Here is a 115,343-nt window from a genome sequence, read left to right as displayed (position 1 = left end):
TCGACGGGGGATGGCTCGCGGGGGTGAGCGTGGTCTGAGTGCCGTCCGAGCGCGCTCCGGATCACCTGACGTTGCGTCAGCTATTGACGCTCCGGCGACCCGGTGGAACAGTTCGACGCATCACGATCTGACGGGTCGTCAGAAACCGTCAGAACCTCACGAGGACGGTGAACCTCCCTTGGAATTCGGTCTCTTTGTACAGGGATACGTGCCCGCCGCGCGGGCCAAGGTCGACCCCGAAGCGGAGCACAAGGCGCTCATCGAGGAGACCGAGTACGTCATCCAGGCGGACAAGTCCGGCTTCAAGTACGCCTGGGCCTCCGAGCACCACTTCCTGGAGGAGTACTCGCACCTCTCCGCGAACGACGTCTTCCTCGGATACCTCGCACACGCCACCGACCGCATCCACCTCGGCTCGGGCATCTTCAACCCGCTCGCGCCCGTCAACCACCCGGTGAAGGTGGCGGAGAAGGTCGCGATGCTCGACCATCTCTCCGAAGGGCGCTTCGAGTTCGGCACGGGGCGCGGCGCCGGTTCGCACGAGATCCTCGGCTTCATGCCGGGCATCACGGACATGAACCACACCAAGGAACTCTGGGAAGAGACCATCGCCGAGTTCCCCAAGATGTGGCTGCAGGACGAGTACGTCGGCTTCCAGGGCAAGCACTGGTCGCTGCCGCCCCGCAAGATCCTGCCCAAGCCGTACGGGACGTCGCACCCGGCCATGTGGTACGCCGCCGGGTCCCCCTCCTCGTACGCCATGGCGGGCAAGAAGGGGCTCGGGGTCCTCGGCTTCAGCGTGCAGAAGGTCTCCGACATGGAGTGGGTCGTCGAGTCGTACAAGACGGCCGTCAAGGAGGCACAGGCGATCGGCGACTTCGTCAACGACAACGTCATGGTGACGTCCACGGCGATCTGCGCGGAGACGCACAAGAAGGCGGTCGAGATCGCGGTCAGCGGTGGCCTCAACTACCTCCAGTCGCTGCTCTTCCGCTACCACGACACGTTCCCGCGGCCCGAGGGCATCCCCGAGTGGCCCGAGCTGCTCCCCGAGTACACCGAGGAGCTCATCGAGCTGCTCATCGCCGAGGAACTGATGATCTGCGGCGACCCGGACGAGGTGCTCACGCAGTGCAAGCGGTGGGAGCAGGCCGGGGCGGACCAGCTCAGCTTCGGGCTGCCGATCGGGATCTCGCCCGAGGACACGAAGAACACGATCAAGCTGATCGGTGAGCATGTGATTCCGAAGATCGACACGGATCCCGTGCATCGCACGACGCGTTTCCGGCAGGCGGCCGGGGCGTGAACCTCTGAGCCACCCCGGCTTCCCCCTCCCGGACGGGAAGCCGGGGTCCTGCCGGACGGTGGGCGGTGTTTGGTTGCTGTCGCGGGGGCCTGCCCCCGGACCCCCATCCATCGCCCTTCGGGCTCGTCCTCAAGCGCCGGACGGGCTGGAACACATCTTCTGTCTGCCTCGGAAGGGGAACTCGTCGTCATGCTCGACCACCTCATCAAAGGCGCGACCGTCGTCGACGGGACCGGTGGGCCCGCTCGGGTCGCCGATGTCGGGCTGCGGGACGGGCGCATTGCCGTCGTCGCCGAGCCGGGTACCGTCGGCGAGGAGAGCCGGAGCAGCGAGGATGCCCGGGGGCGGGTTCTCACGCCCGGGTTCGTCGATCCGCATACGCACTACGACGCCCAGCTCTTCTGGGATCCGTACGCGACGCCCTCCCTCAACCACGGCGTGACCACCGTCGCGGGCGGCAACTGCGGGTTCACGCTCGCCCCGCTCCACCCCGACCGGCCCGGCGACGCCGACTACACGCGGCGGATGATGTCGAAGGTCGAGGGCATGTCGCTGGTGGCGTTGGAAGAGGGCGCGCCCTGGTCCTGGAGTTCGTTCGGGGAGTATCTGGACGCCCTGGAGGGGCGGGTCGCCGTCAACGCGGGGTTCATGGTGGGGCACTGTGCGCTGCGGCGGTATGTGATGGGTGAGGACGCCGTGGGCGGGCAGCCGTCCACTGAGCAGTTGGACGCGATGTTGCGCCTCTTCCACGAGGCGATGGACGCGGGGGCCTGGGGGCTCTCCACCACCCAGTCCTCCACCCACTCGGACGGCGACGGGCAGCCCGTCGCGTCACGGCACGCGCGGCCCGCGGAGCTGCTCGCGCTCAGCCGTGCCGTCGCCGAGCACGAGGGGACGCAGATCGAGGCGATCGTCGCAGGGTGTCTCGATCAGTTCAGTGACGACGAAATCGATCTGTTCGTGGAGATGAGCGCGGCGGCCGGGCGGCCCCTCAACTGGAACGTCCTCACCATCGACGCCGCCGTCCCCGAGCGCGTGCCGCGCCAGCTCGTGGCCAGTGAGCGCGCCCGCAAGGCCGGTGGCCGCATCGTCGCGCTCACGATGCCGATCCTCACGCCGATGAACATGTCGCTCGGCACGTTCTGCGCCCTCAACCTCATCCCGGGCTGGGGCGACGTCCTCGGCCTGCCCGTGCCCGAGCGGATCGCGAAGCTGCGCGACCCGGCGGTGCGGGAGGAGATGCTGCGGCGGGCCGGGAGCAAGGAAGCGGGGGTCTTTCGGCGGCTTGCTCGCTTTGATCGGTATGTCATTGGCGATACCTATTCCGTCGCCAACGAAGGGCTTACCGGGCGGGTGGTCGGGGACATCGCCGCCGAGCGGGGGCAGGAGCCGTTCCACTGCATCGTCGAGATCTGCGCCAACGACGAGATGCGGACCGTGCTGTGGCCGATGCCCACCGACAACGACCCGGACTCGTGGGCCCTGCGCGCCGAGACCTGGCAGCACGAGGACGTCATGCTGGGCGGCTCGGACGCCGGGGCGCATCTGGACCGGATGTGCGGGGCCCCGTACACGACCCGGTTCATCGGGGACTGTCTGCGCGGGCGGAAGCTGGTGGGTCTGGAGCAGGCCGTGAAGATGCTGACCGATGATCCGGCCCGGCTGTTCGGGCTGCGCGAGCGGGGGCGGATCGCCGAGGGGTACCACGCCGACCTCGTCCTCTTCGACCCCGAGCGCATCGACGCGGGCAAGGCCACCCTCGTACACGACCTGCCGGGCGACAGCCCGCGTCTGGACTCCAAGGCGATCGGCATCGACGCGGTCTGGGTCAACGGCGTCGAGGCGATCCGCGAGGACGTGGTGACGGGCGCCGTGCCGGGGAAGATCCTGCGGTCGGGGCGCGACACCAGGACGGTGAGCACCAAGTGAGCGCGGCCCGGCGGCTGTTCATCGGCGGTGAGTGGGTCGAGCCGGACGGTGGGCACTACGAGGTGGTGAACCCGGCCACCGAGGACGTCGTCGGGCTCGCGCCCGAGGCGAGCGGCGAGCAGGTCCACGCGGCGGCGTCGGCGGCCCGTGCCGCCTTCGCGGGCTGGTCGCGCACGACGCCTGAGGAGCGTGCCGGGATCCTGTCCCGTGCCGCCTCGATCCTGCGGCGCGACTTCGCGGCGCACGCCGAACTCGCGCGGGCCGAGAGCGGCGCCACGACGGCGACGGCGCGCGGGATGCAGGTGGCGGTGGCCGTGGCGCGCTTCGAGCGGTACGCGAAGGGGGCGCTGGAGCCGGTGGAGGCGGCGCTCCCGCCGCAGATCCACGAGGCGGGCCCCATGGGGAGGGCGGGCGTCGTGGGGGCGCTCGCCGTGCGCAGACCGGTCGGTGTCGTCACCTGCATCACCTCGTACAACAACCCCTGGGCGAACCCCGCGGGCAAGGTCGCGCCCGCTCTCGCCATGGGCAACACGGTGGTCGTGAAGCCCGCACCGCAGGACCCGCTGTCGGTGTACGGGATGGCGGCGGCGCTGGAGGAGGCGGGCGTCCCGCCCGGCGTGGTCAACGTCGTCTCCGGCACGGACTCGGCGGTCGGCGAGGCGGCCGTCGCCTCCCCCGACGTCGACATGGTGAGCTTCACCGGATCGACGGCCGTCGGGCAGCGCATCGGCGAGGTGTGCGGCCGCGACATGAAGCGGCAGCTGATGGAGCTGGGCGGGAAGGGCGCGGCGATCGTCCTGGACGACGCCGACCTGGATGCGGCGGTGGCGGGCATCGGCACCACGTTCTCCTTCTACAGCGGGCAGATCTGTACGGCGCCGACCCGCGTCATCGTCCAACGGGGCGTGTACGAGGCGCTGGTGGAGAAGCTCGCCGGGTACGCCGGACACTTGAAGGTCGGCGATCCGGCCGAGCGGGGCACGGTCGTCGGCCCGGTGATCTCGGCGGCGCACCGCGACCGCATCGAGGCGTTCGTGGAGGAGGGGCGCAAGGAGGGGGCGCGGGTCGTGGTGGGCGGCGAACGCCCGGCGTCGGACAAGGGCTTCTACGTCGCTCCGACCCTCCTCGCCGACTGCACGCACGACATGCGGGTGGTCCGCGAGGAGATCTTCGGCCCGGTGGTGGTCGTGGTCCCCTTCGACGCGGACAGCCCCGAGGAGGCCGAGGACACGGCGGTCGCCCTCGCCGACGACAGCGACTACGGCCTGATCGACTACGTGTGGTCGGGCGACGTCGCCCGCGCCTTCCGGGTGGCCCGCAGGCTCCGGTCGGGCGGCGTCGGCGTGAACACGATCGCCCGGAACATGGAGGCGCCGTTCGGCGGCTTCAAGAAGAGCGGAGTGGGCCGGGACGTCGGCTCGTACGCCTTGCACGCGTACAGCGAACTGCAGTCCCTCGTCTGGCCGGGGTGAGGGAGTGCCGCGGGGCCGCTTCCCCGCCCCGGGCGGGGAAGCGGCTGTCCGTCGGCTCAGCTCATCGGCGGCCCAGGAAGATGGGGTTGGTGAAGGCGGTGAGCGGGCCCGGCAGGCCGGTCACCACGGGGGCGTGGCGTACCTCCGCCCGTACGTAGGCGGCGTACGAAGCCGTCGTGCGCCACTCCAGCGTGCCCTCGCCGGACTCCGGCAGGGCGGGGCCGGTGTGCAGGACGCCCTGGTCGGTGACGAAGCGGGCCGTGCAGCCCGGTGCGCCCTTGACGTCGAGGCGGACCGTGACGGGGTCGTCGCGGTCGACGTCGAGGCGGCCGCCGATGCCCGCGTGTTTGCCCCTGCCGCCCGCCGCCGAGAAGGCGAGCTCCACGGACTTGGACTCGGCGACGTAGGAGCGGCCGCGCCGGATGCCGTCCTGGATGGCCTCGCGGGTCAGGTCGTCGGCGAGGACGACGGTCTGCGGGCCGCCGATGCGGTCGGGGTCGCGGTGCGCGTCGCTGTTGCCCATGGCGGGGATCCACGGCCGGTCGCCGCGGACCGAGGCGACGAGCTGGCTGTCCCAGTCGGCGAGGGCGATCTCGTCGTCCGGCGTGTAGGCGCCGTTCCACGCCTCGATGACGTCCGCGTCGCCGAAGCCGAACTTCCAGTTGCAGCCGACGCAGGTCGCGTGCGGGTGGGCGGGGACGACCAGGCCGCCCGCGTCCCTGACCTTCCGCGCGTACCTGCCGAAGCGGTTGTCGCGTGCGCGGTAGCGCCAGTCGATGAACGTGCCGGGGTCCACGCCGAGGGCGACGACGTGTCCGTTCCTGGTCGTCACCTCCTCGCCGAGCATGATCAGGAGGTCGCCGCCCGCGTGCTCGGCCCAGTGGGGGTGCGCGGAGTGCGTGTTGTGCTCCGAGCTGTTGATGAAGTCGAGGCCCGCCTCACGGGCAAGGGCGGCGATCTCGGCGAGGGTGCGCTTGCCGTCGGAGTGCACGGAGTGGAGGTGGCAGTCGCCGCGGTACCAGGCGCGGCCGCGGCCCTTCGCGCGCTCGGGCGGGTAGGTCGGCTTGGGGGTCTTGCCGGGCGCCCCGTAGGTGAGGGTGATCGTCACCTCGTAGGGGAGGCCCTCGGGGGCGACCGTGTACGGGCCGAGGGCGATGTGCCAGGTGCCCTCGCGGACCCGGCCCGGGATGTAGCCGGGCGTCGCCTCGTCGGCGCGGATGAAGAACTCGGTGCGGGCGCCGCCGGACCAGCCGCGGAAGCCCTTGCCGCCGAGCTCCGTGCCGCGCTCGTCGAAGACGCCGATGTCGAGGGCGTTGCCCTGGGTGCCGGGCGGCACGGTCGGCTTCTGGTAGCTGTAGACGGCGCGGAACTCGCTCACCCCGTCGGGGACTTCGACCGGCAGGTACACGAAGTCGGGCGACCCGGTGGGCAGCGTCCCGCGCACCGTTCTCGTCTCCGTGCTCCCCGGCGCCCGATCCCGGGCGGGAGCGCGCCGCTCGGCGCCGCTGGCGAAGCTCACGCTGCCCAACGTAATCGCGGCGGCGGCCCCCGTCACGAACAGTCCGCGCCGGTTCGGGCCGTTCGGGTGGTGTACGTCCTCGCACATGCTGCGGCTCCCCAGGGTGTCGTGTCGACGGTGACATGGGTGGTGCGTGCAACCCTGGTATTGAGTCGTGAACTGTGCGGCAAGGGAAGAAGATTGACGGACTTACGCGCGGTGGCCGCGCGGTGGGGCGGGTCAGTGGTTCTTGCGTGCCTTGCGGGCGCGGCGCACCGCGAGGAGCACGAGGAGCACGACGACCACCAGGATGAGGACGACGATCAGCCCGATGACGCCGCCCTTCGACTTCTTGTGCTTCTTTTTCTTCTTGCCGGACTGTGCGGACTGCGCGTCCTGTGCCGTCTGCGCGGCCTGCCCGGTCTGCCCCTTCTGCGCGGTCTGCCCGGCCCCGGCGAGCGCCGACGCACCGGGCCCGTGGTGCTGCGCGACGGCGGACGGTGGTGCGGCCGCGTACGACGCGGCGGGCGCGGCCCCGCCGAACAGGGCGGCGACGAGAAGGAGAGCGGTCGCGAGTCGCAGGCGCATGGCGAAACCCCCAAATGTCCCGGAAGTGTCCGGATCTGGCGCGCATGCTAGGACAACCGAAGGGTTACGTCACCCCTGCGCGCCCGCCGCCAGCAGCGCGGCCTCCGTCTCCTGGTGCGGTCCCGGCGCTCCGTTGCGCGCCCACCACAGCGGTGTGTGTCCCTCGCCGAGGTCCTCGCGCAGGTCCGGGTCGGCGCCGTGGGCGAGGAGCACGCGGACCGTGTCGACGTGGCCCCAGGCCGCGGCTCCGCACAGGGGGGTGCCCTCGGTGACGAAGCGGCTCTCGGTGTTCGGCAGCGCTCCCGCGCGCAGCAGGACCCGCACCGTGTCGGCCGCTCCGTGCACCGATGCGGCATACAGGGCGGTGGTGCCGTCGGCGTCCGGCAGCTCCGGGTCGAGCCCGGACCGCAGCAGCGCCCTGACGGCGGCCGTCTCGCCCTGCGAGGCGGCGAACACCAGGCGCGGGGTCAGCTTCTTCTGCCGTCGTCTGTTCACGCGCGTCACGCTAATCGGCGCACGGGCATGGACCAACCGACTTTCCAGGGATAGGAAGAGTGTCCCGCGCCGACAACCGGCCCGCACCGAACACGCTCGGAGGGACCCGTGCGCATCTCCGCGACGCTCTACATGACCGACAGGACGATCACTCCGGTACGCCTGGCCCAGGAACTGGAGCGGCGCGGCTTCGCCGGTCTCTATCTCCCCGAGCACACCCACATCCCGGTGCCCCGCGAAACCCCCTATCCGGGCGGTGAACTGCCGCCCGAGTGCGCCCGCATGCTCAGCCCGTTCATCGCCCTGGCCCAGGCCGCCGCCGTCACCGAACGCATCGCCCTCGGCACGAACATCGCGCTGATCGCCCAGCACGACCCCATCGACCTCGCCAAGCAGATCGCGACCCTCGACCACCTCTCCGGCGGCCGCGTCACCCTCGGCATCGGCTATGGCTGGAACCGCGAGGAGGCCGAGGACCACGGCGTCCCGTGGCCGCGGCGCCGGGCGGTCGTGCGGGACAGGATGGCGGTCATGCGGGCGCTGTGGGCGGACCATCCGAAGGCGTACGAGGGGGAGTTCGGCGGGGTACGGACGAGCGAGGTCCATCCGAAGCCGTGGCGGGCGCCCCGGAAACGGCTGGCGAAGGGGCCGCTGTTCGGGCCGCGCACGCTCATCGGCGGCGCGGCGGGGCCAGGCCTCTTCGCGCATGTCGCGGAGTACGCGGACGGCTGGATGCCGGTCGGCGGCAGCGGTCTGAGCGAGGCGCTGCCGGTGCTCAGGTCGGCGTGGGCGGACGCGGGGCGCGGGGCGGACGAGCTGTATGTGGCGGTGACGGCCGTCGAGCCGGATCCGGGCAAGCTCGCGCACTACGGGGAGCTGGGGGTGGACGAGGTGATCGTGCAGCTGCCGCCGGCCGGGGATGCGGAGGTGTGCGCGGCGCTCGACGGGCTCGGGCGGTACGTGACTTCGTGACGCCATGACGTGCGCCCGCTTTTGCACAGGCGGAAGGGGCGGAAGTATCTGTAAGAGGCAGGTGTTCTCGCTCGTATGCTCGGAGACATGACCAACAGCGCGCAGCCCCCAGAGGCCGGACGACCCACCGCGAACGCCATGCGGCGCGCGCTCAGGAGGGCCAGGGACGGCGTCGCGCTCGACGTGGCCGAGGCCGCGGTCCTGCTGCAGGCGCGCGGCGACGACCTCGACGACCTCACCACCTCCGCGGCCCGGGTGCGTGACGCGGGGCTGGAGGCCGCGGGGCGGCCGGGCGTCATCACGTACTCGAAGAGCGTGTTCATCCCGCTCACCCGGCTCTGCCGTGACAAGTGCCACTACTGCACCTTCGTGACCGTGCCCGGCAAGCTGCGCCGGGACGGCCACGGCATGTTCATGTCCCCGGACGAGGTCCTCGACATCGCCCGGCGCGGCGCGGAACTCGGCTGCAAGGAAGCCCTGATCACGCTCGGCGACAAGCCGGAGGACCGGTGGCCCGAGGCACGGGAGTGGCTGGAGGCGGAGGGGTACGACGACACCATCGCGTACGTCCGCGCCATCTCCATCCGGATCCTGGAGGAGACGGGCCTCCTGCCGCACCTCAACCCGGGCGTCCTGACGTGGACGGACTTCCAGCGGCTCAAGCCCGTCGCGCCCTCCATGGGCATGATGCTGGAGACCACCTCCGAGCGGCTGTGGAGCGAGCCGGGCATGCCGCACTACGGCTCGCCCGACAAGGAGCCCGCCGTCCGGCTGCGGGTCCTGGAGGACGCGGGGCGTTCCTCGGTGCCGTTCACCAGCGGGCTGCTCATCGGGATCGGCGAGACGTACGAGGAGCGGGCCGACGCGCTGTTCGCGCTGCGCCGGGTGGCGCGTTCGTACCACGGCGTCCAGGAGCTGATCATCCAGAACTTCCGCGCCAAGCCGGACACGGCGATGCGCGGCATGCCCGACGCCGAGATCGACGACCTGGTCGCCACGATCGCCGTCGCCCGGCACATCATGGGCCCCTCGGGCAACATCCAGGCGCCGCCGAACCTCATCGCGGGGGAGTACGAGCGGCTCATCGGCGCGGGCATCGACGACTGGGGCGGCGTATCCCCGGTGACGATCGACCACGTCAACCCCGAGAAGCCCTGGCCGCAGCTGGACGAGCTCGCCGGGCGGTCGGCGGACGCGGGCTTCCGGCTCGCCGAACGGCTCTGCGTCTATCCGGAGTTCGTGCGGCGCGGCGAGCCCTGGCTCGACCCGCGCCTCCTGCCGCACCTGCGGGCCCTCGCCGACCCCGACACCGGCCTCGCCCGCCCCGACGCGGTGGTCGAGGGCCACCCCTGGCAGGAGCCCGACGAGGGGTACGTGGCCTCCTCCGGCCGCACGGACCTGCACGCCACCATCGACACCACCGGCCGCACATCGGACCGGCGCGACGACTTCGACGAGGTGTACGGCGACTGGGAGGCGCTGCGCGAGCAAGCAGCGCCCGGCATGGTGCCGTCCCGCATCGACGGCGACGTGCGCGCCGCCCTCAAGCAGGCCGCCGACGACCCGACGAAGCTCACCGACGACGAGGCGCTCGCCCTGCTGCACGCCGACGGGCCCGCGCTCGACGCGCTCTGCTCGGTCGCCGACGACATCCGCAAGACGGTCAACGGCGACGACGTCACGTACATCGTGACGCGCAACATCAACTTCACCAACGTCTGTTACACCGGCTGCCGCTTCTGCGCCTTCGCACAGCGCAGGACCGACGCCGACGCCTACACCCTCTCGCTGGACCAGGTCGCCGACCGGGCCGCGCAGGCCTGGGACGTCGGCGCCGTCGAGGTGTGCATGCAGGGCGGCATCCACCCCGACCTGCCGGGCACCGCCTACTTCGACATCGCGCGGGCCGTGAAGGAGCGCGTGCCGGGCATGCACGTGCACGCGTTCTCGCCGATGGAGGTCGTCAACGGCGCGACCAGGACCGGGCTCTCCATCCGCGAGTGGCTCACCGCCGCCAAGGAGGCGGGGCTCGACTCCATCCCCGGGACGGCCGCCGAGATCCTCGACGACGAGGTGCGCTGGATCCTCACCAAGGGGAAGCTGCCGACGGCCACCTGGACCGAGGTGATCACGACCGCGCACGAGCTCGGCATCCGGTCGAGCTCCACGATGATGTACGGGCACGTGGACCAGCCCAGGCACTGGCTCGGCCACTTCCGCACGCTGGCCGGGATACAGCGGGAAGCGGTGGCCAAGGGTGTCGAGGGCTTCACGGAGTTCGTGACGCTGCCGTTCATCCACACCAACGCGCCCGTCTACCTCGCGGGCATCGCCCGGCCGGGCCCGACCACCCGCGACAACCGGGCCGTCACGGCCATGGCGCGCGTGCTGCTCCACCCGCACATCCCCAACATCCAGACCAGTTGGGTGAAGCTGGGCCAGGAGGGCGCCGCCGAGATGCTCAGGTCCGGTGCGAACGACCTGGGCGGGACGCTGATGGAGGAGACCATCTCCCGCATGGCGGGCTCCAGTTACGGCTCCTACCGGTCCATCGAGGACCTGATCGCCATCGCGGACGCGGCGGGGCGGCCCGCGAGGCCGCGCACGACGCTGTACGGCGAGGTGCCGCGGGAGCGGCAGCGGGCGGCGGCGGCCTCGGACGGGCACCTGCCGGAGCTGCTGCCGGTGCTGGACAGCTAGGGCAGCCGGGACGGCCGGGACGGCCGGGACACGACGAAGGGGCCGGGCAGTACGCCCGGCCCCCCTTGGCGGAACTACTTCGCCAGGAAGTCGCCGAAGCGCGCGTCCTTCTCCGGGGCGCCGACCGCGGCCGGGCCGAACGAGGTGATGCCGGTGGTGGTCAGGCCGCTCGCGGAGCCGCGCAGGTGCCAGACGGCGCCGGAGTCGGCGTAGGTGCCGTCCTCGCCGGGCGCGCCCACCGTCAGGTCGGCCTTGCCGTCCTTGTTGGTGTCCGAGAGCAGGACCGTGCCGCCGAACTTGTCGCCCTTCTCCGAGGCGCCGGGGACACCGGCCGTGGACTGGTCGAACGCCTGGGCGCCGGTGCCGGTCAGGCCGGAGCGGGAGCCCTTGAGGAGGACGACGCTGCCCGCGTCGGCGGTGGAGCCGATGTCCTCGCCGGGGACGCCGACGGCCACGTCCGCGAAGCCGTCGCCGTTCACGTCGCCCGCGCTGATGGCGGAGCCGAACTCGTCGCCGTCCTCACCGACGCCGGGCACGCCCGCGGTGTCCGCGGTGATCTTCGTGGAGCGGTCCGAGAGGCCGGACGCCGAGCCGTAGCGGACGAGGACGGTGCCCTTCTGGTAGGGCATGTCCTCGAAGCTGGTGCCGATGTCGCGGGTGACGAAGTCGCCGTAGCCGTCGCCGTCGATGTCCGCGACCGCGCCGCCGAGGGAGGGCGCGAGCTTCTGCGAGGTGGTGGCCACCCCGTTCTTGCCGCCCTTCCAGAGCTGGCTCTTGTGGGCCATCTCCTCGAAGCCGTGGCTGGTGACGATGTCGTCGACGCCGTCGCCGGTCACGTCGCCCACGACGAAGTCGCCGGGGCCGAAGGTCTGGCTGGTGACGACCTGCTGGGTGCTCGCGGCCTTGCCGTCGCGCTTGAACGGGCCGTACGAGATGGTCATGCCCGCGTCGTCGTTGTCCATCGGGTCCTCGGGCTCCGGGTACTCGGCCGTGACCAGGTCCCGCTTGCCGTCGCCGTTGAAGTCACCGGCGGTGACGCGCGCGCCGTTCGAGGCCAGCTCGGTGCTGCCCTCGCCGGAGAGGCCCTGGGCGGAGCCCCAGAGGACGACGGCCTTCGGGCCGCCGTTGACGACGAGGTCGGTGTAGCCGTCGCCGTCGAGGTCGGCCGCGGCCGTGGTGTTGCCGAAGTGGCCGCCGTCCTCGGCGGAGCCGGGTACGCCGGGCGTGGCGCGGCTGATGGTGACGGCGTGCGTCTGGTCGGGGCCGTTCGCCGAGCCGTACACGATCGAGACGCTGCCGGGGGCGTTGCCGCCGGAGCCGCCCGGGGCCGATATGGCGAGGTCCGCGTAACCGTCGTGGTTGAAGTCGGTGACGGGGGCCTTCGGCGGGGTGGGCGCGGCCGCCGCGGAACCGGCGGTCGCCAGGGCGATCGGTGCCGTGAGCGAGGCGACTGCCACGGCGGTGATGAGACTGCGGCGCACTGTTCCTCCTGTGGGGGAATTTGTGTGGTCATGTAGGAAGACGATCGTTCCGCGGAGAAGGTTGTACACCGCAGAGACTTCTGTGGTGCACACGCACTTATGTCCCAACTCGGTTCCCGTTCACCTGATATCGGCCTCGATCTGGCTCATCCCTTGCGCCAGACTGGAGGTCCACGGGATGCGGGAGGGGCCGATGGCGCGGCTGAAGGTGTCCATGCAGGAGCTCATCCGGCGCAGGCGGCGGGCGGCCTTCGTGGGCCGTCGTGAGGAACTCCGTTTGTTCAGGGAGAACTTTGCGGTGTCGCCCGAGGACGACCGGCACCGCTTCCTCTTCCACGTGCACGGCCCGGCAGGGGTCGGCAAGACCTCGCTCGTGCGCGAAATGGGACAACTCGCCGCGGAGTGCGGGGCTTTCGTCGCCTATGTGGACGACGGGGTCCCGGACCTCCCCGGGGCGCTCGGCGAGATCGCCGCGCAGTACGCGCAACAGGGCAGGGCGATGAAGCCGCTGGACCGCGCACTCGCCGCGCACCGGCAACGCATCCACGAGGCCGTCGCGGCCGCCGCCCGCGCCCCCGAGCCGGAGGTGCCGTCGGCGGGCAGCGTGGCGGTGGCCCGCGCCGGTGTCGTCGGGCTCGGCCTGGTGCCGGTCGTCGGCGCCCTCTCCGGCGTCGTCGACACGGACCGGGTCGCCCTGGGCGCGGACCGGCTGCGGGCCCGCTTCCGCAGCCCCGAGGACGCCCGCCTCGCCCTGGAACCCGAGCGCGCGCTGACCCCCGTGCTCCTGGACGAGCTGGGCGGGGCCGCCGACGCCGCGCCGTGGCTGGTGCTGCTCTTCGACACGTACGAGCGGACGGCACCGTTCCTGGACCGCTGGCTGCACGACGTGATGACGACGGACCGGTACGGCGAACTGCCCGCCAACACCGTGGTGGTGACCGCCGGACAGCGCCCCCTCGACCCCGTCCGCTGGGACGGCGCCGCGGACTTCGCCGCCGAACTGCCGCTGCGCCCCTTCACGGAGACCGAGGCGCGCGGCCTGCTCGCGGCCAAGGGCGTCGTCGACGAGCCGGTGATCGCGGAGGTCCTGCGGCTCTCCGGGCGGCTGCCCGTGCTCGTCTCCACCCTCGCCGAGACCGGCCCCACGGCCCCGGACGACGTCGGCGACCCGAGCGCCACCGCCGTGGAGCGGTTCCTGAAGGCCGAGCAGGACCCGGCGCGGCGCGCGGCCGCCCTGGACTGCGCGCTGCCCAGGCGCCTCGACGAGGAGATCGTGGGAGCCGCCCTGGGCCGAGGCGTCGATGTGGAGAGCGGTGGCGACGGCCCGGCGGAGCTGTACGCATGGCTGCGCACCATGCCGTTCGTCCGGCCCGACCGCCGAGGCACCGCCCGCTACCACGACGTCGTACGCGCCCCGATGCTGCGCCTGCGCCGCAACACCGCGCCCGCCCTGTGGAGCGCGGGCCACACCCGCCTCGCCGAGCTGTACGGGCGGCGGCGCGAGGCGCTGGAGGAGGAGCTCAGGGGCGCGCCGGGCCGCCCCTGGATGCACGCGGAGTGGCGCGCCCTGTGTGTCGACGAGCTGTACCACTCCCTCTGCGCCGGACCGCGTGCCGCACTCCCCGGCGTGCTGCGTGCGGGAATCGATGCGTGCCGTTTCGACACGGCGGTGGCCCGCGAGTGGGCGCGGGCGGTGGCGGACGCCGCCGATGACACGGAGGCGGACCACCTGCGGGCCTGGTCCGACGACCTCCGCGACACGCTTGCCGACGAGGCGCTCGGCGCCCTGCGGGTGCTTGAGCTCCTCCTCTCCCGCGCCGGGCTCGACGACGCCGACCGGGTGGCCGCGCACAACGCGCACGGCCTGCGGCTCTTCCACCTCGGCAGGCTGCGCGAGGCCCTCACCGACCACGAGCGCGCCATCGCCATCGACCCCGGCGACTCGTGGGGCCACCACGGCCTCGCCGTCACCCACCGGGCCCTCGGCGAGTTCGAGACGGCGCTGCGTCACCTGGCGGCGGCCGACGAGGTGGCGCCCGGCGCGGAGTGGGTGGCGCGGGACCGCGGCGAGACGTACCGGCGCATGGGCCGCCCGGAGGAGGCCCTGCCCTGGCTGGACCGCGCACACGCCCTCGACCCGCGGGAACCGCTGACGCTGGGCAGCCGCGGCCAGGCCAAGTTCGTGCTCGGCCGCCCCCGCGAGGCCCTGGACGACCTGGACCGGGCGATCGACCTGTGGCCCGACTACCCCTGGGCGCTGCTGCGCAGGGCGCGCGTCAGGCAGGCGCTCGGCGACCTGCGGGGCGCCCTCGACGACCTCGACCGCGCCCACGAAGCGGCCCCGGACGCGCCGGGCGCCCTCAGCGACCGGGGCGACATCCTGCGCTTCGCGTGCCACCACGAGGAGGCCGTCGCGGCCTACGACGCCGCCCTCGCCCTGGATCCCGGCCACACCTGGGCGTGGGGCAGCAGGTCCCTGTCCCTGGAGGCCCTGGGCCGCGAGGAGGAGGCCGTGGCATCGCTGGACGAGGCGCTGCGCCTCGACCCGGAGTACGGGTGGGCGCGGGAGCAGCGGCAGCGGATGGTGGGGGCGGACACGGTCTGACCGGGGCCGTGGGCCGCCGGGAACGCCCTCCCGGGCCCGCAGGAACCGGTGATTTCGTAGCGACTGCGAAGCTCCCGTGAACGTCGTTCAAAAGCGACCTCAGGGACGACTCTTCGCATACCACTTGGTGCCTGAACCGATCGTTCCCAGTCGATTACAGTGCTGCAAAGTCGCAATCGGCCGAGGCGCGTCGAGGCAAGTCACTGCACGGAGGGGGGCCCGCATGGGCACCGCAGCAGCCACCGGCGTCTGGGGCCGCGCCGAGCAGCAGGACTTCCGCAGCCGCGTGCGCGGCACGCTCCTCGGGGCCGCCGTCGGCGACGCCCTGGGGGCGCCCGTCGACGGGTTGTCGCTCGAAGAGATACGCGGGGAGCACGGAGCCGAGGGCCTCGCCGAGCCCGCCCCCGCGCACGGCAGACGCGGCGCCGTGACCGCGGTCACCCAGCTCACCCTCTTCACCGTCGACGGACTCATACGCGCCCAGGTGCGCCGCGACACCGGCGCCTGGCACCCGCCGACCGACCTGCACCGCGCCTACCGCCGCTGGGCCGCGACCCAGAGCGACTGGGGCCCGGACGAGCGGCGCAAGGAGGACGGCTGGCTGGCCCGCGAGGAGTGGCTGTACTCGCGGCGCAACCCGTCCCGCGCCTGCCTGGTGGGGCTCGGCGACGACGTGATGGGCACCCTCGACGCCCCGAAGAACCCCGCCGAGCGCGGCGCGGAGGCCGCCGTCAGGTCCGCGCCCTTCGGCCTTCTCGTCGGCTGGGAGCCGCAGCTCGTGCTGCAGCTCGCCGTCGAGTGCGCCACCCAGACGCACGGCCACCCCACCGCCTACCTCGCGGCGGGCGCCCACACGGTGATCGTGCACGGGCTCGCCCGCGGGGAGTCCCTGGACGGCGCGATCCAGCGGTGCCTCGCCCTCCTCGCCGCCCGCCCGGGGCACCAGCCCGTCACGGACGCGCTCCGGCACGCGCTGGGCGCCGTGCGGCAGGGCATGCCCACCCCGGCGCGTGTGGAGGAGCTCGTCGCGGACGGGACGGCCGAGGGCGTGCTGGCCGCCGCCGTGTACTCCGCGCTGGTGTGCGAGGACATCCGGCACGGGCTGCGGCTCGCCGTGAACCACGGCGGGGCTTCGGCGGCCTGCGGTGCGCTGTGCGGGGCGCTGCTCGGCGCGCTGCACGGGGAGACCGCGCTGCCGCCGGGGTGGCTCACGGAGCTGGAGGGCCGCCCCACCGTCCTGGAGATCGCGGACGACTTCGCCATGGAGATGACCCAGGGGCCCGCGCTGCACGGTCCCGCGCTCTCCTCGCCGGGCTGGCTGGCCCGCTACCCGCGGGCGTGACCGGCGGCTAAGGGGTCCTAGCTCTCGGCGGTCGCCGCCTCGAAGGTGCGGCTCAGCAGGTCGTGGAGGGTGGCGCGCTCGGTGGCGTCCAGTGCGTCGAGGCCCGCCAGCGTGGCGTGCATGTTCGCGCGGATCGCGTCGACGGCCCGCTCGCCCTCGGGGGTGAGGACGACGTTCTTGACGCGGCGGTCGGTGGGGCTCGGCTCCCGGTGGACCAGGCCGCGCTTCTCCAGGCGGTCGATGATCCCGGTCATGTTCGATGCGTCGCAGGACAGCGTCCTGGCGAGGACCCGCATCGCGGCGGGCCCCTGGCGCAGCACGCTCAGCGTCTTGCCCTGGCTCGCGGTGAGGTTCTCGCTCGCCGCCGCCTCCGTGAAGTCCCCGTAGTAGGCACGGAGCGACACCGCGAGCAGCTCCATGAGCCGGGCCTTGTCGACGCTCGGTGTTCCAGGCATGTGAGCCACCTTACGCCATAAAACTTGACGATCTCAAATATTGAGGCTTACCTTCTTAGAAGTTACTTGACGTACTCAAGTATCGAGGTCTTCAAGTATCGAGGTCCTCAAGCAGTTGAGCAGCTGGAGAAGAAGCCACCGTGTCCCACGCACAGCAGCACGCGGCCCCGCCGAAACCCACCGGACAGACCGCCGTCGTCCTGGTGCTCGGGCTCGCGGCCATGGTCGTCTCGATGATGCAGACCCTGGTCGTCCCGATCCTGTCGATCATCCAGAACGAACTGGACGCCACCACGGCAGGCGTCAGCTGGGTGACCACCGCCACCCTGCTCTCGGCCGCCGTCTTCACCCCGCTGCTCGGCCGCTTCGGTGACCAGCACGGCAAGAAGCCCACCCTCATCGGTGTGCTGCTCGTGATGATCGCGGGCTCCGTGCTCGCCGCCACCACGACCTCCCTGACCTGGCTGATCATCGGCCGGATCATGCAGGGCGCGGCCACCGCGATCTTCCCGCTCGCGCTCTCCGTGCTCCGCGAGGAGATCAGGCCCGCCAAGCTGCCCGGCGCGATGGCGCTGGTCAGCGGCACCCTGGCGTTCGGCAGCGGCCTCGCCCTGGTCGGCGCTGGCCTGCTGACCCAGGGCTCCGACCCCGACTACCACCGGGTGTTCTGGCTCGCGGTCGTCCTCGCCGTGCTGGCGCTCGTCGGCGTCGTGCTCGCCGTCCCCGCCTCGCGCTCGAAGACCGGCGGCCGCACCGACTGGCTGGGCGCGGGCACGCTCGCGCTGCTCCTCGTCCTGCTGCTCCTGCCGATCTCGCAGGGCCACGAGTGGGGCTGGACCTCCGGCCGCACCATCGGCTCCTTCGCGGGCGCCGTCGTCATGGCGGGCGTGTGGGTCCTGACCGAACTGCGGGTCAAGGAGCCGATGGTGGACATGAAGATGTTCGCCCACCGCCCGGTCCTCTTCACCAACCTGGCCGGACTGCTGCTCGGCTTCGCGATGTTCGCCCAGTTCATCGGCGTCTCTTACCTCGTGCAGATGCCCGAGGACGTCGCCGGGTACGGCTTCGGCGCCTCGGTGCTCGGCGCCTCCGTCGTCTACCTGCTGCCGACCACGATCGTCTCGCTCCTCGGCGCCCAGTTCGGCGGCATCCTGGTCCGCAGGATCGGCGCGCGCGTCACGCTCGCGGCCGGTGCGGCCTTCGGCGTGGTCGGCTTCGCCTGGCTGACCCTGGCGCACGACACCAGCGCCTCCGTCATCGGCGCGAGCATGATCATCGGCCTCGCGATCAGCTTCGGCTACGCCTCGATGCCCGCGCTCATCGTCGCCAGCGTCCCGGCCCACCAGACCGGCATCGCCAACGGCATCAACTCCATCTCCCGCTCGGTCGGCAGCGCCATCGCGAGCGCGATGATCACCTCGCTGCTCGCGTCGAAGACCATTCCGCTGCCCGCGGGCATGCCCGCGCTGCCGCAGGAGGGCCAGTTCACGCTGAGCTTCGCCATCGCGGGGGCGGCCTTCGTCCTGGTCGTCGCGGTCGCCCTGGTCGGCCTCAAGGCCCACCACGCCCCGCGCACGCCCCAGCTCTCGGTGACCCCGCCCGTACCGGAGCGCGCAGGAGTCTGAGCGCCCCGTAAGGGGCGCGGGGAACTGCGCGAGCAACCAGAGAGAAGCCGCAGTCGCATGTGCCGGGATCCCGGCAGACGCGACTGCGGCTCTTCGCGCGCTGAGCGCGCAGCTCCCCGCGCCCGTGACGGGGTCAGTCCTTCACCGGCGACGCCGCCGCGCCGCCCCGCGGCCGCGAAGGCGCGGGCACGACGGCCGCGGCAGAGCCGTCGTCGTCCGTATTGATCCGCTCGATGAGCGCATCCCGCTCGGGGGTGTCCTCCGGCTTCACAAAGCCGACGACGATGTAGAGGACGAGCGATACCGCCAGCGGTATCGACACCTGGTACTGCAGCGCGACACCGCCGTCGATCGCCTCGTCGATCGGGTAGTTGACCAGATAGAAGGCGAAGAGCCCGGCCGCCCAGCTGGTCAGCGCCGCGGTCGGCCCGGACTTCCGGAACGTACGCAGCAGGCCCAGCATCATCGGGATCGCGATCGGCCCCATCAGACCGGCCACCCACTTGATGACGACCGTGATGATGTCCTTGAAGGCGGGGGAGTTGACCTGCGTCGCCACCGCCATGGACAGGCCGAGGAAGACCACCGTGGTCAGGCGCGCCGCGATCAGGCCCTTGCGCTCGTTCCAGGCCCGGGCCTTCGCGGAGAACGCCGGTGCCACGTCCCGGGTGAAGACCGCGGCGATCGCGTTGGCGTCGGAGGAGCACATGGCCATGGTGTGCGAGAAGAAGCCGACGATGACCAGGCCCAACAGGCCGTGCGGCAGCAGTTGTTCGGTCATCAGGGCGTACGCGTCCGAGCCGTCGGGCTTCTTGGCGTCGACCAGGAGCGGCGACATCCACATCGGGAAGAAGAGGACGACCGGCCAGACCAGCCACAGGATCGCGGAGAGCTTCGCGGAGCGCGCGGCCTCCTTCGCGTTGGCGGTCGCCATGTAGCGCTGCGCCTGGTTGAGCATGCCGCCGTTGTACTCGAAGAGCTTGATGAACAGGAACGCGAGCAGGAAGACCGTGCCGTAGGGGCCGACCAGCGGCTTGCCGTGGCCCGCGAGTTCCGGCTCGTCCCAGACGCCGAAGAAGCCGCCGTGCGGGCCGAGCTTGGAGACGACAGCCACGAACATGGCGACGCCCGCGAGGAGTTGGATGATGAACTGGCCGAGCTCGGTCAGCGCGTCGGCCCAGAGTCCGCCGATGGTGCAGTAGATCGCCGTGATCACGCCGGTGATGAGGATGCCCTGGTTGAGGGAGACGCCGGTGAAGACGGACAACAGGGTGGCGATCGCCGCCCACTTGGCGCCGACGTCCACGATCTTGAGGAGCATGCCGGACCAGGCGAGGGCCTGCTGGGTGCCGAGGTTGTAGCGGTTCTTCAGGTACTCCAGCGGCGAGGCCACGTGCAGACGCGAGCGCAGCCGGTTGATGCGGGGAGCGAAGAGCCGGGCGCCGATGGCGATGCCGAGCGCGATGGGGAAGGACCAGGTGACGAAGGACGTCACGCCGTAGGTGTACGCGATGCCCGCGTACCCGGTGAACATCACCGCGCTGTAGCCGGACATGTGGTGCGAGATGCCCGACAGCCACCACGGCATCTTTCCGCCCGCGGTGAAGAAGTCGCTGACGTTGTCGACCCGCTTGTGGGACCACAGGCCGATCGCGACCATCACGCCGAAGTAGCCGATGAGCACGGCCCAGTCGAGACTGTTCATATGGCCCTCCAGGGGTCCGCCTGGTGAACGGGCCGATGGGGACGAGAGTGGCCCAGAAGTGCCCGCTCATCGTGGGTTCGGGCACCCACCGGGGACAACCGGTCGCTAGGTCAAGAGCAAGTAAAATCGTTCTGTTTACTGACCTGTGTTCATGTATCTGACCCACGGGAAGGTGGGGCCGAACGCACGGAAGCCGTACGGGAGTTGTCTCCCGTACGGCTTCCGAGCGCCTCCGCACGCCTCCGCGGCTGTGCCTAGCGCATGATCTCCCCCGCGTTGACCAGCAGCGACTGCCCCGTGATCGAGCGCGCCCGGTCCGAGGCGAGGAACACCGCGGCGTCCGCCACGTCCCCGTCCGTCGCCAGGTCGGGCAGTGCCATGCGTTCCGTGAGGCGGTCCCGCACCGCCGCCTCCGGCACGCCCTCGGTGTGCGCGGTGAACTGGACGTACGCCTCGACCGGCGGGCCCCACATCCAGCCGGGCAGCACGGTGTTGACCCGGATCCGGTCCGGGCCCAGCTCGTGCGCCAGCGAGTACATCGCCGAGGTCAGCGCGCCCTTCGACGCCCCGTACGCCGCCTGGCGCACCTGCGAGGGCGACGCGATCGCCGACTGGGTGCCGATGAAGACCACCGAACCGCCGCGCCGCTCCCTGAGCGCGGGCAGACAGGCGCGCGTCATGCGCAGGGTGCCCAGCAGATTGACGTCGATGACCTGCTGCCAGGTGGCGAAGTCCGCGTCCTCCAGGCCGCCGAAGTAGCTGTCCCAGGCCGCGACATGGACGACCGCGTCGATCCCGCCGAAGCGTTCGCGGGCCAGGGCCGCCAGCGCCCCGCACTGCCGCTCGTCGGTGATGTCGGTGGCCAGGTGGGCGGTGCGGGCGCCCTCGGGGTCGATCTCGGCGGCCGTCTTGGCGAGGTTCGCCGCCGTGCGCGCCCCGAGCACGGCGTTGCCGCCGTCGCGCACGACGGCCGCCGCGACCTGATGGCCGAGCCCGGCGCCGACGCCCGAGACGACGACGGTCTTTCCCTCGAGGAGCGACGACTGCATGGGGCGCCTCCCGGCTCTGGCAGTTTTGCTGACGGGGCGTCAGAGTATGGGCGTGCATCGGAGGAAGGAAGGGGAGAGACGTGAGTGATGACCCCCGCGCGGGCGCCCGCGAGGACACCCGGAGCGACGTCTACGCCGAGCTGGCCGCCGTCGGTCCCTACGGCGTGCGCCCGGGGCACGCCCTGATCACCATGGTCGAGCCGCACCCGGGGCACGAGTTCGCGTACAACCGCTGGTACGAGGACGACCACTACTACGCGGGCGCGATGGCCATGCCCTGGATGTACGCGGGGCGCCGCTGGGTGGCCACGCGCGAGCTCCAGCTCCTGCGCTACCCCGACAAGTCCGCGATCGCCGAGCCGGTCACGTCAGGGTGCTACCTCTCCACGTACTGGGTGACGGAAGGGCGCTACGACGACCACATGAAGTGGACCGTCGGCATCAACAAGCGGCTCAACCGCGACGGCCGGGTCCACCAGGCCCGCACGCACGTCTTCACCTCCTTCCAGGACCACGAGGCGACCGTCTACCGGGACGGCGCGGCGGGCCCGCGCGACTTCCACGCGCTCGACCACCCGTACAAAGGCCTGGTCCTTGAGGTCATCGACGCCGAAGGGCCGCAGCAGCGCGGCGAACTGCTCGAATGGCTGCGCGCCCGGCACCTGCCGCGGGCGCTCGCCGGGTCGCCCGCCGCCATGGTCACGCTGTTCCGGCCGACGCCGCTGCCGGGGGACCGGATGACGTACGTGAAACAGGTCGAGGGCGTGGACACCCGGCTGACGCTGCTCTGGTTCCTCCAGGAGGACCCGCGGGACTGCTGGGAGGCGCACTTCACCGGGCGGGACGAGGCGGTCGCGGAGTCGGGGCTCGGGCGGGTGGAGCTGGTGGCGCCGTTCATCCCCACGGTGCCGGGCACGGACCTGTACGTCGACGCCCTGCGCTGATCCGCCCGGCCCCCGGAAAGGGCCGAGCCCCCTCGGCCGGGACGGCGGGCCAGTCGAGAGGGCTCAAACGGTGCTGCCTATGCGGTTGTTCCTCTGTCGGTGTGCGCTGCAGTCTCACGCGAGGTCAGCAGCCCCCCTGCTCACCTCGCCGACGAACGCGTTCCACGACTCGGCGGGGAAGGCGAGGACCGGACCCTCCGCTACCTTCGAGTCGCGCACGGAAATTCCGTGCCGCACCGGTGATTTGACCTCGACACACGCGCCGTTTCCGGTGGAATAGGAAGACTTGACCCATGTGTGCGAAGTACCTTGCTGAATCGCCATGTCCGCTCCGGTCTATCCAGTCGTTGAGTTGCTGTCGCCGCATCCCTGCGGTGGGCGCCAACGGTGCTGCTCGATGGCGTGAATGACGCTACTCGCCAACATCGTGGCGTGAAGGGATCGTTCACTCAACCGGATGGCATATTCCAGTGGGGACTTACGCATCCGCGTGACAAGGGTGTACCGTGCGGCGCTTTCGTGCGGATTGGGCCGGAGGGGCCGTGAATCAGCGGGCGTAGTCCTTCGCGATGTCCGCGATGAGCTGCCTCGACTGCTCGACGTTCAGCGCCTGGGCCCGCAGGTGTTCGTACATGACGCTGTACTGCTGGACGTCGTTCGCCTTCTCCAGGTACAGGTCGCTGGTGACGCCCTCGATGTAGACCACGCTGGAGTCGGCCGCGTCCGGGAACTCCAGGATCGCGTACTGCCCGTTGAGGCCCGGGTGCGCGCCCATCTCGAAGGGGATCACCTGGACCGTCACGTGCGGCTGCTGGGACTGCTCGACGAGGTGCTCCAGCTGGTCGCGCATCAGATGCCGGGAGCCGACGACGCGGCGCAGCGCGGATTCGTCGAGCACGGTCCACAGGCGCAGCGGCAGCTCAGGCGCCGAGATGCGGTCCTGGCGGCGCATGCGCACCTGGACGCGCTTCTCGATGTCCGTCGGGGTGGTCTCCGGGAGCGCGCCGGTGATCAGCGCCTCCGCGTACGCCCGGGTCTGCAGCAGGCCGGGGACGACCTGTGGGTCGTAGACGCGCAACGACGCGGCGTCCGTCTCCAGGCCGATGTACACGCTGTAGGGAATGTCGCCGAAGGAGTGCCACCAGCCCTGCTGGCGGGAGTCCTTGGCCATCTGCATGAGGGAGTCGACGACGCGGTGGTCCTCGACCTCATAGACACCGCACAGGTCGCGGACGTCGCGCTGACTGATCGAGCGGCGGCCGTTCTCCAGGCGGCTGATCTTCGACTGCGAGACGAGCAGCCGCTCGGCGACCTCCTCGGCCGTCATGCCTTTGAGCTCACGGAGCCGGCGGAGCTCCTGGCCCAACCGGCGCCGCCTGACGGTGGGATTGACATTGGACGCCACGGGACGTGCACCTCCGGCTTGCATTCCTCTACTTTGCGTATCTACTGCTCAGCAGAGTGCCACCAACGAGGTCGGCACCGCTGGGAAACAGCGGATGTGCGAACGTGAGGGCGGCCGCGCGGGGCGGTGGAACCGGGGTGTCGTCGTCCGGACGGTCCGGTCCCACTCCCCGCGCGGCCCAGCGGCTCCCGAACCGGGTCTGGGGACTGCGGCGCGGCGCTGGTGCGGTGGTGCTGAGCGGTTGCGCGATGGTGGTGCGCGGTTACGTGATGCGGTGCGCGATGACGCGGTGGTGCTGGGCCGTGCTCGGTTTGCTGCTCAGCGTGCTGCTCAGCATGGCGCTGGCTGTGCTGCTTGCTGTGCTGCTCAGTGAGCGACGGCGCGTGCCATGGATCCGCGGCGCGGTTGCAGTGGCACCCCGCCGGGGTCCGCTGTCGCCCTTGCCGGCTGCCGACCACCGCCCGGTCCTGTGGGACCCGCGGGTGCGGCGCTGCGTCGCGGCTGGGCCGCCACGCCGTTCTGAACGTCCATCACGGCATGCGCCACGAGGCCGCCCATGGGGTCGTGCCTGATCAGGTCCCGGAGCCGGGAGCGCGATGAACGCCCCTCGTTCCCGGGGTACAGATGCTTGCCGAGACCGACCGCGTGGGCCAGGGCGGCGAGCGCGGCGGTCCGCGGGTCCGGCGGTACGCCGGTGCGGATCGCCGAATCGAGCCGGGACCTGATTTCCCGGCTGATGGCCGTGTCCGTCGCTTGGTAGCGAGTTGTCGGCAGCACCCCGCACATCTGGCCCGCCACGGCATGAACCATGCCGCACCGCTCCAGGTGCGAGAGGTACGTCTGACGGAGCCCCAGTCGGGGCCCGCCGATCCAGTGGACGGCCCGAACCGGGCTGCCGCGCCTGCGCAGCAGTTCCAGTGCGGAGTCCAGAGTTGGATCTCCGGTCGGCCGTGGCATCACCACGGCGATACGATCCCCGTCTGGGGCTATCCGTCCGGCCAGCGCCAGCTCCACTAGCTGTGCTCCGGCCAGACCGAGGTCGAGCGACTGCGGCTGCGCTGTGGTACCCGTGGTCGGGTCCAAAGCGAGCAGCAGAAGCTCCTCCGGAATTGTTCTGCGGCTCCTGCCCATCCATGCCTCCCCGCGTGGATGAATGACAGGGTGACCCCTCTCACATTGGTCTGTCGAGAGCGCGTGGTCGGGTTGTACGGGAACCAGTAGGTATGTCGTTCTCGTCTACCACGGGGGTTAAGCCCTCACACAGGACACTGGTACACGGTTCGGACAGTGGCGTCCGGCCGGATTTGGCGCACGGTCCAGCACACGGCAAGCATCAGCATCGGCAAACGGCATGGCGTACGAGGAGGCATCGGTGGCGGGCGAGACCCCCGACAGATCGAAGCAGCGGAAGTCGTCGGGGAACCCGACCCCGGAGGAGACCTCCGGGCCGGCGCCGGAGGAACGCGACCCGCGTCTCGCGATGAGTCGCGAGACGCCGCAGGTGCGGGAGGACCGGGCGACCGCCGTCTTCTCGACGAAGGACGTCCCCGAGGCGGCGGCCGGTTCCGACGGTTCCGACGAGCCGGACCCCGAGACGGCGTCCGAGCCGGAGCCGGAGCCGGGCCCCGAGCCCGAGACCGAGCCCGAGGCCGCGTCAGAGTCTGAGTCAGGGGACTCTGCCGAGGGCGAGGCTGAGGCCGAGACGGCGGACGCTCCCAAGCAGGAAACTCCCAAGCAGGAAGCTCCCGAGGAGGACGCGCCCAAGGCGGACGCGCCCAAGGCGGAGGCGAACGGCGACGCGCGGCTGCGGGACGCGGTGGCGGCGTGGGTCGCCACCTCCGACGACCCGGAGCCCGAGCCGGAAGCGGCAGACAAGCCGGAAGTGGCGGACGAGCCCGAAGCGGCCGATGAGCCGGAAGCGGCCGACGAGCCCGAGGCGGCCGCCGAGCCGACCCCGAAGCCGGAGCCTTCCGCCAAGGACGACTCGGACGAAGCCGAAGCCGACGACACCCCGGCCGACGACACCCCGGAAGACGACACCCCGGCCGGGGACGACGACGCCCCCAAGTCCACCGGCGTCGACCAGGCCACCGCCGTCTTCAAGGCCTTGCCCCCGAAGGGCACGGGCAAGGCCGTCGACCAGCCCACCACCATGCTCAAGCTGGGGGATCACAAGGACCCCAAGGGCGAGGGTGCAAAGGGAACTGCAAAGGCAAAGCCCGAGGGTGATGCAGAGCGGACCAGTAAGTTCGTCGCGCTGAAGCCGCTCGACGAGCCGTCCACGCGCACCGCGCCCAAGACGGCCCCCAAGGGCGAACCGGCCGCAGCGCCGGAGTCGAAGGCGCCGTCCAAGGCGGAGCCCAAGGCCGCCCCCAAGGCCGCCCCCAAGGACCCCAAGGCCACGGCGACCCCCGCGGCCCCGGTCGCGCCCGCGGGCCCCGCCGTGCCCCCGCCGGTGGAGCGCACCACCCAGCAGCCGCTGCCGCCCAAGCCGCCGATCGACCTGCTCGCCGAGCTGACCAACACCCCGCCGCCGCCGGAGACCCCGGTCCGGACCGCCGTGCGCCGGGTCAAGATCTGGACGCCGCTGGTCCTGCTCCTGATCGTCGTCTTTGCAGTCGTACAGGCCGTGCGGCCGCTGCCGACGCCCACCCTGCAGCTCACCGCGCAGGAGAGCGTGTCGTTCGAGGGCGCCAAGCCGGACGTGCCGTGGCCGAGCGACGGCCAGGCCGCGATGGACGTCAACGGCATCGGCACGTTCGGTACGTCTGGTGAGCAGAAGCCCGTGCCGATCGCGAGCATCGCGAAGGTCATGACGGTCTACCTGATCCTGCGGGACCACCCGCTGGAGAAGGGCAAGGACGGCCCGAAGATCCCCGTCGACGCCGCCGCGCAGAAGCACTACGAGACCGGCAAGCCCGCCAACGAGTCGGTCGTCAAGGTCACCGAGGGCCAGAAGATCTCCGAGTACGAGGCGCTGCAGGCGGTCATGCTCCCGTCGGCGAACAACGTCGCCAAGCTGCTCGCCCGCTGGGACACCAAGAGCAGCTCCGAGGACGAGTTCGTCGCCAAGATGAACAAGACCGCCAAGGAGCTGGGGATGAAGAACACCCACTACACGGACCCCAGCGGCCTCGACAAGACGACCGTCTCCACCGCCGAGGACCTGGTGAAGCTGGGCCGGGCGGCCATGGAGAACCCCGTCTTCAACGAGATCTCCCGCCAGCCGAGCTACACGGACCTCAACAACGACAAGCAGACGAACTTCTTCAAGCTCGTCCCGACCGTCGCCATCGGCATCAAGACCGGCACCACCACCGCGGCCGGGGGCAACATCCTCTTCGCCGCGGAGAAGGTGATCGACGGCAAGAGGCAGACGATCATCGGCGCCGCCCTCGGTCAGTACGGGTCCGACGGCGTCGCCAACATCGACAAGGTCACCAACGTCACCAAGGACCTGATCGCGGCCGGGCAGGATGCCCTCAAGGCCAAGACGATCGTGAAGAAGGGCGACGTCGTCGGCAACGTGGACGACGGCCTCGGCGGCACGACTCCGGTCGTCGCCACCAAGGACGTCTCCGCGGTCGGCTGGTCGGGCCTGACCGTCAAGCTGCAGCTCGACGACATCAAGGGCAAGACCATTCCGAACACGGCGAAGGCGGGCACCAAGGTCGGTGTGCTGCACGTCGGCGACGGCAAGGGTGACGCCGTCGAGGTGCCGGTCGCCCTGCAGAAGGACCTCAGCGAACCGGGCTTCGGCGCCAAGCTGACCCGGGTCGGCTGAGCCCCGCGAGGGGAGGCCCGCCGCGGGCCTCCCCTCGCGCGTGCGTGCTAGCGTCACAATCTCGGGGACCCGGGGTACTCCGGAAACATGGACGACACGGGGAGAGCCTCCAGTGGCCACAGCGGAGCCGACGCGCGCCGACGAAGCCGCCGCACCTGACCAGGGCGACGGCCCCCGCACCGGTGGGCGGATCAAGCTGCCGGCCCAGCGCAGCGAGCCCGGGGACGGGCCCGCGGAGCCGTGGCGGAAGCGCTTCCTGCGCCACCCGGTGACCATCACGACGGCGGTCGCCGCCGTGCTGCACGTCGTCTGGTTCCTCGTCTTCGCCAACAGCGGCGGCGACCTCGCGGCGCAGGACGCCTGGGCCGAGTTCGTCGGGCGGCATCCCGCGTCGGCGTACAACCTCGGCTGGTACGGCGGCATGCACCCGGTGTCGTACAGCGTGATCTCGCCGTACCTGATGTCGGTGCTCGGCGTGCGGACCACGATGATGATCGCGGGCACCGTCTCCGCGGCGCTGCTCACGATGATCCTCATGCGCAGCCGTGCGGTGAAGGGCAGGCTGCTGTGGCCGGTCGCCGCGGGCGTCTTCGCACTGCTCGCCAACGCGGTGTCCGGCCGCGTGACCTACGGCCTCGGCCAGATGTTCGCGCTCGCGGCCGTCGCCGCCGTCTTCTGCTGGCCGCACCGCTGGCGCTACAAGCGGTGGGCGAAGGCCCTGGTCGCCGCCCCGTTCGCGGCGCTCGCGACGATGGGCAGCCCGGTGGCGGGCCTCTTCGTAGGGCTCGTCGCCGTCGCGCTGTTCCTCAGCAAGCGCTACCCGGGCGCCTACGCGCTGGGCGTCGCGCCCGCCATCGTCGTGGGCCTGTCCGCGTGGCTCTTCCCGTTCTCCGGCACGCAGCCGATGTCGTTCGGCTCGGCCTCGCTGCCGCTGATCAGCTCGGTCATCGTCTACTTCGTGGTGCCGAAGCAGTGGAAGACCGTACGGATCACCATCGCCGTGTACGCGGCGTTCGTGCTCGGCGTCTGGCTCATCAGCTCGCAGATCGGCTCCAACATCTCGCGCCTCGCGATGTCCTTCGTGGGCGTCGCGCTGATCGCCGCGCTGCCGTACGCGGTGCCGAAGTCCCGTACCTGGTACGTGATCATCGTGGCCTTCGTCGGCTTCACCGGCTGGATCGGGTACAAGGCCGTCGACGACATCGTGCACACCCGCTCGGACGCCTCCTGGACGCGTGAGGTCGCGCCCCTGGTGAACGAGTTGAAGGAGAAGGGCGCCGCGAAGGGCCGCCTGGAAGTGGTGCCGGCCCGCAGTCACCGCGAGGCGTCCGCGCTCCCCACGTACGTCCAGCTCGCCCGGGGCTGGAACCGGCAGGCCGACATGGAGCGCAACCCGCTCTTCTACGACGACACCCTCAACTCCGCGAACTACCACGAGTGGCTGCAGCGCTGGTCCGTGCATTACGTGGCGCTCCCCAAGGGCGAGCCCGACGGCGACGGCGGCAAGCGCGAGGCGCAGCTCATCACGGACGGACTCCCGTACCTGAAGAAGGTGTGGGTCGACTCCAACTGGCAGCTGTACGAGGTCACCGACCCGCGGCCGCTCGCCGAGCCGAACGCCGTCGTGACGCGTGCCGAGCAGGGCGAGATGACCCTGCGCGTGGACAAGCCGGGCCGCATCCTGATCCGCATCCCGTACTCGCCGTGGCTGAGCATCGTCGACGCCCACGGCAAGGGCGTGAAGGCGCCGCAGGAGACCGACGCGTCCAAGCGGCAGCGGGAGCTGAACGAGAAGCGCCCCAAGAAGTACGACAACGCCAACGGCTGTCTGACGGAGGCGCGGGAGGACCAGGCGGGCGACAAGTGGGTCGAGCTGCTCGCCCCGAAGGCCGGGACCTACCGGCTCGGCTCGCCCTACCAGCTGCCCCGCGGCACGCCCTGCCCGGAGGAACTGAGCCCCTGACGGGGGCGGGGGCGTTCAGCCGCCCGGCGGGGCGCAGACCCCCGACTCGGGCAGGCGCCCGGGCGCCGCGTCCTTCGCGGCTTCCGTGCGTACGGTGTCCAGCTGGCGCAGGAGCTCGTCGAGGCGGTCGCCCTTCGGGTCTCCGAAGTACTCCAGGACGGCCCGGTGGAACGCGTCGCGCACGCCCGGCGGCATCACGTCCGATGCGTCGAAGCAGAGCGTCCGCGCCCTGCCGGTGAGGATGCCCGCGATGCGCCGTCCCGTCGCGTCGGTCGGCTGGGGGTCGGTCGCGTCGGGGAAGAACGGCTGCAGCCCGTCCGTGGCCCGGTCCCGCCAGAGCGTGCGGGCCCGCTGGCCCGACAGGCGGTCGACGAGGGCGCGGGCCGCCGGGTCGGCGCTGAACACGGCGGCCATGTCGCCCGCCACCTCGTACGCGCCGTCGTGCTCGGCGCCGCCGCCCAGATAGCCCGCCGCCGGGTCGACGCGGACCCGCTCGTGCGCGTACACGTAGCGGATGAAGGCGCTCTGGTGCTCGTGCGTGCAGCGGGGGCCGAGGGAGTCCAGGAGGCCGCGCGGGCCCACGTACGACGTGGTCAGGGACTGGTTGATCGACTTCTTGGTGCGGTCGCCGAGGAGCTCGGCCCAGGTCGTCCACGCCCGGCGGACCCGCGGATCCTGCCAGCGCAGCCGCCCGGTGGCCCACTGCGTGTACGTGGCGGGGCCCTCCTGGTGGAGCAGGATGTCCTCGATCCAGTCGGTGCCCGGCCAGCCGGACGTGGCCTGCGAGGCCAGGCCCACGCACCACTTCGGATCCTTGGCGGGACGGCTCTCCTTGGTCCACACCAGGCTCTTCAGGTCGACCTTCAGCGGCACCCAGTAGGTGCGGCGCCCGCCGTCCACGTCGAGGCGCGGCGCCCAGGGCGGATAGGCGCGGGCAGTGGCGGCGCGGCCGAGCGGGACGAGGTGGCCCGCGCGGGCGTGCTCCACGAGTTCCCCGATGCTGTTGAGGATCGCCACGTCCGGCGGGCCGCCCGCCTCCAGCTGCGCGCCGAGCGTCTCCCGCAGGGAACGCGTGCCCTTGTACGTGTACGACTTTCCCGTGCCGTCGTCGAGGCGGTGCAGCATCGCCTCGAAGGCCTTGCCCTCCGGGCCCGTCCAGGGGCCGAGGACCACGAGCGTCCGGGGCCTCGCGTCTCCGCAGGCGCCCGCGGTGACGGCCAGCAGACAGGTCGCGAGGAAGGCGCGGAACACGGTGCGCGACCGGCCGGTGCGGCGGCGCGTGCGGCGGTTCATGGGGTGGCTCCTGAGCGGGAGATGAGGACGTACTCGCGGCGGTAGGCGTGGAGCGTGGCGCCGGTCAGGGCCGCGCAGAGCAGGCCTGCGGGCGTCACCCACGGCGCGACCCCGTCCAGTGAGGAGAGGCGGCCCGCGGACAGGTCGTGGCGGACGTCTTCGTCCAGGTGGGAGATCAGGAGGGGATCGGGGGCGCCGAACGGCTTCTCGTCACGGGCCGACTCGATCGCCGGTGTCGTCCGCTCGGCGAGGTCCGCCGCCGTCGACACCACGCGCTGCTGCGCCCGGTGGGCGAGCACGGCGTCGGTCGTCAGGAACGGCACGGCGAGCAGCGGCAGGGCGGCCACGAGCAGCGGGAGGCTGACGTACAGGTGCAGCCGGTGGTGCAGGAACAGCTGGGTGCGCCACAGGCCGAACGCGAGGAGCACGAGGGCGACGGCGGAGACGGCCCCCGCGGCGATCACGCGGCCGCCCGGCGCCGCCCGGTCCGCGAGCCTGTCGCGCAGCCGGTCCTCCAGGGCGGCGATGCGGTCGACGACGGACGTCGCGTCGGCACCCGCGCCGCTGTCGGGACGGCAGCGCGGATAGCCGTCCGCGTCGGTCTTCTTCGCGGTCCCCGGAGGCGGGCAGAGCATGCTGCGCGCGTACGAGAGTCCGGCGGCGCGCAGCGTGGGGTCGCCGACGTTGTTCTGCGCGAAGGTGATCCAGGTGCCGTAGTCGGCGACGAGCCCGGAGACCACGTCGAGCTCCTGGCGTTCGACGGTGGTCAGGGCGCCGCTGCGGGCCACCTGGTTGAGGCGCTGCACGGCCCGCGTGGTGCGCGTGGTGTAGCGCCTGCTCATCCCGCTGAGCTGCACGGCCTCCCCGGCCGCCAGGCTCTGAGCCGCCTCGCGGTCGGCGATGCGCAGGGACGTCTCGGCCTCGGCGAGCCCGACGAGCGCGGGCACGAAGCTGTCCCGCAGGACCGCCGAGTCCTCGCGGACGTCCGCGTACGCCCATCCGAACGCGACGGCCACGACGACGGTGAGCAGCGGCAGCGCGACGAGCCGGTCCCGCAAGTACCCACGGTTGCGGGGGTGTTCGGCGAGCGGCACCGGCCAGGCGTACCGGCGCAGGGCGCGCACCGCGTCGGCGGCGATCAGCGGGGCGGCGCGCCACGGGGCCGTCACCGGGCGGCGCCCGGCGGGCGGGGTCCCGGCAGGACGGTCGTGCTGGACTGGATGCGGGCGGCCTCCACGTCGAACTTCGCGATGCGGTACCGGAGTTCGACGGCGCCCCCGGCCGATTCGCGGACGCGGACCAGGCGGCGCAGATGGTCCTGCATGGCGGTGTCGCCCGCCTCGGAGGCGAGCCGCCACGCCGTGCCGAGCAGCGCCTCGGCGGCCGCGCGTCTGCCGAGCTTCAGCTCCGCGCAGGCCTCCTCGAAGGTGCGGTGCAGCTCCTCCTCCTGCCGGTAGTGGGCGACCTGGGGGTCGAGGCGGCTGTAGAGGTCCGCGTCGTCGGTCCAGCGCATCAGCACCGGCTGGGGAGCGGGCAGCCGCGGCGCCGCCGGACCCTCCGCGTCCAGCTCGACCTCCGTGAGCAGGAGCTCCTTCCCGAGTTGGGCGGGGTCGTAGGGGGCACCGACGCAGAGCAGATAGGCGCGGGTCTCCTCGCCGCACGGGCCGAGGTCGTACTCCTGGACCGGGCCGCCCGCGCCCGTCCCGACGCCGGACAGGTCGACGCGGTCGGGGCGGAGCGCGATCCGCGTGGGGTGGACCTGCTCGAAGGAGTGCGGGCGCACCCCGGCGCGGTGGTAGAGGCGCAGCCGCAGCCCCGTGACGTCCCGGTCGGCGGCCCGCCCGGCGAGCGAGGCCAGCTCGTCGGGCAGCCGCGTCAGATCCGCGACGGCGCGGGTGCGACCGCCCAACGTCCTTGCGATCAGCAGGAGTTCATCGGTCTCCCAGGCGTCCCCGATGCCCACGACGTCGCACGCGAAGGCCCGCGCGCACCGCTCGACGCGCTCGTGGAGCTCCGCGCGCGTCTCGTACCCGGGCTCATTCTTGCCGTCGGTGAGCAGCAGCGCATGGCGCACCCAGCCGCCGTCGCCCGCGGCGGGCAGCTCACGGAAGAGCTGCCGGGCACGCTCGAGCCAGGTGCCCATCGCGGTGCCGCCGCCCGGTGTGGTGTCGTGCAGGGCGGCCTCGGCGGCGGCCCGCGACTCGGCGTGCGCGACGGCGAGTCCTGGCCGCCTTGGATAGATCATCGCGGTTCTGTCGCCCCCGGCGACCAGGGCGAAGAGTGCGCCGTCCGGGATGCGGGCCAGTGCGCTGACGGCGGCGGTACGGGCGGCCGCGAGGCGGCTCGGCGGCATCACCATCGAGGAGGAGTGGTCGATGAGCAGGACCTCAGCGAGCCGGGGCCCGGCCGCCCCGGCCGCGCCCGTGGCCGCGGGGTCCCGCGCGGTGGCGGCGGGCGGGGTGTGTGCGGCGCCCGGTCTGCGGACCGTCACCGTGAGGACGGCGTACATCCGCGCCGTCTCCTGCCCGCCCGGTGTGCGGGGGCGGGGCAGCTCGACGACCTGGCTCACCTCCAGGCCGACCGAGGCGGCCAGTTCCTGATCTTCTTGCCCAGCCATGGGAAGTCCTTGCCGAATCGTGTGTGCCGGAGGCCGAAGGGGCGTACCGCGTAGGCGCGGTCCAGGAGGATCTCGGCGAGCGGTATGCAGGGGCCGACGCCGGAATCGGCATCGGTGTACGGCGCGTCCCTGGCCGCCTGATGGGCCAGGACCCGGTAGAAGCGGGAGAGGTCGGTGCGCAACGCCCGTCCGTCGGCGGGGAATTCGAGCAGCGGGTCGGCGTGCGCGGCGACGGCACGCAGCTGGGCGGCGGTCATGCGGGGGCCGTCCGTGTCGCCGCCGGACACCGGCCCCGGCGCCGCCTCCTCGCCGAGCAGCCGGTGCGCCGCGCCCCACACCTCCGCCTTCATCCGTACGCGCGACGCCTCGTCGGTCAGGCCGTGCGCGGAGAAGAGCTGGGCCAGCGCACGCACCGCCGCGCCGAGCCCTTCGGCGTCCCGCGCGTGGTCGACGCGGATGCGCACGGCGGCCGTGCGGGCCGCGGTGCGGTGCCGGGAGTGCTGCGGGACCGCGTCCAGCGCGGCGATGGCGTCGGTGAGGGCGGCGGGGCCGCCGAGGGCGAGCCGGGCCCGGACGGCGCCGAACGCGGCGCTGCCCAGCGAGGGGTTCCGCAGCCTGACCGCCTCGTAGAAGGTCAGGGCCTCGTGGCGGCGCCCGAGCTGCTCCGCGCAGTAGCCGAGGGCCAGCTTCGGCGCGTACTCGCCGGGGATCGCGGCGTACACCCGGTCGAAGTGGCCGCGGGCCTCCGGCACCCGGGAGCGGGCAAGGGCGAGCAGCCCCCGGTGCCAGTCGAGCCGCCAGTCGTGCGGTCCGTACGCGGGCCCTATGGCGTCCTCGGCCAGGGCGAGCGCGGTTTCGGCGCCGGTCAGCTCCCCGTCGTCCCGGCGCAGCGCCACCCGGATCCGCAGCCTGCACCGCAGCAGGTGCACCTCGGGGGAGTCCCGCCAGTCGCCGGTGTGCTGGAGCAGCGCCTCGGGGTCGTCGTCGCCGAGCCTGCTGAGCTCGCCGTGGTGGTCGTCGTCCGGATCGGGGCGCGGCACCGGGAGGCGCCGGGCGACCTCGGCCGGGTCGGGGGCGGGGTGGCCCGGCGCCGACGGCGGGGCGGCCCAGCGCGACACCTCGGGGGCGGCGCCGAGCCCGCCGTCGAGGGCGTGCGCGGACTGCAGGAAGAGCGGCGACGGCTCGAACGTCTCCACGCCCGTCCGCAGGGACCGCAACTCGCGGAAGACACCGCGGAGTTGGTCGTCCATCTCCCGTGCGGTGGCGAAGCGTCCGGCGCGCGCGGTGCGGGTGGCGCGGCGCAGCGCCCTGGCGAGGGAGACCAGGCCGAGCCCGCAGTGGTCCCCGGTGGCGTCGTTCAGCGGGGCGAGCGCCGCCAGGTCCGCCAGGTCGTGGCGGGTCGCCCCGATCCCGCACAGGGTGCGCAGTGTCTCGCCGAGGCTGAACAGGTCGTCCTGCGGGGCGGATTCGCCGTGGGCGCCGACGCTGGGGGCGCGGTAGAGGGCGGTGGTGAGGCCGGGCGCGCCCGCGCGGCGCACGCTGCCGACGTCGACGAGCTTGGTGGTGGAGCCGTCGTGCATGACGTTCGGCGGCTTCAGGTCGCCGTATACCTTGCCGCGCTCGGGGGCGTGCAGATGCGCGAGCGCGGCAAGGATCCGTACTCCGTACGCGAGGACGAACTCCAGGAAGCGGGTGCCGCCGAACTCCTCGGGGTGCTCGTGGGCGCGGGCCCGCACCTCTTCGAGGTTGAGCCCGTCGACGTACTGGAGGACCAGGAAGTCCCCGACCCCCGCGTGGTGCCCGTAGTTGAACACCCGGATGAACCCGTCGTGGTTGAGCTCCACCAGCTCCTTGCGCTCGCCTTCGAGGAGGCTGTACGAGTCCGCGGCGAGCTCGGCGTGCAGCATCTTCACGGCGACCGCGCGGTCGTCGACCTTGGTGTCGTGGGCGAGGCAGACCTCGCCCATCCCTCCGTAGCCGAGCGGCCGCACCAGCCGGTACTGCCCGGCGAGCAGCGTGCCGGGCGGCAGCGGCAGCCCGCTGAGGGCGGCGGGGGCGGCGGGATCGCCGTCGTCGCTGTCCGCGCGGTCCAGGAGGGTGATCTCGGGCAGGACCGTGGGGTCGGGGTGCTCCGGGGGGAGGGCGACGCGGGCGGGGCGGGGCGGGTTGGCGGTGATGCCGGGGCCGACGATCCATTGCTGGGAGGACGGCTCCTGGACCGACGGGGGCGTGGGTGCGGGGGCGGGTGCCGGTGTGGGTGCTGATGACGGCCGCGACTCCGGATCCGATCCCGTTCCGGGTGCCGGGAACACGGCCCCCTCGGGAACGGCGGAGTGCAGCCCGGTCTCGGGATCGAGGCGCTCGCCGCTGGCCAGGCAGTACCCCGTCGGCGTCACCGTGCCCGAACAGCCCGGGTGCGGGCAGGTCTTGACCGGCGTCACGCGTCACCGTCCGCCTCTGCGAGCCGCCGCACGACGCGCGCGAACGCCGTCACCGCCCGCTCGGCGTCGGCCAGCGGGCAGGGCCCCGCGAGCAGGAGCTGCTGTGCCGCGCGGTAGGGCCCGACCGCGTCTGGGTGCTCGGCGAGACCGCGCCGGGCCAGCCGCGCCAGGTGGTCGCGGAGCAGCCCGCGCAGCCGCAGGTGCTCGTCGAGCACCCCGCGCAGCTCGCTCTCGGCCCGCTCGGCCCGCAACAGATAGGTGTCCACGGCCTGTTCGGCGTACGAGAGCTTCTCCAGGAAGCGCGGTCCGCCCCGGCCCGTCAGCGGGCGCAGCTCATTGCTGAGCTGGACCCTCCACAGGGCGGCCCGTGCCGCGTACCCGGTGGCGACCGGCGGGTCGACGACGTGCGGTTCGACGCGGCGGAAGAGGCGCCGGGCGCTGCGTTCGGCGTCGGCGAGCGCGTCGACGCGGGTGCCGATCCGCTGGAGCCACTGCGCGGCACGCTCGACGGGCAGCAGCTTCTCCGCGAGGGCGTAGGTGAAGCCGTGCGTGCTGGAGCGCACCACGAGCAGCAGTCTGGCACCGGAGTCGGCCAGTTCGCCGAGTGCCTTGGCCGCGGCGGCCGGTTCGGTGGCGGACCGGTCGGCGTAGAGCACGGCGACGGCGGGGCGCCGCCGCGGGGCCGTGTGCCGTCTGCCCGCGTGGCGCAGCTCGTGCCGCAGGACGGCGAGGGCCTCGCGGAGCTCCGGCCGTCCGGGGTCGTCGAGGGCGGCGCCCTCCAGGTCGAGGACGAGGCCGATGCTGCCGACGCGGGGTGCGATACCGGCGCGGGACAGGAGCGAGTCGTTGCCGTCGAAGGGGTCGCCGCCGTCGTGCGGGCCGTCGCCCGGCTCGACGGGCCGGACCGCCAGCTGCGGGGACTGCTCGCGGTCGGCCATGTTCAGGACGACGTACAGCGCCTGCCGTGCCCGGTCGTCGTCCTCGGCGATGAAGAGGACCTCGGTGTCCCAGGCGTCCGCGTCCCCGTTCAGCCAGCGCGTGACGGTGCGCTGCAGCCCGTGCGGGCGGGCCGTGCGGGCGGCGTCGGCCGAGACGACGCGGTGGCCGGGGATGGCGTGCGGCCCGGTCACGTGCCGCTCGGCGAACCGCCGGAAGTACTTGGCGACGGTGGCCGCCGGGATCATGTACCCGTGCTCGCCCCGCTCGTCGGCCTGCGCCAGGATGCCGAGCAGCCGGTCGGTGCCCTCCTCCCGCACGCCCGCCCCGCTGAACCCGCCCCGCAGCCCCTGCCCGGAGCCCGCCCCCGTCAGGTCGATCTGCACCCGCTCGTCGCCCTCCCCGCCGGGCCCCCTGCAGACCCCGGTGAGCCACTGCCCGCCCGACTGGTGCTCGGGGAACCCGTCGATGAGGACCGTGGCGCCCCGGTAGTCGAGCGTGCGGTGCAGCGCGACCGGCGAGGGCAGGGGCGCCGCGTCGTCCAGGACGAGGACCGCGAGGTCGCCCTGTGCCTTGCCGAAGGCGGGCACCCAGTGGCCCGCCTCCACGGTCGCGGTGCGGTGCGGGGTCCTGGTCAGGCCCTGGAGCAGCGGGAACTCGACCTGCACGCGGTCGGGCCGAAGCCCGGTCGCCGGATCGCGGATCACATGGGCGCAGGTGAGCACCCGGCCGGTGCCGAACAGCACCCCGGCGCCCAGCACGTCACCGCTGCCCGAGGCTGCCCAGTGCCGCAGCCGGACCCGCCAACTCGAATGATCCATCGGAGAGTTGACGCCCCCGTCCGCGGTTCCCGCATCCCCCTCCATGTCTCCTCAGAATAGGTGCGGGGACGGCCAAAGGCTCCTGGGCTGCAAGGGGATGCAGGGGGAGTCCGGGGGGAGCCAGGAGCAGCACCGCGCACGCTCGGAGCACGGAGAGCGCGCGTGGAGAGCACGGAGAGAGCGCGGCCGGAGCGCGCGCTACCCCGCGTACTCCTGCCAGATCCGCGGCGGCAGCACGTTGCCGCGCTCCGACTTCTTCCCGCCCACGCCCGACAGTGGAAGGAGCTGCGGCTCGCCGGGCCGCAGCCGGAACAGCGTCACCGCCGTCGACAGGTCCTTCGTGAAGCCCGTGAACCAGGCCGACTTGAGGCGGTCCTGGTCGCCCGTGCGGCCCGCGGCGACGTCCACGCCGAGGTGTTTGCCCGCCGAGCGCAGCGCGTCGGAGACCTCCTGGGCCACCTGCGGGTCCAGCGCGCGCCGGGACGACGGAGGGGCCAGGCCGGGCAGGGGCTCGCCGTCCTTGAGGACCTTCGTCACCGAGTAGGGGTCGCGCTGCACCCCGTCGCTCGCGAACGTCCCGTACGCGGTGGCCATGCGGATCGCGCTCGGTGTGGAGGTGCCGATGGAGAACGTCGGCTCCAGGCGGCCCATGCTCTGGCGCAGCAGACCGGCGGCGACCGCGGTCCGGCGCACCATGTCCTGGCCGACGTCCTTGCCCAGGCGTACGTACGTCGCGTTGCCGCCGGACACCAGTGCCTCACGCAGCGTCGGGCGGTCGGGGTCGGGGGAGCCGTCGGACCGTTGCAGGGAACCGTCGGCCGCGTAGTGGCTGTCGGCCAGGACGCTCCGCCGCACTCCGGCCACAGGGCTCCTGGCGGGCGCGATCTCGGCGACCGGCAGGTCACGTGCCGTCACCCCGTGCTGCAGCGCGGCGGCCAGCACGAACGGCTTGAACGCCGAGCCCACCGGGACCCCGGACGTGTCGGCGTTGTTGGTGAAGTGCTCGGTGGCGTCGGGCCCGCCGTACAGCGCGACGAGCGCCCCGTCGGAGGGTCGCACGGAGGCCGCGCCGACCTGCACGTACCGGTCGGCCGGGCGCTTCTTCGGGTCGAGGTCGCGCGCGACGACGCGCCGCACGGCCCGCTCCAGGCGGCGCACCTTGACCTTGTCGAAGGTGGTGTGGATCTCGTAGCCGCCGCGGGCCAGCTCCTCGTCGGTGAGGCCGGTGTGCTGCTTGACGTACCGGTTCGCGACGTCGACGAGGTAGCCGGTCTGGCCGCCGAGGCTGGTGGAGCGCGACCGGCTGCGGGGCTCGGGGAAGGTGCGGTACTTCGCCCGCTCCTTCTTCGTCATCAGGCCGACCCCGACCTGCCGGTCCAGGATCCACGCCCAGCGCTGCCGCGCCCGCTCGTGGTTGGCGGCGCTCACCGCCGGGTCGTACAGGTCGGCGCCCTTCAGCATGGCGGCGAGCATCGCGCTCTGGCTGGGGTTCAGCTTCTTCGCGGGGATGCCGTAGTACGCGTGGGCGGCGGCCTCGATCCCGTTGGCGCCGCGCCCGAACCAGCTGGTGTTGAGGTAGCCCTTGAGGATCTCGTCCTTGCTCTTCTTGCGGTCCACCTTCAGCGCGATCACGAACTCCTTGACCTTCCGCGTGACCGTCTGGTCCTGCGAGAGGTAGGTGTTCTTCACGTACTGCTGGGTGATGGTGGAGCCGCCCTGGGTCTCCCGGCCGCGGACCATGTTCACGGTGGCGCGGGCCAGGCCCTTGGGGGAGACGCCGGAGTCGTCGTAGAAGGTCTCGTTCTCGGCGGCGATCACCGCGTGGACGGCGGACGGCGCGATCTGGTCCAGCTCCACGTTCTGCCGGTTGACCTCGCCGGTGCTCACCATCTGGGAGCCGTCCGACCAGTAGTAGACGTTGGCCTCGCGGCGGGCCGCCGCGTTCTCGTCGGGGATGTCGACGCTGACGTACACGCAGACGAAGAGCACGGCGACGGCGGTGACGAAGAGCCCCGTCGTGCCGAGGAGCAGGCGCCACGACGGGAGCCAGCGCCGGACGCCGCTCCTTCCGGCGCGCGGGTAGTCCACGATCCGTCGCCGGCCGCGGCGACGCGGCTTCTTCCCCTGAGCATGTGTACCCATGCCGGAGGAGAGCGCGCCGCACGCGGCCGGGTTGGCCCGGAGGCCGTTAGCGGTACGTAACAGTCCGCCTGTGCCAGGTCGCGGGGGAGGCCGCGCGGGTCAGCGGACCTTCGTCAGCGCGCCCTTGTCCTTGAGGGTGGCCAGGCCGTTGGCCCAGAGCTGGTTGACCCTCGACCGCTCCTGCGTGTTCGGGTACGCGTTGGTGCAGGACGTGCCGGGACCGCCACCGGACATCAGCTCGCTGCACGGACCCGAGTAGTGGTCGGGAAGACCGAGCACGTGGCCCGTCTCGTGCGCCGTCACACGCGTCGAGTTGTACTGCTGGTTCTGCCGGTAGTCCAGGAAGATGTACCCACGGCCGTGCCCGTCGGTGGAGGCGTACGAGCCACGCGAGTCATTGCCCTCGCGGTACTGGAAGTTACCGGTCGAGCTGGTCTCCTGCAGCTTCACGTTGCTGACCGAGGAGTTCCAGATCTGCGTGCTCTGGGCTATCTGGCTGCGGAAGCTGGGCGCCCGGCTGGTGTTGTAGGTGACGGTGACGACCTGGATGCCGGGCTTCGCGGCCTGCTTCTTCAGCGCCGACTTCATGACGGCGTCGAAGAACTGCCGGTTGGCGGCCTGATCCTCGGCCGATCCCACGTACGCCGACGTGGCGTACGTGGAGGTCGGCTTGACCGTCTCGGGCGCCGGGGCCGCGAGCGCCGAGGGCGCGGCGGCCAGCGAGGCCACGAGGGCGGCCGAGCCGAGGGCGGCGAGGAGGCTGACTCTGGATCTGTTCATGGGGGTGTCCCTTCCGGGAAGGCCGGGATAGCCGGTACGCCCGGGGTGTCCGGGCTGCCGGGACCCGAGGCCTGCGGGTGCGGCCTCCGGTCGGGACGAGTATCGGGAGGCCGGGGCGCATTCGGAACGATGTCATTCGGCGATAACGTCAAAGCATCAACTGGTTGGCGTACGAAGTGGGTTGCCCTATTCCGCCTGCCGCCCGCCCCTCGCTACCGCACCCGTCTGATGCGGTGGATGTCGCGCACGCACAGGTTGAGGAGGGTGGCGGCGACGATGATCCCCGTGCAGACGGCGAGTACGGACCGGTCGGCGAACACCGGCGAGACGAGCGCGACGACGAGATAGCCGAGCGGGATCGCGAGGCGCTCGCCGACCTGGTTGAAGGAACTCATGCGCCCCAACTCGCCTTCGGGAACGTTCTGTTGGAACGCCGTAACCCACGTGACGGCCGCGACGTCCAGCGTGACGCCCGCCAGGACGGCGGCGAGCAGCAGCCAGGGCAGCGGAAGCCCGAGCGCGAGTCCCGCCAGGGGCAGCGCGAGCCCCGAACTCGCGGCGACGGCCACGACGAGCAGCCGCTCCGGCTTCCACCGCAGACACACCACGGTCCCCGCGAGGAGCCCCAGGGCGAACGCGCCCTGGACGAGCCCCCAGGTGCGGGCCCCCTCGTACTCCTGCTCGGTGACGACGGGACCGAGCAGCTGATAGCCCGCGAGCCACGCGGCGACGAGCACGGTCCCCGCCGCCGTGTACGTCCACAGCCAGGTCCGCGACCAGAAGCCCGACCAGCCCTCCCGCAGATCGGCGAGGGCGCTGCCCTTCGACACCGGGGCGCCGAGCCGCAGCCCGAGCAGCAGCAGGGCCGCGACGGCGAACGTGAGCGCGTCGAAGCCCAGCGCCCAGGCGGGCCCGCTCGCCGCGACGACCAGCCCGCCGACCACGGGCCCGACCACCTTGACGGCGTTGGTGGGCAGTCGGAGCAGGGCGTTGGCCTGCTGCAACTGGTCCGGTGCGACGAGCTGGGTGACCACGCCCTGCGCGGCGGGCGTGGTGAACGCCACCGCCACCCCCGACACGAACCCGCAGGCCGCGATCGCCCCGGTGCTCGCGTGCCCGGTCGCCACCACCAGGGCGAGGGCGCCCTGCGCGGCCGCGGCGAGCAGATTGCCGAGGAACAGCAACCGGCTCCGGGACAGCCGGTCGGCGAGGACGCCGCCGACGAGCAGGAAGGCGACGGTCGGCACGGTGTTGGTGGCCAGCACGAGTCCGAGCGCCCCGGCGCCGCCGCCCGCGCCGATGACCGCGTAGGCGAGGGCGAGCGGTGCCATCGCGGACCCGGTCGCGGAGACGAGCTGGGCGAGGACGAAGCGGCGGAAGGCGGGGATGTGAAGGGGGGAGCGGGGGGAGGCGGGGGCGGCGGCGGAGGTGGGGGGTGGTGGGGGTCCCTGTCCGGCTGCGGTCTCGGTCTCGGTCATGGCTTCCCTGGTCCCCCGGCGATGTTGGTGTCGGCCCGGCGGGCAGCTTAGGTGGGGTGGGGCGGCTGGGTGGGGGAGGGGTGGTGCTGCGGTCGCTGTGTCGCTGCGTGCGGAGGTGACGCAACCTCAGAGTGGTGTGGTGGCACGGGAATTACGGGGGCCGGGGAGGAATTGCTGTTGAGGCAGGGTTCCTTCGAAGCCTTCACTTCGATGGCGCCGCCTCGCGTCCCGCCCCGTCAGCCCGTTCCGCCCCCTGAGAGGCCCTCCGTGTCCGACACCCCCGCCCCCGCCTTCGACCCCCGCGCACTCCTCGCCGCGTCCCGCCTCGGCATCCTCGCGACCATCAAGACGGACGGCCGCCCCCAGCTCTCGCCCGTCACGCCCTTCTACGACAGGGAGGCGGACGTCCTCCACGTATCGATGACCGAGGGCCGCGCCAAGACGGCGAACCTGCGCAGGGACCCGCGCGCCACGCTGGAGGTCACAAGTCCCGACGGCCGCTCGTGGGCCACCATCGAGGGCACGGCGACCCTCACGGGCCCGGGTACCGACCCCGAAGGCCCCGAGGTGGAGGCGCTCGTCCGCTACTACCGCCTGGCGGCCGGGGAGCACCCGGACTGGGACGAGTACCGCGCGGCGATGGTGGCCGACCGCCGCGTGCTGATGACGATGACGGTCGACCACGTGTACGGCGAGCGGCTCGGCTGAGACGTCAGCGGTTGGGGCCCCGGCCGCCCGCACGCGGAGTGACGGTCATGGGGATGTCCTCGGCGGCCCACAGCACGAACCGTTCGACGGGCGTCACCTCGTGCCCCTCGACGGCCCGGAACCGGAACCGCTTGAGCAGCACGGCCAGCATCAGCTGGGCCTCGACCATGGCGAGCCCGGCGCCCTCGCAGCTGCGCGACCCGATCCCGAAGGGGATGTGCGCGAGCCGCGGCCGCTCCGCCACGGCCTCCGGGGTGAAGCGCTCGGGCACGAACTTCTCCGGCTCGGGCCAGTGGTCGGGGTTCATGTGCACGGCCCAGAAGGGGTAGAAGACGGTGGTGCCGACGGGGATCTCGTACTCGCCGTCGGCGCCCAGCACCATGTCCTCGGTCGTCTCCCTGGCCCCGTAGGGGCCGGGCGGGTAGAGCCGCATCGACTCCTTCAGGACCATGTCCAGATACGTGAGCCTGCGCAGGTCGCCGTAGTCGGGCGCCGAGCGGTCACCGAGGACGCGGTCGAGCTCCTCGGTCACGCGCTCGGCGACTTCGGGGTGGCGGCCCAGCAGGTGCAGGGTCCAGGAGACGGCGACGCCGGTGGTGTGGTGGGCGGCCAGCATCGTCACCATGACGGTGTCGCGGATGCGGGCGGGGGACGTACCGGCGGCGAGGAGGGCCCCGATGAGATCGCTGCGGTCGCCCCGGCCGCTCTGGTCGCTCCAGCCACTCCAGTCGCCCCGGCCACTCCCGTCGCCGCGGTCGCTCTGCGGGGCGTCCCCGTGCGCGGCGACGACGCGGTCGACGGTGCCCCGCAGGTAGGACAGCGCGAGCTCCGCCCGCTTCATGCCCTCGTCCGCCTCGCCCTCCTCCGCCCGGTAGGTCCGCCCCAAGTACTCGGTGAGTACGACTTCGAACGCGTCGACGACCTTCTCCGGCTCGACGACCCCTCCATCGGCGCCCCCCAACGCATAGGCGCAGATCATCCGCAGCGAGAGCGCGGTCAGATCCTTCTGAAGAAAGACGGGGGAAACGGAAGAGACGGGGGAGCCGGGCTCGTCACCGCTCCGCTCCCAACGGTCCGCGAGCGCCTCCACCAGCGCGACGAACTCCCCGAAGTGCCGTTCGTGCGAAGGCCGTCCGGCGAACACCTCCAACAGCACGCGCCGCCAGGGCCCGTGCTCCTCGGCCCCGATGACCTGGAGGTTCCCGGCCTCGCAGAGGGGTTCGAGAAAAGCGAACAGCGGCGCGGGCCGCTCGTCGATCCGGGCGGTGTCCTCAAGCAGCAGAGGATCGGAGACGGACACGGCGACGCCCGCGCCCGGCAACTGGAACCGCACTACGGACCCGTACTCGGCATGCAGCCGCAGTTGATAGAGATGCAGCCCACCCGCGGCCGAGATCGCCCCGACCCCACCGTCCTCGCACAGCTCGGGCCCAGGAATCCGCAGGGCACTACCCATGGCACTACCTCCGTAACGACGACGATCACAGCTGCCCTCAGGCCAACGAATCGCGCAGGTACGGCGCCAGGACGTTTTCGGCCAGTAAACTGCGCGCGCTCAGAAGAGCCGAGAAGCGTCCAAGAAGCACCCAAGAAGCACCCGAGAAGCACCCAAGAAGTACTCAACAAGTGCTCAAGAAGCGTCGGCAAGAGCCGAGGAAGAGGCGGGGAAGACCCATGGCACACGGGGGATACCAGGGTTGGGGACCGGCGAACGGCCAGCCACAGGGAGGCGGCCCCCCGCCCCCGCACCCGGGCACGAACCACCCGCACGTCCCGGCCCCCTACGCACCCCCGAACCCCTACCCGAACCCTCACCCACACCCGTACCCGCCGCACCCTCACCCGCCACGGCCCGCCCGGCGTCGGCGCACCCTCTGGGGATTCCTGTTCGTCTCACCGCTGGTCCCGGTGATCCGTTCCGCCCGCCGCCGCGCCGAGGCGATCTTCAACCAGCCCGGTGCGGGCCGCGTCGAGGACCGTCTGGTGACGCAGGTCCAGCTGTGGCGCGCGATCGTGGGCGCGGCGGCGAGCCTCTTCCTGATCTACGCGTACGGCGCGGACGAGGGCTGGAGCGGAGTCGCCAACGACGGCGTGGTGAAGCTGATCCTGGCCCCGCTGCTGCTCATCTTCACCGGACCGCTGGTGGTGCTCGGCTTCATCCGTTACGCGCCCGCCGACCAGCGTCGCGTCCTGCGCTCCCGGCTGGGCGCGCCGCTCAAGGCGGTGGGCTGGTACGTGGGAATCCTGGTGGGGGTGGTCCTGGTCCTGGTGGGCAGCGCCCTGCTCCTCAAGCAGAACTACGGCACGCTCCTGAACGGCCTGGTGGCCCTCGCCCTGCTCATCGGCCTGATCTGGCTGCTCCCGTTCCTCGCCTTCGCCTCCGCGTACGCGGCCCGCTACGCCTTCAACACGTCCAACGTGCACGCCGCCCTCCCGGCCGCGCTCACCGTCGTACTCGTCTGGGAGCTGATGCTCTGCAGCGTCGCGCTGGACGGCGGCCTGCCGCACGGCCCCCCGGCGGCGCAGTGGGGCGCGATCCTGGGCGGCCCCGTCTCCGTGACGGCGGTGGCCCTGTGGGAGCTCCACCGCATGCGCACCCGCCACGGAGTCCGCATCCGCACCTGAGTACGGGAGCCGGAGGGCGGGAGGGGGGCGCTTTTTTCTCTGTTGCTGCTGATACTGCGGTCATGAACATAGTTACGGCCCGTGTGGTGACACACGGATTACGCACCCCGGTGTCGGTTTAGCGTGGATACCGACAGAGGGGGCCTCCGTCCATGCTGACCAACTCCGTGATCCTCGTCGTCGACGACCACAAGGACACCCTGTTCGCGCTGGAGAGCGCGCTCGCCCCTCTCGGCTACCCCCTGGTGAGTGCCTCCAGCGGCGACGACGCCCTCAGGGTGATCCTGCGGGGGAACGTCGGGCTGATCCTGCTCGACGTACGCATGCCGGGCGTGAGCGGCCTCGACGTCGTGCGCTACGTGCGCCGCCTGGAGCAGACCCGCGCCATACCCATCGTCCTGCTGACCGGCTTCGACGTCAGCCGGGAGATCTCCGCCACGGCGTTCCGGCTGGGCGTGGCGGACGTGGCCCTGAAGCCGATAGACCCCCTGACGCTCCGTACGAAGGCCCGCTACCTCTTCGAGACGTACGGGCAGATCAGGTCCATGCAGCGGGAGATCGACGAACTGCGGGCCCAGGTGAAGTCCGGAGTCATCACGCCGACGCGCGACGGCGCGCGGGACGAGTGACGCACAGAGCCCCGCGCGCGGTGCCCGGAGGGGGCGTGAGGGGCCAGGACCCTAATCGGGTTGACCACCCCCGGCAGCCACTGCTGGAGTCGGCGCGTGGACAGCATCCCCGCCAACCGGCGGCTCTGGAACCGGATCAGCAACGACTACCAGCACGAGCACGACCCGCAGATCGGCGCCGCACCCCGGCTGTGGGGCATGTACTCCATCCCCGACGCGCACCTGCAAGCCCTGGGCGACGTCACCGGCAAGCGAGTCCTCGAACTCGGCTGCGGCGCGGGTCAGTGGTCCAGGGCGCTCGTCGCCGAGGGCGCCACCGTGGTCGGGCTGGACCTGTCCGAAGCCCAACTCGCCGCAGCGGTAAGCGCGATGGGAGGATCCCGCTACCCGCTGGTGCAAGCCGCCGCCGAACAACTCCCCTTCGCCGACGACAGCTTCGACCTGGTGTTCTGCGACTTCGGCGGGCTCAGCTGGGCGCCCCCGCACCTGGCGGTCCCACAGGCCGCACGCGTCCTGCGCCGAGGCGGGCGCCTGGTGTTCAACGTCGCCAGCCCCTGGTTCGAAGCGTGCTACGACGAAGCCGCCAGCCGCGTGACCACGACGCTGCAGCAGAACTACTTCGGCCTGAACAGCATCGCCGAAGGCGACGACGCGACCAGCTATCAGCTCACCTACGGCGACTGGGTCAGGGTCCTGCGCGGCGCGGGCCTCATCATCGACGACCTCATCGAACCGCGCCCGGCCCCCGAAACACCCAACGGCTACAACAAAACCACCCCGCCCGACTGGGCACACCGCTGGCCAGCGGAACTGCTCTGGGCAACCCACAAACCGTAAGCTCCGCCGCGCCGAGACGTACCGCCCCCGGCGTACCGTGGCGGCGTGGCAGATGAAGACCTGGGACGGACCCTTCGCCGCTTGCGCCGCCTGGCTGGCCTGACGCAAGAGGAACTGGCGGAGCGCTCGAGCGTGTCCTTCGACGTCATCCGGCAGCTGGAGCAGCAACGGAAACACTCGGCGCGGTTGCCCACGCTGCACGCGCTGGCGAACGGCCTCGGCGTGGAGCTGACGACTCTCCTCGGCGACCCCCCTGCCGTCGCTTCGACCGGGGAGAACGACGGGCCGCGCTTCGTGGCGGTACGGCGCGCCATCATGCCGCTGCTCTGGGCGCCGGAGCCCGAGCCGCCGGGGCCCGGCTTCTCGCTGAGCGGCCTGCGTGAGCAGATCGCGGACAACTGGACGCAGTACCACTCCGCCGAGTTCGACACGGTGATGAAGGCTCTGCCCGGCATGATTTCCGACGCGCGCTCGGCCACGGTCTCAGACGACGGCGACGACCGCGGCGCCGGTTTCGCCGCGCTGGGCAAGGCCCTCCAGCTGGCCGGGCACGTCGCTGTGCGGATGGGAAAGACGGATCTCGCGCTCATCAGCCTGGAGCGGGCCATAGACGCTGCGGGCCGGTCCTCCGACGCCCTGCTGCGCCCGATGATCGTCAACTCCGTCGCATGGACGTACCAGCGGCAGGGGCGCCTTGGCGACGCCCTGAGCATCGCCCTGCGCGCAGCGGACGACACCAAGGACGGCGGGCACACGGCCACCGCCGACGGCCTGAAGGTCTGGGGAGCCCTGACCATGTCCGCCGCCACGTCGGCCGCGCGCAGCAACGACTACGAGCGGGCAGCCGAGTTGATGGCGAACGCGGAGACCGAGGCAGCCCGTGTGAGCAAGCTGCCGCAGGGCGGCGACAGCCGTATGGTCAGCGTCTTCAGCCCGTCATCCGTACGCATCGAGCGGGTCCGCCTGGCCGTTCAGTACGGACGTCCCGAGGAAGCGCTGAAGCTGGCCAAAGGCATGCGGCTGAGTGCGGACACGCCGCCCTCGTGGCGCACGTGGCTGCTGCTGGACGTGGCCCGGGCCCACACGGACCTCGGAAGCGCGGCAGAGGCCGTGAAGGCTCTGGAGTCACTTCGCCGTGTCGCGCCGACCTGGATGCAGCACCACACGCTGGCCGTAGCCATCGTGCGCGACCTCTGGGCACTCCCCAATCACCCCGTCGGCCTGCGCCCGTTGGCGGAGTTCCTGGGCGTCGCCGATTAGCGTCGGGAAAGTAGGACACTACGTCCCTGTGACGCTGTGTAGCGACCCGGTTTCATTGGCCGGACAGAGCCCCGGCGATCGTGCGAGCGGCCGCCGGGCATGGCCGACCGGGCAGGAGTCGACATGGCTGAGATGACGGGCGCCGCCCTCGGCGCGGGACGTGGCGATTCCCCGAGGCTGGTGAGCGCCGCGTTCGACTGGCTGGCACGCGCACAGGACGAGCCGCGCCGGGCCCGGTGGGAGTGGGCGGAGCACGGGATCGCGCTGTTGCCTCTCGGTACGAGGTTCAACGCGGTGTGTCTGCCCGCGCGGCTCGTGTACGCGGCGGCCGGAACCGATGACCTGGACATCGTGACCGCGACGCTGGCCGAGCTGCTCAACGGGCCGGTCATCCACAACCGCGTTCAGCACCAGTACTACGCGCTCGTCCAGCCAGCCCCCACGATGCGGTGGATGCAGGCGTACGGCGAGGCCCCGATGCTGGGCACCGGCCACTTCCTGTCCGTCCCGGCGTCCGACCTCCGCGGCCCGACCGGCCTGTACTGGGCGGTGCGCCCCCGCATCGTCGGCGACCTGTGCCCCGCCCAGTCCATCGCCGCCCTGGTACACATCGCCCGCAGCGAGTCCGACCGGAGGCGGCGGTGACCCTCACCGAGACGACTCCCGAGGAGCGGCAGGCGCAGCGGGCGTACGCGAACCTCCTCGCCCACTTCGACGGCTGCGCGCCCTGTCGGACCACGAACTACTGCGAGGCGGGTGAACGACTGCGCCGCGCACACCGGGCCACGCGCTGCGCTCTCCACCGGACCACAGCCAGTACCGGAGTGAGCGGCCCGCATTCGCCTGAGGCGGCAGCCCCACCCACCCCAGCCCCAGAACCCCGTCCCACCTGGAGCGGACAGCAACCCTGACGGCACGCGCATGATCGCCACCAGCGACGACAAGGACCCGGCCGCCCCGGTAGGGCCGATTCCTGCCGCGCGGAGCTCGGGAGATCGCCCCGGCCTCCTACCCGGTGTGCCGCCCTGAGCCGCCGACAACCCAGTCGGCCACGGCCGCAGCGACCTCCGCAGGGCTGCGGCCGGCGCTGGTGAACTCCCGGTCCACCGCGGCCCGGAGTTCTTCGGCGTCCTTGATCGCTTCCTCGACCTCGTCGGACTCCCAGCCGCGAGCGGCGAGGCGGGTGCGCCGGTCGGCGTCGGTGCAATCGAGCCGTGCCCAGTCAGTACGCGGCGGGTCCACGGCGCCCTCGGCCGCGCTCGCCCATTCCTCGGGCGTCAAAGGGCACAGGAGCAGCACCGGCCCGCCGGTCCGGAGCATCATCCCCGCGACCTTCACCCAGAGCCTGTTGTAGGCGGGCCACACGGCACTCGCGGTGGGCGAGGTGATGTCGATGCCCATCAGGCTGCCGTCGGGCTCCGGGAGCTCGTCGAAATCCGCGGTGGCGAACGGGTAGTCCTTCAAGTGGCTCAGGAGCGTGGACTTCCCGGCTCCGGGAGCGCCCGTGATGACGTGCAGCTTCGACAAACCCTCTTCGCTCCGGTTCGCAGTGATGTTCCTGTGGCTCTTCGCCTTTTGTACTCGTGTCCCACTCACCCGGCCAGCCCTGGGCCCGCACACCCCGTGTGAACGGAGTGCATTCGGGAGCCGCCCGCACACGCTTGTGGCGCCTCACGTTCCGAGGTGGGATGACATGCACCCCACCTCGGTACGGTGCCTGACCAGCCTGTGCCGAGCACCGCCCGGCCCTTCAACCTCCCAAGGGCCCGGCGGTGGTGTCCCGCGCGGGCGGGTCGCCCTCGGGAAGCGGTTCGAGCGGGTGCGTATCCTCGTCCCGCCGTCCGCGCCGATCGTGGCAGCTGACTTCCTGCCCGGCGACGTTTGCTGTCACTGCCTGATCGGGTGGAGTCACGTCGAGGTTGTGTTCGCGTGCTGACGCTCCGTCAGTACGTGGTGGCGCACGCTCCGCCTGAGCTGGTGGTTCCGTTTTCGCAAGCGTGTACCGCCCCGATGGGTGGGCGCATTCCGTGACCGATGACGTGAAGGGCCTCACGTGTCCCGGGCAAGTGTGGGAGCGTGCGTGGCTTGGCGCGGGGTGAGGGACGACCTGCCACGGAGGCACGCGATGCTCTCGGAGCGTGGATGGCTAGTACTGGCAACAGCGATTGAGACGGGGGTCGCGGTGAGTGCCGCGACCCAGCCCGCGGTGCCGGACCGTGCTCTGCTCATCGTCGGGCCGCTGCTCGTCGCCCACGGCGTGTGGACGGTTCTGATGGCGTGCGACCGCAGGCGCTGCAAGGCCTCCCTTGCCCGTATGACCCGCGTCGCCGAACTCACCCAACGTGCCCTCGCGCGCCCCTTGCCCGCCGATCTGGGCGGCTTGGCCACGGCCGTACGGACCCGCTCCGCGAGCGAGGGTGCTCTGGTCGGCGGGGACCTCCACGACGCCGTCCTGCTGCCGTCCGGGCCGCGTCTGATCGTCGGAGACGTGACGGGGCACGGCCTGGACGCGGTCCGGATCAGCGCGGCGGTGCTCTCCGCCTTCCGCCACACCGCGGCCACGGAGCCGGACCTGGTCCGTCTCGCGCACATCCTCGACGACCGCGTACGGGGCGACCTCGGAGACGAGGACTTCGTCACCTTGCTCCTCGTGGACTTCGTGCCCGGCGCGGTCCGCCTGGTCAATTGCGGGCACCCGCCGCCGCTGCTGGTGGGGCGGTGCCTGGAGGTCCTTGAAGCCCCTTGCCCGTCACCGCCGTTGGGGTTGTCGCCCACGCCGAGCGTGCAGGCCGTCCTGCTCACCCCCGAGCAGCGCATGCTGCTCTACACCGACGGTCTCACCGAGGCCCGGGACGCGCACGGCACCCCGCTGGCCCTCGACCGCCGGTTCCGGGCCGCGCTGAGCGCCCTCAGTCTCGACGAGGCCCTCACGAACCTGGTCGACCTCGTCGACCACCACGCTGCCGCCCCCGACGGCGACGGCCGTGGCGACGACCTCACCCTGCTGCTCGTCCAGCCCACCGCCGACCAGCTGACGGGACCGGTACTGCCCGTACCGAAGAACGAAGACACACCGAGCGCGCCACAGGGCAACCTCGGTCGGCCGTGATCGGGCGGCGACACTTCCGGTCACTTGCGTGCAGACCGTCCCGCGGCCCGAGCGCAGCCGCCATGCTGCCTCCCCACGGCGGTCTCCACGGCGGTCTCCACGGCGGGAGAGCAAGGAAGGGTGCGGCCATGCGGCGGCGAGGAGCGGGGAACCTCCCCCCAGAGACACGCGAGTTGTACGGCCGACAGCGGGAACTGGCAGAAGTCCGGCGGCTGTTCGACGACGGCGCCCGGCTCGTGACGCTGGTCGGGGTCGGCGGGGTGGGCAAGACGCGGCTCGCGCTGCGGGCCGCGCACGAGGTACAGCCGTACTTCCGGGACGGGGTGTGGTGGGTGGACCTCTCGTCGCTGCGCCGGGGCGCGCTGCTCGCACACGCCGTGTGCGAGGCGCTGTCGCTGGCGGATCAGACGACGCGGCCCATGATCGACGTACTGGCCGACTACCTGGCGGGGCGCGAGGCGCTGCTTGTCCTGGACACCTGCGAGCACCTGGTCCACGAGTGCGCGCTGGCCGCCGATGTGCTGCTGCGGGCCGCGCCGCGGCTGCGGATCGTGGTCACCAGCCGCCGCCCTCTGGGCACGCACGCGGAGCAGCCGCTGACGGTCGACCCGCTGCCCGTGCCCGAAGGCGAGGGCGCGGCATGCGGTGGTGCGGACGCGATGGCCCTGCTGGCCGACCGGGCCGCCGAGGCGGTGCCCGGCTTCGCGGTCACCGAAGCCAACCGGCCCGATCTCGTACGACTGTGCCGCCGCCTGGACGGTCTCCCGCTCGCCATCGAACTGGCCGCGGCCCGTCTGCGCGACCTCTCGATGGCCGAGCTGACCGAGAAGCTGGACGACCGCTTCACCGTCCTGGGCACCACCGACGAGTTGGTGGACGAGGCCGAGCCGCCCTGGCACCAGGCGCTGCGTACCGCGATCGGCTGGAGCCACGAACTGTGCACCCCGGCCGAACGGCTGCTCTGGGCCCGCCTTTCCGTCCTCGTCGGCGGCTTCGACGTCGAGGCCGCTCGGGCGGTGTGTGCCGACGCGCGCCTTCCCGAGGAGACGATCCCGGGGCTGCTCGCCTCCCTGACGGACAAGTCGGTCGTGATGTGGGATCCGACCGGCGGTGGCGAGCGCTACCGGATGCTCGACACCATCCGCGAGTTCGGCGCCGCCTGGCTGCGCGGTCTCGGCGAGGAGTCCACGCTGCGCCACCGGCACCGGGACTACTTCCGGGCGCTGGCCCAGGCCGCGGATGCCGCCTGGATGGGGCCGGACCAGGTCGCCTGGCACGACCGGACGACCGCCGAACACGCCAACCTCCGCGCCGCCATCGACTTCTGCCTCGCCGAGCAGGACGGGCACAGTGGGCTGCAGATGGCCGGGGCGCTGTGGTTCTTCTGGTACGCCTGCGGCTTCGCCCAGGAGGGTGAGTACTACCTCGACCGGGCCCTGGACCTGGATCCGGCCCCCGGACCGGACCGCGCCAAGGCCCTGTGGGCTCGCGGCATGGTCGGCCAGACCGTGGGTGACATGGAGACCGGCCTCCGCCTCGTCGACACCTTCCGGAAGGTCACGGCCGACGAGGCCGATGAGACCGTCCCGGTCGCCGCGGCCATTCTCGAGGGCGCCTGTCTCGCGCTGAGCGGTCGGCAGACGCAGGCGGCCGAGGCGCTCGACACGGCGCCGCGCACCCCGCCGTCCCCCGGGCGCTACGACGCGGCGTGGTCCCTCGTCCAGGTCGCCCGGTCCTTCGTCCACATCCAGCTCGGGGAGGTCGCCGAGGCGGCGGTCGTCGCGGACCGTCTCTGCGTCGTATGCGACGACCGCGGCGAGACGCATGCCCGCGCCTGGGGCGACCTCCTCCGCGCCCTCGCCGCGCTGGCCCTGGGAAGGGCGGGCGAGGCCGGAGCTCATGCACGCGACGCCCTCAACGGCAAACGCCGCGTCCACGACAGCCTTGGCATCGCCATGGCCCTCGACGTACTCGCCTCCGCGACGGTCGCGTCCGGTCACGCCGAGCGAGCCGCCCGGTTCCTCGGCACCGCCGACCGGGTATGGCAGACCCTCGGTTCCCCCCAGATGGGAGCACCCGAACTCCTCGCCGCCCGCCAGGCGTGCGAGGCGCAGGCCCGTCAGGCCATCGGCGACGACAGCTATGGGACCGCCTTCCGCGCCGGTTACGACAGCGGCCCCGACGTCGGCATCGCCCATGCCCTCCACACGCCCGGGACCGCCCCACTGCCGCCCGAGGCCGACTGACCGCAGCACCGTGGATTCTGGTGGCAGACGGCTTCAACTCATGTTCGTGGGGGTGGTGTTGGTGCCGAAGCCGGAACAGGAGCATGCCGCTGGCCAGGTATGTCTGCTATCGGCATCGGCATCGGCATCGGCATCGGCATCGGCATCGGCATCGGCGGGGGCGGGGGCGGGGGCTGTGGCGCGGGCGAGGGTGTGGTCAGGGCGAGCCAGGCTCCGCAGGCGCGGACGGCACCGACGGCCGTGATGGGCAGACCCGCCCGGACGGGTACAGCCTCCAGGCGCCGCCCGGCGACCCGGGCGCGTCGGTGTGCCGCCGTGACGAGGCCCCTGCGCCCGATCCCGAGTCCACCCCGCAGGCCGCGGCTCTCGACCCACAAAGACGCCAGTACGCGTGATCGTTGAAGGCGCTGTTGGCCGCTCCTGTCCGTGATGAAACTCCTCAACATTGCTTCTCTCGCGGCCAGGCCGTACGAGGCAGCAGCTCCGCAGGGCCCTCACCGCGCGCTCCTCCAGGCGTGACTCCTGCCACAACTCCCGGTAGTTGCAGGTAAATCCCTGTCCGAATAGCCGGGATCGAATTTGCGAACCGACGATCTCCTGTTGCAATGGAGCACAAAGAAGCCCGCCGGTTCGAGTCAGCCTGGACAGCCTCAACTCAATCCGACGGGCACCGAAGATCACCCATGGAGAGGTGATGCTCGTGTCCAACAACCGTACCGCGCTGCCGAAACCCCATCATCCTGAGACATCCAAGTGGGGTGTGGTATTCGCCGCAGTCTCAGCGGTCACGAATGCGTTCCGCTTGATCCATGATCTTGTTTCGCGCCACTGACATGATCATTCGTGCCCCCTCCCGCCTTCGGGCGGGAGGGGGCCCTTTCGTCATGCCTGCGGACGGCTACGCTCACCGACATGGCTGACTACGTGCAGGTATCCACCGCGACCGAAACCCGTGACCAGGCCGTGCAGTTGGCAGGCGGCGCGGTCCGCAACCGACTGGCAGCAGGCGCCCAGATCATCGGCCCCATCACCTCCGTGTTCTGGCACAACGGTGAGTACGGCACCGGCGAGGAATGGCAGCTGCTCCTCAAGACCACCACCGAGCGATACCCCGCGCTGGAGAAGCACCTCGTCGACCACCACCCGTGGAAGAACCCGGAGGTGTGCGCGACGCCGATCGTGGCCGGGGCTGCGGGTTGCCTGCAGTGGATCCAGTCGTCCACCACCCCCGAGGGCCACGCACCAGCGGCTGCCGATGCATAGCCGGGCATACGGCTGAAAGATGACTCTTCCATCAGCTCAAGCACCTCGGCGACGGAGGAAGGGGGGCTTTCGTCACGCCCCGATAGCGTCAAAGACCCGCTCGGTGTCTGCAAGCTCGTCGAGCACGACATCGGCGCCCGCGTCCTGAAGCTCGGCCCGCGACGTCTTGCCGGTGGCGACCGCCACTACCCGAACCCCGGCGGCGTGGCCGCCCGTCACATCGGCAGGGGTATCCCCGAAGAACACGGCGCGCTCGGCGGGAACATCCGCACGGGCCAGCGCCGCGCGCAGCAGCTCGTGCCGCTCCTCGCCGTCCTCTCCGTACGCGCCGTCGTCGAGACGCAGGTACGTGTCGAGGCCGAACGTCGCCAACTTCACCTCGGCCGCGCCGCGGACGTTGCCGGTCACCACGGACTGCCGGACTCCACGCGCGTCGAGCGCTGCCAGGACCGTGACGGCGCCGGGCAGCGCGTGTCCGCGCTCGCGTACCTCGGCTGCCCGCCGCAGGTGGACGGCGCCGAGTGTGTCGGCGAACCGCGTGAACAGGTCGTCGCTAATAGGGATGTCGTGCAGCTTCGCTGTTTCGCGGAGGATCACGCGCTCTGTCGACCCGGTCACGGACGCCTGCTCGCGTAGCGGCACGCCTGTCACCTCCTCGAACGCGGCGGCCCACAGTTCGCCGCCGAGTCCGCGCATGGCCATGAGCGTGTGGTCGATGTCCCACAGCACCAGCTTCGCCACGGTGTCCCCTCTCTCAGTGGATTCCCGTATCCCCACCGTGCGGGCACCCTACGCTCAGGGAACAGAGCGAGGAGTGGACGCATGGTTGCAGCGGACCTCCCCATCGGGGACCGAATCAGGCACTACCGCGGGGGGCGGCGGCAGGACGCGGTCGCCGGACTGGTCGGCATCGCACCGGACTACCTGTCACAGATTGAGCGTGGTCTCAAGGTTCCGTCGCTGCCCATCCTGTACGCCCTCGCCCAAGAGCTGGGCGTGCCTACAGCCGCCCTGCTGTCGGAGAAGCCACCTGCCGAGGAGGACGCGGTGGACACGGCGGAGTCCGCGGTGGGGCGGGCGCTCCTCGGCTACGGCCCAACCATCGGCACTGCGCGTGCCACGGCAGCCGAGCTCAGGGGCCGGGTGGAAGCCGCATGGCAGTCCTGGCAGACCGACGGCGACCGCTTCACGAAGGCGGCCGAGACGCTGCCTGACCTGGTGGCCGCTGTCGAGTACGCCGTGCGGGCCGTGCGGGCCGGACCGGATCCAGTGGAGCGCCGAGCTGTGCTGCGGACGGCCGCAGACCTCTACTGTCTGCTCCGGTCATACCTGCGTCGCACCGGCCGCGTTGACCTTGCCACCATCGCAGCGGACCGCGCGAAGCGCGCCGCCGAGGACGCCGACGACCCCCTCCGCATCGCCGCCGCACAGTGGAACTTGGGCCATGTCCTACTCGCTGTTGGGCGGCCCGGCGAGGCGGAGGAGCTTGCACTCCGGGCGGCCCGGCAGGTGGCCGTCGCGCAGATGCCGGAGGCTGAGCGCATGGCGATGGGCGGCGCCCTCCAACTCGTCGCCGTCCTCGGGGCCGCGCGTCGCCGCCAATGGTCGGAGGCCCGCGAGCGCTTGCGCGAGCACGCCGTACCCGCGGCCCGCAAGGTGCTCGACAGCAGCAACGTGAACTGGACGGTGTTCGGGCCGACCAACGTGGCACTGCACACCCTGTCCATCGATATGGAGGCGGGCGAGACCGGTGAGGCCTTGCACACGGCAGACGCCATCGACACCAGCGATCTGCCCAGCGTCGAGAGGGAGTTCACGTTCGGCTTGGAGGTCGCGGCCTGCCACAGCCAGCGGCGGGAGGACGCCGCCACGCTGCTGTCCCTGCTCGGCCTGGAGGCTGTCGCGCCGGAAGACCTGGCCCGTACTCCCCTCGCACGTCAGCTGGTGCTGACGGTGATCCGCCGGGCCCGAGCGATGCACGCACGGCAGGCTGAACAACTGGCTGTGAGGATCGGGCTGGTCTAGCTGGCGAGCCCGTAGCTCACCCGAACTGTCAGCTCGGGTGAGCGTGTTGGGGACGCCTACGGTCGCTGGTGTGAGACACATCGCCATGACAGTGAAGGCGCTCCCCATGACCATTCCCAGAGAACAGTCCGCGGTCTTCGACTGGCTCGCGCGCTCGCAGGCCGCGCCGCACCAGGCCCACCGGGAGTGGGCGGAGCGCGGGATCGCCCTCCTGCCTTTGGGCACGCGCTTTAACGCGGTCCTTCTGTCCGGTCCACTCGTCCATGCCGCGGCTGGGGCCAGCGACTTGGAGATCGTGACCCGGATGCTCGCCGAACTGCTCGGTGGGCCGGTCATCCACAACCGGCCGCAGCACCAGTACTACGTGCTCGTGGAGTGCGCCAACGCACCGAAGTGGACGCAGGCGTACCCCGAGGCCCCGATGCTGGGTACTGGCCAATTCCTGTCCGTCCCCGCCTCCGACCTCACCGGCCCGACCGGCCTGTACTGGGCGGTGCGCCCCCGCATCGTCGGCGACCTGTGTGCCACCCCGTCCGTCGCCGCGCTCATCCACATGGCCCGCGACCCTCAGCGACCGGGCGCGCGGTGAGCGGGCCAGCCGTCTGGGTGTTCAGCCCAGAGGTGGCCTCGCAGACCGTGGACGGGCTGCTCCGGACGCACCAGCTCGGTTGCCTCGTCTGCCGCACTGAAGAGTGCGAAGAGGGCGCACGGATGCGCCGGGCACTGCGTGCGGTGCACACCGTGCTGCGGGGACCCGAGCCTCCCATGCCCGGCGAGGAGGCACCGCGGTGACCGACACCCCGGCGGACCCGGTGGAGTCTCTGGCTGTGCCGTGCATGCCGTGCCTGCAGTACCTGCTGACGGGTACACCCGAGGGCCCGCACGACTGCGACCTCACGACGTGCGTCAGCATCCTCGGCGGGAACCTCCTCGTCGGCGAGGAACAAGCCTGCCCGTGCATCTGCCCGGTTCCGGCGGAGGGCGAGGCACTGGTCTCAGCTCGGGCCGAGGCCCGTGATCTGTCGGCGCCCGCCCATAAACTGACCGGGCCGCCACGAGAGGAATGATCACAAATGCGCCCCGCCGCTTTCCAGGACTTCGCCGTCGACCTGCTCAAGAACACCCCCGACGTACAGCGTGTACAGACGCTCGCCGAGGCCGGAGACGACACGCACCTCTACGGCCTGGCCGTGACCGTCGCGGGCCGCGAGGTCCGGTGGCAGATGATCGGTCAGCTCGCCGAGGGCGCCAAGCACGACACGCCCACGGCCCCCGTCGAAGGCACACCTGCCCCGGTCCAGGCGGCCGCGGTGACGGACGCCCCGGACGCGTGGCTGGCAGGCGTGATCGGCGCGGCCGAGTCCCCCGAGATCGCCTCTCTCGACGCCTGGTCGGCCCGCGAGAACGGCGGAGGCGGCCAGCACGGCCTGACGATCACCTGGCACAACGGCGAGCGAACCTTCGTCCGCAAGCTCTAGAACCTCCGCGCTTGGCCCGGACCCTGCCGAGTAGCGGAGTGCACCACACCAGTCAGCCCCATCCCCCCCACTCAAGGGAGAACTGATCATGTGTGAACACTGGAGTCACCGCTTCGACCCCGGGCAGTGCCCGGGCGTCTGCCAGCAGTGCGGCGCGTACTCCGGCGTCGAGCCGGGCCAACCCATGCCGCTGCACCAGCCGAACGGCGGGGGGCGCGAGACCTGCCCGGGCAGCGGCACACCTGCAGCCTGAGAGGCATGGGCGCGGCTCGGCCTGGCTGTCGGGCCGAGCCGCGCTCGCGGGCGTGGGAAGTCATCAGCGCTTCGCGCCCCGTGTGAACCGAGTGCAGTCGTGTGCCGTGCGCACACGCTCCCGGGGCCGCGAGTTCCGGTATGCGATGGCAGAGCCTCCCGCCTCGGCGTAGTGCCCAGACCCCGCGCACGCCGAGAGCTTCGTCGAACCGCCTGCCGCTGTGCACAGCGTGGGGGCGGTCTACGTTCGCCGCCGTCCCGACCAGCGCAGACGATGTGATCGTTTAGGGGACATTTAAGGTCCGCGCTCGCGTAGTGAGGGTGTAGTCAGCGTGCACGCAGGCGTAGTCAAACTGCACGCAGGCGGCATGCAAAAGGCCCCGGCGTCCGCCTCATCTGCGGATACCGGGGCCTTCGCCCTGATCAAACACGTGCCCCCGGCAGGATTCGAACCTGCGACACCCGCTTTAGGAGAGCGGTGCTCTATCCCCTGAGCTACGAAGGCGGGGTCCTGCGTGGAACGTGGGTGGACACTCTGTGTTGCTGGGCGAGTGCTCACTCGGTTCTTGCAAGATCTGTGACCGCCGCGGACGGCAGTCCAGGACAGGGTAGCGGATGAGGGTCCGGTGGTGGGGCGGGGTGTCCGTCGCCGTCCGCGTCGGGTCCGTCATGGCGTGGGCGCGGCCGTCGGCCCCATGCGGGTGGGGAGCCGACGGCCTTGGGCTCGGAGGTGTCGCGTCAGGACGTGGTCGCCGCGGCGACCGGCGGCTCGAACCGCATCGGCGTGATCTGCTTGACGTCGTAACGGCTGCGCATGCGCCTCACCGCTTCGGGGTCCACCGAGTCACCCGTCGACCAGATCCCCGCTATCTCCTCGAAGTACTGCTCGTGCTCGGGTGACGGATTGCTCTGGAACAGCATGCGCACCGGCTGGTCCGTGGCGTTGCGGAACGCGTGCGGAGTGTTGGGCGGTACGAACATGCTGCTGCCTGCCGGGGCGCGGACCACCCTGTCGCCGTCGACGGACTCCCAGTCCAGCCAGTCGCCCGTACGTTCCGTGGGCTCGAAGGCCAAGAGCTCCAACTCGCCTTCCAGGATGTAGAAGAACTCCTCCGCCTCCTCGTGGTAGTGGCCGCCGGTGTCGAACCCGGGCGGTACCACCACCTCGAAGATGGACGCGGAGGAGCCCTGCGCCCCGGTGGCCTTGAAGGTCACTTCCTGCGCTTTCGTGACCAGCTTGCGGCCCTCGCCCGGCAGGCGGATGAGGTCACTCATGCGATCGACTCCTTGCGTGGACAGTAGTGATCGCAGCCACGCTACGACCCTTACCTCAAGAGAAGCTCGGGTCGGGAGCTCGTTACGTCGAGGAGGGGAGGGTGCTACTCGATGACCAGTTCCACCGGGATGTTGCCGCGCGTCGCCTTCGAGTACGGGCAGAACGCGTGGGTCTTCTTCAGGAGGTCCTCGCCCGCGGGGCCCTGCAGGTGGTCGGGGAGCTCCGCGCGCATGACCACCGCGAGGCCGAAGCCGCCGTCCGCGTCGTCCTTGCCGATGCTGACCTCCGCCGTCACGGAGACCTCCGACACGTCGATCTTCTCCTGGCGCGCGATGTTGCCCATCGCGCTGGCGAAGCACGCGGCGTAACCGGCGGCGAAGAGTTGCTCGGGGTTGGTGCCCTGGTCGTTGCCGCCCAGCGCCTTGGGGAAGCCGAGCGGCAGGTCGATCTTGCCGTCGGAGCTGACGGCGCGGCCCTCGCGGCCGTTGGCGGTGGCTACTGCGGTGTACAGCGCGTCCATGGGAATCCCGTCCTCTTGTCTCGCTGGCGTACGACGCCTCGTCTGACGTGCGAGCACAAGTGAAGCACGCTATTTAGTTGTGCACAACTTAATGGTGCGTGCGAGGGGTCGCTGTAGCCTGTAGCCATGGATGACGAGGACCTTCTCCGGCTCGATCAGCAGATCTGCTTCTCGCTGCACGCTGCCGCCCGCGCTTTCAACGGGGTCTACCGCACCCTGCTCAAGGACCTCGGCCTGACCTACCCGCAGTACCTGGTCATGCTCGTCCTGTGGGAGCACGACGAGCTGCCCGTCAAGAAGATCGGCGAGCGGCTGCGGCTCGACTCGGGCACGCTTTCACCGCTGCTCAAGCGGCTCGAAGCGGCCGGGCACGTCGAGCGGCGGCGCAGCGCCGAGGATGAGCGCTCCGTCACTGTGCGGCTCACGGAGGAAGGGCGCGCCCTGCGCGAGAGGGCCCTTGCCGTGCCCCGCGCCCTCGCCGACTCCACCGAGCTGTCCCTCGACGACGTACGGGATCTGCGCGCCCGGCTCGACCGGCTCACGGCCGCCCTCGACCGGGGCCCGGGTAACAGCAGCCCGGCCGTGGAAGGGCGCCCTAGGAAACCCTAGGAAACCCTAGGAAACACCGTCGGCGAACACCGCCTCCGTCGTCGTCACCACCGCGCACTTCCCCGCCGCCCAGCGCAGCGCCATCGCGTGGTCGTCCGCCGAGAAGTCCGCCACCGCGTCGGCCACCACGAACGCCTGGATGTCCTGCATCCACGCGTCGCACGCCGTCATCAGCACGCCGATGTGCGCGTAGATGCCGGTGATGACCAGCTGGTCCCTGCCCTGTTCGCGCAGGCGTTCCAGGAGGTCCGTGCGGACGAATCCGCTGTACTTCCACTTGGTGAGGACCGTTCCCGCGGGCGCCGGGCCGATCTCCGGGGCGATCGCCGCCGCGTCCGCGTCGTCGGGCAGACCCGGGCCCCAGAAGTCCTGCTGGAGGCCGCGCTCGGCGGGGGACTGGCCGCCGGGCTGCGCGGTGTGCACGACCGGGATGCCGAGACGGTCCGCGGTCTTCTTCAACTCGGCCACGTGGGATAGGAGTTCCGGTACGGGGGAGGCCGTGCGGTCGTACGCCGAGAGGAAGTAGTTCTGCAGGTCGTGCACGAGCAGCACGGCGCGGGACGGGTCGACCTGCCAGTCGACGCGGTTCGCAGGCAGCTCGTCGCGCGACGGCATCGGATAGGGGGTGATGGCGGGGAGGGCCATGGTGGTGGGCAGTTCCGTTCGGGGCGGGAGCGTGGGGTGGAGTTGCTCGGTCGGATCGATCAGTCGGGTCAACGCGTGGGGCAGGGAGACGCGGGTTCGGACGACGTCGCCGCCCTCAGCGCCTTCTTCGAGATCTTTCCTACGCCCGTCTGCGGGAAGACCTCGACGAACTCGACGCGGTCGGGCACCTTGTACGAGGCGAGGCCCCGCTCCCGTACGAACTTCCTGATGGCGGCCGGTTTCATGGGCTCGGCGCCCGCGCGCAGGATCACGTACGCGCAGGTCCGCTCGCCCAGGTACGCGTCGGGCTCGGCGACCACGTTCGCGTCGTGCACGGACGGGTGGGCGAGGACGTGGTTCTCGACCTCCTCCGCCGCGATCTTCTCGCCGCCCCGGTTGATCTGGTCCTTCGCCCGGCCCTCCACGACGAGGTGGCCGGTTTCGGTGAGCCGCACCACGTCGCCCGTGCGGTAGAAGCCGTCGGGCGTGAAGGAACGGGCGTTGTGCTCGGGAGCCCGCCAGTAGCCGCGGATCGTGTACGGGCCGCGCGTCAGCAGGTGGCCCGTCTCGCCGACCGGCAGGTCGTTGTCCTCGTCGTCGACGACACGGATCTCGTCGTCCGGCGAGATCGGGCGGCCCTGCGTGGTGACGATCGTCTCCGGGTCGTCGTCCAGCCGCGTGTAGTTGACCAGGCCCTCCGCCATGCCGAAGACCTGCTGCAACGTGCAGTTGAGGGCGGGCTTCACCCGGCGCGCCGCCTCCTCGCTGAACTTCGCGCCGCCCACCAGGAGTACGTCCAGACTGCTCAGGTCGTACGCGGTCACCGGCGCCGCCTCCGTCCAGAGGAGGGCCAGCGGCGGGACGAGGCCCGTGATGGTGACGCCCTCGGACTCGATGAGGGGGAAGGCCGTCTCCGGGCTGGGCTGCGGGCAGAGCACGACGCGGGCGCCCGCGTGGAGCGCGCCGAGCGAACCCGGGGAGGAAAGCGGGAAGTTGTGGGCGGCTGGGAGGGCCACCAGATAGACGCTGTCCTCGTCGACGGCGCAGATCTCGTTCGAGCCTCGCAGGGAGTAGATGTAGTCGTCGTGGGTGCGCGGGATGAGCTTCGGTACGCCCGTACTGCCGCCGGAGAGCTGGAGGAACGCCAGGTCGGAGGGCGTGGGAGGGGAGGGGACAGGGCCGGTCGGGTCCGTGGCCACGTCCGACAGCGCCTCGAACGGGCCCGCGTCGCCCTCCGCCACGAACACGTGCCGCAGCGTCGGGATCTCGTCGACCAGCTTCGCCGCCAGGCCGCGGTAGTCGAAGCCGCCGAGTTCCTGCGGGATGACGTACGCGGCGGCCTCGGTGAACTCGCAGAAGTAGCGGATCTCCGTCTCGCGGTGCGCGGGCAGCGCGAAGACCGGGAGCGCGCCGATGCGGAACAGCGCGAAGACCGTCTCGAAGAACTCGGCGATGTTGGGCAGCTGGACGACCACCTTGTCGCCCTTGCCGATCCCGCGGGCCAGCAGGCCCGCCGCGAGGCGGTCCGATCTGCGGTCCAGCTCCCCGTACGTCCAGCGGCGGGCCGGTTGTCTGCCCGGGTCCACGATCGCGACGCGGTCCGGGTGCTCGGCGGCCCGGTCGCGCAGCATCTGGCCGAAGGTCTCGCCCCGCCACCAGCCCGCGGCACGGTAGCGCTCCGCGAACTCCTCCGGCCACAAGGGCGCATCCGGTCCGTCAAGGACATCAGGTACGCCGAGTGCGTCGAGTGCGCTCACAGCTCCGCCCCCACCGCGTCCAGGAACGTACGGAACTTCGCGCCCGTCTCCGCGGTCTCCGCCGCCGGGTCCGACGCGGCGACCACGCCCGCACCCGCGTACAGCCGCAGACTGCGTTCCTCCGCCTCGGCGCAGCGGATCGTCACGACCCACTCGCCGTCGCCGTGCGCGTCGCCCCAGCCGACCACGCCGGTGAAGAACCCGCGGTCGAACGGCTCCGTCTCGCGGATCACCTCGCGCGCGGTCGCCGTGGGCGTGCCGCACACCGCCGGGGTGGGGTGCAGCGCGCAGGCCAGTTCGAGGGCGGAGACGGCGGGGTCCGTGAGGGTGCCGGTCACCGTGGTGGACAGGTGCCACATGGTCGCGGTGCGGACGAGGGTGGGGCGGGCCGGGACGGTCAGGTCCGTGCAGAAGGACGCGAGCGCCTGGTGCACGCCGTCCACCACCACGGAGTGCTCGTGCAGGTCCTTGGCCGACTCCAGGAGCGCGGCGGCGCGGCGCACGTCCTCGGCGAGGTCGTCGCTGCGCGGCGTCGAACCGGCGAGGGGGTTCGCCACGACCTGGTTGCCGTGGCGCGAGACGAGCAGTTCGGGGCTCGCGCCGATGAGGGTGCGGCCGGGCGCCGTCGGCAGCGCGAAGGTGTAGCCGGAGGGGTCGCGGCGGGCCAGGCGCTGGAGCATCGCGGGGAGGTCCAGCGGCGCGGGCGCGGTGAGTTCGAGGGTCCGGGCGAGGACGACCTTGCTGAAGTCGCCGCGCCACATGCGGTCCACGGCGGCGGCCACGCCCGCGCCGTACTCCTCGGGGGAGGGGACCGGGCGCATCCGCCAGCCGGTGGCGTCCGCCGTCTCGACGGGCAGCGCGATCAGCGGGTCCGCGGCCAGCGGGGGCGCGGTGCGCAGGGTCGCGGGGATGGCGAGCGCGGCGGGGCCGGTGTGGTCGAAGGGGACCGCGCCGATGACGTGCGGCTCGGCGATCCCGGCGCGGCGCGCGTCGGCCAGGGTGGCGGCGACGCGTTGCGGCAACGGCCTTTCGTCGTGCGGCACTTCCGCGTGTACGCCGTGGTCGGCGAGCAGGGTGCGGGTGGGCGTCGCGAGGAAGTGCTCGCCCGGGGCGTAGGCGCCGAGGAGCGAAGTGGCCGCTCCTACCACGGGGTTGGCCTGCTCGGCGGTCGTGCCGGGCGGGGCGGTCGTGACCAGCGGGGCGGGCTTGTCGTGCGGGGCGGGCTTGTCGTGCGTGGCGACCTCGGGTGCCGTCGACACAGTGGCTCCAATTCTCGGGTGGGGCTCGGGTGTGTGTGCGGGGGAGGAGTGGGGTGGGGTGTGCGGAAGAGGGGAGGGCAGGGGAGGGCAGGGGAGGGGAGGGCAGGGGAGGGGAGGGCTCGGGGTGTGGCGGGAGGGGGCTGGGTGACTCCGCGCGCGCATGCGACCCGCCCGCCCGCATCGCCCCCCCCGGGGCACGCAGTCCTGCCTGCCGCCCCGCCCGCCACCCGCCGCCAGGCGAAACGCGTCAGCGCAGCGTCGCGCCGCCGTCCACGTACAGCTCCTGCAGCGTGATGTGGCGGGCGCGGTCCGAGGCGAGGAAGACCACCGCGTCGGCGATGTCGTGCGGTGTGGCGATGCGGCCGAGGGGGATGCCCGTGCGGTACGTCTCCAGGTTTCCGTCGAGCACCCCGGCCGGGGCCTGCGCCGCCGAGTCGTCGGGCCAGAGCGCCCGCTGCATGGCCGTGTCCGTGGTGCCGGGCGCCACGACGTTGCAGCGCACGCCGTTGCGCGCGATCTCCAGGCCGAGGCACTTGGTGAAGGCGGCGGCGGCCGCCTTGGACGCGGCGTACGCGGCCATGCCGGTACGGGGGATCCCGGCGGCGTTGGAGCCGACCGTGACGATGCAGCCGGAGCCGCGGGACGTCATGTGGGAGGCGGCGGCGCGGCAGGTGTGGAAGACGCCGGTGGTGTTCACGGCGAAGGTGTCGGCCCAGTCGGCGTCGGTCAGTTCGGCGACGGCCGAGCTGCGGAGGATGCCCGCGACGTTCACGAGGAGGTCGAGGCCGCCGTGGTCGCGCACGATGCCGTCGACGATCGACGTCACCGCGGTGACGTCGGTGACGTCCATGACGTGGGGAGCGATCGTGCCGGAGAGCCCCCTCGACGCGGCCGACAGTTCGTCGACGCCGTGCGCGTCGCGGTCCGTGGCGACGACGTGTGCGCCACGGGCGGCCAGCGCGGTGGCCACCGCGGCGCCGATGCCCTGGCCCGCGCCGGTCACCAGAGCCGTACGCCCGGCGAACTCGCCCTCGGCGTGCGGCTCGTTCGGTATGTCCTCAGGCATGGTGTGAGCGACCTCCCCCAACTCGTTAGGTAAGGCTAACCTAACGTACGAGCTCTGGGGAGAGGTTTCAGGGGGGTCTTTCGACCTGTCTCGGTCGGCGCATCGTGTGCTACCTTCCGAGAGGTACGTGTGTACGCCCCGTTCTGGGGTGCCCGTGCTTCTGTTCCTTCTCCCGGCCCGCCGGGATCTGTCAGGTCGCCTTCTGTGTGCGACCCACTTCGTTTTCGTACTGCTCGCGCATCTCGCATCTCGCAGCGGTTCTCCTGCCCGTCGTACGGGACGTGGTCATTGCCGTCCCGCCGGGCCCTCTTCTTCGCATGTCGCGAAAGGACCCACATCATGACTGCCACAACCATCGAACAACCTTCATCCATAGCTGCTACTGCAGCTTCAACTTCCACTTCGACTGACCACTCCTGCGCCGGAGTTCTCGACATCGGCCGGGAAGGCCGCGGGTTCCTCCGGGGCGCTTCCTGCCTCCCCGGGAACGGCGACGTACAGGTGCCCGCAGCCCTCGTCCGCCAATTCGGGCTCCGCGCGGGCGACTTCGTCGAAGGCGTCTGCGGGCGGCCCCGCGTGCTCGCCGGGGTCGAGCGGGTCAACGGGCACGCCACCCGCACCCTGCGCGGGCGGCGGCGGTTCCAGGACCTCACGCCGCTGCACCCCCGCGAGCGGCTCCGCCTGGAGACCGACGGCGGGCCCGTCGCCGGGCGGCTCGTCGACCTCGTCGCGCCCGTCGGCAAGGGGCAGCGCGGCCTGATCGTCGCCCCGCCCAAGACCGGCAAGACCGTGCTGCTCCAGCAGATCGCCGCCGCGGTCACCCGCAACCACCCCGAGTGCCATCTCATGGTCGTCCTCCTCGACGAGCGGCCCGAGGAGGTCACCGACATGCAGCGCTCGGTCCGCGGCGAGGTGCTCTCCTCGACCTTCGACCGGCCCGCGAAGGAGCACATCGCCCTCGCCGAACTCGCCGTGGAGCGCGCCAAGCGCATGGTCGAGGAGGGGCGGGACGTCGTCATGCTCTTCGACTCGCTGACGCGGCTGTGCCGTGCGTACAACAACGCGGCCTCCGGCAGCGGCCGCACCCTCAGCGGCGGTGTCGACGCGGCCGCCGTGCAGGGGCCGAAGCGGCTCTTCGGTGCCGCGCGCCTCGCCGAGGAGGGCGGCTCCCTGACGATGCTCGCGACCGTGCTCGTGGAGACCGGATCGCGCGCCGACGACTACTACTTCGAGGAGCTGAAGGGCACCGGGAACATGGAGCTGCGGCTCGACCGCGCGCTCTCCGACCGGCGCGTCTTCCCCGCGATCGACATCACCCCTTCCGGCACCCGGCGGGAGGAACTCATGGTCCCGGAAGTCGAGTTGAGCGCCGTGCGCGGGCTGCGGCGCGCCCTGAGCGGCCGGGGCGGACAGGGTGCCCCCCTGGAGGCGCTGCTCGACCGGATCCGCAAGACGCCGAGCAACGCCGCGTTCCTGCGGCAGGTGCGGCAGACCGTGCCGGGGGCGCAGCCCCGCGCCGACGAGGCCGTCACCGCAGCCACGATCACCGGTACGCCCACGGTCACCGCTACGGCCGCGTGACGTGCACGCGGTAGTCGCCGTCGCCGGTCACTCCCGCCACCGTGACCCGCACGCCCGTCTTGCGGTCGGTGAAGGTCTCGCCGATGCCGTAGGTCGCGTCGGAGAGCTCCGCGTGGACGTTGGGGCGGCGGGTGCAGCCACCGCTGTCGGGTGTCGCGTCGGAGACCGTGACCGGGCCGTGGCCCGTGTCGACCTCCGCGTCCACGCGGTAGATCAGGACGCCCGGCTTGCACACCGCCTCGTCGTTGCCGCCACGGGTGCGGACCTCGATCGCGTACCCCGTCTTCTCGGTCAGCGGGGCGAACGCCAGCTTCGTGCCGCCGGAACCGGCGAGCGGGGACAGCACGTGCTCGGTCGTGCCGGAGCTCGCGGCGCAGCTGATCTGGTCGTCGTCGAGCCAGCCCAGCTTCCACTTGTGCCAGGCCAGCAGGTCGTTGTTGGCGCCCCAGTCCTCGCTCATGATGTCCCAGTGGCCTACCGCGCCGCCGCCGTCCTGCGTGTACAGGTCGGGCAGGCCGAAGACGTGGCCGTTCTCGTGCGGCAGGACGCGGTAGCCCGTCTCCCGGTAGCTGCCCGAGCCGTCGTCCTGGCGGCTGTAGACGAAGGACGCGTTGGAGACCGGCACGCCGTCCGCGACCGGCGCCTCGTGGTTGCCCGCGAAGGTCACCGACAGGACGGTGTCGAGGGCCGAGGGACCCGCGTTCGGGGTGATCAGGATGTTCACGAGGTCGTACGTCCGGAAGTCCACGTCGGGGTCGGCGGCCGCCACGATGTCCTCGACGAGCGTGCGGTAGCCGGGGTCGAAGGGGGCGCCACGCTCTATCCCGTACTCCGCGAACGACTTGGGCATCCGCAGCCAGTGCGGCACGGGGGACTCGGGGCGGTAGTCGAGGCGTCCGTAGGAGCTGGTGCGGAACCAGTCGGCGGTCTGCGGGAAGAACTCCGAGAGGCGGTCCATCGCCTTGCCCTGACCGGGGGCGTCGGAGAAGTCGACCATGAGGTTCAGGGCCCGGACGGTGCCGGTGGAGCGCGAGTAGCCGGGCGGTGTGGGCACGCCCTCCGACATCTGTACGCCCATCGCGCCGCTGATCATGCAGGGGCCGAGGGTGGTGCTGCGGGCCAGGGACACCGGGCCCGCCGCGCTCTGCGAGCCCTCCATCAGGCGTCCGGTGCTCGCCGACGTGGTGATCACGAGGGCGATCGCGGCGACGGATCCGAGGGCGATGCCCCGGCGGGTGGGGCGTATCCGGCGCCAGGTCGGCTGCTGCATGCATGGGCCTTCCGCTCCGCGGCAGCCGCCGGTCATGGCTGCACCCTGTTCGATCACCCTCTGCCGGGGGGTGCGCGGGCGCTCGCTGGGTGCGACCGATCGTGGGTTTCTTGCCGGGAAGTGCTGTGACTCAGGTCACATGAATTTGGTTGAGGAGCGGGAAATATCCGGGGACTCCTTCCCCGTTTAGACCTGTGTCCGCGTGAAACGGGGAGTCACTCCCCGCATCGCGGGACCACGCCGGTCACGTACACCGACACCGACTCGACACCGAACACACGAGGAGCAGCCGTGGACACCGCCACCGCCCCGCAGCGCCGAGTCCCGCGACCGCGGGCCGACGCCCTGCGCAACCGGGAGCGGATCGTCGCCGCCGCGCGCGAGATGTTCGTGGAGCACGGGTCGGACGTACCCCTCGACGAGGTCGCGCGCCGGGCGGGCGTCGGCAACGCCACGGTCTACCGGCACTTCGCCGACCGCCCCGAGCTGGTGCGCCAGGTCGTCCTCTCGGTGACGGACCGCGTCGCGGCCCACGCCGAGCAGGGCATCGCCACGGCGGACGCCGACGAGGGCGCCGCCTTCGACGCCCTGCGCACCTTCGTGCACGCCGCGGCCGAGGAGCGCATCGGGGCCATGTGCCCGATGCTGTCGGCCGACTTCGACCCCTTCCACCCCGACCTGCTCGACGCCCGCGAGCGGCTCGAACGCTCCATCGAAGGCCTCATGGAGCGCGCCCGCGCGGCCGGTCAGCTGCGCACCGACATCGCCGTCGGTGACCTGATGGTCGCCCTGTCCCAGCTGACCAGGCCGCTGCCGGGCACGGCCTGCCCGGGCATGGACAGCTTCATCCACCGTCATCTGCAGCTGTTCCTGGACGGCCTGATGGCGCCCGCCCGGTCCGAGCTTCCGGGGGCGGCGGCGACGCTGGAGGACCTCCGACAGACCTGATCGCGCACCGCGCACGCCTCACCGCGCACCGCGCTCGCTTCATCTTTCTGCTTTTACCGGCTCGTACCTCTTTGACCACTCCGTACCGCTAGGTGGCTACTCCTATGTCCGACACAGCTCTCAAGCCCGCATCCGGGCCCGACGCCAAGCGCTGGAGAGCGCTCGTCTTCATCGCTCTCGCGCAGCTGATGGTCGTGCTCGACGCGACCATCGTGAACATCGCGCTGCCCTCCGCCCAGCAGGACCTCGGCATATCCGACGGCAACCGCCAGTGGGTCATCACGGCCTACGCGCTCGCCTTCGGCGGTCTGCTGCTCTTCGGCGGCCGCATCGCCGACCTGTGGGGCCGCAAGCGCACCTTCGTGACCGGCCTGATCGGTTTCGCCGGGGCCTCCGCGCTCGGCGGCGCCGCGACCGGCGAGGCCATGATGCTGGGCGCCCGCGCCCTCCAGGGTGTGTTCGGCGCGCTGCTCGCGCCCGCCGCCCTCTCGCTGCTCGCGGTGATGTTCACCGACGCCAAGGAGCGCGCCAAGGCCTTCGGCATCTACGGCGCGATCGCCGGTGGTGGCGGCGCCGTCGGCCTGATCCTCGGCGGCTTCCTCACCGAGTACCTGAACTGGCGCTGGACCTTCTTCGTGAACATCCCGTTCGCGGTGGTCGCCGCCCTGGGCGCGTACTTCGTCATCCGTGAGCCGGCCGGCGGCCGCAACCGCTCGCCGCTCGACATCCCCGGCGTGGTCCTCTCCACCCTCGGTCTGGTCTCGCTGGTCTACGGCTTCACCCGCGCCGAGTCCGCGGGCTGGTCGGACGCAGTGACGGTCACGATGTTCGTCGCCTCGGCCGTGCTGCTCGCCGCGTTCGTCCTCACCGAGGCCAAGGTCAAGTCGCCGCTGCTGCCGCTGCGCGTCCTGACCGAGCGCAACCGCGGCGGCGTCTACATGTCGCTCGGCCTCGCGGTCATCGCGATGTTCGGCCTGTTCCTGTTCCTCACGTACTACCTGCAGATCGTGCAGGGCTACTCGCCGGTCAAGACCGGCTTCGCGTTCCTGCCGATGATGGTCGGCATGATCACGGGCTCCACGCAGATCGGTGCCCGTCTGATGACCCGCGTCGCGCCGCGGCTGCTGATGGCCCCGGGCTTCCTGCTCGCCGCGGTCGGCATGCTGCTCCTGACGCAGCTGGAGATCGGCAGCTCCTACACCGGTCTGATCCTGCCCGCGCAGCTGATGCTGGGCCTCGGCATGGGTACGGCGTTCATGCCTGCCATGTCCCTGGCCACGCACGGCGTCGAGGCCCGTGACGCCGGTGTCGCCTCCGCGATGGTCAACACCTCGCAGCAGGTCGGCGGCGCCATCGGCACGGCCCTCCTGAACACCATCGCCGCCTCGGCGACCACCGCGTACCTCACGGACCACGCGGCCGGTGCCACCAACCCGAAGCTCCTCCAGGCGCAGGCCATGGTCGAGGGCTACACCAGCGCCATCTGGTGGGCGGTCGGCATCCTGGTCGTCTCCGCGCTGATCGCGGCGACGTTCGTCACCACCGGCCACCAGGGCGGCACGTCGGCTCCCGCCGACTCGTCGGACGGTGTCGAGGACGAGGTCAAGATCCCGGTGATGGCCCACTGACCCGGGACCGCGGCAAGCCGCTGCCCCGGGAGGGTTGCGGGCGGCGCACCTAGCGGAGCCAGGGGAGGTCTGCCCCGGCCTCCTTGGGCTGAAGTCCCTCGGCGACGATCTTCATGATCTCGCCGAGGGACTTCTGCTGTTCCGGGGTGAGCCGGTCGAAGAGGGCCTGGCGGACGGCGGTGACATGGCCGGGGGCGGTCCTGCGCAGCACCTCGAAGCCGTCGTCGGTCAGGATCGCGAGCTGCCCACGCTTGTCGGACGGGCAGTCCTCGCGGCGCACCCAGCCGCTCTTCTCCAGGCGCGCGATGGCGTGCGAGAGACGGGACCGGGTGATCTTCATGGTCTTGGCCAGCTCGGTCATCCGCAGCCGCCGCCGGGGGGCGTCGGACAACTGGACCAATAGGCCGTAATACATGTGGGGCATGCCCGCGTCGCGCTGCAGCTGACGGTCGAGGAAGTCGTCGAGAAGAGTGGTCGCCTGGAGGTACTCCCGCCAGACGCACTGCTCGTCGCCGTCCAGCCAGCGCGGCTCGCCGGTCGGGGGAGGGGTCGCTGCCGTATCCATGGACCCCACTGTACGAGGTTGTTCCTTGAACTTTGAACAAACCACCCGTACGATGGGCTCATAAAGCTTGAGGTTTCAAATACCTCATTCAAGCGCTTCGTACAAGTGCCTCGTTCGATCGCCTGGTCCCGCCCGCCGGAGGTGCGCGATGTCCCGCATGCCCGCCCTGTATCTCAGCCACGGCGCCCCGCCGCTCGCCGACGACCCGGTCTGGCCCGGCGAGCTGGCCGCCTGGTCCGCCGGGCTGCCGCGCCCGAAGGCGATCCTGATGGTCTCCGCCCACTGGGAGGAGGCCCCGCTGGCCCTCTCCGCCACCCAGACGCTGCCCCTCGTGTACGACTTCTGGGGCTTCCCCGAGCACTACTACCAAGTGACGTACGCCGCGCCCGGCGCCCCCGAACTCGCCGCGTCCGTACGGAAACTGCTGCACGCCCCCGGCACGCCCGTGCAGGACGTGCCGGACCGCGGGCTCGACCACGGGGCGTACGTGCCGCTCGTGGAGATGTACCCGGACGCGGACATCCCCGTGCTCCAGATCTCCCTGCCGACCCTCGATCCGCGCCGCCTCATGGACATCGGCCGCAAGCTGGCGCCGCTGCGCGACGAGGGCGTGCTGGTCGTCGGCAGCGGCTTCTTCACGCACAACCTGGCGGCGCTGCGGCAGGGCGGCGTCCCCGCCTGGTCGGCGGAGTTCGACGCGTGGGGCCACGAGGCCCTGGAGGCGGGCGACGTGGACGCGCTGCTCGACTTCGGGCGGAAGTCCCCGGCCGGGCAGCTCGCCCACCCGCGCACCGAGCACTTCGCGCCGCTCTTCGTGACGCTCGGCGCGGCCGAGGCGGCGGGGGACCTCGGTGCGCAGCGCAGCGTGATCGACGGGTTCTGGATGGGGCTCGCGAAGCGGTCGGTGCAGTTCGGGTGAGCGCGGGCCGTCCCGGCGTGCGCGGCGTCAGGCGAGCGGCTCGCTGAGCTCGATCGCGCGCAGGGCCGCCGCCAGCGCCTGTTCGTCGCCGACGTCGAGCGCCGTGTCCGTCAGCTTGATGACGTGCTCGTCGCCGTGGGCCAGGGCCCGCTCGAAGGCCTCCTCGGCGGTGAACGTGCCCGGCGGGGTGTACGCCACCGGCTCGTCCGGCGCGTACATGGCGGTCACCGCCGCCGACGCGGTCCACGCGGCGTGCAGGCTCGGCACCCACAGGGCGCGGGGGAGCGCGGGCAGGGCGCGCAGCACGGCGTTGGGCGCCGTCGCCGCGTGCACCAGCATCGTCTCGTCGCCGTGGCCGTGCGTGACGTACCGGTGCGTGGCCGCCCGCACCAGCTCGGTCAGCCTGCGCCGCGCCTCCTCCGGGGCGTCCACATCGGTGGCCCACGCGGGCAGCCCCTCGACCCGGGCGAGCCGGGTGGGGAAGCCGCCGTCCGCCCGGTTCGCGATGGGCGGCACCGCCTCCAGGGCGTCGGCCGCGCTATCGGCACCCGGCAGCATGGCCACGCCGGTCAGCGGGTGGTGGCGGGCCGCCCAGTAGCCGAGGCCGTGGGCGAGCTCGTCGAGCCGGGGCCCGGTCGCGCCGCCCTCCTCCAGCGTGCGCACGGCGTGGCCGACCCGGATCACCGGATGCGACGAACCGCCGTACAGACCGGGCAGCAGCCGCGGCCACCACAGGGCGAGCACCTCGCGCCAGGACTGCTCCCCGCTCTCCCTGATCTCCCGTTGGAAGTACGCGATCCAGTCCGCCGCGCGCCGCGTGTCACCCAGTGCCGAGGCCCAGTCCCCGTCGGTGAGCGGCTCTACCGCGGCGGGAAACTCCTCCAATCTGGGAGCGTAAAGATCGAGCCACCGGTGGACGGCGCGGGACTGCCCGCGCGCGGCGAGCGCCTCGACCGCCATCGGGGCGTGGTTGGTGAGCCGCCCGAGACGCTCGGGCCCCGAGGCGTGCAACCGCTGCAGGGCTTCGTCGAGGGTGCCTGTGGTGTCGTTCATGGAGGGAAGGTAGGCCGGAGACCTGCCGACGGGTAACGGTCTCGGGGCCTAGTCCCGGGGGCCTAGGGACCGCTCGTGCTGGGCGGTGGGCCGACTTCGATCAGACAGGACTACTCGTCCTGTAACCGAGCACACGACCAGGGTGGGGACCGGAATCCGCTCCTGAGCAACCAACGGGCGGTGCGGGTCGTCTTCAGGGTGGGAGGGCAGCCAAGGGCGGCGCTCTTCCCGCAGGAGGGCGACGGTGTCGACGGTGACGGCCGGTCTGACCTGCACCTCTACGCGGTCCGGCGGCATCCGGCCGCCCGTGTGGCGCCACAGGGTACTGCACCGTCAGGAAAAAAGATGTGCGGCTTGGGAATTCTGTCCGGATTCCAGTCGTTGTTTCCAACGGATGCAGGGCACCCGAGGGTGTGCCATCCACCACAGAGGCCCCATGAATGGGCCGACCAGGACAACCATCGCAAGGGAGCACGCATGGCAACCCGTGCCGTCGCCCGTCGTAAGTCCGCCGCCTCCGGCGAGACCGACGCGGCACGCAGTGTTCGCGCCGTAGGCGGGGAGATCGCCGACCGCGACCTGGTCGGCATGTACCTCGACGAGATAGCGCGCACGCCGCTGCTCGACGCCGCCAAGGAAGTGGAGCTCTCCCAGGTCATCGAGGCCGGGGTGTATGCCCGGAAGATCCTGGACGGCGAGGTCGAGGACAGCAAGGTCACCGCGGACCGCGAGGAGCTCGAAGCCCTCATCGCCGACGGTGAGCGCGCCAAGGACGTCTTCATCCGTTCGAACCTCCGCCTGGTCGTCGCGGTCGCCCGCCGTTATCCGCGCAGCGGCCTCCCCCTGCTCGACCTGATCCAGGAGGGGAACGCGGGCCTGGTCCGCGCAGTCGAGAAGTTCGACTACGCCAAGGGCTTCAAGTTCTCCACGTATGCCACCTGGTGGATCCGTCAGGCCATCACCCGCTCCATAGCCGACCAGTCCCGCACCATCCGCCTCCCCGTCCACCTGGTGGAGGAGCTGGGCCGGATCCGCCGCGTCCAGCGCGAGTTCAACCGCGAGAACGGCCGCGACCCCGAGCCCGCCGAGATCGCCACGGAGCTCGCCTCCACCCCGGCCCGCGTCACGGACGTCCTGGACTGGGCGCGCGACCCCGTCTCGCTGAACATGGGCGTGGACGACGACGGCGACACCCAGTTCGGTGACCTCCTGGAGGACACCTCGGCCGTCTCGCCCGAGCAGTCCGTCCTCTCGCTGCTCCGCAGCGAGGAGCTCGACGGCCTGATCGGCCGCCTCGACCAGCGCACGGCCTCCATCATCAAGATGCGGTACGGCATAGACGACGGCCGTGAGCGCACGCTGACGGAGGTCGGCAAGGAGCACGGGCTGACGCGTGAGCGGATCCGCCAGATCGAGAAGCACGCGCTTCTCGAGCTGAAGAAGCTGGCGCGGGACACGGGCTTCGACGCGGCGGCCTAGGCGGCAGCCGCTCTTGAGCCTTGAGCCTTGAGGCTTGAGGCTTGAGCCCTGAGCGGCCCACTGACCGGGTCCCGGTGCCATCCCCCCGGCGCCGGGACCCTATTTCCCCTGCCCCTTCCTCTTCCTCTTCCCCGCGCCGGTGATCGACCGGGACAGGCGGGCGCTGATCTCCCCGATGCAGTCGACCAGTTCCCGCGGACCGTGCACCGTGAAGTCGCAGTCCATGACCGCGAGGCGGACCGCCAGCCACTCGATCGAGTCCGACGCCTGGCAGCGCAGACGGCAGCTGTGGTCGTCCAGGGACTCCACGGGACCGAGCGTCGAGGCCAGCCGCGCGGTGACGAACTCCGCGGGCGCCGCGAAGGACACATCCAGGTCGTACGTGGGCCGCCCGCGCCACATCGAGTCGCGGATGAACGCCGCGGCATCCCCCTGCGGCAGCTCCCGCGGCACGAACCGCGCCCCCGTCGCGAACGGCTCGGACACCCGGTCCACCCGGAAGGTCCGCCAGTCCTCACGGTCGATGTCGTACGCCACGAGGTACCAGCGGCGCCCCGTCGAGACCAGCCGGTACGGCTCGGTGAGCCGCCGCGACGCCGTGCCGTCCCCCGAGCGATAGGCGAACCGCAGCCGCTCGTGCCCGGCCGCGGCCGACGCCATCACCGTCAGCGTCTCCGGCGCGATGCTCGCCCCGTCCCCGCTGGTCAGCGGCGTCGTCGCGATCTGCAGCGCGGAGACCCGGTGGCGCAGCCGCCCCGGCAGCACCTGCTCCAGCTTGGCGAGCGCCCGCACCGACGCCTCCTCCACGCCCTCCACCGCGTGCCCCGCCCCGGCCCGCAGCCCGACCGCGATGGCCACCGCCTCCTCGTCGTCCAGGACCAGCGGCGGCATGGCCTTGCCCGCGACCAGGCGGTAGCCGCCCGCCGCGCCCTGGGAGGCCCGCACCGGATAGCCGAGGTCCCGCAGCCGGTCGATGTCCCGCCGTACCGTCCGCCTGCTGACGCCGAGCCGTTCGGAGAGCTCGGCGCCCGGCCACTCGCGGGGCGTCTGCAGGAGGGAGAGGAGCTGGAAGAGCCTGGCCGGGGTGTCGGTGCCCGCCGCTGTCGTACCGTCCGTCGTCATGTCGTTCAGGATGCCGGAGAACTAGGACATGAGCTGACCTATATGGCCTCTAGCCTTACGGCATGACTTCACCCAGCACCACTTCCGCTCCCGTGTCGCCGGTGGCCGCCGGCGACCGGCGGCGTTGGTTCGCCCTGGCGATCGTGATGACCGCCGCCTTCATGGACCTCGTCGACGTCACGATCGTCAACATCGCCATCCCGTCCATCCAGCGTGACGCGGGCGCCACGTTCAGCCAGATCCAGTGGATCACCGCTGGCTACTCGCTCGCCTTCGCCGCGGGTCTCGTCACCGGCGGGCGCCTCGGCGACATCCACGGCCGCAAGCGGATCTTCCTCATAGGCATCACCGGGTTCACGGTCGCCTCCGCGCTCTGCGGTTTCGCGGCGAACCCGGAGATGCTGGTCGCCTCGCGCATCCTGCAGGGCGGCATGGCCGCGCTGATGGTGCCGCAGGTGCTGTCCATCGTGCACGCGACCTTCCCGGCCCACGAGCGCGGCAAGGTCTTCGGCCTCTTTGGCATGATCGTCGGCCTCGGCGCGGTCTCCGGGCCGCTGCTCGGCGCGCTGCTCACCGAGTGGAACATCTTCGGCCTTGAGTGGCGGCCGATCTTCCTCATCAACCTGCCGGTCGGCATCGCGGGCATCATCCTCGGCCGGAAGTTCATCTCCGAGTCCAAGGCGCCGCGCGCCCTCAAGCTTGACCTCGTCGGCGTCGTCCTGGTTACCGCCGGTCTGCTGATGCTGCTCTACCCGCTCACCCGCGGCCGCGAGCTGGACTGGCCGGTGTGGGGGTACGTGATGATGGCCGGTTCGCTGGTCGTCTTCGGCGCGCTCATCGCGTACGAGAAGTGGAAGACGGCGAAGGACGGTTCGCCGCTCGTGGAGCTGTCGCTGTTCAAGGTGAAGAGCTTCGCCGCGGGCATCGCGGTGCAGACGGTCTTCGGCGTCACGCTGGGCATCTTCTTCCTGGTCTGGACGCTCTACATGCAGGTCGGCCTCGGCTGGACCGCGCTGCGCGCCGGGCTGACCGGGGTGCCGTTCTCGATCGCCGTCTCGGCGGCGGCCGGTATCTCCGTGCAGAAGCTCGTGCCCCGCTTCGGCCGCAAGGTGCTGCAGGCCGGTGCCCTGGCGATGGCCGCGGGCGTCCTGATCTACATCTGGGAGGCCGGGCGGTACGGGGCGGACATCGCGCCCTGGCAGATGGCGCTCCCGCTGGTCGTGATGGGCGTCGGCATGGGGCTGATCGTGGCCCCGCTGACGGACGCGGTCCTCTCGGGCGTCCCGCAGGAGCACGCGGGTTCGGCCTCGGGGCTCATCAACACCGTGCAGCAGATGGGCACCGCGCTCGGCCTCGGCCTGGTGTCGGTGGTCTTCTTCGGGGTCATCGACGAGCGGGTCACGCCCGACCGGGTCCCCGCGGAGTTCGTGGACGGGTTCCAGAACGCGCTGTGGTGGGTGGCGGGCGTGCTCGCCGTCATCTTCCTGGTGATGTTCGCGCTCCCGGCGAAGCCGAAGCAGCACATCGAGGGCGGCGGGGACGAGGGTGTGCCGGACGCGGACCCGGTGGAGAAGGAGCCTGCGCTGACGCCGTGATCGGTGGCCGGTGGCCGGTGGCCGGTGGCCGTACGAGGTTCCCCGCGCCCGGTGCTTCCAAGGGGTGCGGGGAACTGCGCGACCAGCCACAGCGAGCCCGCAGGTACGAACCGCCCCACTAGCGGAGCTCTTAAAGTTCCGCCTGGGCCGCCATCGTGTCCAAGGACTCCAGGACCGCCTTCGGGCTGCCGCCCTTGGCCACCGCCTCGCCGATGTGACGGCGCACCGCGTTCCTGACCTCCGGCCACGAGCCGAGGTTCGTCGGCTGGAACTGGGCCTGCGGCATCTGGTCGATGAAGTCCCACATCGGGCGCTGCTTCGGGTCCTTGCGCAGGGCGTCCGACGCCGAGCTCGTCACGGGCAGCGCGGACTGGCCCCCGCCGTACGCAAGGGCGGACTTGCGTCCGTACAGATAGCTCAGGAACGTGCCGCACTGCTCGCGCCGCCCGTTCTGCTTGAACGCCATCAGCCAGTCGTTGAGCCCCACCGGCGGCGCCGCGCCGCCCAGCTTCCGGGGGAACGGGGCGTGCGCGTAGGGGAACTTGGCCTGGTCGGCGGCGCCCATCAGGACCGGGTGCGCGATCATCATGCCGATCTTGCCGCGCAGGAACTGGGCGTACGCGTCCGTCCTCGTCAGCGACTTGGGGTCGGCGCCCGCCAGGCCGCGCGCCACGAGGTTGTCGCGGAGCCAGGTGAGGGTGTCGATGTTGCTGGGGGTGGCGAAGTCGTAGCCGGTGAGGGCGGCATAGCCGCCGCCGTCGGCGAGCAGCCAGGCGAGCGCCTCGTCCTCGGCGGCCTCAGGCCCGAGCTGAAGGCCGTACGGGGTGGGCACGCCGATCGCCTTCAACGCCACGGCGGCGTCGCGCAGTTCGGCCCAGGAGCGGGGCGCCTTGATGCGGGCCTGCTTGAACAGCGCCTTGTTGTAGAAGAGTCGCGGGGTGCTGGCCAGGAACGGCAGGCCGTACTGGACGCGGTCGACCATGCCCGCCTCCGCGTAGGAGCGGATGAAGTCGCCCTCGGTACGGACGTCGAAGAGGTCGGACGCGCCGTACAGCTTGCCCTCCTCGGCGTAGGGCGCGAAGAGGTTGGACTGGGCGATGTCGGGGGCGTCGCCGTCCTTCACGCGCCGAGCCAGGGTGCGGTCGAGCTTGGCGAAGGGGACGCGTTCCAGGTCGACCTCGATGCCCGGGTGGGCCTTCTTGAAGGCGCCGATGAGGCTGCCCCACTGGTCGCCGATGGAGGAGCCCACGCTCTTGTCGTAGCTGGCCACGAGGAGCCTGAGCGGGGTGTCGGTCTCCGCGGAGCAGGCGCTGAGGCCGGCGGCGCCGAGCGCGGTGGCGCCGGTGAGACCGGCCGTGTGGAGAAGGAACTGCCGACGACGCACCGCTGTTTGCCACCTCTTGCTCGCACCGCGTGCCGTACGCGTGCCTTCCGCGCACTCTCCGGCGCGGCTTACGGTGGCAGATTGTGTCACACGGGCAGTAAGTGCCTCCGGACGGTTCCGAACCCCCGTACGGAAGCTGACATAACCTGCCTGACATGCCTGACACGCCTGCCGTTTCGCTGACGGAGCGACGCAAGAACGAGACCCGCCTGGACATCGCCCGCACCGCGGCCGCGCTCTTCGTCGCGGACGGACTGCGGGCCACCCGCGCCGAGGACATCGCGCGGTCGGCGGGCGTCGCGCCGCGCACGTTCTACCGCTACTTCCCGACCAAGGAGGAGTCGGTCGCACCGCTCTTCACGGCGGGCGCGCAGCAGTGGGCGGAGGCGGTGCGCCGGGCTCCCGCGGGCCTGTCGGTCCCGGACGCGCTGCGGCACGCGGTCACGGAGGCGCTCGCGGCCGACACCCCGAGGGCGGCGGAGTCCCTGGCCTGGGTGCGCTCGCTGCTGCGCATGTCGGCGGAGAGCCCGGCGCTGCGGGCGGTGTGGGCGGACGCGTGCCATGCGTCGGAGCAGACGCTGCTGGCGATCCTCGCGGAGCGGGCCGGGGGGACGCCCCCTGCCGGGCCGCCCCTGGAGCTGCGCCTCGCGGCGGGCGTCGCGAGTGTGGCGGTGCGGGTGGCGGTGGAGACGTGGGCGGCGGGGGACGTGAGTCCTGAGGGGGCGGCAGGGTCTGAGGGGGCAGCAGGGTCTGAGGGGTCGGCAGAGTCTGAGGGGCCCGCGGGGCTGGCGGAGCGGTGTCTTGCGGCGCTGGAGACGTTTCCCTGGCCGTAGGTCCGGCCGCAGGTCCGGCCGCAGGTTCACGGGTCCAAAGCAACGCCCCCGTAGAGGCAGAAGTCCGTTTGTGTCCGAGTCAGGCCCGAACCTGTTTACTTTCCGGAAATCCGGCCGTACTCTCCCAGTGAAACCACAGGCTCGGGCATGCGGCGGAGGCAAACGGACATGTACGCACCGGAGCGGCAGCAGGAGATCCTGCGCCTTGCACGCGACGGCGGCCGCGTCGACGTGCTGTCGCTGGCCGAGGAGTTCCAGGTCACCGCGGAGACCATCCGGCGCGACCTGAAGGCGCTCGACCGGGCCGGACTCGTGCGCCGCGTGCACGGCGGTGCCATACCGGCCGGACGGCTCGACTTCGAGCCGGACCTCGCCGAGCGCGAGGGCACCGCCGCCGACGAGAAGGACCGCATCGCCCGCGCCGCCCTCGCCGAACTGCCCGCCGAGGGCAGCATCGTCCTCGACGCGGGGTCGACCGTCGCGCGGCTCGCGGCGGCACTCCCGCTGGAGTCGACGCTCACCGTCGTCACGCACGGGCTGCCCACCGCCGCCCGCCTCGCCGACCACCCCGGCATCCAGCTCCACCTCATCGGCGGCCGGGTCAGGCAGCGTACGCGCGCGGCCGTCGACGCATGGGCGCTGCGGGCGTACGGCGAGATCCGCGCCGACGTCCTCTTCCTCGCCGCCAACGGCTTCTCCGCCGACGCCGGACTCACCACCCCCGACCTCGCCGAGGCGGCCGTGAAGCGCGCGGCCATCGCGGCGGCCCGCCGGGTCGTGCTGCTCGCGGACTCCGCCAAGCACGGCCAGGAGCACTTCGCGCGCTTCGGCGCCCTGGCCGACGTCGACCTCCTGATCACCGACACCGGCCTCACCGACCACGACGCCGCCGCCATCGAGCGCGCGGGCACGGAAGTAGTACGCGCATGATCCTCACCGTCACCCCCAACCCCTCCCTCGACCGCACCTACGAGGTGCCGTCGCTCGACCGCGGCGAGGTCGTCCGCGCCACCGGCGAGCGCGTGGACCCGGGCGGCAAGGGCGTCAACGTCTCGCGGGCCGTCGCGGCCGCGGGCGTGCGGACCGTCGCCGTACTGCCGCTGGGCGGAGCGCCCGGCGCGCTCGTCGCGCAGCTCCTCGACGAGCAGCGCATCGAGGTCGCCCCGGTCCCCGTCACCGGGCAGACCCGTTCCAACATCGCGGTCGCGGAGCCCGACGGCACGCTCACGAAGATCAACGCGCCCGGCCCCGAACTCTCCGACGCGGAGCGGGAGCTGCTGCTCGCCACCGTCGGTGACCGGTCGCAGGGCGCCGACTGGATCGCCTGCTGCGGCAGCCTGCCGCGCGGCCTGAAGCCCTCCTGGTACGCGGAGCTCGTGGCCCGCGCGCACGCGGCCGGTGCCCGGATCGCCCTGGACACCTCGGGGCCCGCCCTGCTCGCTGCGCTCGCGGAGCGCCCCGACGTCGTCAAGCCCAACGTCGAAGAGCTCGCCGAAGCCGTGGCCCGCCCCCTCAAGACGGTCGGCGACGCGGTCGAGGCCGCCGAGGAACTGCGGCAGGCGGGTGCCCGGGCCGTTCTCGCCAGCCTCGGCGCCGACGGCCAACTCCTGGTCGACGCGTCGGGCACGTACTTCGCGAGCGCTCCCGTCGACGCCGCCGCCGTGCGCAGCAATGTGGGGGCCGGTGACTCCTCCCTGGCCGGTTTCCTGATCGCGGGCGGCTCCGGGCCCCGCGCCCTCGCCTCCGCCGTGGCGCACGGCGCGGCCGCGGTCCAGCTCCCCGGCAGCGCGATGCCGACCCCGGCGGACCTGGCGCCGGACGCCGTCACGGTGACGGCCGAGGTCCCGCTGGAGCGCGTACTGACCGAGCCCGCCGCATGAACCCTCCTGCCGCCGTCCCCCCAACAGCCGCCGCCCGCCGGGCGATACGCGTGCAAAGGAGCCCGCGATGACCGACATGATCACCGCGGATCTGGTCGACCTCGAACTCGACCTGTCCGCCGACACCAAGGAAGCGGCGTCCCGCGCGCTCGCCGAACGGATGGTGGCCCTGGGCCGGGTGACCGACCTCGACGGCTTCCTTGCCGACGTGGCGGCCCGCGAGGCGCAGATGCCGACCGGCCTGGACGGCGGCATCGGCATCCCGCACTGCCGCAGCGCGCACGTCACCGAGCCGACCCTCGCCTTCGGGCGTTCGGCGCGCGGCATCGACTTCGGCGCGCCGGACGGCCCCGCCGACCTGATCTTCCTGATCGCGGCCCCGGCGGGCGCGGACGACGCCCACCTGACGATCCTGTCGTCGCTGGCACGGCAGTTGATGGACGCGGAGTTCACCGGAGCGCTGCGGTCCGCCTCGACGGCGGCGGAGGCGGCGGCGCTGATCAGCGGCGAGGACGCGGCAGCGGCTGCTGAGGAAGCGGCTGCCGAGGAAGCGACTGCCGAGGAAGCCGAACCTGCCGCTCCCGGTGCCCCGGTGGGCGGCGGCTCCGGCCCGGACGAGCCCTTCCGTATCGTCGCCGTCACCTCCTGCCCCACGGGCATCGCCCACACCTACATGGCCGCGGAGTCCCTGGAGAACGCGGCCCGCGAGGTGGGCGTGGAGATCACGGTCGAGACGCAGGGGTCGGCGGGCTTCACCCGTCTCGACCCCGAGGTCGTCGCCGCGGCGGACGCCGTCGTGTTCGCCCACGACGTCCCCGTGCGCGACAAGGACCGTTTCGCCGGAAAGCCCACCGTCGACGTGGGCGTGAAGGCAGGCATCAACCGCCCCGCCGAACTCATCGCCGAGGTGCGGGAGAAGGCGGCCCGGGGCGAGACCACCGCCGCCTCCACCGGCCCCACGCCCGTGGAGGGCGCCGGGGACGACGGCGACGGCTACGGCACCAAGCTGCGCAAGTGGCTGATGTCCGGCGTCAGTTACATGGTCCCGTTCGTGGCCGCGGGCGGCCTCCTCATCGCCCTCGGCTTCGCCATCGGCGGCTGGAAGATCGACAAGGCGCCGTCGGTCGCCGAGCACTTCATCTGGACGGACCACACCAGCTGGGCCGCGCTGCTCTTCCAGATCGGCGGGCTCGCCTTCGCCTTCCTCGTCCCGGTCCTCGCGGGCTACATCGCGTACGGCATGGCCGACCGGCCCGGCCTGGTCCCCGGCTTCGTCGGCGGTTCGGTCGCCGTCACCATCAACGCGGGCTTCCTCGGCGGTCTCGCCGCGGGCCTGCTCGCGGGCGCCGTCGTCATGGGCATCCAACGGGTCCGCATCCCGGCCGTGCTGCGCGGCATCATGCCGGTGGTGGTGATCCCGCTGATCTCGTCGGCGGTGGTCGGCTTCCTGATGTTCCTCGTCGTCGGCAAGCCCATCGCCTCGTTGCAGAGTGCGCTGACCGACTGGCTGGAGGGCCTCTCCGGGGCCAACGCGATCATCCTGGGCGTCATCCTCGGCCTGATGATGTGCTTCGACCTCGGCGGCCCGCTCAACAAGGTGGCCTACGCCTTCGCGATCGGCGGCCTCACCCACCCGACCGACGGCAGCCTCAAGGTCATGGCCGCGGCGATGGCCGCGGGCATGGTCCCGCCGCTCGCCATGGCCCTCGCCACGACGGTCCGCGGCCGTCTCTTCACCAAGACCGAGCGGGAGAACGGCAAGGCGGCCTGGTTCCTCGGCGCCTCCTTCATCACGGAGGGCGCAATTCCGTTCGCGGCGGCCGACCCCCTGCGCGTCATCCCCGCCTCGATGGCGGGCGGCGCGGTCACCGGCGCCCTGTCGATGGCCTTCGGCTGCACGCTGCGCGCCCCGCACGGCGGTGTCTTCGTGGTCCCGCTGATCGGCCAGCCCCTGCTGTACCTGGTCGCGATCGCCGCCGGTGTCTGTGTCTCGACGGCCGTGGTGGTGCTGCTCAAGGGCGCCAGGAAGACGACGCCTCCGGGCGCGGCCGACGAGACGGCGCCCGCGGCCGAGGAGCCGGTGGCGGCGAAGGCGACGGCGAGCGTCTGAACCCGGACGTTTCCCCTCCCGAACGTCCCTGAAGGGCAACCGGTCCCGGAGTGTGCGACTTGCGTCACTTCGGGACCTAAGTCCTATTACCCCCTGTCGAAAGCCCCCGCCCCTGTTGTCTACTGGGCCGCATGCTCCAGGATGTCTCGATCGTTCAGCAGATAGGCGTGGCCGTTCTCGCCGTGGCGACCGTCGTCTGGGCCGTCGGCCTGGTGCGGGTCATGCGCAAGGACCGCTTCGACATGGAGGCGTGGCGCCAGACCCCGTCGCTCCGTGCCCCGGCGCTCCGAGCGCTGCCGACCCAGCAGGGCCCGCCGCGCACGGAGACCGTGGAGCTCACCGCGGACGAGCGGGCCGCTTTCGCCGGTCTCGTACGGCAGTTCGGCGAGGGTCGCTCCTAGGCGCCCCTGAGGGCCCCTGAGGCCCCTGAGGACTTCCGGGGTTCTTCTGGCGGGCCCCTAGCCCCGCGTCCGGCCCTCCCGGGTCCAGGCACGGGCCCTGCGCTCCATCGCGGCGCGCGCCGCCTCCTCGGTGTCGTACACCTCGCACATGTGCCGCCCGTCGGGCGTGAGCGTGTGCTCGACCTCCCACAGGCTCGTCTCGCCGCCGTCGAAGAGCAGGAACGCGTGCTCGTAGAGCGAGAAGCACATGCGCACTTCACCGGCGAGGCGCGGACGGCCGAAGGCCTGGGTGATCTGGTGCGCGAACGCGGCGCGCAGCAGCCGCGCGACGCTCGTGCCCGGCCGGTCGCCGTCGGGGTTCTCCGCGCGGCGCAGCAGGCGGCGCGCGTGGTCCGCGGAATCGTCCGGAACATACGCATGGCGGGGCTCTGAGTCGGCCGGAAGCTGGAGCACGACCGGTCGGCCGCACGCGGGCGGGTCGGGCGGCAGCGGCAGGCGCGAGGTGGCGACGCCCGCCTCCTCCTCGTCGGCATAGAGCTCGTGCGTCGGGGCGCTGCCCGGCGCGGTGTTGTGGACGAGCTCCCAGAGCGTGAGCACGGACGCGTCGGCGAGCAGCCAGGTGTGTCTGAACGTCTCGCGGTGCAGCCCCGAGCTGTGGTGCGCGGAGTGCAGCGAGGTGTCGTGGGCGAGGGCGGAGCCCAGCCGGGCCATCACCTCGTCCGGCAGATCGAACGAGTTCAGGGCGCGGCCGAGGAGTCGCTCGAGATGCTCCTCCGGAGAGTGTGGCTCGGGCGACTCGGGTGGCTCGTACGCAGTGTCGTACGGAACGCTCAAGGCTTCTCCCGGCGTTGCTACATGTCACCTGGTGAGTGCATACCGTAGCCCCTCGGTCCGACATCATGCCCTGGAACCGGAAAACGCGCGGGTACGAAACCCGGGACTTGGAAAACGGGCGAGCCACGCGGGAAGTTCCCACGTGGCTCGCTCAGTTGTGAGGTGCGGCCGGGGCGGCCGCGGCAGCCGGGACGGCCGCCGAGGGGGCGTGCGTCAGCTCGCGCTGCCCGCGGTCCACTCGCTCCACGACATGTTCCAGCCGTTGAGGCCGTTGTCGGGTGCAACGGTCTTGTCGGGCGAGCCCTTGACCGTCACGACGTCGCCGATCAGGGAGTTGTTGTAGAACCAGGCGCCCTGGGTGCTCGGGTCGCCCGCGCCGCGCGCGTCCTGGAGGCCGACGCAGCCGTGGCTGGTGTTGGCGCTGCCGAAGATCGAGGGCGAGCCCCAGTAGTTGCCGTGGATGAAGGTGCCCGACGAGGACAGCCGCATGGCGTGCGGCACGTCCTTGATGTCGTACTCCCCGCCGAAGCCGACCGTGTCACCGTTCATCCGGGTCTGGGTGAACTTCTCCGAGATGACCATCTTGCCGTTGTACGTCGGGTTCGACGGGCTGCCCGCGGAGATCGGGACGGACTTGATGACCTTGCCGTCCCGCTCGACCGTCATCTTCTTGGCCTGCACGTCGACCGTGGAGACCTGCGCGCGGCCGATGTCGAAGGTGACCGTCTTGTTCTGCACGCCGGTGACGCCGTCCGCGCCCTTCACGCCCTCAAGGTTGATCTTCATCGTGACCTTGGAGCCGGCCTTCCAGTAGTCCTCAGGGCGGAAGTCCAGGCGTTGGTTGCCGAACCAGTGGCCGACGACCTTCTGGCCGCTGCTGGTCGTCACCGTGATGTGGGACTGGACGTCCTTCTTCTCCGTGATCGCCTTGTCGAAGTTGAAGGAGACCGGCATGCCGACGCCGACCTTGGCGCCGCCGTCGGGTGCGTAGGTGCCGATGAAGCTGTTGGCGGAGGAGATCGTGGTGAACGTCGCGTTCTCGGTCGCCGCGTTGCCCTTGGCGTCCTTGGCGTTCGCCGTCACCTTGTACTTCGTGCCGCGCTCCAGCTGGGCCTTGGGCTTCCAGGAGGAGCCGTCGCCGGAGATGGTGCCCTCGACCGCGGCGCCGGACGTCGCCGACGTCATCTTCACGTCGGTCAGCTTGCCGTTCTTGACCTTGACGCCGGTGGCGTTGATCGAGGCGTCGGTGGCGCCGTCCTTCGACGAGATGGTGATGTCGGCGCCCTTGGCTGCCGAGGAGCTGCCGCCGTTCTTCTCGTCCTTGGCATCGGCGTCGCCGCCGCAGGCCGTGAGGGTCAGCGCGCCCACGGCGGCGAGCGCGGTGGCGGCCATAAGGGCACGGCGCCGGGGGTTGACTATGACCGACCTTGTCACGGGCTGCTCCAAGTACGTGTTCTGACTCAGTACGAGTTAAGAGCGGCCTGTGCCCCGGATAGGTTCCGTGCGGACAGTGTGAGTGTGAGCACACTTGCCGTGCCCAACGCGCCTGCGAGCGCGGCGATTTGCTTGCTTTGTCCCCTCCTGTTCTCTCCTGTTCCCCCCGGTTCCCTCCTGATCCCGTGCTACTTGCCGTAGAGATCGAGGTACGAAGGGAAAGTTCCGCCCGGCGTCTCCACGGAGTCAGCCGCCAGCATCGCCCGCGTGATCGCCTCCGTCACCAGGTCCGCGCCCGCGGCGAGGATCTCGTTGAGGGCGAGCGGGTTCCCGGCCGCCAGGGCGTGCTCCCCGGTGGCGAGGGCGAAGACGGTGTCGCCGTCGTTGAGGAGATGGACGGGCCGCACCGCGCGCGCCATGCCGTCGTGCGAGGTGCCCGCCAGCTTCTGCGCCTGCGCCTTGGTGAGTTCGGCGTCGGTGGCGACCACGGCGAGGGTGGTGTTCAGCGGGGGCGGCCCGTTCTCGACGGCGGCCTCGGCGAGGCGCCGCGTCGCCTCCTCGTGGACCTCGGGCGCCGGATAACTCACCCGCTGCCCCCTGAAGTACTGCCCGTACAGCGCCCCTGTCTGCGGATCGACCGCCGAGCCCGCGGCGTTCGCCACGGCCAGCGCGGCGACCGTGATCCCCGAGCCGAGGCGGACACTGGCGCTGCCTACGCCGCCCTTGAACCTGCCGACCACCGCACCCGTCCCCGCCCCGACGTTCCCCTCCACGACCGGGGTGAACGGCTCGGTGCGTGCGGCGTCCTCGACGGCGGCCCGGCCGGTCGCCGCGTCGGGGCGGGCCCCGAAGTCGCCGCCCCGGCCCAGGTCGAAGACGCAGGCGGCGGGGACGACGGGCACGACGTGGGAGGGGTCGGCGCCGACCCGCACGCCCCGGCCCCGCTCCTCCAGCCATGCCATCACGCCCGACGCGGAGTCCAGCCCGTACGCACTGCCGCCCGTCAGGACCACGGCCTCGACGCGCTGCACCAGATTGCGCGGGTCCAGGGCGTCCGTCTCGCGGGTGCCGGGACCGCCGCCCCGCACGTCCACGGCCGCGACGGCGCCGCCCTCGGGGGCGAGGACCACGGTGGTGCCGGTCAGGCGGCCGTCACCGGCCCGCGTGGCATGGCCGACGCGGAGGCCCGCGACATCGGTCAGGGAGTCGGTCATCGGTCGGAACGCGGCTCCGGTGGAATCAGCGGAAACAGGTGTCATGAGGAAGGCGTACCACGCGGCCCGGTCACGGGCGCCGCGCCGTCCGGGTGGTGAGCGTCACCCCCGTCGCGACGGTCGCCGCGGCGACCAGCCCCGCCACCAGCACCGCCCAGCGGCCCGCGAACGTACTCGCAAGCACCGCCAACGCACTGACCGGCAACACCAGTTGCTGCGCCACCCCCACCTTGTAGTAACGGGAGTGCAGCGCCCACACCGTGATCAGATACAGCGCCGTCGGCACGGTCACCGCGGCGGACGCCGCCACCGTCGAGATGTGCGCCTTGCCGACGGCCTGCTCGACCGCCACCTCGATCCCGGCCCCGATCGCCGCGGCCGAACCCAGGATCACGTAGTGCCCGTAGCCCCACAGGAACGCCTGGCGGTTGCTCCTCAGCCGACCGTGGATGGGCACGACGAAGTAGATCCACCACGCGGCGAACACCACGAGGAGGCCGCCCGCGGCGATGGGCAGCAGCTCGTCCAGCGCGTCGTGCTCCTCGATGCCCGACTTCACCGCGACGGTCGCCGCCGCGAGGGTCTCGCCAAGCACGATGATCGTGAACAGGCCGTACCGCTCGGAGATGTGGTGCGGGTGCCACGCCGTCGTGTACGCGCGCTCCGCGATCACCGGCACGCACATCTCCGCGACCGCCATCACGAGGAAAAGCCAGGGCCTGGCGCCCTCCGGCAGGAACAGCAGCCCCGACCAGCCGACCTGGCAGAGCAGCACGCCCGCCGCGTACCGCAGGGCCGTCCCGCGCTCGGCGCCCGTCGCCGCCCTTGCGACGCGCAGCCACTGGGTGGTGAGGGCGACCCGCATGATCAGGTAGCCGAGCCAGACCAGGAGGAAGTCGTGCTCCTGGAAGCCCTTGGAGACCCCGGCGGCGAAGACGAGCACACCGGCGATCTGGATCAGCGTGACCACGCGGTACAGCGCGTCGTCGTTGTCGTACGCCGAGGCGAACCAGGAGAAGTTGACCCACGCCCAGAACATCGCGAAGAAGACCATCGCGTAGTTGAGGACGCCCTCGCCCGCATGCCCCTCGGCGACGGCATGCACCAGCTCGGCACCGGCCTGTGCGACCGCCACGACGAAACACAGGTCGAAGAAGAGCTCCAGCGGTGTCGCGGCGCGGTGCTCCTCGTCGCGGCCCCTGGCCAGGAGCGGCCGCAGCGGTTTGGTGAAGGGGGTGGTGGGTGAGGTCGACGAGGCAGATGAGGTCGATGCGTCCGATGAGGTGGGTGCGGTTGGTGGGATCGGTGAGTCGGGGGAGGTTGCCATGCCCTCCAGGACAGCAGAAGGCGTACGCCGAGTCAGGCTGCGGCGCCGACCGGCCGGGCAGGGCCACCCGGGCGACGCAAGGCGCTGTCGTACCGGCGCAGGACCAGCGCCGCGATGCCCGGGTGGTCGGCGATCGGGTCGGCCACCGCATCGGCCCCGGCCTCGGCGAGCGCCCCCGTGAACCGCCCCGGCGCGAGCAGATGCGCGGCCACGACCACCCTCCGGTACCCGGCGGCCCGCAGCCGCGCCACCGCCTCGGGGACGGTGGGCCCGGCCGACGAGCAGTACGCCCCGCACACCGGAACCCCGCGCACCGGACCTCCGCACAGCAGCAGTCGCAATTGCCGCACGGCCACCCGCGCCCCCTCATTGCCCCCGGGCCGCGACGATCCGGCGGCGGCGAGGACCACGGCGTCGGCCCGCACGCCCGAGCGCCGCTCCGCCTCATCCAGCCGGTCGCTCAGGGCGAGCGCCACGGCACGGTCGCCGCTGAGCCCGTCGGTGAGCACACATCCACGGCCGGAACTGCCGTGGCTCCGGACGACGGCGGGGATGTCGACCGTGCGGTGGTATCCGTCGCCGAGGAGGAGGGGCACGACGACGGCACCGTCCCGCAGCGCCTCGGCGAGGGAGGGGGCGGAGGGGGACCGGTGGTCGAGGTGACCGAGGGCGGGCCGCACCCCGCCGAGCTCCTCGACCCGGTCGCAGAGCCGCCGCAGGGTGCGGGCGGCACCGGGCAGGGCGCTGCCGTGCACGGCGAGCACGAGGGGCGGAGCTGCCGAACCCTCTTCCAGGGACCGCACTTCCAGGGACCGCACTTCCAGAGGTCGCCCCTCCAGAGGTCGCCCCTCCAGACGTCGCACTTCCAGAGGTCGCACTGTCCACCCCACCCGAAGCCGGAGAACCCACGCTCTTTGCGAGCGGGCCCGGGACGGGACAGTGGTGTCGCCGCACTCCCGCCCCGGAAACCGCATCGCACCGGGCTGCAGTCGTGGTCGGGGAGCAGCCCGTCGCCCACGACGCTACGCCCGCGCTCGCCGGGCGACGCCCGCCAAAAGGCCTGACCGCACGGGCCGTTGGGCCCTGGCGGACGGGTCCTTAGCGGTCCGGCACCGCGCCGCGCCCGGCCTACCGTCAGAGGGAAGGTCCCCCGCCCGCAGCGGCTCGGCGGGGGATTCCCCCGGCGCGACGGAGTGTGACTCCCATGACCCAGACCCTGGTGCTCATCGGCCACGGAATGGTGGGCCACCGTTTCCTGGAGACGCTCGCGGAACGTGGCGCCCTCGCCGACCCCGCGGCGCCGGACGGCCCCGGCTGGCGGGTGACCGTGCTCGCCGAGGAGGACAGGCCCGCGTACGACCGGGTCCACCTCTCCTCCGCGTTCACCGGCGCCACCGACGCCGAACTCGCCCTGTGCGAGCCCGGCTTCCTCGCCCGCCACGGCATCGACCTGCGCCTCGCCGACCCGGCCGAGCACATCGACACCGCAGCCCGCACGGTCACCACGACCTCCGGCGCCACCGTCCCCTACGACGCCCTGGTCATCGCCACCGGCTCCTACCCCTTCGTGCCGCCCGTCCCGGGCGCCGACGCCCCTGGCTGCTTCACCTACCGCACCCTGTACGACGTCGAGACCCTCTCCGCGTACGCCTCCGAAGAGGGCCGCACCACCGGCGTCGTCATCGGCGGCGGACTCCTCGGCCTGGAGGCCGCGGGCGCGCTGCGCACCCTGGGACTGCGCACCCACGTCGTCGAGTTCGCACCCCGGCTGATGCCGCTCCAGGTCGACGACGGGGGTGCCGCGGCCCTGCGGGCCACCATCGAGTCGATGGGCGTGTCCGTGCACACGGGGGTCGGGGCGAGCCGGGTCGACGCGGACGATGCGGGAGCCGTGCGCGCACTGGGCCTGAGCGACGGCCGCACCCTCGACGCCGATGTCGTGGTCTTCTCCGCCGGGATACGTCCCCGGGACCACCTCGCCCGTGAGGCGGGTCTTGTCGTGGGGGACCGGGGCGGCATCGTCGTCGACGAGCACTGCCGCACCACCGACCCCTACGTCTATGCGATCGGCGAGTGCGCCCAGGGCGCCAACGGCCGCGTCTACGGCCTGGTCGCCCCCGGCTACCAGATGGCCGAGGCGGCCGCCGACGCCCTGGCGGGGGACGGCACCTCCGTCTTCACCGGAGCCGACACCTCCACCAAACTGAAGCTGATGGGCGCCGACGTCGCCTCCTTCGGTGACCCGTTCGCACCCGAGGGCGCGGAGGGCGGTGCCGTCTCCGTCGTCTTCTCCGACAGCCGCGAACGGGTCTACAAGAAGCTGCTGCTCGGGCCGGAAGGGCAGTTGCTCGGCGGCATCCTCGTCGGCGATGCCGAGGCCTACGGCACCCTGGTGCCGCACGCAGGACGCCCCCTGCCCGCGCCTGCGCAGGCATACGTCGTGCCCGCCTCGGACATCGAACTCCCGGGCGCCGACGCCCTCCCCGACGACGCCGTCGTCTGCAGCTGCCACAACGTCACCAAGGGAGCCGTCCGCACCGCCGTCGCCGAGAACTCCCTCACCGACATCGGCGGCGTCAAGCGGTGCACCAAGGCGGGCTCGGGCTGCGGCGGCTGCCTCGCCACCCTGCGGTCCGTGCTCGACGCGGAGCTCGCCGCCGCCGGGATCGAGAAGCCCACGGGCCTGTGCGAGCACTTCGCGCTGACCCGCGCCGAGATCTACGAGACGGTCCGCACCGAACGCATCCGCTCCTTCAGCGAGCTGATGGCGAAGCACGGCCTGGGCGGCGAGGGCTGCACCGTCTGCAAGCCCGTCGTCGGCAACGTCTTCGGCACCCTCGCCCCCGAACTGGGCCTCGGCCACGTCCTGGACGGCGAGCAGGCCGCCCTCCAGGACTCCAACGACCTCTTCCTCGCCAACCTCCAGAAGGACGGCACCTACTCCGTCGTCCCGCGTGTCCCCGGCGGCGAGATCACCCCCGCCCAGCTCATCGCGATCGGCGAGGTCGCCCGCGACTTCGACCTCTATACGAAGATCACCGGTGGACAGCGCATCGACCTCTTCGGCGCCCGCGCCGACCAACTCCCCGCGATCTGGCGCCGTCTGGTCGCCGTCGGCCTGGAGTCCGGCCACGCCTACGGCAAGTCCCTGCGCACGGTGAAGTCCTGTGTCGGGGCGAAGTTCTGCCGGTTCGGGCAGGGAGACTCCGTGCGGCTCGCGATCGACATGGAGCTGCGCTACCGCGGCCTGCGCACCCCACACAAGATCAAGGGCGGCGTCTCCGGGTGTCTGCGCGAGTGCGCCGAGGCCCGCGGCAAGGACATCGGCGTCATCGCCACGGCCAACGGCTGGAACCTCTACGTCTGCGGCAACGGCGGCGCCCGGCCGCGCCACGCCGACCTCCTCGCCGCCGACCTGTCGACCACCGAACTCCGCCGCTTCGTCGACCGCTTCCTCATGTACTACCTGCGGACCGGCGAGCGCCTGGAGCGCACCGCCCCGTGGTTCGAGCGCATCGGCGGCCTCGACCACCTGAAGTCCGTCCTGATCGACGACTCGCTCGGCATTTGTGCCGACCTTGAGGCCCAGATGGACCGCCACGCGGCGGCCTACCGCGACGAATGGCAGGCGGTCCTGGCGGATCCGCAGGCCCTGGCGCGCTTCGAGCGGCACCTCGCGCAGCCGTCTCCCGAGTTCCTGGAGCCGGGCCGCGGCCGGGCAGCGGTCCTGCCCGACGGCACCGAGGCGGCCCTCTTCAAGGACGGCGAAGGACGGGTGTACGCCGTCGGCAACCGCGACCCGTTCTCCGGCACCGACGTGATCGCCCACGGCATCCTCGGTACCCGTGGCGGCCGCACCGTCGTGGCCTCGCCGATGCACAAGCAGGAGTTCGACCTGCGGACCGGCGAGTGCCTGGACGACCCGTCGGTCGCGCTGCCGGTGCACGAGGTCTGAAGTCCCCTCACATTCCCTGACTTCGGCCCGGCCGGGAGGTGTCCTCCGCCTCTGCTCCCGATCGTGCGCACGCCGGATGGTGGATACGTCAGGCCCCGTAGCAAGGTCGGGACCCTGAGCGAACTGGGAACCAACATGAGATCGCCTGCCGCTCAAGCAGCGCCAACCGCGCCCACGGGCACGTCGTACGACCCCGCGCAGTACCGGCCCGGCAAGACCATCACCGACTGGGAGCCGGAGAACGACCTCTTCTGGAAGTCCACCGGCAAGAAGGTCGCCGCCCGCAACCTGTGGATCGCGGTGCCCGCCCTGCTGGTCGCCTTCGTGGTCTGGCAGGTGTGGTCGGTCACGGCGACCAACCTCAAGGACGTCGGCTTCGGCTTCTCCACCTCTCAGCTGTTCTGGCTGACGGCGGTGCCGGGCCTGACGGGCGGCACGGCCCGGATCCTCTACACCTTCCTCGGCCCGATGATCGGCCAGCGCCGCTTCACCGCGCTCTCCACGGTCGTCCTGGTCATCCCGCTGATCTGGCTCGGCATCGCGGTCCAGAACCCCGACACCTCGTACGGCGTGATGATCGCCATCGCCGCCCTCTGCGGCATCGGCGGCGCCAACTTCGCCTCGTCCCTGGCCAACATCGGCTTCTTCTTCCCCAAGAAGGACAAGGGCAACGCGACCGGCATCAACGGCGGCCTCGGCAACCTGGGCGTCTCGGTCGTCCAGCTGCTCACCCCGATCGTCATCACCAGCTCGGTCATCGCGGTCGGCTCGGCCCAGCACAAGGCCGACGGCACACCGGTCTGGCTGCAGAACGCGGCGTTCCTGTGGGTGCCGGTCCTGGTGATCCTGGCGGTCGTCGCCTGGTTCGGCCAGAACGACCTGAAGGTCGCCTCGACCCCGTTCAGCCAGCAGAAGGTCATCTTCAAGCGCAAGCACAACTGGCTGATGACCTGGCTCTACGTCGGTACGTTCGGCTCCTTCATCGGCTTCGCCGCGGCCCTGCCGATGCTTATCAAGACCACGTTCACCCCGATCGACGCGGCCTACTCCGCGGCCACCTACGCCTGGATGGGCCCGGCCGTGGGCGCGCTCGCCCGTTGGGCGGGCGGCTGGATCGCCGACAAGATCGGCGGCGCGAGGGTCACCATCATCTCGTTCGTCGGCATGGCGCTCTCGATCATCGGCGTCATCAACTTCCTTCCCGCAGGCGGCGACAACGGCAACTTCTGGGGCTTCTTCGCCTGCTTCCTGCTCGCGTTCTTCTTCTCGGGCATCGGCAACGGCTCCACGTTCCGCCAGATCCCGGTGATCTTCCGCAACCAGCACCTGAAGGGCCTGACCGAGGGCACGCCCGAGTACACGAAGGCGCTGAAGCAGTCGGAGATGGAGGCGGGCGCCGTCACCGGCTTCACCTCCGCCATCGCGGCGTACGGCTTCTTCTTCATCCCGGCGATGTTCGCCAACTTCGCGGTCACCAGCGCGATGTGGGGCTTCGTGGCCTTCTACGTCAGCTGCATCGCGGTCGCCTGGTGGTTCTACGCCCGCAAGGGCGCGGAGTCGCCGAGCTGACGCCTCGGACCTTCCACGATTCCCGGCCGTTCCGTACCACGGGGCGGCCGGGAATTTCTTGTGAATGCATTCACAAGCGAACTTGGGTCCAAAGTCCCAAGAGAAGTTCCAGTTCAGGTGTGGTGTGGGGTGGTTTCCGCGCGAAGGAAGGGGACTTCCGGTCCGGGATCGGGGACCATTGCGGGCCCTTTGATCGATCGGAAAGGAGTGGAATGGAGACGTAGCGAAGAAGCGATACGGAAGGTGCGGGTCATGACTGCCACTCCTGCGGAAGCGACTGTGAACGGCGAGGCCTGGGACGGCTTCAGGGGCGGTCTGTGGCGGGACGCCATCGACGTCCGTGACTTCGTGCAGCAGAACTACACCCCGTACGAAGGAGACGACTCCTTCCTGGCGGGCCCGACCGAACGCACCACCGAGGTCTGGCAGAAGCTCCTCTCGATGTTCCCCACGGAGATCGAGCGCGGCATCCACGACGTGGACGTGCACACGCCCTCCCGCATCGACGCCTTCCGGCCCGGCTACATCGACGGCACCGCCGCCGACCACAAGGACCTGATCGTCGGCCTGCAGACCGACGCCCCGCTCCGGCGCGCCATCATGCCCAACGGCGGCTGGCGGATGGTCGAAGGCGCCCTCAACGCCTACGGCTACGAGGCCGACCCCGAGGTCCGGGACGTCTACACGCACCTGCGCAAGACCCACAACGAAGGCGTCTTCGACGCCTACACGCCCGAGATCCGCGCCTGCCGCTCCTCCGGCATCATCACCGGCCTGCCCGACGCCTACGGCCGCGGCCGCATCATCGGCGACTACCGCCGCGTCGCCCTCTACGGCGTCGACCGTCTCATCGCCGAGAAGGAGGCCGACAAGACCGCACTCGGCGAGGAGTGGGCGACCGAGGACGTCATCCGCGGCCGCGAGGAGATCTCCGAGCAGATCAAGGCCCTCAAGGAACTCAAGGCCATGGCGATGTCGTACGGCTACGACATCGCGCGGCCCGCCGCCACCGGCCGCGAGGCGGTCCAGTGGCTGTACTTCGCCTACCTCGCCGCGGTGAAGGAGCAGAACGGCGCGGCCATGTCGATCGGCCGCATCGACAACTTCCTCGACATCTACCTGCAGCGCGACATCGACGCGGGCCGCATCACCGAGGCCGAGGCCCAGGAGTTCATCGACGACTTCGTCATCAAGCTCCGCATCGTCCGCTTCCTGCGCACCCCCGAGTACAACGAGCTCTACTCCGGCGACCCGACCTGGGTCACCTGGTCGATGGCCGGCATCGGCGAGGACGGCCGCCCGCTGGTCTCGCGTACCACCTTCCGCGCCCTGCAGACCCTCTACAACCTCGGCCCCGCCCCCGAGCCGAACCTGACGGTCTTCTGGTCGCAGCAGCTGCCCCAGGGCTTCAAGGAGTTCGCCTCCAAGGTCGCCATCGACACCTCGGCCATCCAGTTCGAGTCCGACGAGCTGATGCGCCCCAAGTACGGCGACGACACCGCGATCGCCTGCTGCGTCTCCGCGATGGCCGTCGGCAAGCAGATGCAGTTCTTCGGCGCCCGCGTGAACGTCGCCAAGGCGCTCCTCTACGCGATCAACGGCGGCCGCGACGAGAAGTCCGGCAAGACCGTCGTGCAGGGCTTCACGCCCATCGAGGGCGACTACCTGGACTACGCGACCGTCGTGCGGCAGTACGACGCGATGCTCGACTGGCTCGCCAAGACGTACGTCCACGCGCTCAACGTCATCCACTACATGCACGACAAGTACGCCTACGAGCGCATCGAGATGGCGCTGCACGACCAGGAGATCCTGCGCACCATGGCGTGCGGCATCGCGGGCCTCTCGGTAGCCGCCGACTCGCTCTCGGCGATCAAGCACGCCAGGGTCAAGGTGATCCGCGACGAGACGGGCCTCGCCGTCGACTACGAGATCGAGGGCGACTACCCCGCCTACGGCAACAACGACGACCGCGCCGACGACATCGCGAAGCGCATCGTGCACGACTTCATGCAGAAGGTCCGCAAGCACCCCACCTACCGCGACGCGGTGCATACCCAGTCGGTGCTGACCATCACCTCGAACGTCGTCTACGGCAAGAAGACCGGCAACACCCCCGACGGCCGCCGCGCGGGCATGCCCTTCGCACCGGGCGCCAACCCGATGAACGGCCGTGACGAGCACGGCTACATCGCCTCGGCGATGTCGGTCGCCAAGCTGCCCTACGACGACGCCGAGGACGGCATCTCGCTGACCAACACCATCACTCCGGACGCGCTCGGCCGCACCCCCGAGGAGCGCGTCGCGAACCTCGCCGGAGTCCTGGACGGCTTCATGGCCAGCGACGGCTTCCACATGAACGTCAACGTGCTGGACAAGGCGACCCTGCAGGACGCCATGGAGCACCCGGAGAACTACCCGCAGCTGACCATCCGGGTCTCCGGATACGCGGTCAACTTCATCCGGCTCACCCGCGACCAGCAGCTCGACGTCATCAACCGCACCTTCCACGGCTCGCTCTGAGCCACCGGCTCCTTCCGAGCCACCGGCTCCCTCCGGGGAGCCGCCCCCGAACCGCGGCCCCGGGGCCGGGCCCTCACCCCGGCCCCGGGCGCCGCGCACACCGTGTCCTGCCAGTAGTCCGGGAGTTACACCATGGCTGTCCTGCTCGGTACCGACATTCCCGTGCGCCCCCGCGCGACCGATGAGGACGCGGCCACCCCCGCGGCGGCCGCCACCCACCGCCCCGTCACCGGCTCGATCCACTCCTGGGACCTGTCGACCGGCGTCGACGGGCCGGGGTCGCGCTTCGTCACGTTCCTCGCCGGGTGTCCTCTGAGCTGTCTGTACTGCCACAACCCCGACACCTGGAGGATGCGGGACGGCAAGCGGACCACGGCGGACGACGTGATCGCGGAGGCCGCCAAGTACACGCGGTTCATCTCCGCGGCCGGGGGCGGGGCCACCGTCAGCGGCGGCGAACCCCTCCTGCAGCCCGTCTTCACCGGCGAACTCCTGCACCGCCTCAAGCACGAGCTGGGTCTGCACACCGCGCTCGACACGTCGGGCTTCCTCGGCGCCCGCGCCACCGACGCCCTGCTCCGCGACGTCGACCTGGTCCTGCTCGACATCAAGTCCTGGGAGCCCGAGACATACCGGACGGTCACCGGCCGTCCCCTGCAGCCCACCCTCGACTTCGCCCGCCGCCTGGCCGCCCTCGGCCAGGAGACCTGGGTGCGCTTCGTCCTCGTCCCCGGCCTGACCGACGGCCCGGCGAACATCGAGGGCGTCGCCCGCTTCGCCGCCTCGCTCGGCAACATCTCGCGCGTCGACGTGCTGCCCTTCCACAAGCTGGGCGAGGCGAAGTGGGACGCGCTCGGTAAGGACTTCACGCTGCGCGGCACCCCCTCGCCCACCCCGGGCCAGGTGGCCGCGGCCAAGGAGATCTTTGCAGCTCAGGGCCTCAAGGCCGTGTGAATCGGGCCGTCGGGACCGCCCGACGTACCCTGGAGGCATGAGCACCGCCCCCGCCCCCGAACCGCGCGATCCGGACGAGCCGAAGCCCGACGAGCCGAAGCCCAAGGCGAAGAACGCGCTGGTCTTTGACGACCCGCTGGAGCAGCAGTCGTCGGACGACACGGACCGAGGGTGGGGCGAGCGGGCCGAGTCCCGCGGCGACAGCGCGGCCGATCTCGCGCGCTTCCTCGACGAGAAGCCGCCCCACCACATCTGAACCCGCGCTACTCCTCGCGTGGCCCCGAGCCAGAGCCCGAGCCGCGCTGCGCCACCAGGGCGTCGCGGATCTCCTTGAGGACCTCCAGCTCGGAGAGCTCGATGACCTCCTGTGTGCCCTCCTTCTCGGCCTTCTTGGCGGCCGCCCGCGCCAGGTACTTGGCCATGGGCAGCACCATCAGGAAGTACACGACGGCCGCGGTGATCACGAAGCTGAGGACCGCGCTGAGCACGGGGCCCCACATGATCGGGATGCCCTTGACGACTTCGCCTGCGTCGTTCGTCTCGCAGGGAGACTTCAGGCACGAGCTGTAGTGATCGAGGTCCTTCGTCCCGAAGGCGCCGACGAGCGGGTTGATGACGCCCTTCACCACCGAGTTCACGATGTTCGTGAAGGCGGCTCCGATGACCACCGCGACCGCCAGGTCGACGACATTGCCGCGCATCAGGAAGGCCTTGAAGCCCTCCCAGATGCCCGGTTCCTTCTTCTCGCTCACCACGAGGCCTTTCGTTGCATGTGCGGGTTGTGGAACAAACAACTTCGCAACCTACGTGAGCCCCGGGCCGCCCTGTCCAATTGACCCGCACGAACGAGCTACTTGACAGGCCTTCAGTGCGATCGTGAACGTTCCGCTTCATCGGAGGGTCACCGCAAGCCGCGCGCTCGCCCCGGCCCCTGCCAGCCGCGCCGCCGTGTCCCTCGGGACGGAGAGCACCACCAACGCACCGCTCTCGGTGGGTCCTTCCCCGGGTTCGGGCACCGCGGAAACCCTGGCCCCCGACGCCACCACACGCGGCCCTGCCCCGCCCGCGGGCGATCCGTCGGCAGCGATCACGTCGACCCGGTCGCCGGGGCGGAGCAGGCCCACCGTGTCCGCGTCCGCGATCCGCACGGGGGCGGACACCGCTGCCGTCGTGGTCGTGCCCGTCGTGGACCGCTGCGCCGCCGCCGCGACCCTGTGCGGCGGATCGGCCTCCCGCGAGACCGCCTCCCGCGGCGCCGTGCTCGCGAGGGCGGCGGCGGTCATCGCGAGGCCGACGGCCAGGGCCCGCCGCCGGTGCCGCAGCAGTCGGCCCAGCCGCGGATGTCCGCCGCGCACCCGCACGGGCGGGAAGTGAGGGACCCGGCAGCCTTCGGACGGGCGTGCCTGGTCTTCCGGTCGGGTCTGAGGAGGGACATGCGTCACGACAACCACCGCCTGCGATGCGAGGAGCTCGGCTTGCGCTCTCACGATGCAGGCCCGCGCCGATCCCCGCTGAGGCCCGTGGACTACCCGCCGGTTGTGGACAACTCCCTCATCCGAACGAGGACTTCCGCCCGCCTAAGGCGTCTCACGTAAAGACGCCTCGCGTAAAGACGCCTCGCGTAAAGACGTCTCACGTAAAGACGTCACGGCAGCCGGATCCCCGGATCCGCACCGCCCAGCGCCCTCGCGCACAGACACTCGCGGTCCCCGCCGCCCTCCGGCAGCCCCGCCACCGCGTCGAACAGCACGCCCCGCAGCCGGTCCACATTGGCGGCGAACACCCGCAGGACCTCGTCGTGCGAGACGCCCTCGCCGGTCTCCGCGCCCGCGTCCAGATCCGTGACCAGGTTCAATGACGTGTAGCAGAGCTCCAGTTCGCGGGCGAGCGCCGCCTCGGGGTGCCCGGTCATGCCCACCACCGACCAGCCCTGCGCCGTGTACCAGCGCGACTCCGCCCGGGTGGAGAAGCGCGGCCCTTCGATCACGACGAGCGTCCCGCCGTCGACCGGCTCCCAGTCACGGCCGCGGGCCGCCTTCAGGGCCGCGCCGCGGCCCACGGGGCAGTAGGGGTCGGCGAGCGAGACGTGGACGACGTTCGGCACGCCGCCGTCGGGGAGCGGAACCCCGTCGAAGTACGTCTGGGCGCGCTTCTGCGTGCGGTCCACGAGCTGGTCGGGCACCAGCAGCGTGCCCGGCCCGTACTCGGCCCGCAGCCCGCCGACCGCGCACGGTCCCAGCACCTGGCGCACACCCACGGAGCGCAACGCCCACAGGTTGGCGCGGTAGTTGATGCGGTGCGGCGGCAGATGGTGGCCGCGGCCGTGCCGGGGCAGGAAGGCGACCCGGCGCCCCGCGATCCTGCCGAGGAAGAGGGAGTCGCTCGGAGCTCCATAGGGGGTGTCGACCCGTATCTCGGTCACGTCGTCGAGGAAGGAGTAGAAGCCGGAGCCGCCTATGACGCCGATCTCGGCCCGCGCGGCGTTCGCCGTGTTCACCATGGCCCGACACAGTAGCCGGACAGCGGCGGGGGCGGCACCCGCGGACGACCCCGCCGTCACACGCCGACGACCCCGCCGTCACACGCCGACGACCCCGCCGTCACAGGACGGCGGGGTCGGTCGGAACAGCGTGTGTGAAGTCCTACGCGGCCGAGCTCGACGACGTGGACGTCGAGGAGGAGCCGGACGACTTGGAGTCCGAGGACGAGGAGGACGAAGCAGCCTTCGAGTCCGACGTGGACGAGGTGCCCGACGAGGAACCGGACGCCGACTTCGACGACGCGTTCGCGGGCGTGCTGCTCGACGACGAGCCGCGGCTGTCGTTGCGGTAGAAGCCCGAGCCCTTGAAGACGATGCCGACCGCCGAGAACACCTTCTTGAGGCGTCCGTCGCAGTTGGGGCACACGGTCAGGGCGTCATCGGTGAACTTCTGCACCGCCTCGAGGCCCTCGCCGCACTCGGTGCACTGGTACTGGTACGTCGGCACTTGCTTCCTCCTGGCACTCTCACTCGATGAGTGCTAACGACGGTCCATAGTGACGTATTCCGCGGGATCAGTCCACCGTCACCGGTACGCGGTGACCGACGCCACGTGCCACGGTGCGGCCCGAGGCCTTGGGAACGAGCCTCGAACGCAGCGTCGCGAGGACCACGAGAGCCAGTGCGGTGCCGCCCAGCGGGACCAGGAATCCGGCCCCGTCCCAGAAGCGGTCCTCCAGCTGTCCGGCGACCGTGACGGCCGCCGCCTGCCCGAGCGCGACCGCGCCGGTCAGCCACGTGAAGGCCTCCGTGCGGCCGGTCGGCGGGACCAGCTTGTCGACCAGCGTGTAGCCGGTGATCAGCGCGGGCGCGATGCAGACGCCGACCAGCAGGCCGAGCCCGGCGAGGAGAGGCACGGAGTGCGCCGCCCACAGGCCGGAGGCCATCAGGGTCAGTGCCGCGTAGCCGACCAGGAGCCGTCGCTGCGGGGAGACCTTCCAGGCGATGGCGCCGCAGATGACGCCGGAGAGCATGTTGCCCGCCGCGAAGGTGCCGTAGAGGACGCCGTTCAGGCCGGGCTCGCCGATCGACTCGGTGAACGCGGCCAGCGAGACCTGCATGCCGCCGAAGACGGCGCCGATGCCGAGGAACGTGACCATCAGGACCCGCACTCCGGGGATGCGCAGCGCGGAGACGTGCTCCACGCGCGCGTGCTCGTCGTGGTGCGCGGACGGCTTGGGCTGGGTGCTCTTCTGCGCGGCGAACAGGAGGCCGCCGACCAGCGTGAGTCCGGCCTCGGTGAGGAGTCCGGCGGAGGGGTCGATGGTGGTGCACAGCGCGGTGGCGAGCAGCGGGCCGAGGACGAAGGTCAGCTCGTCCGTGACCGACTCGAAGGCGGCCGCGGTGGTGGCCAGGGGGGAGTCCTGCAGCTTGGCGCCCCAGCGGGCGCGCACCATGGGGCCGATCTGGGGTGTGGAGGCGCCCGCGGGCACGGCGGCCACGAAGAGCGTCCACAAGGGGGCGTCGGAGAGCGCGAGCACCGTCAGGGTGACGACCGACGCGGAGTGGACCAGTACGCCGGGCAGCAGGACGGCGCGCTGTCCGAACCGGTCGGCGAGCTTGCCGCTGAAGGGGGCGAACAGCGCCATGGAGACGCCGGTGGCGGCCGAGACGGCGCCCGCGGCACCGTAGGAGCCGGTGGTGTGCTGGACCAGCAGGACGATGGAGATGGTCAGCATCGCGAAGGGCTGTCGCGCCGCGAAGCCGGGGAGCAGGAACGTCCAGGCGCGAGGGGTGCGCAGGAGCTGTCCGTAGCCCGGGCGGGATTCGGTGACCGTGGATGCCACGGCCCGTGCCTTTCTGCCGCCTGGTAGCGCCCGTGCGGGGGCGCCGAGAGCTGTCCTCTTGCGCGGAACTGCGGTAGATGCCGGGTGCCACTGCGAGGGCTCCTCGACCGCCATACGGTCGCGCCAGCTCTGCTTCAGACAGAGTTGGTTCGATCAGATGCCTTTATCGTACAGGGGAGAGTCCCATCAGCCCCTGTGATTGCAGCCGATGAGACCCCCGCCACCTACGATTGGTGCTTTTCTCCGTCGGTTCCCAGCCAACTGGCCAGCTTTCCGCCGTGGCCGACCGCGCGCAGCCGCTTCTCGGCGGCGTCCCGGACCGGATCGGTCGCCACCACCAGGAGCTCGTCCCCGCGCCGCAGGACCGTCGTCGGCATCGGCACGAACGATTCGCCGTCGCGGACGACCAGCGTGACGGCCGACCCCGGGGGCAGCCGCAGCTCGCCGACCTCGACGCCGTGCATACGGGATTCCTTGGGGATGGCCACCGACAGCAGATGGCCCTGCAGCCGCTCCAGGGGCGCGGACTCGATGCCGAGGTCGGCGGCCTCCGAGGAGTCGCCGAGGCGCAGCTTCCTGGCCAGCCAGGGCAGCGTGGGGCCCTGGATGAGGGTGTAGACGACGACCAGGACGAAGACGATGTTGAAGATCCGCTGGCTGTCCTCGACGCCGCTCACCATCGGGATCGTCGCCAGGATGATGGGCACGGCGCCGCGCAGTCCGGCCCAGGACAGCAGGGCCTTCTCCTGCCACGGCACGCGGAACGGCAGCAGGCTGACGACGACTTCGAGGGGCCGTGCCACCACGGTCAGGACCAGGCCGATGATGATCGCGGGCCAGGTGTCGTCGAGCAGGTCGTGCGGCGTGACCAGCAGGCCGAGCAGGACGAACATGCCGATCTGGGCGAGCCAGCCGAGGCCCTCGGCGAAGCCGCGGGTGGCGGGCCAGTGGGGCAGCCTGGCGTTGCCGAGCACCATCGAGGCGAGGTAGACGGCGAGGAATCCACTGCCGTGCGCCATGGCGCCCGCGGCGTACGCGGCGACGGCGATGGCCATGACGGCGATGGGGTAGAGGCCGGAGGCGGGCAGGGCCACGTGCCGCAGGCCGTAGGCGCCGAGCCAGCCGACCGCGAGGCCTATCGCCGCGCCGATCGCCAGCTCCAGGGCGATCTTGCCGAGCAGTACGTACCAGTCGTCCACCGGTCCCGCCGTGGAGAAGGCCACGACGAGGATCACCACAGGGGCGTCGTTGAACCCCGACTCCGCTTCCAGGACACCCGTCACGCGGGAGGGAAGCGGCACCTTCCGCAGCACCGAGAAGACCGCCGCCGCGTCCGTGGACGAGACCACCGCGCCGATGATCAGCGCCTGCCGCCATTCGAGGCCCACCAGGTAGTGGGCTCCCGCGGCGGTGACGCCGACGCTCACCGCGACGCCGAGGGTCGACAGCACCGCTGCCATGGGCAGGGCGGGTTTGACCTCTTTCCACTTCGTCCCGAGGCCGCCCTCGGCGAGGATCACGACCAGGGCGGCGTAGCCGATGACCTGCGTCAGTTCGGCGTTGTCGAAGTGGACGTCGCCGACGCCGTCCTGGCCCATGGCGATGCCGATGCCCAGGTACAGCAGCAGGCTGGGGAGCCCGCTGCGCGACGAGATCCGGACCGCCGCCACGGCGACGAGCAGAACGAGCGAGCAGACGAGCAGGAGCTGGTTGAGGTGGTGGACAGTCAGGGGCCGTTCCTTCCTTCGTGAAGCCAAGTACTACGTAGGAGTACTTCGTTACCTTACCTAATCGTTAACGTTTCCTTGACGCCTTCGAATGACTATTCGATCTCATGGGGGGGGCGGGTTCCTGACTCCGCGTCCGGAGCCGCAACGCCCTGCGCCTATGGTTGCTCCTGCGCTCCCAGAGCCGCCCAGTCGACAGCACAGCCCGCCCTGCCGCTCGCGTAAGGACAGCAAGGACAGCGATGCCCTCCAACACCAACGCCTCTTCCGGTCATAAGTCCGGCAAGAAGAAGGGGCGCCGAGCCCGACTCATCGTGATCGTCCTGGTCCTGGCCATCGTGGGAGGCATTGGCTACGGCGCGTACTGGAGCGTCAGCACCGTGCGCGCCTCGTTCCCGCAGACCAAGGGCACGATCAAGATCGACGGCCTGGCCGGTCCCGTCGACGTGAAGCGCGACGGCAACGGAATCCCGCAGATCTACGCCGAGTCCGACGCGGACCTCTTCATGGCCCAGGGCTTCGTCCAGGCGCAGGACCGCTTCTGGGAGATGGACGTACGCCGTCATATGACCTCCGGGCGGCTCTCCGAGATGTTCGGGAAGAGCCAGGTCAAGACCGATGAATTCCTGCGCACGCTCGGCTGGCACCGGGTGGCGAAGAAGGAGTACGACTCCAAGCTCTCGCCGGAGACGAAGAAGTACCTCCAGGCGTACGCCAAGGGAGTCAATGCCTACCTGGCCGGCAAGGACGGCAGGGACATCTCCGTCGAGTACGCGGCGCTGGGCTTCAAGAACGACTACAAGCCGCAGGAGTGGACCCCCGTCGACTCCGTGGCCTGGCTCAAGGCCATGGCCTGGGACCTGCGCGGCAACATGCAGGACGAGATCGACCGCTCCTTGATGACGAGCCGCCTCGGCCCGTCGCAGATCAAGGACCTGTACCCCGAGTACCCGTACAAGCGGAACAAGCCCGTCGTACGGGAGGGCGCCTACAACAGCGTCACCAAGGAGTACGACCCCGAGGCCAAGGCCACCGGCACGCAGTCCGGCTTGGGCGGCACAGGCACCGGCACCGGCGGTACAGGCACCGGCGGTACAGGTACAGGTACAGGCACAGGCACCGGTACAGGGACCGGCGGAACCGGCACCGGGACTGGCACCAACGGCGCGGCCGGTACGGGCCTCGCAGGCGGCACAGAGGCCCCCAACGGGCTCCAGTCGCAGCTCAACGGCCTCTCCGGAGCCCTGGACGAGGTTCCGTCCATCCTGGGCCCGAACGGCAACGGCATCGGCTCGAACTCCTGGGTCGTCTCCGGCAAGCACACGATCACCGGCAAGCCGCTCCTCGCGAACGACCCGCACCTGGCGCCGCAGCTGCCCTCCGTCTGGTACCAGATGGGCCTGCACTGCCGGTCGGTCTCCGACAAGTGCCAGTACGACGTCTCGGGCTACACCTTCTCCGGCATGCCGGGCGTGGTCATCGGCCACAACAAGGAGATCGCCTGGGGCATGACGAACCTCGGCGCCGACGTCACGGACCTGTACCTGGAGAAGTTCACCGGGGACGGCTACCAGTACGACGACAAGGTGCTGCCCTTCACCTCCCGTGAGGAGACCATCAAGGTCGCCGGCGGCAAGGAGAAGAAGATCACGGTCCGCGAGACCAACAACGGACCACTGATCTCCGACCGCGACGACGAGCTGGTGAAGGTCGGCAAGAAGGCCAACGTGGACACCGCGGCCCCCGACCGGGGCGACGGCTACGGAGTGGCCCTGCGCTGGACCGCGCTGAGTCCCGGCAAGTCCATGGACGCCGTCTTCGAGCTCAACCGGGCGAAGAACTTCACGGAGTTCCGCAAGGCGGCCGCTTCTTTTGAAGTGCCGTCCCAGAACCTGATCTACGCCGACAGGGAAGGCAACATCGGCTACCAGGCGCCCGGCAAGATCCCCACCCGCGGCAAGGGCGACGGCTCGCTCCCCGCGCCCGGCTGGGACCGCGCCTACCGCTGGACCGGCTACATCCCGCAGGACGCGCTGCCCTACGAGTACAACCCGAAGCGCGGCTACATCGTCACCGCCAACCAGGCCGTGATCGACGACAGCGACCAGGCCAAGTACCCGTACAAGCTCACCTCGGACTGGGGCTACGGAGCGCGCAGCCAGCGGATCGACGACCTCATCCAGTCGAAGATCAAGAACGGTGGCAAGATCTCCACCGAGGACATGCGCCTCATGCAGATGGACAACAGCAGCGAGATCGCCAAGCTGCTCGTGCCCAAGCTGCTGAAGATCGACGTCAAGGACAAGTACGTCCGCGAGGCCCAGAAGCTCCTCGAGGGCTGGGACTACACCCAGGACGCCGACTCGGCGGCCGCCGCGTACTTCAACTCGGTCTGGCGCAACATCCTCAAGCTGGCCATCGGCAACAAGCTCCCCAAGGAGCTGCGCGTCAAGGGCCAGTGCCTGAACGTGGAGCCGGCCGGCAACACCGGCCCCGCCGACGAGGGCAAGAAGGTCCGCGAGTGCGGTGAGCGCGACGCGGACTCGGCCCAGCCGGACGGCGGCGACCGCTACTACGAGGTGATCCGCAAGATCATCGACGACGAGAAGAACGACTGGTGGAAGTCGCCGGCGACCCGCACCGACGAGGAGACCAAGACCCGCGACCAGCTGTTCAAGCGGGCCCTGGAGGACGCGCGCTGGGACCTGACGGCCAAGCTCGGCAAGGACGTCGACACCTGGAGCTGGGGCCGTCTGCACCGGCTCACGCTGAAGAACCAGACCCTCGGCACCGACGGTCCCGGCTGGCTGCAGTTCGTGCTGAACCGCGGCCCGTGGAACCTCGGCGGCGGCGAGGCGGCGGTCAACGCGACCGGCTGGAACGCGGCGGGCGGCTACGGAGTGGTGTGGGTGCCTTCGATGCGGATGGTGGTGAACCTCAAGGACCTCGACAAGTCCAAGTGGATCAACCTCACCGGCGCTTCGGGGCACGCCTACAACGACCACTACACCGACCAGACGGGCAAGTGGGCCAAGGGCGAACTCCTGCCGTGGGCCTTCACGGACAAGGCGGTCGAGGGCAGCACGAGCGACAAGCTGGTGCTGCGCCCCTGACGGCCGCGCACATCACGGCCTGAAAGGGCATCAGCCTGGAAAGGGCCCTCCACGCACGCGTGGAGGGCCCTTTCGGTGTTCCCGGACCTCTCAGCGGAAGCGGCGCGCCCCCGAGGGCGCCACGACGGCGTGCACCGGCCGGTCATGCGCCTCTTCTGGGAGGTGCGCGACCACTTCGGAGTCGTACAGGAGCACCACGAGAGCGGGATCGGCGTCCGCGCGCTCCAGCCGGGCGAGGACCCGGTCGTACGATCCGCCGCCCCGCCCGAGCCGCATCCCGCGCGCGTCCACGGCGAGCCCGGGCAGCAGCACGGCGTCCGCAGCCAGGACGGCGTCGGGCCCGAGCCGTGCCCCCGACGGCTCCAAAAGGTCGATCTTTCCTGGGTGTTGTACGCGGACGAGGGAGCCAGGGCCGTCGTACACGCCCCAGTCCAGGTCGTTGTCCGCGAGCAGCACCGGGAGCAGGACACGGGTCCCGCGCGCGTGCAGGGCATCGAGCAGGGCATGCGTGCCGGGCTCGCTGTCCATGGAGACGTACGCGGCGACGGTCCGCGCGTCGGCGAGCTCCGGCAGGTCGAGCGCGCGGTCGGCGAGAACCGCCGCCGCCTTCCGTGCGTCATCCTCAGTCAACCCGCTTCTCACCGCGAGGAAGTCTCGCCGCAACATGCGCTTGGTTGGCTGGCCGTCGGGCTCGGTACCGCTGGTTCCGCTCATGGGGATCTCACAATTCCTTCCTGGTCGGCGCATATGCCGACGAATAATCCGGACCCACAGATTCCGCACATACGCACCCGATATGGTGGCGCCATGACTGAGTCTCACCCCCCCCACGCCCGGATCACCAAGGCGGTCATCCCGGCCGCAGGTCTCGGTACGCGCTTCCTGCCGGCCACCAAGGCCACCCCCAAGGAGATGCTGCCGGTCGTCGACAAGCCGGCGATCCAGTACGTGGTCGAGGAGGCCGCGTCCGCGGGTCTCGACGACGTCCTCATGATCACGGGTCGCAACAAGCGCCCCCTTGAGGACCACTTCGACCGCAACTACGAACTCGAATCGGCCCTCCTGAAGAAGGGCGACGAGGCCCGCCTCGCCAAGGTCCAGGAGTCCAGCGACCTCGCGACGATGCACTACGTCCGCCAGGGCGACCCCAAGGGACTCGGTCACGCCGTCCTGTGTGCCGCTCCGCACGTCGGCCACGAGCCGTTCGCCGTGCTCCTCGGCGACGACCTGATCGACCCGCGCGACCCGCTCCTCGCCCGCATGGTCGAGGTCCAGAAGAGGCACGGCGGCAGCGTCATCGCCCTCATGGAGGTGGCCCCCGAGCAGATCCACCTCTACGGCTGCGCGGCCGTCGACGCCACTAAGGACGGCGACGTCGTCAAGGTCACCGACCTGGTCGAGAAGCCCGACCGCGCCGACGCCCCGTCGAACTACGCGATCATCGGCCGCTATGTCCTCGACCCCCACATCTTCGACATACTGCGCAAGACCGAGCCGGGCCGCGGCGGCGAGATCCAGCTCACCGACGCCCTGCAGCAGCTCGCCGCGGACGAGAAGGTCGGCGGCCCGGTGCACGGCGTGGTCTTCAAGGGCCGCCGCTATGACACCGGCGACCGCGGCGACTATCTGCGTGCCATTGTCAGACTCGCGTGCGAACGTGAAGATCTGGGACCGGACTTCCAGGCCTGGCTTCGCAGTTACGTCACCGAGGAGATGTAGCACTTTGAGCAGCAGCACGACGACACCGACCACCGGCCAGAACCCCTTCTGGTCGGTGGAAGAGCATCTGGACGACATTCTCGAAGCCGTCCGCCCGCTCGAACCCATCGAGCTCCAACTCCTCGACGCCCAGGGCTGTGTCCTGGTCGAGGACGTCACGGTGCCCGTCTCGCTGCCGCCCTTCGACAACAGCTCCATGGACGGGTACGCGGTGCGGGTCGCCGATGTCGTGGGCGTGAGCGAGGAGTTCCCCGCCGTCCTCACGGTCGTCGGCGACGTGGCCGCGGGCGCGGGCGAGCAGCCCACCGTCGGCCCGGGCCAGGCCGCCCGCATCATGACCGGCGCCCCGCTGCCGCCCGGCGCCGAGGCCGTCGTCCCCGTGGAGTGGACCGACGGAGGCCTGGGCGAGGGCCCCGTCTCGGGAATGCGCGCCCACAGCGCCGCCCCTGAGGGCGCGTCGGGCGAGGTCCGCGTGCACCGCCCGGCCGCGGCCCGCGCGCACGTGAGGGCGCGGGGCAGCGACGTCCAGGCGGGCGACCGGGCCCTGGCCGCGGGCGCCGTCCTCGGGCCCCCGCAGATCGCCCTGCTCGCCGCGATCGGCCGCGGCACGGTGAAGGTGCGCCCCCGCCCGCGCGTGGTCGTCATGTCCACCGGCAGCGAACTGATCCAGCCGGGCGAGCAGTTGTCGGACGGCCAGATCTACGACTCCAACAGCTTCGCCCTCACCGCCGCGGCCCGCGACGCCGGAGCCATCGCCTACCGCGTGGGCGCCGTCGCCGACGACGCGGAGACGCTGCGCTCCACCATCGAGGACCAGCTGATCCGCGCCGACCTCGTGGTCACCACGGGCGGCGTGAGCGTGGGCGCGTACGACGTCGTGAAGGAGGCCCTGTCCACCATCGGCGACCCGGACGAAGAGGACGGCATCGGCGCGGGCGGCGGGGTGGAGTTCCGCAAGATCGCCATGCAGCCCGGCAAGCCCCAGGGCTTCGGCTCCATCGGCCCCGACCACACACCGCTGCTCGCACTGCCGGGCAACCCCGTCTCCTCATACGTCTCCTTCGAGCTCTTCGTGCGCCCCGCGATCCGCACCCTCATGGGCCTGCCCGAGGTGCACCGGCCCACCACGCGCGCGGAGCTGCTCTCGGACAAGGCGCTGAGCTCCCCGGAGGGGCGCCGTCAGTTCCTGCGCGGGCGGTACGACGCCGAGGCGGGCCGGGTGGTGCCCGTGGGCGGGTCCGGCTCGCATCTGATCGCCGCTCTCGCGCACGCGGACGCGCTGATCGTCATCCCCGAGGACACCACGTCGGTGGAGCCCGGCGCGGATGTCGAGGTGGTCCTCCTCGGCTGAGAGGGCCCCCCGCGCGGTACCGTGTCGCGCACAACAGGCCCGCGCGCCGCACCGCGCGGGGCCCGGACCGGGAGCGCCAAGCACATGACCGCGATTTCCCGGGGGGACACCCCCGGAGCCCCTGAGCAGCAGCGACTGACCCACATCGACGAGGCGGGCGCCGCCCGCATGGTCGACGTGTCGGCCAAGGACGTCACGGCGCGCACCGCCCGCGCCAGCGGCCGCGTACTGGTCTCGCCACGCGTGATCGAGCTGCTGCGCGGCGAGGGAGTGCCCAAGGGAGACGCCCTGGCGACCGCGCGGATCGCGGGGATCATGGGGGCCAAGCGCACCCCGGACCTGATCCCGCTCTGCCACCCGCTGGCCGTCTCCGGAGTGAAGCTCGACCTCTCCGTGGCGGACGACGCCGTGGAGATCCTCGCCACCGTGAAGACGACCGACCGCACGGGCGTCGAGATGGAGGCCCTCACCGCGGTGAGCGTCGCGGCCCTCACGGTCGTCGACATGGTCAAGGCCGTCGACAAGGGCGCCGTCATCACGGACGTACGCGTCGAGGAGAAGTCGGGCGGCAAGTCCGGGCACTGGCACCGCGAAGGGGAGCGGGCATGAGCCGGGAATCGGGCACGAGCCAGGAAGCGGGCATGAGCCAGGAAGCGGACGTGTCGGCCGGTGGCGCCCTGCCCGCGCCGTACCGCGCGCTCGTCGTGACCGCATCGAACCGCGCCGCCGCCGGGGTCTACGCCGACAAGGGCGGCCCGATCCTCGCCGAGGGACTGACCGCGCTCGGCTTCGCCGTCGACGGGCCCCAGGTCGTCCCCGACGGCGACCCCGTCGAGGCGGCCCTGCGCGCGGGCGCGGAGGCCGGTTACGACGTCATCCTCACCACCGGCGGCACCGGCATCTCGCCCACCGACCGCACCCCCGAGGCCACGCGCCGCGTCATCGGCCACGAAGTGCCCGGCATCGGGGAGGCGATCCGTGCCTACGGCAGGGACAAGGTCCCCACGGCCGCGCTCTCGCGAGGGCTCGCCGGAGTCGTGGGCGGGACGCTCATCGTGAACCTGCCGGGCTCCTCCGGAGGCGTACGGGACGGTCTCGCCGTGCTGGAGCCGCTGCTGAGGCACGCCGTCGACCAGTTGCGCGGCGGTGACCATCCCGGTCCGCCGGGGGGTGCGAGCTGAACGGCTCCTCCTGGCCCGTCGGGCTGACGGACGGTGACATCGCCCTCCGTCCCATAAAGATGCGCGACCAGCGGGCCTGGCGCGAGGTCAACCGGCGCAACCGGGACTGGCTGCGCCCCTGGGAGGCCACGATCCCGCCGCCCACCCCGAGCGGCCCGATCGTGCACCGCCCCACGTACCGGCAGATGGTCCGTCATCTGCGCGCGGAGGCCAACGCGGGCCGGATGCTGCCCTTCGTCATCGAGTACCAGGGCCGCCTCGTCGGACAGTTGACGGTCGCCGGGATCACCTGGGGCTCCATGTGCTCGGGCCACGTCGGCTACTGGGTCGACCGGTCCGTCGCGGGCCGCGGTGTCATGCCGACCGCCGTCGCGCTCGCCGTCGACCACTGCTTCCGTTCGGTCGGGCTGCACCGTATCGAGGTCTGTATTCGCCCCGAGAACACGCCGAGCCGACGGGTCGTGGAGAAACTCGGATTCCGCGAGGAGGGACTTCGCCCGCGGTATCTGCACATCGACGGAGCGTGGCGGGATCATCTCGTCTTCGCGCTCACGACCGAAGAGGTACCGGAAGGGTTGTTGCGCCGCTGGCACCAGGCCCGACCTCGGAACACTGCCTAGGCCGGTTCTCAACCCCCGGAAATGAAATACGTGTTCGAAATTGAGCGCCGAACGACCGTCTGAGGCGCGTATGAGACTTGTCTCAGGCATTAAATTCACGCTCTCGGCGGCCTGTTGATCGCACCAGTCACAAAAAAAGTTCGAGATATCAGCCAGATCGTGCGACACACCGGCTCAATTGGCAGATGGCCTCACGCAAACCCCTCTACCGTGTGAGCGTGAGCAGCAGCGGCCTCATCTACGCAGTCATCGTCGGGGCCTGGGCCGCCTACTTGGTGCCGATGTGGCTCCGTAGGCAGGACGAGCTGAACGAAGCCCGTCCGACGGAACGCTTCAGCACCGCCATCCGGCTGCTGTCCGGACGGGCGGGCATGGAGCGCCGATACGCCAAGGACCTGCAAGCGCGCTCGCCCGAGGAAGGGGAGTCGCTCGACGACCCGGACGGCACCACCGGCTCGGTGGACGTCCGGTCCTTCGTCGCGCCCCCGTCCGAGCGCGAGCCCGAACGCGAGCGGGAGCGTGAACCCGAAAGGGAGCGCGCCGCCGAGCGCGAGCGTGCGCCCGAACGCGAGCGGGAGCGTCCGCCCGCGCCCGCCCCCCGGGCCAAGGCGCCGGTCAAGGCAGCAGCCAAGGCGCAGGCCAAGGCGTCGGCCAAGGTGCCGGTCAAGCCTCCGTCGCATGCGACGCCCGCACAGCGCGCCGCGTCGGCCGAGGCCGCCGCGCGCGCCCGGCGCATCAAGGTGCTCGCCCGGCGCCGCCGTACGACGGTCCTTCTCTTCTTCGCCTTCACCGTCGGCGCGATCGTCGCCGCGGTCGGCGGGCTCGCCTTCCTGTGGGCGCCCGCCGCGCCCGCCCTGCTCCTGAGCGCGTACATCGTCTATCTGCGCGGCCAGGAACGACGCCGCTTCACCTACACGATGGACCGGCGCAGGGCCGAGGTCGCGGCGCAGCGGCTGCGTGAGCGGCAGCCGCGGCGCAGGCCCGCGGGCGCGGAGCAGATCGTCGACGAGCCGGTGGACGAGGGTCCCGCGCCCGAGACGGAGACCGGCCTCTCCGCGCTCGCCGCGGACCGCCGTGCCCTCGTCGAGCAGACCGACCACGCGGAGTGGGTCGACCAGCAGCGCGAGCGGCAGCACGGTCCCGGCCGCGGCGACAGCTGGGACCCGGTCCCGGTCCCGCTGCCGACGTACGTGACCGCGCCGGTCGCCCCGCGCGCCACCGGCAGCGTCGACCTGGGCGCACCCGACGCCTGGAGCGCGGCGCGGTCGAGCACCGCGGAGCCGAACGCCGACTCCCGGGCTGAACGCGCCGAGCGGGAACGCCCGGCCGAGGGCTCCGGCGACATCGACGGGGCCGAGGGTGCCGACGCCGATGGCGGCCGCAGCGACAAGCGCCGGGCGGCGTCCGCGCGACGTGCCCGTGAGCGCGGCCGCACGCCGCTCTTCGACCAGTACGAGGACGGCGGCCGACCGCGCGCGGCGAACGAGTGAGGGACCGTGAGGTCTCCCTGGCTGACCAGCCAGGACCGGATTTCCGAGCACCCCGATCGGGATGCTAGAGTTTCACTCGTTGCAAGGGCCTGTGGCGCAGTCTGGTAGCGCACCTCGTTCGCATCGAGGGGGTCTGGGGTTCAAATCCCCACAGGTCCACCGCAACCGTTCACGACTTAGGTCGGAGACGGATCATGAGATCCCGTCCAACTCATCGAGTTGGGCGGGATTTCTTGTTTTTGAGGCTCGGTTTGTTTTTGAGGCTCGGTTCGGCCGCGCGGCCTGTGGAAGGCGCGCTGCCGGGCGGCCCTGCCCCAGGGAAGGTCCTGGCGGAGCTGACTGCCGGCCACCAGAAGGGTGGCGCATCGCGCACCGCATCAACGCCACCGCACGTGGCCGCCCGCGCCCGGCTCCCGGGGCGCGAACGCTTTTGCCGGGCGGACACAAGAAGGGGGAGGGGGCCGCGGAAGGCGTGGCCCGTGGAAGGGGAGGTCCGTGGCGACGGACGAGGAACTGCTGGCGCGCTCGGAATCTGACGCGTCGGCCTTTGAACCGCTCGTGGAGCGCCATTCGAGGGCGTTGCACGGCTACTTCGCGCGCCGGGCACCCGGCGCGGCGGACGATCTGCTGGCCGAGGCGTGGCTGCAGGCCTACGCGGCACGCGGCACCTATGACGCGGCCCGTGGGCCGGTCCGGGCGTGGCTCTTCGGCGTGGCCCGCAATGTGCTGGCCGCGCACTGGCGCGGGCAGGAGCGGCCCGCGGTCGCCGCGCTCGCCGGTGAGGCGAGCAGCGACCCGTGGCACGCCGTCGACCGGAGGCTGGACGCGGCGGCGGTGGCGCCGCTGATGCGCCGGACCCTGGCCGAGCTGCCGGCCGTGGAGCGGGAGCTGCTGCTCCTGATCGCGTGGGAGCAGCTCAGCCCCACCGAGGCCGCCGCCGTCGTCGGTGTCCCTGCGGGCACGGCCAGGTCCCGGCTGCACCGGGCGCGCACCCGGCTGCGCGCGGCGCTCGGCCCCTCCGCCCCGCTTTCCCTGACAGGAGATCTCGCATGACCGGGCAACAGGACATGAACGACGGGGACCTTCTCGACTTCCCCGGCGCCGGGCGGTTGAGGGCCGCGGGCAAGGTCGCGCCGCCCTCGGCGGACGCCGTCGCCGCGGCACTGGCCGCGGTGCGGTCGGCGGCGGTCCGGGCGGAGGGGGACGGCCGGGCTGCGGGGGACGGGCCGGTCGTCGAGCTCGAATGGGAGTCGGCGGCCGCGGTCGTTCCGGCGCGGACGTGGCGGCGGCGCCTTCCCGTGCTCATCTCGGCGGCGGCGGTCGTGGTGATCGCGCTGGGTGTCGCGTTCCAGCCCTGGTCGGACTCCGGGGGCGTGCGGAGCTCTCCGGCGGCGGAACGGACGGGGGCGGCACCGTACTGGAAGGTGCGGACCCTTGAGTGGATGCGGAGTAGCAGCGACAAGACCCAGCGGCCGGACGGAACTCCCAAGACCGTCTGGCTGAGCCGGAGCGGCACGCGCGAGAAGCCCGCCAACGGTGTGGTCCAGGACTACTCCCGGGAGGACACGGGAGGGATGGCCTACGTGATCTGTGACAAACCGGTCCTGTGGGACGACCTCAAGAAGCTGCCCACCGACCCGGCGGCGCTGCGGGCCCGGCTCGTGGGGAAGGCCACCGGGGAGGGCGTCGCGGAGGATCTCTACGACGGCATCGAGGAGCTGCTCTCCCAGTCACCCGCCGAACCGCAGCTGCGGGCCGCACTCTTCAAGGTCCTCACCGGGATTCCCGGGGCGCGGGTGACGGAGCGGGTCAAGGACAGCACCGGGCGCTCCGGCACGGCCGTCGAGA

95 protein-coding genes and 2 tRNA genes (2 of these 97 only partly in view) are annotated in these 115,343 nt (G+C 71.4%); 52 read left to right on the top strand and 45 right to left on the bottom strand.

Going from position 1 to position 115,343, the window contains the following annotated elements; all coding sequences use genetic code 11:
* The 4 genes from AC068B_RS17585 to AC068B_RS17570 form a co-directional block, all read left to right on the top strand.
* Positions 1-38: the end of an SDR family NAD(P)-dependent oxidoreductase gene (locus tag AC068B_RS17585; RefSeq protein WP_478672424.1), read on the top strand. 748 nt of this gene lie to the left of the window's left edge; only the last 38 of its 786 coding nucleotides appear in the window; the start codon falls outside the window, past its left edge; its stop codon occupies positions 36-38.
* 140 nt (positions 39-178) lie between these two features.
* Entirely contained in the window at positions 179-1,306 is a 1,128-nt protein-coding gene (locus AC068B_RS17580) for an LLM class flavin-dependent oxidoreductase (protein WP_478672423.1), read from the top strand.
* 189 nt (positions 1,307-1,495) lie between these two features.
* Positions 1,496-3,235 (top strand): N-acyl-D-amino-acid deacylase family protein, encoded by a 1,740-nt coding sequence (locus tag AC068B_RS17575; protein ID WP_478672421.1) that lies wholly within the window; start codon positions 1,496-1,498, stop codon positions 3,233-3,235.
* Positions 3,232-4,707 carry an aldehyde dehydrogenase family protein gene (locus tag AC068B_RS17570; protein WP_478672420.1) on the top strand — a complete coding sequence of 492 codons (1,476 nt, stop codon included), beginning with the start codon at positions 3,232-3,234 and terminating at the stop codon, positions 4,705-4,707. The genes AC068B_RS17575 and AC068B_RS17570 overlap by 4 nt, the downstream gene beginning before the upstream one ends.
* Before the next feature lie 61 nt (positions 4,708-4,768).
* Here AC068B_RS17570 and AC068B_RS17565 read toward each other — a convergent pair whose 3' ends face one another.
* The 3 genes from AC068B_RS17565 to AC068B_RS17555 all read right to left on the bottom strand — a co-directional run bounded on the left by AC068B_RS17565 (position 4,769) and on the right by AC068B_RS17555 (position 7,288).
* Positions 4,769-6,313 (bottom strand): CehA/McbA family metallohydrolase, encoded by a 1,545-nt coding sequence (locus tag AC068B_RS17565; RefSeq protein ID WP_478672419.1) that lies wholly within the window; start codon positions 6,311-6,313, stop codon positions 4,769-4,771.
* A gap of 132 nt (positions 6,314-6,445) precedes the next feature.
* Entirely contained in the window at positions 6,446-6,793 is a 348-nt protein-coding gene (locus AC068B_RS17560) for a hypothetical protein (RefSeq protein ID WP_478672418.1), read from the bottom strand.
* 69 nt (positions 6,794-6,862) lie between these two features.
* The gene (locus AC068B_RS17555) at positions 6,863-7,288 is read right to left on the bottom strand and encodes an ankyrin repeat domain-containing protein (RefSeq protein WP_478672417.1); all 426 of its coding nucleotides are present in this window, start codon (positions 7,286-7,288) and stop codon (positions 6,863-6,865) included.
* A gap of 108 nt (positions 7,289-7,396) precedes the next feature.
* Between AC068B_RS17555 and AC068B_RS17550 the strand changes: the two genes are divergently transcribed.
* Positions 7,397-8,260 carry a TIGR03619 family F420-dependent LLM class oxidoreductase gene (locus AC068B_RS17550; RefSeq protein ID WP_478672416.1) on the top strand — a complete coding sequence of 288 codons (864 nt, stop codon included), beginning with the start codon at positions 7,397-7,399 and terminating at the stop codon, positions 8,258-8,260.
* A gap of 87 nt (positions 8,261-8,347) precedes the next feature.
* Complete coding sequence (locus AC068B_RS17545) at positions 8,348-10,960, top strand: bifunctional FO biosynthesis protein CofGH (protein WP_478672415.1); 2,613 nt, start codon at positions 8,348-8,350, stop codon at positions 10,958-10,960.
* A 74-nt stretch (positions 10,961-11,034) separates the two neighbouring features.
* Here AC068B_RS17545 and AC068B_RS17540 read toward each other — a convergent pair whose 3' ends face one another.
* Positions 11,035-12,441 carry an FG-GAP-like repeat-containing protein gene (locus AC068B_RS17540; RefSeq protein WP_478672414.1) on the bottom strand — a complete coding sequence of 469 codons (1,407 nt, stop codon included), beginning with the start codon at positions 12,439-12,441 and terminating at the stop codon, positions 11,035-11,037.
* Positions 12,442-12,655: 214 nt separating this feature from the next.
* Between AC068B_RS17540 and AC068B_RS17535 the strand changes: the two genes are divergently transcribed.
* A complete protein-coding gene (locus AC068B_RS17535) occupies positions 12,656-15,046 on the top strand; it encodes a tetratricopeptide repeat protein (RefSeq protein WP_478672413.1) in 2,391 nt (796 codons plus the stop codon).
* Between the two features lie 223 nt (positions 15,047-15,269).
* Positions 15,270-16,388, top strand: coding sequence for an ADP-ribosylglycohydrolase family protein (locus tag AC068B_RS17530; RefSeq protein ID WP_478672412.1), 1,119 nt, complete (start codon positions 15,270-15,272; stop codon positions 16,386-16,388).
* Between the two features lie 17 nt (positions 16,389-16,405).
* Here the strand turns inward: AC068B_RS17530 and AC068B_RS17525 are convergent, their stop codons facing one another.
* Complete coding sequence (locus AC068B_RS17525) at positions 16,406-16,843, bottom strand: MarR family winged helix-turn-helix transcriptional regulator (protein ID WP_478672411.1); 438 nt, start codon at positions 16,841-16,843, stop codon at positions 16,406-16,408.
* A gap of 140 nt (positions 16,844-16,983) precedes the next feature.
* Between AC068B_RS17525 and AC068B_RS17520 the strand changes: the two genes are divergently transcribed.
* Positions 16,984-18,468 carry an MFS transporter gene (locus AC068B_RS17520; protein ID WP_478672410.1) on the top strand — a complete coding sequence of 495 codons (1,485 nt, stop codon included), beginning with the start codon at positions 16,984-16,986 and terminating at the stop codon, positions 18,466-18,468.
* Positions 18,469-18,601: 133 nt separating this feature from the next.
* Here AC068B_RS17520 and AC068B_RS17515 read toward each other — a convergent pair whose 3' ends face one another.
* Complete coding sequence (locus tag AC068B_RS17515; protein ID WP_478672409.1) at positions 18,602-20,173, bottom strand: sodium:solute symporter family protein; 1,572 nt, start codon at positions 20,171-20,173, stop codon at positions 18,602-18,604.
* A 254-nt stretch (positions 20,174-20,427) separates the two neighbouring features.
* On the bottom strand, positions 20,428-21,222 hold the full coding sequence (locus AC068B_RS17510; RefSeq protein ID WP_478672407.1) for an SDR family oxidoreductase: 795 nt from the start codon (positions 21,220-21,222) through the stop codon (positions 20,428-20,430).
* Positions 21,223-21,302: 80 nt separating this feature from the next.
* Here AC068B_RS17510 and AC068B_RS17505 point away from each other — a divergent pair, with 80 nt between their 5' ends.
* The gene (locus tag AC068B_RS17505) at positions 21,303-22,166 is read left to right on the top strand and encodes a hypothetical protein (RefSeq protein ID WP_478672406.1); all 864 of its coding nucleotides are present in this window, start codon (positions 21,303-21,305) and stop codon (positions 22,164-22,166) included.
* Between the two features lie 114 nt (positions 22,167-22,280).
* Here AC068B_RS17505 and AC068B_RS17500 read toward each other — a convergent pair whose 3' ends face one another.
* The 3 genes from AC068B_RS17500 to AC068B_RS17490 all read right to left on the bottom strand — a co-directional run bounded on the left by AC068B_RS17500 (position 22,281) and on the right by AC068B_RS17490 (position 24,702).
* A complete protein-coding gene (locus tag AC068B_RS17500; protein WP_478672405.1) occupies positions 22,281-22,490 on the bottom strand; it encodes a DUF397 domain-containing protein in 210 nt (69 codons plus the stop codon).
* 223 nt (positions 22,491-22,713) lie between these two features.
* The gene (locus AC068B_RS17495) at positions 22,714-23,571 is read right to left on the bottom strand and encodes a helix-turn-helix domain-containing protein (RefSeq protein ID WP_478672404.1); all 858 of its coding nucleotides are present in this window, start codon (positions 23,569-23,571) and stop codon (positions 22,714-22,716) included.
* A gap of 366 nt (positions 23,572-23,937) precedes the next feature.
* Entirely contained in the window at positions 23,938-24,702 is a 765-nt protein-coding gene (locus AC068B_RS17490; RefSeq protein WP_468563683.1) for a GOLPH3/VPS74 family protein, read from the bottom strand.
* 220 nt (positions 24,703-24,922) lie between these two features.
* Here AC068B_RS17490 and AC068B_RS17485 point away from each other — a divergent pair, with 220 nt between their 5' ends.
* Positions 24,923-27,355, top strand: coding sequence for a D-alanyl-D-alanine carboxypeptidase (locus AC068B_RS17485; protein WP_478672403.1), 2,433 nt, complete (start codon positions 24,923-24,925; stop codon positions 27,353-27,355).
* Positions 27,356-27,467: 112 nt separating this feature from the next.
* Entirely contained in the window at positions 27,468-29,318 is a 1,851-nt protein-coding gene (locus AC068B_RS17480) for an MFS transporter (RefSeq protein ID WP_478672402.1), read from the top strand.
* Between the two features lie 15 nt (positions 29,319-29,333).
* Here AC068B_RS17480 and AC068B_RS17475 read toward each other — a convergent pair whose 3' ends face one another.
* The 8 genes from AC068B_RS17475 to AC068B_RS17440 all read right to left on the bottom strand — a co-directional run bounded on the left by AC068B_RS17475 (position 29,334) and on the right by AC068B_RS17440 (position 41,826).
* Positions 29,334-30,611 (bottom strand): alpha-glucoside ABC transporter substrate-binding protein, encoded by a 1,278-nt coding sequence (locus AC068B_RS17475; protein WP_478672401.1) that lies wholly within the window; start codon positions 30,609-30,611, stop codon positions 29,334-29,336.
* Entirely contained in the window at positions 30,608-31,780 is a 1,173-nt protein-coding gene (locus AC068B_RS17470) for a hypothetical protein (protein WP_478672400.1), read from the bottom strand. Before AC068B_RS17470 ends, AC068B_RS17475 begins: the two co-directional genes overlap by 4 nt.
* Positions 31,777-33,228 (bottom strand): VWA domain-containing protein, encoded by a 1,452-nt coding sequence (locus tag AC068B_RS17465; protein ID WP_478672399.1) that lies wholly within the window; start codon positions 33,226-33,228, stop codon positions 31,777-31,779. Before AC068B_RS17465 ends, AC068B_RS17470 begins: the two co-directional genes overlap by 4 nt.
* Entirely contained in the window at positions 33,177-35,669 is a 2,493-nt protein-coding gene (locus AC068B_RS17460; protein ID WP_478672397.1) for a tetratricopeptide repeat protein, read from the bottom strand. The genes AC068B_RS17465 and AC068B_RS17460 overlap by 52 nt, the downstream gene beginning before the upstream one ends.
* A complete protein-coding gene (locus AC068B_RS17455) occupies positions 35,666-37,426 on the bottom strand; it encodes a trypsin-like serine peptidase (protein ID WP_478672396.1) in 1,761 nt (586 codons plus the stop codon). Before AC068B_RS17455 ends, AC068B_RS17460 begins: the two co-directional genes overlap by 4 nt.
* Before the next feature lie 198 nt (positions 37,427-37,624).
* A complete protein-coding gene (locus AC068B_RS17450; RefSeq protein ID WP_478672395.1) occupies positions 37,625-39,568 on the bottom strand; it encodes a transglycosylase domain-containing protein in 1,944 nt (647 codons plus the stop codon).
* Between the two features lie 99 nt (positions 39,569-39,667).
* A complete protein-coding gene (snpA, locus tag AC068B_RS17445; protein WP_478672394.1) occupies positions 39,668-40,348 on the bottom strand; it encodes a snapalysin in 681 nt (226 codons plus the stop codon).
* A 212-nt stretch (positions 40,349-40,560) separates the two neighbouring features.
* A complete protein-coding gene (locus AC068B_RS17440) occupies positions 40,561-41,826 on the bottom strand; it encodes an MFS transporter (protein WP_478672393.1) in 1,266 nt (421 codons plus the stop codon).
* 267 nt (positions 41,827-42,093) lie between these two features.
* On the opposite strand from AC068B_RS17440, the gene AC068B_RS17435 reads away from it, so the two are divergent.
* Entirely contained in the window at positions 42,094-42,534 is a 441-nt protein-coding gene (locus tag AC068B_RS17435; RefSeq protein WP_478672392.1) for a PPOX class F420-dependent oxidoreductase, read from the top strand.
* A gap of 4 nt (positions 42,535-42,538) precedes the next feature.
* Here AC068B_RS17435 and AC068B_RS17430 read toward each other — a convergent pair whose 3' ends face one another.
* Positions 42,539-43,990, bottom strand: a complete 1,452-nt coding sequence (locus tag AC068B_RS17430) for a cytochrome P450 (protein WP_478672390.1) — start codon at positions 43,988-43,990, stop codon at positions 42,539-42,541.
* Between the two features lie 452 nt (positions 43,991-44,442).
* On the opposite strand from AC068B_RS17430, the gene AC068B_RS17425 reads away from it, so the two are divergent.
* From AC068B_RS17425 to AC068B_RS17405, 5 genes are all read left to right on the top strand, one after another.
* Positions 44,443-45,159 (top strand): hypothetical protein, encoded by a 717-nt coding sequence (locus tag AC068B_RS17425; protein ID WP_478672389.1) that lies wholly within the window; start codon positions 44,443-44,445, stop codon positions 45,157-45,159.
* 152 nt (positions 45,160-45,311) lie between these two features.
* The gene (locus AC068B_RS17420; protein ID WP_478672388.1) at positions 45,312-45,788 is read left to right on the top strand and encodes a response regulator; all 477 of its coding nucleotides are present in this window, start codon (positions 45,312-45,314) and stop codon (positions 45,786-45,788) included.
* Positions 45,789-45,884: 96 nt separating this feature from the next.
* On the top strand, positions 45,885-46,625 hold the full coding sequence (locus AC068B_RS17415; RefSeq protein ID WP_478672386.1) for a class I SAM-dependent methyltransferase: 741 nt from the start codon (positions 45,885-45,887) through the stop codon (positions 46,623-46,625).
* Positions 46,626-46,670: 45 nt separating this feature from the next.
* The gene (locus AC068B_RS17410; RefSeq protein ID WP_478672385.1) at positions 46,671-47,885 is read left to right on the top strand and encodes a helix-turn-helix domain-containing protein; all 1,215 of its coding nucleotides are present in this window, start codon (positions 46,671-46,673) and stop codon (positions 47,883-47,885) included.
* Between the two features lie 123 nt (positions 47,886-48,008).
* Positions 48,009-48,530, top strand: a complete 522-nt coding sequence (locus AC068B_RS17405) for a hypothetical protein (RefSeq protein ID WP_478672384.1) — start codon at positions 48,009-48,011, stop codon at positions 48,528-48,530.
* Positions 48,531-48,893: 363 nt separating this feature from the next.
* Here AC068B_RS17405 and AC068B_RS17400 read toward each other — a convergent pair whose 3' ends face one another.
* Positions 48,894-49,412, bottom strand: coding sequence for a P-loop nucleotide/nucleoside kinase family protein (locus AC068B_RS17400; RefSeq protein ID WP_478672382.1), 519 nt, complete (start codon positions 49,410-49,412; stop codon positions 48,894-48,896).
* 655 nt (positions 49,413-50,067) lie between these two features.
* On the opposite strand from AC068B_RS17400, the gene AC068B_RS17395 reads away from it, so the two are divergent.
* From AC068B_RS17395 to cutA, 3 genes are all read left to right on the top strand, one after another.
* Positions 50,068-50,994, top strand: a complete 927-nt coding sequence (locus AC068B_RS17395; RefSeq protein ID WP_478672381.1) for a PP2C family protein-serine/threonine phosphatase — start codon at positions 50,068-50,070, stop codon at positions 50,992-50,994.
* Positions 50,995-51,167: 173 nt separating this feature from the next.
* Complete coding sequence (locus AC068B_RS17390) at positions 51,168-53,240, top strand: ATP-binding protein (RefSeq protein ID WP_478672380.1); 2,073 nt, start codon at positions 51,168-51,170, stop codon at positions 53,238-53,240.
* Between the two features lie 912 nt (positions 53,241-54,152).
* Positions 54,153-54,503: a divalent-cation tolerance protein CutA gene (gene cutA / locus AC068B_RS17385; protein WP_478672378.1), complete on the top strand. Its 351-nt coding sequence runs from the start codon at positions 54,153-54,155 to the stop codon at positions 54,501-54,503.
* 72 nt (positions 54,504-54,575) lie between these two features.
* Here the strand turns inward: cutA and AC068B_RS17380 are convergent, their stop codons facing one another.
* Complete coding sequence (locus tag AC068B_RS17380; RefSeq protein WP_478672377.1) at positions 54,576-55,244, bottom strand: HAD family hydrolase; 669 nt, start codon at positions 55,242-55,244, stop codon at positions 54,576-54,578.
* Positions 55,245-55,325: 81 nt separating this feature from the next.
* Between AC068B_RS17380 and AC068B_RS17375 the strand changes: the two genes are divergently transcribed.
* The 4 genes from AC068B_RS17375 (at position 55,326) to AC068B_RS17360 (ending at position 58,006) form a co-directional block, all read left to right on the top strand.
* Positions 55,326-56,528 carry a helix-turn-helix domain-containing protein gene (locus AC068B_RS17375; protein ID WP_478672376.1) on the top strand — a complete coding sequence of 401 codons (1,203 nt, stop codon included), beginning with the start codon at positions 55,326-55,328 and terminating at the stop codon, positions 56,526-56,528.
* 106 nt (positions 56,529-56,634) lie between these two features.
* Entirely contained in the window at positions 56,635-57,117 is a 483-nt protein-coding gene (locus tag AC068B_RS17370) for a hypothetical protein (protein ID WP_478672374.1), read from the top strand.
* Between the two features lie 199 nt (positions 57,118-57,316).
* The gene (locus AC068B_RS17365; RefSeq protein WP_478672373.1) at positions 57,317-57,595 is read left to right on the top strand and encodes a hypothetical protein; all 279 of its coding nucleotides are present in this window, start codon (positions 57,317-57,319) and stop codon (positions 57,593-57,595) included.
* Positions 57,596-57,601: 6 nt separating this feature from the next.
* The gene (locus tag AC068B_RS17360; RefSeq protein ID WP_478672372.1) at positions 57,602-58,006 is read left to right on the top strand and encodes a hypothetical protein; all 405 of its coding nucleotides are present in this window, start codon (positions 57,602-57,604) and stop codon (positions 58,004-58,006) included.
* Positions 58,007-58,690: 684 nt separating this feature from the next.
* Here AC068B_RS17360 and AC068B_RS17355 read toward each other — a convergent pair.
* The 3 genes from AC068B_RS17355 to AC068B_RS17345 form a co-directional block, all read right to left on the bottom strand.
* Positions 58,691-58,763 (bottom strand) — tRNA-Arg (locus AC068B_RS17355).
* Positions 58,764-58,996: 233 nt separating this feature from the next.
* Positions 58,997-59,533, bottom strand: a complete 537-nt coding sequence (locus tag AC068B_RS17350; protein ID WP_478672370.1) for a cupin domain-containing protein — start codon at positions 59,531-59,533, stop codon at positions 58,997-58,999.
* A 104-nt stretch (positions 59,534-59,637) separates the two neighbouring features.
* Positions 59,638-60,054, bottom strand: coding sequence for an organic hydroperoxide resistance protein (locus tag AC068B_RS17345; protein ID WP_055570122.1), 417 nt, complete (start codon positions 60,052-60,054; stop codon positions 59,638-59,640).
* Between the two features lie 126 nt (positions 60,055-60,180).
* Here AC068B_RS17345 and AC068B_RS17340 point away from each other — a divergent pair, with 126 nt between their 5' ends.
* A complete protein-coding gene (locus AC068B_RS17340) occupies positions 60,181-60,663 on the top strand; it encodes a MarR family winged helix-turn-helix transcriptional regulator (protein ID WP_478672369.1) in 483 nt (160 codons plus the stop codon).
* Between the two features lie 6 nt (positions 60,664-60,669).
* Here AC068B_RS17340 and AC068B_RS17335 read toward each other — a convergent pair whose 3' ends face one another.
* From AC068B_RS17335 to AC068B_RS17320, 4 genes are all read right to left on the bottom strand, one after another.
* Positions 60,670-61,308: an isochorismatase family protein gene (locus AC068B_RS17335; protein WP_478672723.1), complete on the bottom strand. Its 639-nt coding sequence runs from the start codon at positions 61,306-61,308 to the stop codon at positions 60,670-60,672.
* 68 nt (positions 61,309-61,376) lie between these two features.
* The gene (locus tag AC068B_RS17330; RefSeq protein ID WP_478672368.1) at positions 61,377-63,065 is read right to left on the bottom strand and encodes a (2,3-dihydroxybenzoyl)adenylate synthase; all 1,689 of its coding nucleotides are present in this window, start codon (positions 63,063-63,065) and stop codon (positions 61,377-61,379) included.
* Positions 63,062-64,324: an isochorismate synthase DhbC gene (gene dhbC / locus AC068B_RS17325; RefSeq protein ID WP_478672367.1), complete on the bottom strand. Its 1,263-nt coding sequence runs from the start codon at positions 64,322-64,324 to the stop codon at positions 63,062-63,064. Before dhbC ends, AC068B_RS17330 begins: the two co-directional genes overlap by 4 nt.
* A gap of 247 nt (positions 64,325-64,571) precedes the next feature.
* Entirely contained in the window at positions 64,572-65,390 is an 819-nt protein-coding gene (locus AC068B_RS17320; protein WP_478672366.1) for a 2,3-dihydro-2,3-dihydroxybenzoate dehydrogenase, read from the bottom strand.
* A 339-nt stretch (positions 65,391-65,729) separates the two neighbouring features.
* On the opposite strand from AC068B_RS17320, the gene rho reads away from it, so the two are divergent.
* Complete coding sequence (gene rho, locus AC068B_RS17315) at positions 65,730-66,971, top strand: transcription termination factor Rho (protein ID WP_478672365.1); 1,242 nt, start codon at positions 65,730-65,732, stop codon at positions 66,969-66,971.
* On the opposite strand, the gene AC068B_RS17310 is transcribed toward rho, so the two are convergent.
* Positions 66,958-68,241: a M6 family metalloprotease domain-containing protein gene (locus AC068B_RS17310; RefSeq protein ID WP_478672364.1), complete on the bottom strand. Its 1,284-nt coding sequence runs from the start codon at positions 68,239-68,241 to the stop codon at positions 66,958-66,960. The two genes, rho and AC068B_RS17310, sit on opposite strands and share 14 nt — an antisense overlap.
* A 291-nt stretch (positions 68,242-68,532) precedes the next feature.
* Here AC068B_RS17310 and AC068B_RS17305 point away from each other — a divergent pair, with 291 nt between their 5' ends.
* Together AC068B_RS17305 and AC068B_RS17300 are read left to right on the top strand one after the other, a co-directional pair.
* Entirely contained in the window at positions 68,533-69,189 is a 657-nt protein-coding gene (locus AC068B_RS17305) for a TetR/AcrR family transcriptional regulator (RefSeq protein ID WP_356263320.1), read from the top strand.
* Positions 69,190-69,293: 104 nt separating this feature from the next.
* On the top strand, positions 69,294-70,817 hold the full coding sequence (locus tag AC068B_RS17300; protein WP_478672363.1) for an MFS transporter: 1,524 nt from the start codon (positions 69,294-69,296) through the stop codon (positions 70,815-70,817).
* A gap of 49 nt (positions 70,818-70,866) precedes the next feature.
* Here the strand turns inward: AC068B_RS17300 and AC068B_RS17295 are convergent, their stop codons facing one another.
* Positions 70,867-71,382, bottom strand: coding sequence for a MarR family winged helix-turn-helix transcriptional regulator (locus tag AC068B_RS17295; protein ID WP_478672362.1), 516 nt, complete (start codon positions 71,380-71,382; stop codon positions 70,867-70,869).
* A 148-nt stretch (positions 71,383-71,530) separates the two neighbouring features.
* Here AC068B_RS17295 and AC068B_RS17290 point away from each other — a divergent pair, with 148 nt between their 5' ends.
* Positions 71,531-72,301, top strand: coding sequence for a dioxygenase family protein (locus tag AC068B_RS17290; protein ID WP_478672361.1), 771 nt, complete (start codon positions 71,531-71,533; stop codon positions 72,299-72,301).
* A gap of 27 nt (positions 72,302-72,328) precedes the next feature.
* Here AC068B_RS17290 and AC068B_RS17285 read toward each other — a convergent pair whose 3' ends face one another.
* Positions 72,329-73,354, bottom strand: a complete 1,026-nt coding sequence (locus tag AC068B_RS17285) for a questin oxidase family protein (protein ID WP_478672360.1) — start codon at positions 73,352-73,354, stop codon at positions 72,329-72,331.
* A gap of 477 nt (positions 73,355-73,831) precedes the next feature.
* Between AC068B_RS17285 and AC068B_RS17280 the strand changes: the two genes are divergently transcribed.
* Positions 73,832-74,833 carry a sigma-70 family RNA polymerase sigma factor gene (locus AC068B_RS17280; protein WP_356263309.1) on the top strand — a complete coding sequence of 334 codons (1,002 nt, stop codon included), beginning with the start codon at positions 73,832-73,834 and terminating at the stop codon, positions 74,831-74,833.
* A 99-nt stretch (positions 74,834-74,932) separates the two neighbouring features.
* On the opposite strand, the gene AC068B_RS17275 is transcribed toward AC068B_RS17280, so the two are convergent.
* Positions 74,933-75,955 carry a helix-turn-helix transcriptional regulator gene (locus tag AC068B_RS17275; protein ID WP_478672359.1) on the bottom strand — a complete coding sequence of 341 codons (1,023 nt, stop codon included), beginning with the start codon at positions 75,953-75,955 and terminating at the stop codon, positions 74,933-74,935.
* A gap of 62 nt (positions 75,956-76,017) precedes the next feature.
* Here AC068B_RS17275 and AC068B_RS17270 point away from each other — a divergent pair, with 62 nt between their 5' ends.
* Positions 76,018-77,550 carry an MFS transporter gene (locus AC068B_RS17270; protein ID WP_478672358.1) on the top strand — a complete coding sequence of 511 codons (1,533 nt, stop codon included), beginning with the start codon at positions 76,018-76,020 and terminating at the stop codon, positions 77,548-77,550.
* A gap of 130 nt (positions 77,551-77,680) precedes the next feature.
* On the opposite strand, the gene AC068B_RS17265 is transcribed toward AC068B_RS17270, so the two are convergent.
* Positions 77,681-78,934: an extracellular solute-binding protein gene (locus AC068B_RS17265; protein WP_478672357.1), complete on the bottom strand. Its 1,254-nt coding sequence runs from the start codon at positions 78,932-78,934 to the stop codon at positions 77,681-77,683.
* A 155-nt stretch (positions 78,935-79,089) separates the two neighbouring features.
* On the opposite strand from AC068B_RS17265, the gene AC068B_RS17260 reads away from it, so the two are divergent.
* The 5 genes from AC068B_RS17260 to AC068B_RS17240 all read left to right on the top strand — a co-directional run bounded on the left by AC068B_RS17260 (position 79,090) and on the right by AC068B_RS17240 (position 84,158).
* Entirely contained in the window at positions 79,090-79,767 is a 678-nt protein-coding gene (locus AC068B_RS17260; protein WP_478672356.1) for a TetR/AcrR family transcriptional regulator, read from the top strand.
* A gap of 168 nt (positions 79,768-79,935) precedes the next feature.
* Entirely contained in the window at positions 79,936-80,697 is a 762-nt protein-coding gene (locus AC068B_RS17255; RefSeq protein WP_478672355.1) for a DeoR/GlpR family DNA-binding transcription regulator, read from the top strand.
* Complete coding sequence (gene pfkB / locus AC068B_RS17250; protein ID WP_478672353.1) at positions 80,694-81,647, top strand: 1-phosphofructokinase; 954 nt, start codon at positions 80,694-80,696, stop codon at positions 81,645-81,647. The genes AC068B_RS17255 and pfkB overlap by 4 nt, the downstream gene beginning before the upstream one ends.
* A gap of 67 nt (positions 81,648-81,714) precedes the next feature.
* On the top strand, positions 81,715-83,757 hold the full coding sequence (locus AC068B_RS17245) for a PTS fructose transporter subunit IIABC (RefSeq protein WP_478672352.1): 2,043 nt from the start codon (positions 81,715-81,717) through the stop codon (positions 83,755-83,757).
* Between the two features lie 131 nt (positions 83,758-83,888).
* A complete protein-coding gene (locus AC068B_RS17240) occupies positions 83,889-84,158 on the top strand; it encodes a hypothetical protein (protein ID WP_468563603.1) in 270 nt (89 codons plus the stop codon).
* Between the two features lie 57 nt (positions 84,159-84,215).
* Here AC068B_RS17240 and AC068B_RS17235 read toward each other — a convergent pair whose 3' ends face one another.
* From AC068B_RS17235 to AC068B_RS17215, 5 genes are all read right to left on the bottom strand, one after another.
* On the bottom strand, positions 84,216-84,992 hold the full coding sequence (locus tag AC068B_RS17235; protein WP_478672351.1) for a DUF6227 family protein: 777 nt from the start codon (positions 84,990-84,992) through the stop codon (positions 84,216-84,218).
* A 213-nt stretch (positions 84,993-85,205) separates the two neighbouring features.
* On the bottom strand, positions 85,206-86,384 hold the full coding sequence (locus AC068B_RS17230) for a L,D-transpeptidase (RefSeq protein WP_468563599.1): 1,179 nt from the start codon (positions 86,382-86,384) through the stop codon (positions 85,206-85,208).
* A 230-nt stretch (positions 86,385-86,614) separates the two neighbouring features.
* Positions 86,615-87,640 (bottom strand): P1 family peptidase, encoded by a 1,026-nt coding sequence (locus tag AC068B_RS17225; protein WP_478672349.1) that lies wholly within the window; start codon positions 87,638-87,640, stop codon positions 86,615-86,617.
* Between the two features lie 70 nt (positions 87,641-87,710).
* Positions 87,711-88,967 (bottom strand): low temperature requirement protein A, encoded by a 1,257-nt coding sequence (locus tag AC068B_RS17220; RefSeq protein WP_478672348.1) that lies wholly within the window; start codon positions 88,965-88,967, stop codon positions 87,711-87,713.
* Positions 88,968-88,999: 32 nt separating this feature from the next.
* On the bottom strand, positions 89,000-89,785 hold the full coding sequence (locus AC068B_RS17215) for a sirohydrochlorin chelatase (protein WP_478672346.1): 786 nt from the start codon (positions 89,783-89,785) through the stop codon (positions 89,000-89,002).
* A 386-nt stretch (positions 89,786-90,171) separates the two neighbouring features.
* Between AC068B_RS17215 and nirB the strand changes: the two genes are divergently transcribed.
* The 5 genes from nirB (at position 90,172) to AC068B_RS17190 (ending at position 98,224) form a co-directional block, all read left to right on the top strand.
* Positions 90,172-92,922 (top strand): nitrite reductase large subunit NirB, encoded by a 2,751-nt coding sequence (gene nirB / locus AC068B_RS17210; protein ID WP_478672345.1) that lies wholly within the window; start codon positions 90,172-90,174, stop codon positions 92,920-92,922.
* A 135-nt stretch (positions 92,923-93,057) separates the two neighbouring features.
* On the top strand, positions 93,058-94,491 hold the full coding sequence (locus tag AC068B_RS17205; RefSeq protein ID WP_478672344.1) for a NarK family nitrate/nitrite MFS transporter: 1,434 nt from the start codon (positions 93,058-93,060) through the stop codon (positions 94,489-94,491).
* 252 nt (positions 94,492-94,743) lie between these two features.
* Positions 94,744-97,014, top strand: a complete 2,271-nt coding sequence (gene pflB, locus AC068B_RS17200; protein ID WP_478672342.1) for a formate C-acetyltransferase — start codon at positions 94,744-94,746, stop codon at positions 97,012-97,014.
* 132 nt (positions 97,015-97,146) lie between these two features.
* Positions 97,147-97,968 (top strand): pyruvate formate-lyase-activating protein, encoded by an 822-nt coding sequence (gene pflA / locus AC068B_RS17195; RefSeq protein ID WP_478672341.1) that lies wholly within the window; start codon positions 97,147-97,149, stop codon positions 97,966-97,968.
* 37 nt (positions 97,969-98,005) lie between these two features.
* Complete coding sequence (locus tag AC068B_RS17190; protein ID WP_478672340.1) at positions 98,006-98,224, top strand: hypothetical protein; 219 nt, start codon at positions 98,006-98,008, stop codon at positions 98,222-98,224.
* Between the two features lie 7 nt (positions 98,225-98,231).
* Here AC068B_RS17190 and mscL read toward each other — a convergent pair whose 3' ends face one another.
* From mscL to AC068B_RS17160, 6 genes are all read right to left on the bottom strand, one after another.
* Positions 98,232-98,723: a large conductance mechanosensitive channel protein MscL gene (gene mscL / locus AC068B_RS17185; protein ID WP_478672339.1), complete on the bottom strand. Its 492-nt coding sequence runs from the start codon at positions 98,721-98,723 to the stop codon at positions 98,232-98,234.
* A 135-nt stretch (positions 98,724-98,858) separates the two neighbouring features.
* Entirely contained in the window at positions 98,859-99,410 is a 552-nt protein-coding gene (locus AC068B_RS17180; RefSeq protein ID WP_478672338.1) for an RcpC/CpaB family pilus assembly protein, read from the bottom strand.
* 203 nt (positions 99,411-99,613) lie between these two features.
* Positions 99,614-100,468, bottom strand: a complete 855-nt coding sequence (locus AC068B_RS17175; RefSeq protein WP_478672337.1) for an S-methyl-5'-thioadenosine phosphorylase — start codon at positions 100,466-100,468, stop codon at positions 99,614-99,616.
* A 142-nt stretch (positions 100,469-100,610) separates the two neighbouring features.
* The gene (locus AC068B_RS17170; RefSeq protein WP_356263257.1) at positions 100,611-100,955 is read right to left on the bottom strand and encodes an FmdB family zinc ribbon protein; all 345 of its coding nucleotides are present in this window, start codon (positions 100,953-100,955) and stop codon (positions 100,611-100,613) included.
* Between the two features lie 67 nt (positions 100,956-101,022).
* Complete coding sequence (locus tag AC068B_RS17165) at positions 101,023-102,294, bottom strand: MFS transporter (RefSeq protein WP_356263254.1); 1,272 nt, start codon at positions 102,292-102,294, stop codon at positions 101,023-101,025.
* Between the two features lie 224 nt (positions 102,295-102,518).
* The gene (locus AC068B_RS17160) at positions 102,519-104,051 is read right to left on the bottom strand and encodes a potassium/proton antiporter (RefSeq protein ID WP_478672335.1); all 1,533 of its coding nucleotides are present in this window, start codon (positions 104,049-104,051) and stop codon (positions 102,519-102,521) included.
* A 212-nt stretch (positions 104,052-104,263) separates the two neighbouring features.
* Here AC068B_RS17160 and AC068B_RS17155 point away from each other — a divergent pair, with 212 nt between their 5' ends.
* The gene (locus AC068B_RS17155) at positions 104,264-107,134 is read left to right on the top strand and encodes a penicillin acylase family protein (protein ID WP_478672334.1); all 2,871 of its coding nucleotides are present in this window, start codon (positions 104,264-104,266) and stop codon (positions 107,132-107,134) included.
* Between the two features lie 90 nt (positions 107,135-107,224).
* Here the strand turns inward: AC068B_RS17155 and AC068B_RS17150 are convergent, their stop codons facing one another.
* A complete protein-coding gene (locus AC068B_RS17150; RefSeq protein WP_478672722.1) occupies positions 107,225-107,800 on the bottom strand; it encodes a 5-formyltetrahydrofolate cyclo-ligase in 576 nt (191 codons plus the stop codon).
* 141 nt (positions 107,801-107,941) lie between these two features.
* On the opposite strand from AC068B_RS17150, the gene galU reads away from it, so the two are divergent.
* The 9 genes from galU to AC068B_RS17105 form a co-directional block, all read left to right on the top strand.
* Positions 107,942-108,853: a UTP--glucose-1-phosphate uridylyltransferase GalU gene (gene galU, locus AC068B_RS17145; protein WP_478672333.1), complete on the top strand. Its 912-nt coding sequence runs from the start codon at positions 107,942-107,944 to the stop codon at positions 108,851-108,853.
* A gap of 4 nt (positions 108,854-108,857) precedes the next feature.
* A complete protein-coding gene (gene glp / locus AC068B_RS17140; protein WP_478672332.1) occupies positions 108,858-110,204 on the top strand; it encodes a molybdotransferase-like divisome protein Glp in 1,347 nt (448 codons plus the stop codon).
* An 84-nt stretch (positions 110,205-110,288) separates the two neighbouring features.
* Entirely contained in the window at positions 110,289-110,813 is a 525-nt protein-coding gene (moaC, locus tag AC068B_RS17135) for a cyclic pyranopterin monophosphate synthase MoaC (RefSeq protein WP_478672331.1), read from the top strand.
* Positions 110,814-110,845: 32 nt separating this feature from the next.
* Complete coding sequence (locus AC068B_RS17130; protein ID WP_478672720.1) at positions 110,846-111,385, top strand: MogA/MoaB family molybdenum cofactor biosynthesis protein; 540 nt, start codon at positions 110,846-110,848, stop codon at positions 111,383-111,385.
* Positions 111,382-112,005, top strand: coding sequence for a GNAT family N-acetyltransferase (locus AC068B_RS17125; protein WP_356263620.1), 624 nt, complete (start codon positions 111,382-111,384; stop codon positions 112,003-112,005). The genes AC068B_RS17130 and AC068B_RS17125 overlap by 4 nt, the downstream gene beginning before the upstream one ends.
* 218 nt (positions 112,006-112,223) lie before the next feature.
* The gene (locus AC068B_RS17120) at positions 112,224-113,495 is read left to right on the top strand and encodes a hypothetical protein (RefSeq protein ID WP_478672330.1); all 1,272 of its coding nucleotides are present in this window, start codon (positions 112,224-112,226) and stop codon (positions 113,493-113,495) included.
* An 85-nt stretch (positions 113,496-113,580) separates the two neighbouring features.
* Positions 113,581-113,654, top strand: a tRNA-Ala gene (locus AC068B_RS17115).
* 336 nt (positions 113,655-113,990) lie between these two features.
* Entirely contained in the window at positions 113,991-114,548 is a 558-nt protein-coding gene (locus AC068B_RS17110) for an RNA polymerase sigma factor (RefSeq protein WP_478672329.1), read from the top strand.
* Positions 114,545-115,343: the 5' portion of a CU044_5270 family protein gene (locus AC068B_RS17105; RefSeq protein ID WP_478672328.1), read on the top strand. Its footprint extends 197 nt past the window's final position; 799 of the gene's 996 nt are visible here — the first part of the coding sequence; its start codon is at positions 114,545-114,547; its stop codon lies off the right edge, out of view. Before AC068B_RS17110 ends, AC068B_RS17105 begins: the two co-directional genes overlap by 4 nt.

This window comes from Streptomyces sp. NPDC042371 (assembly GCF_056437465.1).
This window is presented reverse-complemented; position numbering and strand designations above follow the sequence as displayed.

Coding starts and splice junctions, on each gene's coding strand:
- AC068B_RS17370 (WP_478672374.1), top strand. CDS start 56,635: ATGACCATTCCCAGAGAACAGTCCGCGGTCTTCGACTGGCTCGCGCGC.
- AC068B_RS17130 (WP_478672720.1), top strand. CDS start 110,846: ATGAGCCAGGAAGCGGACGTGTCGGCCGGTGGCGCCCTGCCCGCGCCG.
- AC068B_RS17465 (WP_478672399.1), bottom strand. CDS start 33,228: ATGGCTGGGCAAGAAGATCAGGAACTGGCCGCCTCGGTCGGCCTGGAG.
- AC068B_RS17450 (WP_478672395.1), bottom strand. CDS start 39,568: ATGGGTACACATGCTCAGGGGAAGAAGCCGCGTCGCCGCGGCCGGCGA.
- AC068B_RS17150 (WP_478672722.1), bottom strand. CDS start 107,800: ATGTTGCGGCGAGACTTCCTCGCGGTGAGAAGCGGGTTGACTGAGGAT.
- AC068B_RS17360 (WP_478672372.1), top strand. CDS start 57,602: ATGCGCCCCGCCGCTTTCCAGGACTTCGCCGTCGACCTGCTCAAGAAC.
- AC068B_RS17340 (WP_478672369.1), top strand. CDS start 60,181: ATGGATGACGAGGACCTTCTCCGGCTCGATCAGCAGATCTGCTTCTCG.
- AC068B_RS17475 (WP_478672401.1), bottom strand. CDS start 30,611: ATGAACCGCCGCACGCGCCGCCGCACCGGCCGGTCGCGCACCGTGTTC.
- AC068B_RS17485 (WP_478672403.1), top strand. CDS start 24,923: ATGGCGTACGAGGAGGCATCGGTGGCGGGCGAGACCCCCGACAGATCG.
- AC068B_RS17275 (WP_478672359.1), bottom strand. CDS start 75,955: ATGACGACGGACGGTACGACAGCGGCGGGCACCGACACCCCGGCCAGG.
- AC068B_RS17270 (WP_478672358.1), top strand. CDS start 76,018: ATGACTTCACCCAGCACCACTTCCGCTCCCGTGTCGCCGGTGGCCGCC.
- pfkB (WP_478672353.1), top strand. CDS start 80,694: ATGATCCTCACCGTCACCCCCAACCCCTCCCTCGACCGCACCTACGAG.
- rho (WP_478672365.1), top strand. CDS start 65,730: ATGACTGCCACAACCATCGAACAACCTTCATCCATAGCTGCTACTGCA.
- AC068B_RS17345 (WP_055570122.1), bottom strand. CDS start 60,054: ATGGACGCGCTGTACACCGCAGTAGCCACCGCCAACGGCCGCGAGGGC.
- AC068B_RS17490 (WP_468563683.1), bottom strand. CDS start 24,702: ATGGGCAGGAGCCGCAGAACAATTCCGGAGGAGCTTCTGCTGCTCGCT.
- AC068B_RS17190 (WP_478672340.1), top strand. CDS start 98,006: ATGAGCACCGCCCCCGCCCCCGAACCGCGCGATCCGGACGAGCCGAAG.
- AC068B_RS17510 (WP_478672407.1), bottom strand. CDS start 21,222: ATGCAGTCGTCGCTCCTCGAGGGAAAGACCGTCGTCGTCTCGGGCGTC.
- pflB (WP_478672342.1), top strand. CDS start 94,744: ATGACTGCCACTCCTGCGGAAGCGACTGTGAACGGCGAGGCCTGGGAC.
- AC068B_RS17155 (WP_478672334.1), top strand. CDS start 104,264: ATGCCCTCCAACACCAACGCCTCTTCCGGTCATAAGTCCGGCAAGAAG.
- AC068B_RS17440 (WP_478672393.1), bottom strand. CDS start 41,826: ATGACCGAGACCGAGACCGCAGCCGGACAGGGACCCCCACCACCCCCC.
- AC068B_RS17300 (WP_478672363.1), top strand. CDS start 69,294: ATGTCCGACACAGCTCTCAAGCCCGCATCCGGGCCCGACGCCAAGCGC.
- AC068B_RS17535 (WP_478672413.1), top strand. CDS start 12,656: ATGCAGGAGCTCATCCGGCGCAGGCGGCGGGCGGCCTTCGTGGGCCGT.
- AC068B_RS17310 (WP_478672364.1), bottom strand. CDS start 68,241: ATGCAGCAGCCGACCTGGCGCCGGATACGCCCCACCCGCCGGGGCATC.
- AC068B_RS17350 (WP_478672370.1), bottom strand. CDS start 59,533: ATGAGTGACCTCATCCGCCTGCCGGGCGAGGGCCGCAAGCTGGTCACG.
- AC068B_RS17285 (WP_478672360.1), bottom strand. CDS start 73,354: ATGAACGACACCACAGGCACCCTCGACGAAGCCCTGCAGCGGTTGCAC.
- galU (WP_478672333.1), top strand. CDS start 107,942: ATGACTGAGTCTCACCCCCCCCACGCCCGGATCACCAAGGCGGTCATC.
- AC068B_RS17455 (WP_478672396.1), bottom strand. CDS start 37,426: ATGGATCATTCGAGTTGGCGGGTCCGGCTGCGGCACTGGGCAGCCTCG.
- AC068B_RS17560 (WP_478672418.1), bottom strand. CDS start 6,793: ATGCGCCTGCGACTCGCGACCGCTCTCCTTCTCGTCGCCGCCCTGTTC.
- AC068B_RS17220 (WP_478672348.1), bottom strand. CDS start 88,967: ATGGCAACCTCCCCCGACTCACCGATCCCACCAACCGCACCCACCTCA.
- AC068B_RS17295 (WP_478672362.1), bottom strand. CDS start 71,382: ATGGATACGGCAGCGACCCCTCCCCCGACCGGCGAGCCGCGCTGGCTG.
- AC068B_RS17260 (WP_478672356.1), top strand. CDS start 79,090: ATGCCTGACACGCCTGCCGTTTCGCTGACGGAGCGACGCAAGAACGAG.
- AC068B_RS17525 (WP_478672411.1), bottom strand. CDS start 16,843: ATGCCTGGAACACCGAGCGTCGACAAGGCCCGGCTCATGGAGCTGCTC.
- AC068B_RS17240 (WP_468563603.1), top strand. CDS start 83,889: ATGCTCCAGGATGTCTCGATCGTTCAGCAGATAGGCGTGGCCGTTCTC.
- AC068B_RS17500 (WP_478672405.1), bottom strand. CDS start 22,490: ATGGCGATTCAGCAAGGTACTTCGCACACATGGGTCAAGTCTTCCTAT.
- AC068B_RS17405 (WP_478672384.1), top strand. CDS start 48,009: ATGGCTGAGATGACGGGCGCCGCCCTCGGCGCGGGACGTGGCGATTCC.
- AC068B_RS17280 (WP_356263309.1), top strand. CDS start 73,832: ATGGCAACCCGTGCCGTCGCCCGTCGTAAGTCCGCCGCCTCCGGCGAG.
- AC068B_RS17320 (WP_478672366.1), bottom strand. CDS start 65,390: ATGCCTGAGGACATACCGAACGAGCCGCACGCCGAGGGCGAGTTCGCC.
- AC068B_RS17530 (WP_478672412.1), top strand. CDS start 15,270: ATGGGCACCGCAGCAGCCACCGGCGTCTGGGGCCGCGCCGAGCAGCAG.
- moaC (WP_478672331.1), top strand. CDS start 110,289: ATGACCGCGATTTCCCGGGGGGACACCCCCGGAGCCCCTGAGCAGCAG.
- AC068B_RS17575 (WP_478672421.1), top strand. CDS start 1,496: ATGCTCGACCACCTCATCAAAGGCGCGACCGTCGTCGACGGGACCGGT.
- AC068B_RS17245 (WP_478672352.1), top strand. CDS start 81,715: ATGACCGACATGATCACCGCGGATCTGGTCGACCTCGAACTCGACCTG.
- nirB (WP_478672345.1), top strand. CDS start 90,172: ATGACCCAGACCCTGGTGCTCATCGGCCACGGAATGGTGGGCCACCGT.
- snpA (WP_478672394.1), bottom strand. CDS start 40,348: ATGAACAGATCCAGAGTCAGCCTCCTCGCCGCCCTCGGCTCGGCCGCC.
- pflA (WP_478672341.1), top strand. CDS start 97,147: ATGGCTGTCCTGCTCGGTACCGACATTCCCGTGCGCCCCCGCGCGACC.
- AC068B_RS17335 (WP_478672723.1), bottom strand. CDS start 61,308: ATGGCCCTCCCCGCCATCACCCCCTATCCGATGCCGTCGCGCGACGAG.
- AC068B_RS17175 (WP_478672337.1), bottom strand. CDS start 100,468: ATGGTGAACACGGCGAACGCCGCGCGGGCCGAGATCGGCGTCATAGGC.
- AC068B_RS17290 (WP_478672361.1), top strand. CDS start 71,531: ATGTCCCGCATGCCCGCCCTGTATCTCAGCCACGGCGCCCCGCCGCTC.
- AC068B_RS17515 (WP_478672409.1), bottom strand. CDS start 20,173: ATGAACAGTCTCGACTGGGCCGTGCTCATCGGCTACTTCGGCGTGATG.
- AC068B_RS17255 (WP_478672355.1), top strand. CDS start 79,936: ATGTACGCACCGGAGCGGCAGCAGGAGATCCTGCGCCTTGCACGCGAC.
- AC068B_RS17205 (WP_478672344.1), top strand. CDS start 93,058: ATGAGATCGCCTGCCGCTCAAGCAGCGCCAACCGCGCCCACGGGCACG.
- AC068B_RS17225 (WP_478672349.1), bottom strand. CDS start 87,640: ATGACCGACTCCCTGACCGATGTCGCGGGCCTCCGCGTCGGCCATGCC.
- AC068B_RS17430 (WP_478672390.1), bottom strand. CDS start 43,990: ATGGGTAGTGCCCTGCGGATTCCTGGGCCCGAGCTGTGCGAGGACGGT.
- AC068B_RS17420 (WP_478672388.1), top strand. CDS start 45,312: ATGCTGACCAACTCCGTGATCCTCGTCGTCGACGACCACAAGGACACC.
- cutA (WP_478672378.1), top strand. CDS start 54,153: ATGGCTGACTACGTGCAGGTATCCACCGCGACCGAAACCCGTGACCAG.
- AC068B_RS17565 (WP_478672419.1), bottom strand. CDS start 6,313: ATGTGCGAGGACGTACACCACCCGAACGGCCCGAACCGGCGCGGACTG.
- AC068B_RS17375 (WP_478672376.1), top strand. CDS start 55,326: ATGGTTGCAGCGGACCTCCCCATCGGGGACCGAATCAGGCACTACCGC.
- AC068B_RS17230 (WP_468563599.1), bottom strand. CDS start 86,384: ATGGCCGCCACCGCGCTCGCCGCCGTGGGCGCGCTGACCCTCACGGCC.
- AC068B_RS17545 (WP_478672415.1), top strand. CDS start 8,348: ATGACCAACAGCGCGCAGCCCCCAGAGGCCGGACGACCCACCGCGAAC.